Origin of the sequence: Streptomyces rubradiris (assembly GCF_016860525.1) — a bacterium.
GTDB lineage: Bacteria > Actinomycetota > Actinomycetes > Streptomycetales > Streptomycetaceae > Streptomyces > Streptomyces rubradiris.
In genome coordinates this window covers 273461-386047 of sequence record NZ_BNEA01000001.1, presented here as the reverse complement: position 1 = coordinate 386047, position 112587 = coordinate 273461, and the positions used below count along the sequence as shown (strand labels likewise).

The window sequence follows — 112587 nt, the reverse complement described above, 5'->3', positions numbered from 1 at the left end:
AACGCTTCCCGCGCGCCTTCCGCGAGGACGCCGACCTCGCCCTGCGCGTCCGGCGGGCCGGCTGGAACCTGACCCGGGGCACCCGGATCACCCGGCACCCGGTCCGCCCCGCCCACTGGTGGGCCTCGCTGCCCGCCCAGCGCGGCAACGCCGACGACGCCCTGATGAACCGGCTGCACGGCCGGGACTGGTGGGCCCGCGCCCAGGCGCCCCGCGGCCGGCTGCCCCGCCACCTGGTGGTCACCGGCGCGGCCCTCGCCGCCACCGCCTGCGCGCTGGCCGGGCGGCGCCGCACCGCCACCGCCTGCGCGGCCCTGTGGACCCTCGGCACGGCCGAGTTCGCCCTCGCCCGGATTCTTCCCGGCCCGCGCACCGCCCGGGAGATCGCCGGGATGCTCGGCACCAGCGTGCTCATACCGCCGCTCGCCGTGCGGCACTGGCTGCGCGGCACCGTCCGGCACCGCAACGCCCGGCCGCTGGGGGGTGCCGGATGACCACCGTGTCCGCGATCCTGTTCGACCGCGACGGCACCCTCGTCGCGGACGTGCCCTACAACGGCGACCCGGAACGGGTCCGGCCGCTGCCCGGCGCCCGGGCAGCCGTCGCGCTGGCCCGCTCCCACGGCCTGGCCACCGGCGTGGTCAGCAACCAGTCCGGCATCGGCCGCGGACTGCTCACCACCGAGCAGGTCCGGCGGGTCAACGAGCGCGCCGACGCGCTGCTGGGCGGGCTGGACCTCTGGCTGTTCTGCCCGCACACCCCCGAGGACGGCTGCCCCTGCCGCAAGCCCCGCCCCGGCCTGGTCCGCGCCGCCGCCGTCCGGCTGGGCGTCCCGCCCGCCGCCTGCCTGGTCGTCGGCGACATCGCCGCCGACGTGCTGGCCGCCCGCGCCGCCGGCGCCCGGGGCGTGCTCGTGCCCAACGCGGCCACCGCCCCCGAGGAGACCCGGCGGTTCGCCGGCCACAGCGCCCCCGACGTGCTCACCGCCGTCCAGGGCGCCCTCGGCGCCGCCGCGGGGAGGGCACCGTCATGAAATCCCTCGTCGTCCGCCTCGACAGCTTCGGCGACGTGCTCCTCGCCGGGCCCGCCGTCCGCGCCGTCGCCGCCCACAGCACCCATGTCACCCTGCTGTGCGGCCCGCGCGGCGCGGACGCCGCCCGGCTGCTGCCCGGCGTGGACGAGGTCCTGGTGTGGGAGGCGCCCTGGGAGGGCTTCGACCCGCCCCCGGTGGACCCCGCCGACATCGACGCCCTCCTCGGGCGGCTGCGCGCCGGCGCCTACGACAGCGCCCTCGTCCTCACCTCCTTCCACCAGAGCCCGCTGCCCACCGCCCTGCTGCTCCGCCTCGCCGGCGTCGGCCGGATCGGCGCCGACAGCACCGACCACCCCGGCCGGCTCCTCGACGTCCGCCACCGGCGGCGGCCCGGCCGGCACGAGGCCGAGGCCGCCCTGGACACCGCCGCCGCCATGGGCTTCACCCCGCCCCCGAACGACGACGGACGGCTGCGCGTCCTGCCGCCCCCGGACACCGGCGGCCTGACCGGCTACGGCCCCTACGTCGTCCTGCACCCCGGCGCCAGCGCCCCCGCCCGCGCCTGGAGCCCGCACCGCTGCGCCGAGGCGGTCACCCTGCTCGCCGACGCCGGCCATCGCGTCGTCGTCACCGGCGGCCCCCACGAGACGGACCTCACCCGGCGGGTCAGCGGCGACGTGGCCGTGGACCTCGGCGGCCGCACCTCCCCGCGCACCCTCGCCGGGGTGCTCCGCCTGGCCGACGTCGTGATCAGCGCCAACACCGGCCCCGCCCACCTCGCCGCCGCCGTCGGCACCCCGGTCGTCTCCCTGTTCGCGCCGGTCGTACCCGCCGAACGCTGGGCGCCCCACGGCGTCCCCGTCATCCTGCTCGGCGACCAGTCGGCGCCCTGCGCGGACACCCGGGCCCTGACCTGCCCGGTGCCCGGCCACCCCTGCCTGGACGAGGTCACCGGCCAGGACGTGGTGCGCGCGGTCCACAAGCTCATCCAGGAGCGGCCCTCATGAACATCCTCGTCTGGCACGTGCACGGATCCTGGCTCACCGCCTTCGTACAGGGCCCGCACACCTACCTCGTCCCGGTCACCGAGGACCGCGGACCCGACGGCCTGGGCCGCGCGAAGACCTGGGACTGGCCCGGGTCCGTCCGGGAACTCGCCCCCGCCGAACTCCGGCGCGCCGACATCGACCTGATGGTCCTTCAGCGCCCGCACGAGCTCGACCTGGCCCAGCGCTGGACCGGCCGCCGGCCCGGCCTGGACGTCCCCGCCGTCTACGTCGAGCACAACAGCCCCGACGCCGCACCCGAACGCCAACGCCACCCGCTGGCCGGGCAGTCGGCCGTCCCCGTCGTGCACGTCACCCACTTCAACCGGCTGATGTGGGACAACGGCCGGGCCCCCACCGAGGTCGTCGAGCACGGCATCATCGACCCCGGCCCGCTGTGGACCGGCACCGAGCGGCGCGCCGCCGTCGTCGTCAACGAACCCGTGCGCAGGGGCCGTACCACCGGCACCGACCTGCTGCCCCGGTTCGCCCGCAGCGCCCCCCTGGACGTCTTCGGCATGCGCACCGAGGGCCTCGCCGACCACCTCGGCCTGCCGCCCGAACGCTGCCGCACCCGGGACCTGCCCCAGCACGAGCTGCACCGGGAGATGGCCCGGTGCCGCCTGTACCTGCACCCCGTGCGCTGGACCTCGCTCGGCCTGTCCCTGCTGGAGGCCATGTTCCTGGGCATGCCCGTGGTCGCCCTCGACACCACCGAGGTCCGCGAGGCCGTCCCCGAGGGCGCCGGAGTGGTCTCGAACCGACTCGACGTACTGGAGGACGCCGTGCGGACCTTCCTCGCCGACCCCGGGCACGCCCGCGCCACCGGCGCGGAGGCCCGGGCCGCCGCCCGCGCCCGCTACGGAGAGCGGCGCTTCCTGGACGACTGGGAGCGCCTGATCAAGGAGGTCACCCGATGAGCCGCATTCCGCACTCGGCCGGGCGCGTCGCCATGGTCTCCGAGCACGCCAGCCCCCTGGCCGCGCTCGGCGGACCGGACGCGGGCGGCCAGAACGTGTACGTGGCACAGGTCGCCCGGCAACTCGCCAGAAAGGGATACCGGGTCACCGTGTACACCCGGCGGGACTCGGTGGGCCTGCCGGACCGGGTGACGCTCATCGACGGCGTCCAGGTGGTGCACGTACCCGCCGGGCCGCCCGCACCCGTCCCCAAGGACGAACTCCTGCCCCACATGCACGAGTTCGGGGAGTTCCTGGCCCGGCAGTGGGCCGAGCGGCCGCCCCACGTGGTGCACGCCCACTTCTGGATGTCCGGACTGGCCGCCCTGGCCGGCGCCCGCGACCTGAACATCCCCGTCGTGCAGACCTACCACGCGCTGGGCACCGTCAAGAAGCGCTACCAGGGCGCCGCCGACACCAGCCCCCCGCAGCGCCTCGCCGTCGAGGAGGCCATCGGGCACGAGTGCGCCCGGATCATCGCCACGTGCAGCGACGAGGTGGCCGAACTGAAGGCCATGGGCCTGCCCGAGGACCGGATCGGCGTCGTGCCCTGCGGCGTCGACCCCGAACAGTTCACCCCGGTCGCCCACACCCGCCCGCCTGGCGCCCGCAAGCGCCTGCTGGCCGTCGGCCGGCTGGTGCCCCGCAAGGGCTTCGACCGCGCCATCCGCGCCCTGGCCGGCGTCCCCGACGCCGAACTCCTCATCGCCGGCGGCCCCGAGGCCGACCTGCTGCGCACCGACCCCGAGGCCGCCCGCCTGTACGGCATCGCCCGCGAGTACGGCGTCCTGGACCGGGTCACCCTGCTCGGCGGGGTCGGCCGGGCCCGCATGCCCCGGTTGATGTCCAGCGCCGACCTGGTGCTGTCCCTGCCCCGCTACGAGCCCTTCGGCATCGTCCCGCTGGAGGCCATGGCCTGCGCCACACCCGTCGTCGCCACCGCCGTCGGCGGCCAGCTCGACACGGTCGTGGACGGCACCACCGGCCTGCTCGTCCCGGCCGACGAGGACCACGACCTCGCCGCGGACCTGCGCGTCCTGCTCGCCGACCCCGGCCGGCTCGCCCGCTACGGAGCCGCCGGCCGCGCCCGGGTCCTCGCCCACTACACCTGGGACCGGGTCGCCGACGGCGTGGCCGGGGTGTACGGCGCCGTGTCCCCGATCCGCTCGCTCTCGGGAGTCGTCCGATGAACACCGCCACCGACACCACGCACTGCGACGACCTCGCCAAGGCCCTGGAGGCGTTCCGCGACCACGCCCCCCTCATCGAGCGCTGGGGCACCGAACTCGCCCGGCGGCTCGGCTCGGGAGCCCGGCTGCTCGTCGCCGGCAACGGTGGCAGCGCCGCCCAGGCCCAGCACCTCACCGCCGAACTCGTCGGCCGCTACCGCGAGGACCGCCCGCCGTTCTCCGCGCTCGCCCTGCACGCCGACACCTCCTCCACCACCGCGATCGCCAACGACTACGGCGTCCAGGAGGTGTTCGCCCGCCAGACCGCCGCCCACGGCCGCCCCGGAGACGTGCTCCTGCTGCTGTCCACCAGCGGCGCCAGCGCCAACCTGCTGACCGCCGCCGAGCACGCCCGCCGGCTCGGCATGACCGTCTGGGCGCTGACCGGGCGGTCCCCCAACCCGCTGCAACTCGGCGCGGACGACGCCCTGTGCGTCGACGCCCCCCTGGCCGCCACCGTCCAGGAACTCCACCTGGTCGCGGTCCACATGCTCTGCGAGACCTTCGACCGGGCGGTGGAGAACGGCGGGACCGGGCGCGTGGCCGCCGACGGCACACCGGGCGCCGACGGCAAACCGGGGGTGGTCGGGCGGCTCGTCGGCCGGGCCCGCACCGTCGGCCGCACCACGCCCGGCGGACCCGTCGCCCCGCGGAAGGGACAGGCATGACCGACACGCCAACGCCCCTGGTCGTCGTCGGCGACGCCCTGCTCGACCACGACCTGTGCGGCCGGGCCGAACGGCTCGCCCCGGACGCGCCGGTGCCCGTCGTGCACGGCACCCGGCGCAGCTCCCGCCCCGGCGGCGCGGCCCTCGCCGCCTGCCTCGCGGCGGCCGACGGACGCCCCGTCACCCTGGTCACCGCCCTCGGCTCCGACCCCGCCAGCGACACCCTGCGCGACCTGCTGGCGGGCCGGGTCCGGCTGGTCGAGATCCCCCTGGAGGGCGCCCTGAGCAGCAAGACCCGCGTCCTGGCCGGGGACCGGCCGCTGCTGCGCCTGGACGACGGCGAGGGCCGCGCCCGCGAGGCCACCGGTCAGGCGGTGGCGGCGGTCGCCCAGGCCGGGGGAGTCCTCGTCGCCGACTACGGCCGGGGCACCGCCGACGTCCTGCGGGACGCGCTGACCCACACGGCGGCCCCCGTCGTCTGGGACCCCCATGTGCGCGGCCGGCCCCCCGTGCCGGGCGTCCGCCTCGTCACCCCCTCCGCCCAGGAGGCCCGCGCCTTCGCCCGGCGCCTGGCCGGGGACGACGAGGAGACGGCCGGCGACACGGCCGGGCTGCGCACCGCCGCCCGGGACGCCCGCGCCCTGGTCCGTGCCTGGCGGGCCCAGGCCGTCGCGGTCACCCTCGGCGACCGCGGCGCCCTGCTCTCGCACGGCGAGACCCCGCTGCTGGTGCCGACCCCGGGCGCCGCCACCGGCGACCCGTGCGGCGCCGGCGACCGGTTCGCCGCCGCCGCGGCCGGACTGCTCGCCGACGGCACCCTCACCGAGGCCGCCGTCCAGGGCGCCGTGCACGCCGCCACCCGCTACGTCGCCGAGGGCGGCGCCCGCGCCGTCGCCACCTCGGACCAGCCGGAGCCGCCCGCCGAGTCCCCGGCCGACGGCGACACCACCGCCGACGCCGTGCGCACCGCCGGCCGGGTCCGGGCAGCGGGCGGCACCGTCGTCGCCGCGGGCGGCTGCTTCGACCTGCTGCACGCCGGGCACGTCGCCCTGCTCCAGGCCGCTCGCCGGGCCGGCGACTGCCTGATCGTCTGCCTCAACTCCGACGACTCCGTCCGCCGCCGCAAGGGCGACGGCCGGCCCCTTGTGCCGGCCGCCGACCGGGTACGGGTGCTGCGCGCCCTGGAGTGTGTGGACGCCGTCGCCGTCTTCGACGAGGACACCCCCGAACGCGTCCTCGGCGAACTCCGCCCGCACATCTGGGCCAAGGGCGGCGACTACGCGCGGACCCGGCTGCCCGAACAGCCCCTGGTGGAGAGCTGGGGCGGCCAGGTCCTGCTGCTGCCCTACCTCGACGGCCGCTCCACCACCGGCCTCGCCCGCCGGGCCGCCCTGACCCCCGCACCGGGAGACCACCGGTGACCCCCGCACCCGCCACGCGCGTCTCATCTGCCGGCCGGCCCCCGGCACTCCCGGCGCGCCGGCTCCCGCCGGGCCGTCCGGCAGCGCGGGTCCGCCCGGCCCGTGCCGCCCCACCGTCCCGGCGCGCCCGCCGCCCAGCCCGCGTTCCCGCCCCCGTCCCGAGAGACCGCCCGATGACCGGCACCCGCCCTCCGCCCACCGCGGGCCGCACCGCTCCCGCGCCACCACCCTTCCGTCTCCACTCCCAAGGACCCACCCGGTGACCACTGAGCAGACCCCGCGTGTCCTGGTCCTGCGTGCGCTGGGCCTGGGTGACCTGCTGGCCGGTGTGCCCGCGCTGCGCGGGATCCGCCGGGCCTTTCCCGGACACCAGGTCGTCCTCGCCCAGCCACCGGGCCTGACCGAACTCGCCCTGGCCACCGGGGCGGTCGACACCGTGTTCCCGGCCGAGGCACCGGGCCGCGCGGTGCCCGACCTCCGCCACTGGCCGGGACCGCCCCCCGAGGTGGCCGTGGACCTGCACGGCAACGGACCCGAGAGCCGCGACGCGCTGGCCGCCCTGCGCCCGCGCCGGCTGCTCGCCCACGCCTGCCCGGACGGCCCGCCCTGGCCGGCCCACGTCAACGAGCGCGACCGCTGGTGCGCCTTCCTGCGCGGCTACGGCATCCCCGCCGACCCCCGCGACCTGCGGTTGCCCCGGCCGACCACACCGTCCCCGGCCCCCGGCGCGGTCGTCGTGCACCCCGGCGCCGCCTCCGGCTCCCGCCGCTGGCCGCCGGAGCGGTTCGCCGCCGTCGTACGCTGCCTGCGCGCCGCCGGCCACCGCGTGGTCCTCACCGGCGGCCCCGGTGAGGACACCCTGGTCCGCGAGGTCGCCGAACGCAGCGGCCGGCCCGGCACCGACGTGCTCACCGGTGGCCTGTCGCTCGCCCGGCTGTCCGCCCTCGTCGCCGACGCCTCCCTGCTGCTCAGCGGCGACACCGGCCTCGCCCACCTCGCGGTGGCCCACGGCACCCGCTCCGTCACCCTGTTCGGTCCCGTCTCCCCCCGTCTGTGGGGGCCGCCCCCCGGCCCGGACCACCTCGCCCTGTGGAAACCCGGCCCGCCCGGCGACCCGCACGGCGATGCCCCCGACGCCCGCCTGCTGCGCATCGGCACCGGCGAGGTCGCCGCGGCCTGCCTGACCCTCCTACGGGACACCCACGCCCGGCACCGGCCCACCGGCCCGGAGGTGGCACATGTCCGCTGAGCACATCCCGGGCCGGGAGAGTCGGCCTACGGGCCTGCCGGACAGCAGGTGGTACATGTGCGCCACCCCGTCGGCCCGGGGGCAGCACATGTCCGCTGAGCACATGTCGGCTCGCGTCCGTCGGCCTGTCGGCCTGCCAGGTGTATTCGCTGAGCACATGCCGGCTCGCATCCATCGGCCCGCCGGCCTGCCGGGTATATCCGCTGAGCACACCCCCGCTCGCGCCTTCCGGCCCGTCGGCCCGGAGGTGGCGCATGTCCACTGAGCACGCCCCCGCCCGTACCCGCCACTCAACCGCCCCCGGCGACCCGCGGATCACCGTCGCCGTCATCACCCGCGACCGTGCCGCCAGCCTGCTGCGCACCCTGGACGCCCTGGCCGCGCTGCCGGAACGGCCGCCCGTCGTGGTCGTCGACAACTCCCGCGACGACACCACGCGCCGGGCCGTCACCGGCCACCCCGCGATCACCCGCCTGCTGCGCCCGGCCGGCAACACCGGCGCCCTCGGCCGCAACCTGGCCACCCGCCACGCCCGCACCCCCTACGTCGCCTTCAGCGACGACGACTCCTGGTGGGAGCCCGGCAGCCTGGCCCGCGCCGCCGACCTCCTCGACCGGCACCCGCGGCTCGGCCTGCTCGCCGCCCGCACCCTGGTCGGCGACGAGGCCGCCGAGGACCCGCTCAACGCCGTACTCGCCGCCTCCCCGCTGCCGCCCGAGCCGGACCTGCCCGGCCGCCCGGTGCTCGGTTTCCTCGGCTGTGCCTGCGTGGTCCGCAAGGAGGCCTTCCTCGGCGTCGGCGGCTACCACCCCCTGCTCTTCTTCGGCGGCGAGGAGACCCTGCTCGCCTACGACCTGGCCGCCGCAGGCTGGGGCGTGGCCTACGAACCCACCCTGTGCGCCCGCCACCACCCCGGGGACCACACCCGCGCCGGCCGCTCCGCCCTCGTCCGGCGCAACCACGTCCTCACCACCTGCCTGCGCCGCCCCTGGCCGGTCGCGCTGCGCGCCGGCACCGGCCTGGCCCTGGCCGCCGCGACCGGCCGGCCCGGCGCCCCCCGCGCCCTGAAGGAGGCCGTCGTCCGGCTCCCGGCCGCGCTCGCCCGCCGCCGGCCCCTGCCCCCGCACGTCGAGCGCGCCGCCCGCCTGCTCGACCGGGAGGCGACCGGACACCCCAGGGAAGGCACCACACCATGACCGCCCCGACCGGCCCCGACGACCGTACGACCGTCGTCGTGATCACCCACAACCGCCGCGAGGAACTGCTGCGCACCCTCGGCCTGCTGCGCCGGCTCCCCGAGCGGCCGCCCGTGATCGTCACCGACAACGCCTCCACCGACGGCACCGCCGAAGCGGTCGCCCGGGACTTCCCCGAGATGACCCTGCTGCGCCCCGGCCGCAACCTCGGCGCCATCGGCCGCAACCTGGCCGTCCAGCGGGTGCGCACGCCCTACGTCGCCTTCTGCGACGACGACACCTGGTGGGCGCCGGGCAGCCTGCGCCGCGCCGCCGACCTGCTGGACCCCCGGCCCCGGCTGGCCGCCGTCACCGCCCGGATCCTGGTCGAACCGGGCGGCACCGAGGACCCGGTCGTGCCCGAGCTGCGCGACTCCCCGCTGACCGGCCCCGACTGGCTGCCCGGACCCGCGCTCGGCTCCTTCCTGGCCGCCGCCACCGTGCTGCGCACCGAGGCCTTCCGGGCCGCCGGCGGCTTCCACCCCGGCCTGTGGCTCGGCGGCGAGGAGGAACTGCTCGCCTGCGACCTCCAGCGCCAGGGCTGGTGGCTCGCCTACGCCGGGGAACTCACCGTCCACCACCACGCCTCCCGGCTGCGCGACAGCACCGCCCGCCGCGTCCTCGGCCTGCGCAACACCCTGTGGTTCACCTGGCTGCGCCGCCCCCTGCTGCCGGCGCTGCGCCGCACCGGGCACCTGATCCGGACCGTGCCCCGGGACGCCGCCTCCGCCCGCGCCTTCGCCCACGCCACCGCCGGTCTGCCGTGGGTGCTGCGCCAGCGCGACCCCGTACCGCCGGACCTGGAACGCCGGATCGCCACGCTGGAACGCGCCCGCCGCGACTCACCCGCGCGGCGGTACGTCGGCTGACCGGCCGGCGCCCCGGCACACCCGGGGCCGCCGTCGCCCCCGGCACCGGGACGCGGGCACGGTGAACCCCCGGCCGAGCAGCGGTCCGCCGAGCATCCGCACCTACGCCACCCCGGCCACCGCGCTGCGCGCCCCGGAGCCCGGCGGACCGCCCCACACGGGACCCGGGACGGGGCTCCCCGGCGGCCGGCCGGTGCCCGCCGGCCGCCGTTCCCCGCCCGGCGCGGTGGATGGCGCGCCCGGCCGCCTGGGCCTACCGTGCGAGGTGAGCCGGGGCCGGGAAGAGGCCGGGCGAGACCTCTGTGACGTCCTGTCTGGGTGATGCGATGAAACCTTCCTCCGGCCGGCCGGCCGCACCCTCTCGCCTCGTCATCGAGTCCTCCGTGATCGAGGGGCTGCCCGCCGAGGGAGCCCTGCTGCTGCGCATGTCCGGCAGCCTGGACGCGCACGGCGCCGAGCTCTGGTCGCGGGAACTGCGCGGCCAACTGGAACAGGCCGACCGCGCCGGACTGCGCCCCGTACTCGACATGGCCCACGTCCAGCTCGGCGGCGCCGCCGTACTGCGCACCCTCAGCGAGACGACCCGGACCCGCGCCGGGCGCCCGGATCTGATCATCGTTCGCGCCCGCCCCGGGGTGCGCGAGGCGGTGCACCTGGCCCGCCTGACCGGGGTACGGCTCTACTCCACCCTGGACGAGGCCCTGCGCGAGCTGGCCCGCGCCGCCTCCCGGGTGGAGGAGCCGCCCGCGTGGCGGTCCCAGATCGCCGACCCGGTCCGGCCCTCGTACGAGGATCTGCACAAGGAGGTCCGCGCGCTGCGCGCCCGGGTGCGCACCGCCCCGGTGATCGGCATGGCGCAGGGCGTGCTCATGGTCCGCTACGGCCTGCCCGACTCCGGCGCCGCCTTCCGGGCGCTGCGCGAGACCTCCCAGCGGTTCAACGTGCCGCTGCGCGTCCTGGTGTCGGCCGTGGTGGTGGCCCGCGCCCCGGCCGGCGAGGTGTGGTTCCCCGGCCGCCGCCCCCTGCCCGTGCCGCACCTGCGGATTCTGGCCCGCGGCGGCCGGGACCCCCGCTACCGCCGGCAGATGATCGACGCCGTCCTGCACGAGGCGCTGGCCATCGGCCGGGCACCCGCCGGACACGTGCAGTTCGTGGACCCGGCGGTGAACGCCCTGACGCTGGAGACCCACCACGGCTGCGCGGAGCCCGTCCTCGACCACCTGGTGCGCGGCCGGGGCGACGGCACCGCCGACGCGGCGGCCCGCACCCGGGGCCGCCAGGTGTGCGTCCCCGACGTTGCCACGGACCCGCTGCTCGCCGACGACTGCCGGCGCGCCCTGCTGGCCGGCGGCGCCCGCGCCCTGCACAGCGTTCCGGTGCTCTCCTCGGCCGGCTCGTGCACCGGCGTGATCAGTCTGCACTGGACCGACGCCGGCCACCGGCCCACCGCCGCGCACACCGAGGCGCTCGCCCTGCTGGCCGCGGACACCTCGGCCTGGCTGAGCTGGTACCACCGCTCGGTGCTCCTGGACGCCCTGGAACACCTCCACCGGGCCCTGACGGGCACCGCGCGCTGACCCGGCCCGCCCCGGTGTGCGTCACCGGCCCGGGCCTGGGAACCCGGACCGGGCACGTACCCGTACCACCGGAGGGAGACCGGCGCATGTCCAATCCGCAGCAGCCCGAACAGCGGCGCAGCGACAAGGGAGGCGCCACCCCGCAGGACAGCGGCGAGCTGAAGGCCCGCCAGCAGGCCGAGCGCGCCTCGGGCGCCCGCCCGCACGGCTCGGACAAGGGCGGCAAGGGCGGGGGAGAGGGCGGCGGAGTGCCTCCGGCCCAGCAGCCGGATCACCCCTGATCGCACGCCTCCGCGCGGGCCGCACACGCCGTGCCCCGCGTCGGACAGCCGGACGCCCCTGGGACGCTTCCGCCTCCCAGGGGCGTCCGGCTGCCCCGCGGCTCAGTGGGCCCCCAGCCCGCCCCCGCCGAACGAGCCGCTGGAGCCCTTGCTCCAGCGCGGGCGGTCCTTCGACGCGCTCGGCCGGCTGTCCATGTTGGTCAGGTCGTACGGGGTGAGCGGGCGCTCGCCCTTGGAGATCCGGGGTATCTCCGCGGACTCCCTGTTCTGCCGGACCTCGCGCACCGGTCCGCCCGGAGGCATCTTGGGCTGTTCCTCGGGGCGCGGACGCGCGGATTCGCGGTACCGGACGCGGGAGGTCATCCAGAAGCCGCCGCCGAGCAGCGCGAGCACGCCCACGGCCACGACGAACAGTACGAGGCTCATCAGGCCGCTCGGAGCGGCCAGCTGCATCGATGCGATGTTCATAGAACAGGAATACCCATTCCATAAGGGTGCAAATCAGGACAATGCGGGTCAGTGATGGGGGATGAGGGTGCCGTGCGAACCGGTGGCCGTACGCCCCGGGGCGGTGGTTTGCGCCCGTCCGCCCCGGCTACCCGACCGGCGTGACATCGCCGACTTCCCAGCAGCTGTACCGGTTCCTAGAGGACCGTTTCACCTGTGCCCAGGCGTGCACGGAGTGCGCCCGGGCCTGTGCCGTGCGCGCGAGTCTGGTCGACCCGGACGGCAGCGAGGACCAGGAGCGCGTGCGCCGGCTGGGCATCATGTGCGCCGAGGCGTGCGACGCCACCTGCCGGGCGCTGAGCGAGGAGAACCAGCAGGACGAGGAGGGCATCCGGGCCCGGGTGGACTGGTGCCGCTCGGTCTGCCTGGAGTGCGCCCGGGCCTTCGACGGGCATCCCGGCGCCGAGTCGGCCGCGGCCAGCTGCCGGGCCTGCGCCGACGCCTGCGCGGACTTCCTGGAACTGCTCGGCTGAGCACCGTGACCCCGACCGCGGGCCCGCGGGTGAATTCCCCGGGCCCCGCCATTCCCAATTTCTGGAACACGTTCTACGGTGTGCGCCGTCAGGACCGCCCTTGGGGAGCCTGGAGGCGCCGTGCACCTCGACCACACGCCCGAGCAGCAGCGGCTGCGCGCCGAACTGCGGGCCTACTTCGCCGAGCTGGTCCCGGACAACGCCTACGCCCGGTACACCGACCCGGCCGAGCAGAAGCGGTTCTACCGCGCCACCATCCGCCGGCTCGGCGCGGACGGCTGGCTCGGCGTCGGCTGGCCCGAGGAGTACGGCGGGCGCGGGCTGACGGCGATGGAGCAGTTCGTCTTCTTCGACGAGGCCGCGCAGGCCGGGGTGCCGCTGCCGCTGATGGCGCTGAACACGGTCGGACCGACGATCATGCGGTACGGCACCGACGAGCAGAAGGCGTACTTCCTGCCCCGCATCCTCTCCGGCGAGATCGACTTCGCGATCGGCTACAGCGAGCCCGGCGCCGGTACCGACCTGGCGTCGCTGAGGACCAGGGCGGTACGCGAGGGGGACGAGTACGTCGTCAACGGGCAGAAGATCTGGACGACGAACGGCGACACCGCGGACTGGGTGTGGCTGGCCGTGCGCACCGATCCCGGGGCGCCGCCGCACAAGGGCATCACCATGCTGCTGGTGCCGACGTCCGACCCCGGCTACTCCTGCACCCTGATCCGCACCCTCGCCTCCCACGACACCACCGCGAGCTACTACGAGAACGTCCGCGTCCCCGTCTCCCGCCGCGTCGGCGCGGAGAACGAGGGCTGGCGGCTGATCACCAACCAGCTCAACCACGAACGCGTCACCCTCGCCGCGCACGGGACCATGGCGATCCGCGCGCTGCACGACGTACGCCGCTGGGCGCTGGAGACCGAGCTCGCCGACGGCCGCCGGGTCGCCGACCTGCCCTGGGTGCGCCGGCTGCTCGCCCGCACCCACACCCGGCTCGACGCGCTGAAACTCCTCAACTGGCAGATGGTCACGGCCGTCCAGGACGGCACCCTCACCCCGCAGGACGCCTCCGCGGTCAAGGTCTACGGCTCCGAGGCCCGCCGGGACGCCTACGCCTGGCTCATGGAGATCCTCGCCGCGGCCGGCCCCCTCAAGGAGGGCTCGGCCGGCGCCGCCCTCCACGGCGACCTGGAACGCGGCTACCGCTCCGCGGTCATCTTCACCTTCGGCGGCGGCAACAACGAGATCCAACGCGAGATCATCTCCTGGCTGGGCCTGGGGATGCCGAGGGTGCGGCGGTAGGGTCTGGCCGGCACGGGCGACATTCGAGCAGGTTGCGCGAGGCAGAGCCGGGGCCGGGAGCCGGGTTCCTCCACAACCGCCCGGGACTTCGCCGGGTTTCCCCCCGACGAGCCGAAGTCGGTAGGGAGTTCGACGCCCGATCCGGCATACGTCCTCGCCGCGAGGTGCCTTGAGTGATCTTCCCTTCGCCGCGGTGATCTGTTAGCTTGACGCGACTATGCGGGTCCGGGCTCAAGTGCCGGGCCCGACAGTGTTCTGCCTGGCCGGCCATGCGGACGAACTCGTAGTTCGGCCGACACGTCGACGCGTGGGCGGAAGTCCTTTTGCTTGTGGCGGTGCCGACGCCCGTGTGCGTCGTGGCGCCGTTCTCCGAGACATCCGGTGAGGCGGAAAATGGTCTATTCGTTCATCGCGCACACGAGCCCGGCGCGGAGCAGGGTGTTCGCCCTCGTCAAGGAGCCTCACGAACAGTTGGAGGCGGTGACTGCGCTGGGCGCGGAGGATCTCCATCTGACCGAGGAGCTTGTCGGCGGTCTGAACAGCTACTTGGCCGACCGGGACGACGCGGCTCTCCAGGCCGTGCTGGACCGTGTTCCGAAGGCGGTGAGCATGGCGGCGCGGCAGTACCTCAAGGAGAGGTGCGCCCCGGAACTCGGAGCCTTCACCGGGTACGGGCCGGTCGACATCGTCCGAGAGGCCGTGTACTTCCACCGGCTTGACGACGAGCTCCGAGAATTTCTCGACGGCGCCTACATGATCGGGCTCGGGATCCGGATGTGGAACGAGCGCCGCGGTGACGGCGACGTCAACTGGGTGGTCCAACTGCGCAGCGACGAGGTCTCCGTGCCGGCCAGTGCCGAGCCGCGCACCTGGGCGCTTCCGGCAGGCACCCGGCTTGTGAACACGTGGACGAGCCAGGAGCCGCTGGGAAACCTCGGACCCGTTCGCGGCGCACTCGTCGTAGCGGAAGCGGCGAGCGCCGAGGGGCGCCGGGTCCGGATCCATACCCTGCTCCGCAGTGATCGCGACGTCGACTTCGAGGGCAACGGAACCTCGGAATTCGTCGTCGATGTGTTCGACGCGCCCATCCCGATGGAGGACCTGGGAGAATGAGCAGATGGTCCGCGCCGCGCGGCGTCGGGCGGTGCGGGCCACCGGAGAGCTTCCACCGGCGGCGACGACGGACCGACCAGAGGTGACTTGCGATGGCCGTGGCCACGCCCGCGGGCACGGGCGATCCCGGGCTGTTCACGCCCGGCTCGGTGACCTGGCAGATGCACGGTGACCCCATGATGTGGGTCGCGGGGGTGCGGGCGCTGTATCTTCAGGCGCTGCATCCGCGGGCGGTACGGGGGGTGACGCAGAACTCCGACTTCCGGCGGGACGCCTGGGGGCGGCTGCGGCGGACGGCGAACTTCGTGGGGACGACGACGTACGGCACCACCGAGGCCGCCGAGCGGGCCGGGGCCCGGGTGCGCGGGATCCACGCCAGGCTGACCGCCACCGACCCGGACACCGGCGAACGCTACGGCCTCGACGAGCCCGCGCTGCTGCTGTGGGTGCACTGCGCGGAGATCGACTCCTATCTGCACGTCCTGCGCCGCTCGGGGTTCCCGCTCACCGACGCCCAGGCCGACCGGTACGTGGCCGAACACCGGGCCGGAGCCCGGCTGGTGGGGCTCGACCCGGAGACCGTACCGGCGAACCGCGCCGAACTGGCCGCCTACTTCGAGAAGGTACGGCCCGAACTGGCCGCCGGCCCGGAAGCCCGCGAGGTGGACGACTTCCTGCGCCGCCCGCCGGCCCACCCGCTCCTGATCCCGGCGCGGGAGGTGCTGTGGCGGTGGGTGGCACACCTGGCGTACGCCTCCCTGCCCGCGTACGCCCACGAGCTGTACGGCAGACCCGCCCCCGCGCCCGCCGCCGTCACCCGGAGGCTGCGCGCCACGGGCGCCGTGCTGCGCGCGATACCCGCCCGGGTGCGCTGGCAGCTCCCCCCGAAGCACATCCTGCGCGCCATGGCCCGCCTCGGCCCCGACGCCCGTCCGGCCCCGGAGAAGCTCCGGCCTTGATCGACCGCCGGCCTTCGGCCGGACTGGGGCAAGTGCGCACCGGGCAGGCTCCGGTCGTGATCGGCGGGTCGCTTGGGGCTGGACCGGTTCGGGTGCGCGACTGGCAGGTTCCGGTCGTGATCGGCGGGTCGCTTGGGGCTGGACCGGTTCGGGTGCGCGACTGGCAGGTTCCGGTCGTGATCGGCCGGTCGCTTGGGGCCGGACCGGTTCGGGTGCGCACCCGGCAGGCTCTGGTCCCGATCGGCCCGTCGTCTTCGGGCCGGACCGGTCCGAGTGCGGCGCGCTAAGTTTGTGGCGTGGTCCGTTCTCCGGCTGCCGGGCCCACCCCGGTTCATGTGCGGCACGCGGAGGCGGGCGGCCGTGGTACGCCCCTGTATCCCGGCCGGGGCCGGCTCTGGCCCTCGTGGATCAGGGCGTGCTACGAAGGACCATGTCCGCGAACGAGCCGACCCGCGCGTATGACGCCGTGATCGTCGGCGGTGGCCACAACGGCCTGGTCGCCGCCGCCTACCTGGCCCGGGCCGGCCGCTCCGTGCTGGTGCTGGAACGCCTGGACCACACCGGCGGCGCCGCCGTCTCCACCCGCCCCTTCGCCGGCGTCGACGCCCGGCTGTCCCGGTACTCCTACCTGGTCAGCCTGCTGCCGCGGAAGATCGTGCGCGATCTCGGCCTGGACTTCCGCGTCCGCCCGCGCACCATCTCCTCGTACACCCCCGCACAGCGGGCGGGCCGGCCCACGGGCCTGCTGGTCGGCGGCGGCGAGCAGCGCACCCGGGAGGCGTTCGCCCGGCTCACCGGCGACGACCGCGAGTACACCGCCTGGCGGCGCTTCTACGGCATGACGGGCCACGTCGCCCGGCGCGTCTTCCCCACGCTCACCGAACCGCTGCCCGGCCGGGAGGAGTTGCGCCGCCGCGTCGACGACGAGGCCGCCTGGCGGGCCCTGTTCGAGGAGCCGGTCGGCGTCGCCATCGAGGAGACGTTCGCCGACGACCTGGTCCGCGGCATCGTCCTCACCGACGCGCTCATCGGCACCTTCGCCGACGCCCACGACCCCACCCTGGTCCAGAACCGCTGCTTCCTCTACCACGTCATCGGCGGCGGCACCGGCGCCTGGGACGTGCCCGTCGGCGGCATGGGCGCGCTGACCGACGCGCTGGCCGCGGCGGCCCGTTCGGCGGGGGCGCGCATCGCCACCGGGCACGAGGCGGTCCGCATCGACACCGACGGACACACCGCCGAGATCACCTACCGCACGGCCGACGGCGAGGGCACCGCCGCCGCCCGGTACGTCCTGGTGGGCGCCTCCCCGCACCAACTGGCCGCGCTCACCGGCGACCCGGCGCCCGAGCCCGCCGAAGGCGCCCAGCTCAAGGTGAACATGCTGCTCACCCGGCTGCCCCGGCTGCGCGACCCCGACGTCGACCCCCGCGAGGCGTTCGCCGGCACCTTCCACATCGCCGAGGGCTACCGGCAACTCGCCACCGCCCACGCCGAGGCCGCCGCCGGCCGGCTCCCGGCCGCCCCGCCGTCGGAGATCTACTGCCACTCCCTGACCGACCCCACCATCCTCGGCCCCCGCCTCGCCGAGCGCGGCTGCCACACGCTCACCCTGTTCGGTCTGCACACCCCGGCCCGGCTGTTCGACCGGGACAACGACGCCGTACGCGAGGAACTGCTGGCGGCCACCCTCGCCCAGCTCGACGCCCATCTCGCCGAGCCGCTCGCCGACTGCCTGGTCACCGACGCCGACGGCCGCCCCTGCGTCGAGGCGAAGACCCCGCTGGACCTGGAACGGGACCTCCGGCTGCCCGGCGGCCACATCTTCCACCGAGCCCTGTCCTGGCCCTACGCCGAGGGGAGTTCGGGCCGTTGGGGCGTGGAGACCCGGCACGCGAACGTCCTGCTGTGCGGGGCGGGCGCGGTGCGCGGCGGCGGGGTGAGCGGGGTGCCGGGGCACAACGCGGCGATGGCGGTACTGGAACGGGACCGCCCCGGCCCGCTCAGTCGGCCGACTCCCGCCAGCCCACCGCCGTGATCCGCGCCGCGTCCGCCGGGCGCGCCCCGTCGAACAGCACCGACCCGCCCGCCTCGACGCGCAGCGCGTCCACGTACGCGCCCCGGCCCACGTACCGCGCGTCGGTGCCGTACCGCCAGCGCAGCCCCAGGCCGCGACCGGCCGGCAGCTCGGCCGTCACCCGGTGCCAGACGCGGCCGGACCAGCCGGAGACCGCGCCCGCCGGATGCTCCTCCGGGCCGCCGCCGGGCCGGGCGGTGGTGAAGGGGACCGGCCGCCAGGTGGCGCCGCCGTCCGTGGTGGACTCCAACACCAGCCGGTCGGCGCCGGGTTCGGTGTCCCACCACAGGGCGCAGCGCAGCCGGGCCGTGCCCGCGGAGGTGTCCAGCGCGGGCAGCGCGAGCGTGGCGGCCGTGGCGTTCGCCATGCCCGAGAACCAGGCCGTACGGCCCCGGGCCGGGCGGACCGGCACCGCGCGGGCGAGCCGGTCGCCGGCCGCCACCCGGGGAGCGGAACCGGAACGCCACGTGCGCACCGGGTGCACGGAGTTGCCGAGCACGACCAGGAACGAGTCGGTCGTGGGGTCCAGCACGAGCGAGGTGCCGGTGAAGCCGGTGTGGCCGGCCGTGCGCGGGGTGGCCATCGCCCCCATGTACCAGTGCTGGTACAGCTCGAAGCCGAGGCCGTGCTCGTCGCCGGGGAAGGCCGTGTTGAAGTCGGTGAACATCAGCTCCACCGACTCCGGCCGCAGGATGCGGTTCCGGCCGTAGCGCCCGCCGTTGAGCAGGGTCCGGCCGAGGACCGCAAGGTCCCAGGCGCGGGAGAACACCCCGGCGTGGCCCGCGACACCGTCCAGGCTGTAGGCGTTCTCGTCGTGCACCTCGCCCCACACCAGCCCGCGGTCCAGCCCGGACCAGGGCTTGCGGGCGTCCTCGGTGGCCGCGATCCGCGGCCTCCAGGAGGCGGGCGGGCGGTAGCGGGTGCCGTCCATGCCGAGGGGACCGGTGATCTCCTCGTGCAGCAGCGCGTCCAGCGGGCGGCCGGTGACGGTCTCCAGGACCAGCCCCAGCGTGATCATGTTCAGGTCCGAGTACAGGTACGCCGAGCCCGGCGGGGTGAGAAGCGCCTCGTCCCAGATGAGCCGGAGCCTGTCCGCGTGGGCCGGCGCCGTGTACAGCGGGAGCCATGCCCGCAAACCGGAGGTGTGCGTCAGGAGGTGACGGATCGTCACCTCGTGTTTGCCCGCGCGGCCGAAGTCCGGCAGATACGAGGCGACCGTGCCCCCCAGGTCCAGCGCGCCCCGCTCGATCTGCTGCACGGCGAGCAGCGAGGTGAACAGCTTGGAGACCGAGGCCAGGTCGAACACGGTGTCCCGGGTCATCGGCAGTCGCCGGTCGGGCGGCAACTCGACGCCGGTGTCGGTCTTCTCGTCGTACGCCGAGTAGCGCACCGCCATGCCGATCGGCTCGTGCAGGGCCACCGTGCCGCCGCGCCCGGCGAGCAGGACGGCGCCCGCGTACCACGGGTGCCGGGGGGAGGGGGCGAGGAACGTCTCCGCGTCCGCGACGAGTTGCCGCAGCTGCGCGGGGAGCAGCCCGGCGCGTTCGGGGGAGCCGTACCGCAGGGTGGTGCGGCGGCCGGACGCGGCGGGCGCGGCGGCGGCCGGGCCCGTCGGCAACGCGCCGAGGGCCAGGGCGCCGCCCGCGGCCAGGGAGCCCACCACGAGCCGCCTGCGGGTCGGCCCGCCCGCTCTTCCGCCTGCCAGGTCGTCCGTCATCGTCCGCGGCCTCCCGCCTGAAAGTATCTTTCCGGACCCGTCCCGCACCGTGAAACTTTCCTGTCGGGCGCGGGGTGTGTCAACGGGGCGCGAGGCCCTCCGAAGAATCTGACGATGTATCAGAAAAGGGCTTCCGTCCTCCGGCCGGCTGGGCCATCCTGCGCCCATGCAGACGGAGCTGAGCAGGAAACTGGGAGTCGAGCACGCCGTCTTCGGCTTCACGCCGTTCCCCGCCGTCGCCGCGGCCATCAGCCGGGCCGGCGGCTTCGGCGTGCTCGGCGCGGTCCGCTACACCGTCCCCGACGACCTGGAACGCGATCTCGACTGGCTCGACGCGCACGCCGACGGCCGACCCTACGGGCTGGACGTGGTCATGCCCGCCAAGAAGGTCGAGGGGGTCACGGAGGCCGACGTCGAGGCGATGATCCCCGAGGCGCACCGGCGGTTCGTGCGCGACACCCTCGCCGCGCACGGCGTGCCCGAACTGGCCGAGGGCGAGGCCTCCGGATGGCGCATCACCGGCTGGATGGAGCAGGTCGCCCGCTCCCAGCTCGACGTCGCCTTCGACCACCCGATCCGGTTGCTGGCCGGCGCCCTCGGCGCCCCGCCCGCCGACGTCGTCGCGCGCGCCCACGACCGGGACATCCCGGTCGCCGCGCTCGCCGGCAGCGCCCGGCACGCCGTGAAGCACCGGGACGCCGGCATCGACATCGTCGTGGCCCAGGGCTACGAGGCCGGCGGACACACCGGGGAGATCGCCACCATGGTCCTCACCCCCGAAATCGTCGACGCCGTCGACCCGCTGCCCGTCCTGGCCGCCGGAGGCATCGGCAGCGGCGCCCAGGTGGCCGCGGCACTCACCCTCGGCGCCCAAGGTGTATGGCTGGGCTCCATATGGCTGACCACCACAGAAGCAGACCTGCACTCGCCCGCCCTGACCCGCAAGCTGCTCGCCGCCGGGTCCGGGGACACCGTCCGCTCCCGTGCCCTGACCGGAAAACCGGCACGCCAGCTGCGCACCGCGTGGACCGACGCCTGGGACGACCCGGCCGGACCCGGCACGCTGCCGATGCCGTTGCAGGGTCTGCTGGTGGCCGAGGCGGTCTCCCGCATCCAGAAGTACGAGGTGGAACCGCTGCTCGGCACGCCCGTCGGCCAGATCGTCGGCCGGATGACCGCCGAACGCTCGGTCCAGGCCGTCGTCGACGACCTCACCCGCGGCTTCGAACAGGCCGTGGACCGTATCAACCGCATCGCCGGAAGGAGCGGCCGGTGAACACACCCCCCGCCGGTTTCTGGGCCCAGGCCGCCCAGGACCCCGATCGCACCGCCCTGATCGCGCCGGACGGCGAGGAATGGACCGCCGGCCGGCTGCACGCCGCCGCCAACCGCCTGGTCCACGGCCTGCGCGCGGCCGGCCTGCGGCGCGGCGACGCCTTCGCCGTCGTCCTGCCCAACGGGCCCGAGTTCCTCACCGCCTACCTCGCCGCCACCCAGGCCGGCCTCTACCTCGTACCGGTCAACCACCACTTCGTGGGCCCGGAGATCGCCTGGATCGTCGCCGACTCCGGCGCCAAGGTGCTCCTCGCCCACGAGCGGTACGCCGGCCCGGCCCGCCGGGCCGCCGACGAGGCCGGGCTCCCGGCGAGCCACCGGTACGCCGTCGGCACCGCCGAGGGCTTCCGGCCGTACGACCGCCTCCTCGCCGGACAGCCCGCGTCGGCACCCGCGGACCGGGAACTGGGCTGGGTCATGAACTACACCTCGGGCACCACCGGCCGACCCCGCGGCATCCGCCGCCCGCTGCCCGGCAAACGTCCCGAGGAGGCCCACCTCGGCGGCTTCCTCGGCATCTTCGGCATCCGGCCCCACGACGGCAACGTGCACCTCGTCTGCTCGCCGCTCTACCACACCGCCGTCCTCCAGTTCGCCGGCGCGTCCCTGCACATCGGCCACCGCCTGGTACTGATGGACAAGTGGACGCCCGAGGAGATGCTCCGCCTCATCGCCACACACAAGTGCACCCACACCCATATGGTCCCGACCCAGTTCCACCGGCTGCTGGCCCTCCCCGACGACGTCAGGGCCCGCTACGACGTCTCGTCCCTGCGGCACGCCATCCACGGGGCCGCGCCCTGCCCCGACCATGTGAAACGCGCGATGATCGACTGGTGGGGCCCGTGTGTGGAGGAGTACTACGCCGCGAGCGAGGGCGGTGGGGCCTTCGCGACCGCCGAGGACTGGCTGAAGAAGCCCGGCACCGTCGGCAGGGCCTGGCCCATCAGCGAACTCGCCGTCTTCGACGAGGACGGCGAGCGGTTGCCGCCCGGCCGGCTCGGCACCGTCTACATGAAGATGAACACCGGCGGCTTCTCGTACCACAAGGACGACACCAAGACGCGGAAGAACCGCATCGGGGACTTCTTCACCGTCGGCGACCTCGGCTACCTGGACGAGGACGGCTACCTCTTCCTCCGCGACCGCAAGATCGACCTGATCATCTCCGGCGGGGTCAACATCTACCCGGCCGAGATCGAGTCCGTGCTCCTCGGCCACCCCGCCGTCGCCGACGCCGCCGTCTTCGGCATCCCGCACGACGACTGGGGCGAGGAGGTCAAGGCCGTCGTCGAACCGGCCCCGGACCACGAGCCCGGGCCCGGACTCGCCGCCGCGATCCTGGACCACTGCGCCGGACGGCTCGCCCCCTACAAGCGGCCCAGGACCGTCGACTTCACCGCCGAGATGCCCCGCGACCCCAACGGCAAGCTGTACAAACGGCGGCTGCGGGAGCCGTACTGGGAAGGACGCACACGCCCGGTGTGACCTTGCTATGGGCCGGCCACATGTGCGCTGGAACCAAGTGCCGGACGTTCGGCACTCCCGGATGCTTGACCCGCCCCGGGCCACATGCCGAGGATCCTGAGGCATGACGCAGGCACAAGGCAGCACCGTCGACGGGATGCTGCGGCGCAGCGCCCGGCGCACCCCGGCGCGCGTCGCCGTCGAGTACGGCGACCGGGCATGGACGTACGAGCAACTGGACGACGCCGTCTCCCGCGCGGCCTCGCTGCTGCTCGCCGGGGGCCGCGCGCCCGGTGACCGGGTCGCCGCCTACGGCCACAACTCCGACGCCTATCTGATCGCCTTCCTCGCCTGCGCCCGCGCGGGCCTGGTCCATGTGCCGGTCAACCACAACCTCACCGGCGACGACCTGGCCTATGTCCTCGGCCAGTCCGGCAGCGCGCTCGTCCTCGCCGACCCCGCCCTCACCGGGCGGCTGCCGGACGGCACGCGGACGCTGCCGCTGCGCGACACCGGCGACTCGCTGCTCGCCCTGCTCCCGGGGGCACCGCCGTACGACGGCCCGGAACCCCGCGCCGAGGACCTCGTGCAACTGCTGTACACCTCCGGCACCACCGCCCTGCCCAAGGGCGCGATGATGACCCACCGGTCCCTGGTGCACGCCTACCTGAGCGCCATCACGGCCCTCGACCTGGAGGCCGGCGACCGGCCCGTGCACGCGCTGCCGCTGTACCACTCGGCGCAGACGCACGTGTTCCTGCTTCCGTACCTGGCGGTCGGTGCGACGAACCTCATCCTGGACGCGCCCTACGGGGACCGGTTGTTCGACCTGATCGAGACCGGCCGCGTGGACAGTCTGTTCGCCCCGCCGACCGTCTGGATCGGCCTCGCGGGTCGGCCGGACTTCGCGACCCGGGACCTGTCCGGGCTGCGCAAGGCCTACTACGGCGCGTCGGTCATGCCCGTCCCGGTGCTGCGGCGACTGCGCGAACGGCTGCCGCACCTCGCCTTCTACAACTGCTTCGGCCAGAGCGAGATCGGTCCGCTGGCCACCGTCCTCGGCCCCGAGGAGCACGACGCGCGGCCGGACTCCTGCGGACGTCCCGTCCTGTTCGTCGACGCCCGGGTGGTCGACGCGGACGGCGAGGACGTCCCCGTCGGGGTCCCGGGTGAAATCGTCTACCGCTCCCCGCAGTTGTGCGAGGGCTACTGGGACCGGCCCGAGGAGACCGCCGAGGCCTTCCGCGGCGGCTGGTTCCACTCCGGGGACCTCGCGGTGCGGGACGCCGAGGGCTATCTCACCATCGTCGACCGCGTGAAGGACGTCATCAACTCCGGCGGCGTACTGGTGGCTTCACGCCAGGTGGAGGACGTGCTCTACACCCACGAGGCGGTCGCCGAGGCCGCCGTGATCGGCCTGCCCGACGAACGGTGGATCGAGGCCGTCACCGCGGTCGTCGTCCCGCGCGCCGAGGTGACGGAGGACCAGCTCATCGCCCATGTGAAGGACAGGATCGCCCCGTTCAAGGCGCCCAAACGCGTGCTGTTCGTCCCGGAGTTGCCGCGCAACGCCAGCGGCAAGATCCTCAAACGCGAACTGCGCGACCGCTTCGGCGACTAGGGACTACGTCCGGCACGGCGCACCGACACGGTCACCAGGCACCGGCCGGCCCGGCGGGTCCCGGTCAGCGCGCGGCCCGGCGACGCAGTGCGGCCTTCTCATGTCCGCCCCGCTGCGCCTGCTCCGCCAAGAACCCGGCCTGCGGCACTCCTGCCTCTGCCAGACGACCGTCTTCGCCGGCTTCAGCGCCGCCTGGACCGCGCTCACCCTCCTCGTGACCGGGCCGACCTACGACATGGGCGCCCAGACCATGGGCGGGCTCGGGCTCGTGGGTACCGCGAGCATGTTCCGCACCCCCATCGCCGGACCCGCGGGGGACCGCCGGGGACCGGAGCCTGTGGTGCCTGCCCGGGGTGATCGGCTCGGCGGGGGCGCTGGTCCTCGGCGGCACGGGCGGCACCGCCGGACTGATGGTGCCGGCCGGCGGCATGCTGCTCCTCGCCGTGGCCGTGCGGGGCGGCCAGGTCGGCCACCGGGCCCGCGACTTCGCGCCACGCCCGGACGCGCGGGCCCGCGTCAGCACCGCCTACGGTCCCGCCTACCCGTCGCCCCCGGACCGCAGGTCCACGATCCGGCGGATCTTGCCCACCGACCGCTCCAGGGACTCCGGTTCCACGATCTCCGCCCGGACCGACACCCCGATGCCGTCCTTGACCGCCGCGACGATGGACCGGGCCGCCGCCTCCCGCACCTGCGGCGGCGCGTCCGGGCGCGCCTCGACCCGGACGGTCAGGGCGTCGAGGCGGCCCTCCCGGGTCAGACGCAGCTGGAAGTGCGGCGCCACCCCGGGGGTGCGCAGCACGATCTCCTCGATCTGCGTCGGGAAGAGATTCACCCCGCGCAGGATCACCATGTCGTCGCTGCGCCCGGTGATCTTCTCCATCCGCCGGAACACCCGGGCCGTGCCGGGCAGCAGCCGGGTCAGGTCCCGCGTCCGGTACCGGACGACCGGCATGGCCTCCTTGGTCAGCGAGGTGAACACCAGCTCGCCGCGCTCGCCCTCCGGCAGCACCTCGCCCGTGACCGGGTCCACGATCTCCGGGTAGAAGTGGTCCTCCCACACATGGAGCCCGTCCTTGGTCTGCGCACACTCCTGGGCGACGCCGGGGCCGATCACCTCGGACAGCCCGTAGATGTCGACGGCGTCGATCGCGAACCGCTCCTCGATCTCCCGCCGCATCGGCTCGGTCCACGGCTCGGCCCCGAACACACCCACCCGCAGCGAGGTGCCGCGCGGGTCCACGCCCTGCCGCTCGAACTCGTCCAGCAGCGTGAGCATGTAGGAGGGGGTCACCATGATGACGGACGGTTCCAGGTCCAGGATCAGCCGGACCTGACGGGCCGTCATACCGCCGGAGGCGGGGACGACCGTACAGCCCAGGCGCTCGGCACCATAGTGGGCACCAAGGCCACCGGTGAACAGCCCGTAGCCGTAGGCCACATGGACGACATCGCCGGGCCGGCCGCCGGCCGCCCGCAGGGACCGCGCCACCAGGTCGGCCCACACGGAGAGGTCATGGTCGGTGTAGCCGACCAGCGTGGGCTGTCCCGTGGTGCCGCTGGAGGCGTGCAGCCGGCGGATACGCTCCCGGGGGACGGCGAACATGCCGTACGGGTAGTTCGCCCGGAGGTCGGCCTTCGTCGTGAAGGGGAAGCGGGCCAGGTCGGCGAGCGTACGGCAGTCCTCCGGGCGGACGCCCGCCTTGTCGAAGGACTCCCGGTAGAACGGCACGTGCTCGTACGCGTGCCGCAGCGAGGCCCGCAGCCGCTCCAGCTGGAGCGCCCGCAGCTCCTCGGCCCCGAGCCGTTCGCCCGCGTCGAGCGGATCCGCCGCATCCGTCATCGGAACGTTCTCCCTGCCCAGCCGTACATTCCGGACGACCGATCATTCGGTCGCCACTGCTGGGGCAAGTAATTCAGGCCACCGGGCCCGAGGGCAAGGGGTCTGCGGAATTTTCCCGGCGGCGGACGGACGGCGGCCGGCCCGGTGGAGCCCGCCCGCCGGCCGGCACGGCCCCGCCGGTCATGGCGACTTTGCCGCCGTGGCCACCTCCCGGGCCCACCGGTAGTCGGCCTTGCCGCTCGGGGAGCGCCGGATGGTGTCCGCGATCACCAGTTGGCGTGGCACCTTGTAGCCGGCCAGGCGGGTGCGGCAGTGGCGCTGGATGTCGGCCAGCGAGGGGCGCGGCGCGCCCGCGCGCAGCTGGACCACGGCCGCGACGTGGTTGCCCCAGTGGGCGTCCGGCACGCCGGCCACCAGCGCGTCGTACACGTCCGGATGCGCCTTGAGGGCCTGCTCGACCTCCTCCGGGTACACCTTCTCGCCGCCGGTGTTGATGCACTGGGAGCCCCGGCCCAGCACGGTGACCACGCCGTCCGCGTCGACGGTCGCCATGTCGCCGAGCAGCACCCAGCGCTGCCCGTCCCGTTCGAAGAACGTCTCCGCCGATGCCGCCGGGTCGTTGTAGTAGCCGAGCGGCACGTGCCCGCACTGCGCGATCCGGCCGGTGGCCCCGGCTGCGACCGGTTCGCGCGTCACCGGATCCACCACCCGGGTACGGGAGTTGACCCGCAGGCGCAAGCCCCGCCCGGGCCCCGCGTCCTCGGTGGCGGTGCCGTTGAAGCCGGACTCGGAGGAACCGAAGTTGTTCAGCAGCAGGGTGTGCGGCAGCAGTTCGCGGAACTGCCGGCGGACCGTCTCCGACAGGATCGCACCCGAGGAGGAGACGCTGAACAGGGACGAGCAGTCGGTGCCCTTCAGCGGCCCGGCGAGCGCGTCGAGCAGCGGGCGGAGCATCGCGTCACCGACCAGCGACATGCTGGTGACCCGCTCCCGCTGTACGGTCCGCAGCACCTCCTGGGGGGCGAACTTGCGGTGCAGTACGACGCGTTGGCCGAAGTCGAACCCGATGAAAGCGGTGAGCGTCGACGTGCCGTGCATCAGCGGGGGAGTGGGGAAGAAGGTGATGCCGGCGCCGCCCGCGGCGACCCGTCCGGCCAGTTCCTCCGGTGCCCTCACCGGCTCCCCGGTCGGCGCCCCGCCGCCCAGTCCGGCGAAGAACAGGTCCTCCTGACGCCACATCACCCCCTTGGGCATGCCCGTGGTGCCACCGGTGTAGATGATGAACAGGTCGTCACCGGAGCGGGCGGGGAAATCGCGCCCGGGCGACCCGGACGCCTCGGCCCGGGCGAACGGCACCGCACCCGGCACCCCGCCCGTCCCCTCCCCCACCCGCAGCAGATGCCGCAGCCCCGGCGCCCGCGGCAGCACCCCCGCCACCCGGTCCTCGAACTCCCCGTCGAAGACCAGCGCGACCAGGTCCGCGTCCCGGTAGAGGTACGCCAACTCGTCCTCGACATAGCGGTAGTTGACGTTCACCGGGACGATCCTGGCCTTCAGGCAGGCCAGTACCGTCTGCAGGTATTCGACCCCGTTGTACAGATGGAGGCCGAGGTGCTCCCCGGGGCGTATGCCGCTGTCGGCCAGATGGTGCGCGACGCGGTTGGCGGCGGCGTCCAGTGCGGCGTACGTCAGCCTGCGTTCCGCACCCGTGCCGGGGTGGTCGAGGCAGACCAGCGCCTCGCGGTCCGGCACCGCGTCGACGACCGACTCGAACAGATCGGCAAGGTTGTACTCCACCGCTCCTCCTGACCCCGGGCGCCCGTGCCCGGCATCCGCCGGCTCGCCGGTCATCAGAGCAAAGGGCGGCGCAACTGTGAAGGCCCGCCGACAAAGAATCTGACTGGCTGTCAGAAAACCCTTGAAGTGCCTCCCCGCCTACTGCAACCTGTTCTCGTTCTGACCGAGGGGAGTTGGCCCATGACCGGTACCGAACACCTCACCGTGCGGCGCGAGGGCGCCACCCTGGTGCTCACGCTCAACCGGCCCGACGCCCGCAACGCGCTGTCCCTCGCGATGCTCGTCGGCCTGTACGACGGCTGGCTGGAGGCCGACGCCGACGACACGGTCCGCTCCATCGTGCTCACCGGCGCCCAGGGCGTCTTCTGCGCCGGGATGGACCTGAAGGCGCTGGCCGGGAACGGCATGGCCGGACAGCACTACCGCGACCGGCTGGAGGCCGATCCCGACCTGCACTGGAAGGCGATGCTGCGCCACCACCGCCCGCGCAAACCGGTGATCGCCGCCGTCGAGGGCCACTGCGTCGCGGGCGGCACCGAGATCCTCCAGGGCACCGACATCCGGGTGGCCGGCGAATCCGCGACCTTCGGCCTGTTCGAGGTGCGCCGCGGCCTGTTCCCCATCGGCGGCTCCACCGTCCGCCTCCAGCGCCAGATCCCGCGCACCCACGCCCTGGAGATGCTGCTCACCGGACGCCCCTACACCGCCCGGGAAGCCGCAGGCATCGGCCTGATCGGCCATGTCGTGCCCGACGGCACCGCCCTCGCCAAGGCCCTGGAGATCGCCGAGCAGGTCAACGCCTGCGCCCCGCTCGCCGTGGAGGCCGTCAAGGCGTCCGTGTACGAGACGGCGGAGATGACCGAGGCCGACGGGCTCGCCGCCGAACTCGCCCGCGGTATGCCCGTCTTCGACACGGCCGACGCCAAGGAGGGCGCCCGCGCCTTCGCCGAGAAGCGGCCCCCCGTCTACAAACGCGCCTGACCCGAGGAGCCCCCATGCCCGAAGTCCTCTCCGCGCCGCTCGTCGTGGAGTTCCCGTTCACCCGCTCCCTCGGCCCCGTCCAGAGCGCCTTCCTCACCGGCCTGCGCGAACGCGTCGTCCTCGGCGTACGCACCACCGACGGCCGCACCCTCGTCCCGCCTGTCGAGTACGACCCCGTCACCGCCGCCGAACTGCGCGAGCTGGTGGAGGTCGCCCCCACCGGCACCGTCACCACCTGGGCCTGGAACCACGCCCCCCGCCGCGGCCAGCCCCTCACCACCCCCTTCGCCTGGGTCCTGGTCCGTCTCGACGGCGCCGACACCGCCCTGCTGCACGCCCTCGACGCCCCCGGCCCCGACGCGGTCCGCACCGGCATGCGGGTGCGCGTCCGCTGGGCGGCGGAACGCACCGGCGCCATCACCGACATCGCCTGCTTCGAGCCCCACGACGGCGAACCCGTACGACCGGGCGGCCACACCGGCGCCTTCGAGCAGCCGCTCACCGGCATCGTCACCCCCGCCCGCCTCGACTACACCTACTCGCCCGGCCGCGCCCAGTCCGCCTACATCGACGCCCTCAGCGCCCGGCGCATCGTCGGCGAACGCTGCCCCTCCTGCCGCAAGGTGTACGTCCCGCCCAGGGGTGCGTGCCCCACATGTGGCGTCGCCACAGCGGAACAGGTCGAGGTGGGTCCCCGGGGCACGGTCACCACCTTCTGCATCGTCAACATCAAGGCGAAGAACCTCGACATCGAGGTGCCGTACGTCTACGCCCACATCGCCCTGGACGGCGCCGACCTCGCCCTGCACGCCCGGATCGGCGGCATCCCCTACGACCGGGTCCGCATGGGCCTGCGGGTGGAGCCGGTGTGGACCGAGGGGGCCCGCCACCCCGACCACTACCGGCCCAGCGGCGAACCCGACGCCCCCTACGAGACGTACAAGGAGCTGCTGTGACCGGCCGAAACACGCCCGGCCCCCGGGACATCGCCGTCGTCGCCTTCGCCCAGACCGGCCACCGGCGCTCCACCGAGGACTCCTCCGAGGTCGAGATGCTGATGCCGGTCCTGCACGAGGTCCTGGCACGCACCGGCCTGAAGACCGCCGACATCGGCTTCACCTGCTCCGGCTCCAGCGACTACCTGGCCGGCCGCGCCTTCTCCTTCACCCTCGCCCTCGACGGCGTCGGCGCCTGGCCGCCCATCTCCGAGTCGCACGTCGAGATGGACGGCGCCTGGGCGCTGTACGAGGCATGGACCAAACTCCTCACCGAGGACACCGACACCGCGCTCGTCTACTCCTACGGCAAGTGCTCACCCGGCTCGGTACGGGACGTCCTCACCCGCCAGCTCGACCCGTACTACGTCGCCCCTCTGTGGCCCGACTCCGTAGCCCTCGCCGCCCTCCAGGCGCAGGCGCTCATGGACGCCGGACACACCGACGAAGCCGCGCTGGCCGCCGTCGGCGCCCGCAGCAGGGCCGACGCCGCCGCCAACCCGTACGCCCAGCTCAAAGGACGTGTCCCGCAGGGCGACTACGTCGTACGCCCGCTGCGCACCGGCGACTGCCCGCCCGTCGGCGACGGCGCCGCCGCCGTGCTCCTCGCGGCCGGGGACCGGGCCCGCGACCTGTGCGAACGCCCCGCCTGGATCCGGGGCATCGACCACCGGGTCGAGGCCCACTCCCTCGGCGTACGCGACCTCACCGACTCGCCCTCCACCCGGCTCGCCGCCGAGCGGGCGGGCGCCTTCGAACGGCCCGTCGACACCGCCGAGCTGCACGCCCCGTTCAGCTCCCAGGAGGTGGTCCTGCGCCGGGCCCTGCGCCTGGACGACAGCGTGCGCGTCAACCCCTCCGGCGGCGCCCTCGCCGCCAACCCGGTCATGGCCGCCGGGCTCGTCCGCATCGGCGAGGCCGCCGCCCGCGTCCACCGCGGCGACTCCGACCGGGCCCTCGCCCACGCCACCTCCGGCCCCTGCCTCCAACAGAACCTGGTCGCCGTACTCGAAGGGGATCCACGATGAGCAAGGAGCCCGTGGCCGTCACCGGGATCGGCCAGACCAAACACGTCGCCGCCCGCCGGGACGTCTCGATCGCCGGACTCGTCCGCGAGGCCGCCACGCGCGCCCTGCACGACGCCGAGCTGACCTGGGCCGACATCGACGCCGTCGTCATCGGCAAGGCGCCCGACTTCTTCGAGGGCGTGATGATGCCCGAGCTGTACCTCGCCGACGCCCTCGGCGCCGTCGGCAAACCCATGCTGCGCGTGCACACCGCCGGCTCCGTCGGCGGATCCACCGCGCTCGTCGCCGCGAACCTGATCGCCGCCCGCGTCCACCACACGGTCCTCACCCTCGCCTTCGAAAAACAGTCCGAGTCCAACGCCATGTGGGGCCTGTCCCTGCCCATCCCCTTCCAGCAGCCGCTGCTCGCCGGAGCCGGCGGCTTCTTCGCCCCCCATGTGCGCGCCTACATGCGGCGCAGCGGCGCCCCCGACACCATCGGCGCCCTCGTCGCCTACAAGGACCGCCGCAACGCCCTGAAGAACCCCTACGCCCACCTCCACGAACACGACATCACCCTGGAAAAGGTGGTGGCGTCACCCATGTTGTGGGACCCCATTCGCTACTCCGAGACCTGCCCGTCCTCCGACGGCGCCTGCGCCATGGTCCTCACCGACCGCACCGGAGCCGCCCGCGCGCCCCGGCCGCCCGCCTGGCTGCACGGCGGCGCCATGCGCAGCGAACCCACCCTCTTCGCCGGCAAGGACTTCGTCTCCCCGCGGGCCGGCCAGGACTGCGCCGCCGACGTCTACCGGCAGGCCGGGATCACCGACCCGCGCCGGGACATCGACGCCGTCGAGATGTACGTGCCGTTCTCCTGGTACGAGCCCATGTGGCTGGAGAACCTCGGCTTCGCCGCGCCGGGCGAGGGCTGGAAACTCACCGAAGCCGGGGTGACGGCGCTCGACGGCGACCTGCCCGTCAACATGTCCGGGGGCGTGCTCAGTGCCAACCCCATCGGCGCCTCCGGCATGATCCGCTTCGCCGAGGCCGCCCTCCAGGTGCGCGGCCGGGCCGGCGACCACCAGGTGGACGGGGCCCGCCGGGCGCTCGGACACGCCTACGGCGGCGGCTCGCAGTTCTTCGCCATGTGGCTCGTCGGCTCCGAGCCCCCCGACTCCTGACGGCACCGGCCGGGGATTCCCGCCCGCCGACCGCCCGCCGACCGCCCGCCGACCGCCCGCCGACCGCCCGGCGGCCGGTCCGCAGGACGACCGGGGCCGCACCGCCGCAAAGATCGCCCTCGCGCGCCCTGTCCGCCGTAGCGACCGGTCGCTAGGCTGACCCGCGGACGACGAACCGGGAGGAGCACGGACGTGGCCGAGAGCACCACCCAGCACAAGCCGCTCGCGGGCTGGGACAAGCCGGAGCTGGACCTCAGCAAGGCCGAGTGGCAGTCCAGCAGCCGAGGGCTGGGCGATGTCCAGATCGCCTTCGTCGAGGGCTTCATCGCGATGCGCAACAGCGGCCGGCCGGAGAGCCCGTCCCTGATCTTCACGCCCGCGGAATGGGGCGCCTTCGTCTCCGGCGCGCGCGAAGGCGAGTTCGATCTCACCTGAACCGGGGGTGTCACCCCCGGATTTCCGGACACGCGACCGGCAGCAACCCCGCCGGGGCCGGACCTGAGCCAGGCTGGCCCCAGCAATAAGGGGAAGGTCGTGTTCCGGAGGTGAGAAGGATGAACGCCACGCCGGTCATCGCCGCGGTCGACGGGTCCGCCGACAGCCTGCGCGCCCTGGACTGGGCCCTGGACGCCGCCCGCCGCCGCGCGGCACCGCTGCGAGTGGTGCACGTACGGCAGTACGCGGCCTGGGGCCAGGCGGGCGTACTGGTCGCCGGACCGCCCGACACCGAGGACGACCCGGTCCTCGACGAGGTGCGCACCCGGCTCGGGGACCACGCCGGGCAGCCGGCCGTGGAGTACGTCGCCCTGGAAGGCGTACCCGGCGCCGTCCTGCCCGAACTGGGCGACGACGCCCAGCTGTTGGTGCTCGGCTCCCGGGGCCGCGGCGGCTTCGCCAGCCTGCTGCTCGGCTCCAACGGCCTCTCCACCGCCCGGGACGCCCGGTGCCCCGTGGTCGTCGTGCCCCCGCCCGGCCGGGAGGTGCACGGGGAGGGCCCCGCCGAGCCCGGGCCCCGGGTGGTCGTCGGACTGCACGCCGACAGCCCCGACGAGGACGTCCTCGCCTTCGCCTTCGCCGAGGCCGCCCTGCGCCACGCCCGGCTCCAGGTGATCGCCGCCTACCCGTGGCCGGCGCAGGCCTGGTCCGCGCCCGGCCAGCCGGTACCGCCGCCGGTCGACCAGGACGCCGTGGCCGAGGAGATCCGCACCCTCGCCGACGGCTTCCTCGCCCCGCACCGCGAGCGCCACCCCGAGGTCCGCGCCGCCGCCGAGGCACTGCCCGGCGACGCGGCCGGCCACCTGGTCGCCGCATCCAAGGACGCCGGACTCGTGGTCGTCGGCCGGCACCGGCGGCGGCTGCTCGCGCCGGCCCGCATGATGGGCTCGGTCACCCAGGCCGTACTGCTGCACGCGGCGAGCCCCGTCGCGGTCGTACCGCCGGCCCCGCACCCGGAATGAGGCCCGGGGAGGCCGCCTAGCACACCGCACCGCGCTCCGCAATCCCCCCGGCGCCGACCGGCGCTCCGCCGGCTGTGGGGCGCGACGCCATGGTGCCCGGACACACCCGCGCCTACGGTTCCGCCACCCCCGCCGCTTCGGCACCGCCCGTGCCGGAGCGGCCGGGACCCGTGTGTCCACCGAAGGAGCCGCCATGCCCCTGCCCCCGCTGCGCGGGGCCCCCGGAGCCCGCCCGCGCACCCGGCCGCTGCCCCGCTTCCTGCCCCGCCTGCTCGCCGTCCTCGCCGTCGTCCTCGGCACCGCGCTCGCCGCCCCCGCCCCCGAGGCCCGCGCCGCCGTCACCCTCACCAAGGTGAGCGGCTTCGGGTCCAACCCGGGCGCCCTCACCATGTACGTGTACCGGCCCGCCACCCTGCCGGCCCACCCCGCGGTGGTGGTGGCCCTGCACGGCTGCACCCAGAACGCCCAGCTCTACGCCGACAACTCCGGGCTGCCCCGGCTCGCCGACGAGGACGGCTTCCTCCTCGTGCTCGCCGAGACCGGCACCGCCAACAACGCGAGCAAGTGCTTCAACTGGTTCCAGCCCGGCGACAACCGGCGCGGCCAGGGCGAGGCCCTGTCCGTCCGGCAGATGGTGAGCCACGCCGTCACCGCCTACGGCGCCGACCCGGGCCGCGTCCACGTCACCGGCCTGTCCGCCGGCGGCGCCATGACCGCCGTCATGCTCGCCACCTACCCCGACGTCTTCTCCGCGGGCGCGGTCGTCGCCGGCCTGCCCTACGACTGCGCCAAGGACACCAGCCCCTACCTCTGCATGAACCCCGGCGTCGACCGGAGCCCCGCCGAGTGGGCCCAGCGGGTGCGCGACGCCCACCCGTCGTACACCGGGCCCTGGCCACGCACGGCCATCTGGTACGGCGACCAGGACACCACCGTCGTACCGCGCAACGCCACCGAACTGCGCGACCAGTGGACCGCCCTGCACGGCCTGTCCCAGACACCCACCCGGACCACGGTCATCGGGCCGGACGCCACCCGGCAGGACCAGTACCTGGCCGCCGACGGCACCGTGGCCGTCGAGGTGGACCGGGTCCCGGGCATCGGCCACGGCACCCCGGTCGACCCCGGCACCGGCGCCGAGCAGTGCGGCGGCACCGCCGCCCCGTACTTCCTCGACTCCATCTGCTCCAGCCGCTGGATCGCCCGGTTCTTCGGCCTGGACACCACCGGCCCCGGTGACCCCGGCCCCGGCGACCCCGACCCGGGCGACCCCGGCCCCGCAGCCTGCTGGACGGCGAGCAACTACGCCCACGTCCAGGCGGGACGGGCCACCACCAGCGGCGGCTACGCCTACGCCGCCGGCTCCGGCCAGAACATGGGCCTGTACAACACGTTCGTCACCCACACCCTGAAGGAATCACCCCCGGGCTACTTCACCCTCGCCGACAGCGGCTGCCCCTGACCATACGAAGCGCACGTACGGCACCGCCATGGTGGCCGGCACCGCCGAACGGGCCGCCATCATGGCGGCCCCGCACATGTCCGCAACGTCCACACCGCCCTTAGCCTCCAGCGCGTCCCCAACCCGCCGGAGGAGCCGAATGTTTCCGCACCGAAGAGAACACCGCGCCCGACGGACCCCGCTCGGCGCCCTGTCGCTCGCCACCGTCTGCGCGCTCCTGGCCACCCCGGTCACCCCGGCCGGCGCCGCCACCGCCGGCACCGAAACCCCCGGGGCCCACTGTGCCGGCCGCGCCCTGCCGCGCGTGCCCGGCGCCGCCCGCCAACGGGCCGACTGCCTCGACGAGCTGACCACCGCCGGCACCGTCTCCTCCGGCCACACCGACCCGGCCGACTACGCGGGCCTCACCCCCAAGGACCTGCCCACCCCCACGGGTGTCCCCGGCATCCAGATCGACGGCTACTTCCCGGACACCTCCACCACCAACACCAACCACGGCTGGCACCACGACTCCCAGTTTGTGATCCGGCTGCCCGACCACTGGAACGGCGGCCTGGTCGTCGCGGGCACCCCCGGCAACCGCGAGCAGTACGCGGGCGACCGGGCCATCGCCGACTGGGTCCTCGCCCGCGGCTACGCCTACGCGGCCACCGACAAGGGAAACACCGGCACGGCCTTCTTCCGCGACGGCCGCCGGCCCGGCGACGCCATCGCCGAATGGAACACCCGCCTCACCCAGCTCACCCACGCCGCCCGCACCGTCGTCACCCGGCGCTACCACCGGCCCCCGGCCCGCACCCTCGCCACCGGCCTGTCCAACGGCGGCTACCTGGTGCGCTGGCAACTGGAGCACCACCCCGAGCTCTACGACGGCGGGGTCGACTGGGAGGGCACCCTCTGGCGCGCCGACGGCCCCAACCCGCTCACCTTCCTGCCGGCCGCCCTGCGCCACTACCCCGGCCACGCCGCCGGCGGCCCCCGCGCCGCCGAGGCCACGGCGGCGATGCACCGGGCCGGCTACCCGGCCGGCTCCGAGTTCCTGTGGCCGTACCACCACCGGGCCTACTGGGACCTCACCCAGCGCCTCTACCGCGAGGAACTCGACCCCGGCTACGACGGCGACACCGAGGCGGGCACCCCGTACTGCGCCTCCGGCACTCCCGGCTGCGACGCCGACTACGCCTACCCGGCCCGCCCCGCCGCCGTCCACCGGGCGGTCGGCCGCATCGCCCTGACCGGCCGCATCGGCAAACCCCTGATCACCCTCCAGGGCACCCTCGACGTGCTGCTCCCCATCAGCCAGGACTCCGACGTCTACGCCCGCATGGTCCACGCGGCCGGCCGCGGCTCCCTGCTGCGCTACTACCGCATCGAGGACGGCACCCACACCGACGCCCTGGCCGACGCCTTCCCGGACCGGCTCCGCCCGATGGTGCCCTGCCACCGTGCCGCGTTCACCGCCCTGGAACGCTGGATCGCCGGAGCGGGCCGCCCCCCGGCGGACCACACGGTCCCCCGCCCGCCCGGCGCGGACCCCGCCACCCTGCTCACCAGCTGCCCGCTGGGCTAGCCGGTCCCCTGGCCGCCCACAGGTCACCTGGTGGGGCACGGGCACGTACCATGGCCGCATGTCGTTCCTCCGCCGCCGCAGCGCGACCCCCGCCGGACCCGACTTCGACGTGCTGGCCATGGACCCGGGCGACTGGCCGGGCAATCTCGGCGCGGGCCTGCTGCCCGCCCCCGACGGCACCTGCCAGGGCGTCTTCCTGCGCTACGACCTGTTCGGCGGACGCGGCCCTGCCATGATCATCGGCAATCTCCCGGAGGGCTCCCCGGCCCGCGACGTCGCCGAGGGCGAGATCCCCTTCGAGGTGGGACAGCTGCTGCTGGCGCTGGAGAACGACGAGGAGGTCACCGTTGTCGGCACCGAGGACACCCCGGTGCTCCAGGGCGACAACCTCCTCATCGTGCGGCGGCTGAAGCTCTCCGAGAGCCGGATCTCCTGCGTCCAGTTCGACCGCAGCGACGGCGTTCTGGTGACCATCGCCGCCTGGGACCGGCCCATCACCGACGACCTGTACGCGCTGCTGAAGCCGCTCCCGGCGGAACTGTTCCAGCAGGGCTGAGCCCTCACCGGCCGGCCGCGGTCCCGTCCTCCACCGTCACGTCCGCGGCCCGGACGAAGGCGACCCGGTGGCCGTACTGGATCTCGTAGTACCGGTCCTCGCCCACCACCACCCGGTGCGCGCCCGGGGTGAAGGTGACCGCGTAGTAGTACTCGCCCGGCATCTCGTCACCGACCACATAGCGCTGCCCGGCCGGGATCGTGTAGGGCAGCGGCACCACCGACTGGGCGGGGACGCCCGCCGGATAGGCCGCCTTCTCCGGGTAGGCGCGGCCGTACACCGGGACGCTCGCCAGGCCCTCGCGCGGGGTCACCACCAGGCCCCTCGCGGGCACCGCCGTCCGCTGTCCGGCCGGGTCGCGGAACCAGGCCCGCTGCCCCAGGTACCAGATGGCCGTCCAGTCGCCCCAGCGGCCGGCCACCGCGTACTGCTGGCCGGTGGAGACCCGCGAGGACAGATCGTTCACCCCGTCGGTCGGGTCCGCCCTCAGCCCGATGTCCCTGACCAGCGGCGCGTTCTCGTCGTGGTCCGTGTACAGCCGCACCTCGCCCGAGCCGTGCGCCGGGCACGGCTCGCCCTCGGCGGTGCAGCCGGTGTACACGGGCCGGTTCGCGTCGTAGTCCGGCAGCACCGTCAGCACACCCGAGTGCGGGCCGGCCGTGCGCCCCAGTGGCCGGCCCAGCAGCCGGAAGTAGTGCCGCCAGTCCCAGTACGGGCCCGGGTCCGTGTGCATCCCGGGGAGGGCGGAGGCGGTCGGGCCGGGCACGTTGTCGTGGCCCAGGATGTGCTGCCGGTCCAGCGGGATGCCGTACGTCCGGGCCAGGTACCGCACCAGCCGCGCCGAGGAACGGTACATCGCCTCCGTGTACCAGGCGTCCGGAGCGGCCAGGAAGCCCTCGTGCTCGATGCCGATCGACCGGGCGTTGACATCCCAGTTGCCCGCGTGCCAGGCCACGTCCTTCGCCTTCACATGCTGGGCGATCAACCCATCGGTCGAGCGAATCGTGTAGTTCCACGACACATAGGTGGGGTCCTGGATCAGGCTCATGACCCCTTCCCAGGAGCCCTCCGTGTCATGGATGACGATGTACTTGATCTGCTGGGAGGCCGGGCGGTCGCCGAGGTCGTGGTTGCCGTAGTCGTCGTCCCCGAACTCCTCGTACGGTGCCGGGACCGAGGCACAGGAGACCGACCGGGGACACTCGGTCCCGTCCGCCGGCCGCGTGCGCAGGCCCGCCCGCCGCAGCCGCCCGGTGTCGGGGACGGTTCCGGGCCGGGCGGCCAGGGTCACCAGCTGGCCGTCGTCCGTGACCCGCTCCTCGCCGGTGCGCAGCACGTCGTACACGTCGTCGGCGTAGGCGGTGGCGGTCGCCGTGTCGTCGGCACCGGAGAACCGGGCCACCGCGGCGTACCAGTCGGCCGGGTCGGCGCTCGCCGGTCCGCCCAGCTCCTTCTGCGCGGCGGCGAGCAGCGCGGCACCGCCGGCCACGTTCGCCGCCGGGTCCGAGCGCAGCCGCGCGGCCGGGACACCGGTCAGCTCCGCGGCCTTCGGCAGCGTCCGCAGCCGGGCCGGGACCGCCGAGGGCAGGGGTGCCCCGGCGGCGGGGCGCGATGCCGCGGAGCGCGGTGCGGCACGGCCGGTGTCGCCGCGGGGATCCTCCGCGCCCCCGGCGAAGTGCTCACCGGTGAAGTGTTCGGGGGCGGACCGCCCGGCGGTGGCGAGCGCTGTGCGCGCGTCGGTGAGGTGCATGGGGCCGTAGCCGCCCGTCACACTCGGCGCACCGCCGTGGCTGTCCCAGCGGGACTGGAGGTAGGAGACGGCCAGCAGCACGCTCTGCGGCACGTGGTGGTCGGCCGCCGCGGCGGCGAACGCCTGTTGCAGACGGCGCGCGGAGGAGTCCGGGGCGGGATGGGCGGGGGCCGCGCCGAGCAGGGACAGCAGCAGGGCCGCGGAGGCGAACGGGACGGCGCCCCGCAGCGGGCGTCCGGGGCCGGCCGGGGCTGGGGAAGCGGTGGCGTGTCTTCGCAAGGCGGCCTCCAGTGAAGGGCGGGGCGTGCGGCACCGGGTGGGTCAGTCGTACCCGTTCGCCGACGACCCGTCAATGTCGCCTTCACAGGGGGAAGTTGGCACGTCACGAACCTGTCGTTGCTGGTGAGCGATTTATTCGGCTTGCCGCTCGGGTCGTCGGCGGTCTTGGCGCGGGCCGGAGAATCCGCGCGCGTAGGGTGGCCGCGCAAGGGCGGCGTCCAGCTCCGCGCAGCCGGCGGCCGGTTGCGCGTCCTTCCCCGAGCGCGGCCTCTGTTCGCCCTACCACCTCGGCCGCGACGGCCCCCAGCCGTGCGCCTCGCCCCCGGCCAGTGGGCCCGCCGCGCTGCTGAACTACCGTTTCAGCAGCGCGGCGGGTATGCGGGACTGGTCGTACTGGCTGGACACCTTCAACATCGCTCACGGGCCAGTGGGCGCCGACGTGTTCGTGTCGGAACCCACCGGCCACGCCGACGAGCGAGGACCGCTCCGGTAGCTCCGCGCCGCCCGAGGCGCAGGGCCGCTGGCAGGCCCATTCCTCCTGCTGGGCCGGCGGGGTGTCAGGACGGCACGGCGGGGCAGCGGGTGCCCCGCGGCGGGACTGTCAGATCGGTGAGGTAGCTGTCCACGGCGTCCTCCATGCACGGGCCGCTGGTGACGCTTCCGTGACCCTGGCCCTCGTAGGTGAGGAGCACGCCGCTGCGGCCGAGCTGCCGGGCCACCGAGACCGCCCACGGGTAGCCGGTGGCGGGGTCGTGCAGCGCGTTGGACACCAGGACCGGCGGGGCGCCGTGCACGTCCAGCCGGTGCTGCGGGTTGGCGGTCGGCGCGCCCAGACACGCCGCTGCCATGTGGACCGGCAGCAGGTACGGCAGGTCGGGCGCCGTCGTGTTCATCATGGCGACCAGCGAGGCGTACTCCTCGTAGTCGCGCACCGGCAGGTGCCAGTCCGAGCAGAAGACCGGGGTGGCCGGTGGCAGCGGCGCTGTCGAGGTGGGTGACGCCGGGAGCGGCTCGCTCGCCTCCATCTTCGCGATCGTCGTGGCCAGGCCCGCGTAGTCGGGCTTGTAGAACTTCTGGAACGCGATCTTGTTGACCAGGTCGGAAGACGACAGCGGGGTGCCCGGTTTCGTCGGGTGCGCCAGCTCGCCGCGCCGGGCCTGCGCCAACAGGCCCTGCCAGACGGCGCGGACGTCACGGCCGTGCAGCGCGCAGTCCGCGGCACCGGCGCACCACTTCACGAACTCCTGGAAGGAATCCTCTGCCGTGGCCGCCTCGGACCGCAGGAAGTCACGGGTGGCCCGCACGCTGTGGTCTATGACGCTCTCCAGCACCATCGCGCGCACCCGGCGCGGATAGGTCTCGGCGTACTGCGCCCCGAGCAACGTGCCGTACGAGCTGCCGTGGAAGGTGAGTTCCCGCTCGCCGAGGGCGGCCCGGAGGGCGTCCACGTCCCGGACCGTCTGCGCGGTGTCGAGGTGGTCGAACACCGGGCCCGTACGGGCCCGGCAGTCGGCACGGAGCCGCCTGTTGTACGCCATGGTGGCGTCGAAGTCCGCCTGGCTCTTCAGCTCCGGTGACGGCCGCTCGGCGAGCAGGGCGCCGGAGCAGGTCACCGGGTTGCTGCCGCCCACGCCGCGCGGGTCGAAGCTGACGATGTCGAACCTGCGGCGGATCTCGGGGCTGAACCGGCTGATCCGGTCCACCACCATCTGCACACCCGAGTCACCCGGCCCGCCGGGACCGAACACCATCGAGCCGACGCGTGCGCCGGGGTCGGTGGCCTTGCGGCGGGCCACAGCCAGGTCGAGTCTCGGCCCGCCCGGGTCGGTCCAGTCGACCGGCACCGAGAGGGTGGCGCACTCGGCTCCCGGCTTGTCCGGGTCATCGCACGGCGCCCAACGCAGGGCCCCTTCGGCGGACGGCGACGCGTGGACCGCGGGAGCGGCGGCGAGGCCGGTGATGACGGCCGTGGCGGCTGCCACGGCCATGGCCGTGCCTCGCGCGGCGACGCGCCGCAGTGCGGATCTGCCCCTTAACGGCATGGAACCTCCCGGTGAAGACAGCGGATGTGTCAGGCGTGCGGACCCGGCCGGGGCACCGTTGTCACGCTAGACGCACTCTCCACCACGCGGAGCCCCGGTCAGGGGCATCTCCGGGTGCGGTCCGGGATCGCTCAGGGACGGCCGGGTCCTGGAGCGAGAAAAGATCCGGGTCGGATCAGGGAAACGGCTCCGCCGCACGCCGAGCCGGCCGCCACCGGCAGTGGCGCGTCGCAACCCACACCGAACTCGGAAGGAGCCCAGCACCCGGCACGCGTCTCATCAACGAGCCAGGACACCACACCTGCTCGCGGTGCGCCCCCAGCGGCGGCGCACCGCGAGCCGTTCTCCGTCGTCAGCGGGTGCCGACCGCCGCGCGCACCGCCCTGCGGGCCAGCTGGCAGTCGTCGTGCAACCGCCGCAGCAGCAGCCGCTGTTCCTCGCCGGACGGCACGGCACCAGGCAGCACGGTGCCCGGGGGCACCGGGGCGGCCTCCTGCATCGAACGCTGCACGGCCGTCTCGTACGTGCGGATCTCACGGGTCAGCAGCAGCATCAGGTTCACCAGGAAGGCATCCCGGGAGGCCGGGCCCGCCGACTGGGCGAGCTGACTGATGTGGCGCCGGGCCACCGGAGCGGAGTCCCCGAGGACCAGCCACAGCGTCGCCAGGTCGTACCCCGGCAGGTACCAGCCCGCGTGCTCCCAGTCCACCAGCATCGGACCGGCCGGCGACAGCAGGATGTTCGACAGCAGGGCGTCGCCGTGACAGAACTGGAGCATGCCCTGCCGGCCCACCTCGTGGGCGATGCCGTGCAGCAGCTTCTGCAGGTCGCCGAGGTCCCGGTCGGTGAGCAGGCCCAGTTCGTGGTACCGGGAGATCCGGGCCGCGTAGTCCAGCGGCATGTCGAAGGTGCCCGCCGGGGGCCGCCAGGCGTTCACCCGGCAGATGGCGCCGAGCGCCGCCCGGATGTCCGCGCGCGGCGGTGCCTCCATCGGATGCCGCTGGAACGCCACCGGACGGCCCGGCAGCCGTTCGATCACCAGCGTGCAGTTGTCCGGGTCCGCCGCGATCAGCCTCGGCACCCGCACCGGCGGCCGGTGCCGGACGAACGAGCGGTATGCGGCTATTTCCTGACGGCTCCGCTCCACCCACGCCGGCGCGTGGTCCAGGAGGCACTTGGCCACCGCCGTACCGCGCCCCGTCGTCCCGACCAGAAGGACCGACCGCCCGCCCTGCCGCAGCACCTGCACCGGTACGAACTCGGGGCAGATCCGCTGCACCGAGGCGAGTGCGGTCCGCAGCCGCGCGCCCTGCGGGCCGGACAGGTCCAGCCGTCCGCTGAGCGGCTGGGTCCCGGGCCGGCCCGGAACCCGCCGCGGCCGGCCCACCCCCGGTACCGGGACGCCGGGACGCGCCACCGGGTCCAGGTACGGCCCGCCACCCGCAGGACGGGTGCGCAGCGGCCGGGCCGGGGCGGACACGGAGGACGATGCTGCGTACATGGGAAAGACAGATCCCTTCGTGTGCCTGCTGTGCCTGCCTGTACGTCCGCACTCCGAACCCGTGCTCGCGGGTGTGTGCCCCGTGAGCGTGGTTTCGGGAGCGTACGCCCACCCGACCCGGCCCTCCGGGCACACCCTGGGGAATGTGCCCGGCATGTGCGACCGGATGGCCGTCACCGGGAGGTGGCGGACCAGGTCGGGGTGGCGCGTTCCTACCTGACACCCGATGAGTGGTGGCACACCATCTGGCGCACCCTGGCGAACCGTGGCGAATAGTCGCCCGGCAACCCGCACCCGGCTACTGTCAACTCAGCCGAGAACCTGGGGGCTTGACGTGAGCGGACGACCCAATACCCGCCTTGCGGACCTGTTCGGCCTGGCCGGCTGGTCGAAGGGCGAACTCGCGAGACTGGTCAACCGGCAGGCGGCGGCCATGGGCCATCCCCAGCTGGCGACCGACACCTCCCGGGTGCGGCGGTGGATCGACATGGGAGAGATCCCGCGCGATCCCGTGCCGCGGGTGCTGGCGGCCCTGTTCACCGAGCGTCTCGGCCGTGTCGTGACCATCGAGGACCTCGGTCTGGTACGGCAGGGGCGTGCGGGGAAACGACAGGGCGACGGGATCGAGGAACACCCCGACGGCCTGCCCTGGCCGCCCGAGCGGACCGCCGCGGTCCTCACCGAATTCACGGGAATGGACCTCATGCTCAACCGACGCGGCTTGGTGGGCGCGGGTGCCGCGCTCGCCACGGGATCCACACTCAGCGGTGCCATGTACGAATGGCTGCACACCGATCCGGCCCTCAGGGCCGACGCCCCTGTTCTCGACAACCCTTTGCACGTCGACCCGGCCGGGTTCGACCGGTACGAGGCCGCCCCCGTCGGATCCCAGGAGATCGAGGCGCTGGAGCGCTCGGTCGAGGTGTTCCGGGCCTGGGACGCGGCCCGTGGCGGCGGCCTCCAGCGCAAGGCGGTGGTGGGCCAGCTCAACGAGGTGGGCGGCATGCTCGCCTACCACCATCCCCCCCACCTCCAGCGGCGTCTGTGGGGCGTCGCCGCCAACCTCGCCGTCCTCGCGGGCTGGATGTCGCACGACGTCGGCCTGGAACCCACGGCGCAGAAGTACTTCGTGATCGCCGCCCACGCCGCCCGGGAGGGCGGTGACCGGCCGCGCGCGGGGGAGGCGCTGTCCCGGGCGGCCCGGCAGATGGTGCACCTCGGCCGCCCGGACGAGGCACTGGACCTGATGAAGCTGGCCCAGTCCGGCGCCGGGGACGGACTCCAGCCTCGTACGAAGGCCATGTTCCACACCATCGAGGCCTGGGCGCAGGCGGCGATGGGCAAGGGGCAGGCGATGCGCCGCACGCTCGGCCGGGCGGAGGACCTGTTCGTCAGCGACCGGCAGGACGCGGCGACCCCGGACTGGATGCAGACCTTCAAGGACGAGGACCTGTACGGCATGCAGGCGCTCGCCTACCGCACCCTGGCGGAGTTCGCCCCGAACGCGGCCGGACCCGCCCAGCACTACGCGCAGAAGGCCCTCGCCCTGCGCGTGGACGGACGGGAGCGGTCGAAGATCTTCGACCACCTCTCCATGGCGTCGGCCTGCTTCATCGCCGACGACCCCGAACAGGCCGACCGCTACGCGCGGCTGGCCCTGATGGCGATGGGCTCCAACTCCTCGCGTCGCACCTGGGACCGGCTGCGGCAGATGTACCGGCTGACCGCGCAGTACGCCGGCTCTCCCGGGATCCGGGAACTGCGCGAGGAGATCAGAATCGCCCTGCCCAAGCAGCGGGCCAAGAAGGACGGTGCCGGCGCGCAGGTGTAGGGGAGCTGCGCGCCGCCCGGCCCGAGGGGCCGGTCGTCTTCATACGGTGACCTTGGCGGCGAGCACGCACGCGTCGTCCTCGCGTCCGGGGCCGCCGAACTCCTCGACGACCGTGCGCACACAGTCCCGTGCGGTCCGCGCGGGGCCGAACCGGGGGGCGAGGCCGAGCAGCCGGTCCACGGTCGACGTCCCGTCGTGTTCCGGCAGCAGCGCGCCGGTGTGCAGCAGGAGCAGGTCGCCCGGGCGCAGGGTGACGGCGGACTCTTCGTAGCGGGTGCCCGAGGAGGCGCCGAGGGGGGCGCCGTCCGGCGCGTCCAGCGGGCGCCCCGTCCCGTCGCGGTACAGCAGCGGGGCGGGGTGTCCGGCGCGCGCCCACAGAAGGGTGCGGGTCGAGGGCAGGTAGCGGCAGCAGACGGCGCTGCCGAGGGCGGGCTGCGCGGCGGTGTCGAGCAACCGGTTCAGCAGGGTGAGCAGCCGGCCGGGCCGGGTGCCGGCCATCGCCATGCCGCGTACGGCACCGAGCAGCATCGCCGTGCCGGAGGCGGCGGCCACGCCCTGTCCGGTGATGCCGCCCACGGTGAGCTGGGTCTGGCCGTCGGTCAGTTCCAGCGCGTCGTGCCAGTCCGCGCCGATCAGGGTGGCGGTCGCGGCGGGGAGGCGGTGGGCGGCCAGGTCCAGGGCCGCCGGCTCCTGGTGCGGCAGCCGCAGGGAGCCGTGCCAGGGCGGCGGCACGGCTTGCTGTGACCCGGCCGCGGTCCGGTGCCCGGTCTGCTCCCGCCGGCGGTGCCGGTGCAGCGAGTCACGGGTCTCGGACACCGTCCGCTGGCTGTGGCGCAGTTCGCTGACGTCCCGCAGCACGGCCCACATGGAGGTCGTGCCGCCGTCGGCGCCGAGCACGGGTTCGCCCATCATGTGCACGGTCCGTACGGTGCCGTCGGGCCGTACGACGCGGAACTCGCCGTCGATCGGTTTGGCGTCGACCAGGCAGGCCGTCACCATCTCGGTGAGTTTCGGCCGGTCCTCCGGCAGGACCAGACCGGGCAGCTCGTCCAGGGTGAGGGCGGGGCCGGCCGGGTCGAGGCCGAGGATCCGGTACAGCTCCGCGGACCAGGTGGCCTGGTCCGTCAGCAGGTCCCACTCGGCGCTGCCGACGCGGGCGAGTAGCGAGCCGTCCGGGGCGGCGGGCGGCGGGTCGGGCCGGGTGGGGCCGGGCGGCGGGCCGTCCCGCAGCTGGGCCAGGTGTGCGTCGATGTCGTTCAGTTGGCGCAGGGCGAGGTCGTACAGGGCGCGCTGCCAGCGTTCCTCGGGGTCCGCGCCGTCGCCGCGGGTGTCACGCCGTACGGCGTCCACGTCGCCCTTGAGCCGCCGCGTCTGCCTTATCAGTGCCTCGACCGACCCGCGGCCGGGCGGCTGGGCGGCTGGGCGGTCCGCGGAGACTGGGGACGGCATGACGCACTCCGGAAATGGGGGGTCGGTACGGCGGTGACGGCGGGACCGTTACGACTCTCGCACAGCCCGCGACCGCCTGTAAGGGATTTGGCAACACACGTTACGGTGGTGCCTCAGGCATATGCCAGAGTCCTTCCGGAGGGATTCATGGGGACGAAAAGCCTACCCGCGGCGGTGCCCAAGTCGTAGGAATCGTACGTGTGTTGGGTGAGGCGGGCGCTCTGGGCCCGGGGTTCGGGCGGACGTTCGACAACGCCGCGTTCCAGAGGGTGGCGGAGCGGCCGGTACCCGCCGAACTCTGACCGGAATTGGCGGCATGCGACCGGCCCTCACGGACTCCTTATGAGCATGGAGACCACCGTCGCACAGCTCGCCCACGCCCGCCTCGTCGCCGCCGGGGACCGTGAGGTCCCGGTGCCCGCCACGCTGCGCTACACCGCCGACGATCCGCTCGCGGTGTACCTGGACTTCCCCGCCGAGGCCGCCCTGCACGGCGAGGAGGTCACCTGGACCTTCGCGCGCTCCCTGCTCGACGAGGGGCTGGGGGCCCCGGCCGGTCAGGGGGACGTACGGATATGGCCCTGCGGCCGCACCGGGACCGTCCTGGAACTCCACTCGCCGCACGGCATGGCCCTGCTGCTCTTCCCGGCCCCGGCGCTGCGCGCTTTCCTGCGGCGCACGTACGAGGTGGTGGCGGGCGGTGAGGAGGATGTGACGGGGGTGGTGGAACGGGGGCTGAGCGCGCTGTTCGGCGGTGTGTGAGCCGGCGCGGCGGGCCTGACACCGCGCCGGTCGCGCCGTCAGCCGCCGGGCCGGGCGTACAGCGCCGGGCGGGGGGCCGGTTCGACGGTCACCCGCGTGCCGGTCTCCAGGGACCGTACGCCCGCCTCGGCGACCACGGACGCCGCGTACCCGTCCCAGGCGCTCGGACCGGTCACCTCGCCGCGCCGGGTGGCGTCCACCCAGGCCTGCACCTCGCGGTCGTAGGCGTCGGCGAAGCGGACGAGGTAGTCCCGGGCCACCTCCTCGCGGGCGCCGTCCCGGGTGGTGACCACCATGGTGTGCGCCTCGCCGATCCGCGCGCTGCCCGCCTCGCACACCGCCTCGCAGCGCACCTGGTAACCGAAACCGCAGTTGACGAAGACCTCGACGTCCACCAGGGCCCCCGACTCGGTCTCGAACAGCACGAACTGCGGGTCGGACAGGCCCTCGGGCGCGCGGGAGGACGGCGTGGGCCGCAGCACGGTGACCGCCGTCAGCTCCTGTCCGAGCAGCCAGCGGGCCGCGTCGATCTCGTGCGACACCGAGCTGTTGATCAGCATGGCGCTGGTGAAGCCCTCGGGTGAGGAGACATTGCGGTGGGTGCAGTGCAGCATCAGGGGCCGGCCCAGACCGCCGCCGTCCAGCAGAGCCTTCAGCCGCCGGTACTCGGCGTCGTAGCGGCGCATGAAGCCGATCTGCGCCAGCCGGCGGCCGAGCGCGGCCTCGGCCTCCACGACCCGCAGGGCGCCTGTGGAGTCCGGCACCATGGGCTTCTCGCACAGCACCGGCAGCCGGCGGGCGAAGGCGGCGAGCAGGGCCTCCTCGTGCGCGGGCCCCGGGGACGCGATCAGGACCGCTGCCACACCGGGTGCGTCGAGAGCGGCCAGCGGGTCTGTGTGCACGCTGACCCCGGTCAGGCCGGCCACCGCCGCCTCGGCCCGGGCGGGATCGGGATCGGCGACGGCCGCGACCCTGGCGCCGCTCACCACCCGATCGAGGCGCCGTATATGGTCCGCGCCCATGTGCCCGGCACCCAGTACGGCCACACCCAGCAACTCACCCATGCACACGCTCCCGCACGCCGACGATCACGCCGTAGCGTACGCGGGGGCTGGGACCCGGGAGCGGGGAGCGAGGGCAGAGGGGCTTTCGGGCTCAGTACCGCAGCACCCCGGCGATGCCGTCCGCGTCGCCCAGCGTGCCGTCCGGGACGAAGCGCACGTCGGCTCCGGTCTCCAGGCACCGCTCGACGATCTCGTCCACGATGTCGTCGCGGACGTCCGGGTCGCCGGGCCGGGCCGGTTCCAGGTGGTCGCCGGTCTCGCGGACGGTCGTCCGGTAGTTCTCCTCCACGGCGAGCAGCCGGACGCGGCCGTCCCGGGCGCTCTGCCACAGCTCGTCCACCCCGGCCGCGTAGGCCCGGCGCCCGCGCGCCGAGGTCAGGTCCCGCACGACGGACGCGGCGTTCTTGCGGGACTCCTCCTCCAGGACCGGCCGGATGGCCTGCCACACCGCCTCCGGACCGGCGTGGGCGAGCCCGCCACGCCGTATCGGCACGGCGTGGCGCGCGACGGTGCCGGCCTCCTCCATCAGGGACAGCGCGGCCTGCTCGCCGGTGAGGTACAGCGGCCGGGGCGCCTGGCGCAGGATCCTGCTCATGGCGGTGTCCGCCTCCCGCAGGAACCGGCGCGTGCCCTCGTCGCGGAAGGTGCTCGGCTGGTCGCCGATCCGCATGAGCCGCTCGGCGTCGAAGTTCTCCCGGGCGCGCGTCAGCGGGAAGCCGCCCCAGTGCTCCTCCACGACGCGGCCGGCGCCGCCGTTCCACAGCGTGACGCGGTCGGCGGAGAGCGACAGCACCCAGAAGGGCCGTTCGGCAGCGTGGGCCGACACCAGGTTGCGGGTCAGGAAGGTGTCCGCCAGCACCACCCGCTCGGGAACGGGCCGGGCCAGGGACCACACCTGGTGCTCACCCGGCGCGGCGAAGATCACCAGACCGTCCTCGGGGTGTGACAGGTCGACCTCGGCCAGGGCCCGGTCGAGTTGCGCCTCGACGTCGGCACGCCGCTCACGGGTGACGGCCGGGTCGGACTCCAGCCGCCGGCGCGCCTCGGTCAGTGCGTTGCGCAGCCGGACCTGGTCCTGGCCGTTCCCGCGTTGCCGGCGGTGCGTCGGGGTCAGCACGGAGACCGCCGGATAGGGGCGCGGGCGGCGCAGTTCGGCGAGGGTCGCGGGACTCAGTGCGTGCTCCATGACAGCACGATAGGGCGGAATCACCATTACGGCATTCGGGGTAATCGGGACCTTTGCGGCGACCTCCCGCCCGCGCCCTCGCGTCACCGCCGGTACACCCCGGAGTCCGCCCGCCGGGTTTCTGATCGCGAAGACGTAACACGCCGTTAACTTGAGGAAGTTTTTGCCTGTGGCCGGTTCTCGTCGGTTGATGTGCGACGACATGCGGATCCACCGATTTTGCTGAGGCAAAACGCGGCCGAAACCGTGGAACCGGATACCCGTCCCGTGTTTCCGGCGCGTTGACTCGGCCGGACGCCTGACGGACGCTCGATATAGATGCTCGATACAACTGGTTTGCCCGGCGGGCCTCCCACTCCCAAGGAAGAGGCAGGTGAGCGGGGGTCCGCCGGCGGCCGGAGGCAGGAGGTAGCGCATGTGCGGCATCACCGGATGGGTCTCCTTCGACCGTGATCTGACCACCGAGGCCACCGCCTTGGACGCGATGACCGAGACGATGGCCTGCCGCGGCCCGGACGCCCGCGGCACCTGGAGCGAGGGGCCCGCCGCCCTGGGGCACCGCCGGCTCGCCATCATCGACCTGCCCGGCGGCCGCCAGCCGATGTCCGTGCCCACTCCCGAGGGCACCGTGGCCATGGTCTACTCCGGCGAGGCGTACAACTTCACCGAACTGCGCCGGGAACTCACCGACCGTGGTCACCGGTTCACCACCGACTCCGACACCGAGGTGGTGCTGCACGGCTATCTGGAGTGGGGCGACGCGGTCGCCGAACGGCTCAACGGCATGTACGCGTTCGCCGTGTGGGACGGCCGGCACGACAAGTTGGTGATGATCCGCGACCGCATGGGCATCAAGCCCTTCTACTACTACCGGACCCCCGACGGCGTCCTGTTCGGCTCCGAGCCCAAGGCGATCCTCGCCAACCCGCTGGCCCGGGCCCGCGTCACCCTGGACGGGCTGCGCGAGCTGTTCGTCATGATCAAGACGCCGGGCCACGCCGTCTGGGACGGCATGGCCGAGGTGGAACCCGGCACCGTCGTCACCGTCGACCGCTCCGGCCTGTCCACCCGCGTGTACTGGCGCCTGGAGACCCGTCCGCACACCGACGACCGGGACACCACGATCGCCACCGTGCGCTCGCTCCTCGACGACATCGTGCGCCGCCAGCTGGTCGCCGACGTGCCGCGCTGCACCCTGCTCTCCGGCGGACTCGACTCCTCGGCCATGACCTCGCTCGCCGCCCGGCAGCTCGCCGTCCACGGCGAGAAGGTGCGCAGCTTCGCCGTCGACTTCGCCGGGCAGACCGACAACTTCGTCGCCGATGAGCTGCGCGGCACGCCCGACACGCCCTTCGTGCACGACGTGGCCCGGCTCGCCGGCACCGAGCACCAGGACATCGTGCTCGACTCCGACGCCCTCTCCGACCCCGATGTGCGCGAGCGGGTGATCCGGGCCCGCGACCTGCCGTCCGGGCTCGGCGACATGGACACGTCGCTGCTGCTGCTCTTCCGCGCGATCCGGGAGAAGTCCACGGTGGCCCTGTCCGGCGAGTCCGCCGACGAGGTCTTCGGCGGCTATCTGCAGTTCTTCGACGAGGAGGCGCGCCACGCCGACACCTTCCCGTGGCTGGCGAACATGAGCCGCCACTTCGGGGAGGACGCCGATGTGGTGCGTGCCGATATAGCCAAGGCCCTGGACCTTGAGGGCTATGTGGCCGACGGCTACCGCACCGCCGTCGCCGGCATCGACCGGCTGGAGGGCGAGAGCGACTTCGAGTACCGCATGCGGCGGATGAGCCATCTGCACCTGACCCGCTTCGTGCGCATGCTGCTCGACCGCAAGGACCGCATGAGCATGGCCGTCGGCCTGGAGGTCCGGGTGCCGTTCTGCGACCACCGGCTGGTCGAGTACGTCTACAACACGCCCTGGGCGCTGAAGTCCTTCGACGGCCGGGAGAAGAGCCTGCTCCGGGAGGCGACGGCGGACCTCCTGCCGAAGTCCGTGTACGACAGGGTCAAGAGCCCGTACCCGTCCACCCAGGACCCCGGGTACGCCCGCGCGCTCCAGGAGCAGGTCAAGGAGCTGCTGGCCCGGCCCTCCCACCCCGTGTTCGACCTGCTCGACCGGGACCGGGTGCGGGCGGCCACCGAACGCGACACACCGGTGAGCACCCAGGCCGCCCGGCGCGGACTGGAACGCGCCCTGGACCTCGCCGGGTGGCTGGACCTGTACTCGCCGGAACTGGTCCTCGGCTGAGCCGGAGCCCGGCCGGGACCGGTCCGGGCGCCTGGCCCGGACGGGCCCGAGCCGGGTGCCCGGCCCGGGCCGGCGTTAGGCGGGTGGGCCGGGTCCGGTGCCCTGGCCCGGGCGCCGAGCCCGGTGCTCAGTCCAGCCCGATGACGCGGTCCGCGGCCCGGGCCGTCGGCTGCCACCACGTGGTCACCGGCTCCCAGACGAGCACCTGGCGTCCGGTGCCGAGCCGCCCGGCGGTGAAGGACCGGCCCCAGTGCGCGGCCGACGCCGCCACCGTGACCGAGTCCGCCCGGCGGGCCTCGGGGTCCGCCGGGTCGCCGATGGTCCGGACGGCGGCATAGGCGGTGCCGCCCGCCGCCAGCCGGTAGCCGCCGGTGCCGCCCTCGGGCACCGGCAGCGCGGCCCCGTCCAGGCCGCCGAAGGTCACCGTGGGCACGCGGTCGACGACGCAGGCGCGGGCGGTGCGGTTGGTGACGCTGACCCGCAGCACGGTCGGCCGGCCGGTGGCGGCCTTCGCCCGCACCGTCAGCGCCCGCTCGGCGCAGTGGGCGGCCCGCTCCTGGCCGGCGGCGGCCTGGCTCTGCGGCGCGCTCAGCAGCAGGGCCGCCGCGGCGGCCGAGACGGCGGTGGATACGACGATGGCGGCGCGGATGGGCATGGAGGTGTCCCCCTGTCGTGGTCGGGAGCGGGACGCTGCGCCCGGCTCGCGGAACTGGACGACGGCCCCGGGCCGCACGCCGTAGGCGATCGGCGGCCGGGACCCGCCTGCCCTGTGTGACGGCCGGCGCGGCCGGGAGGTTGCCCCGGCCGGCGGCCCTCACCCGGTCGTGTCCCGTCCGACACCGGTGGGCACCCGGCCGTCAGCCGGCGTCCTCCGGGCCGACGGCCGCGGGGGCGTCCGCCGGACAGGAGCCGCCGCCGGCCGGCAGCGTGCCGTAGAGCAGGAAGTCGTTGACCGTGTGGTGCACGCACAGGGAAGAGGAGTACCCGGTGTGGCCCTCACCCTTGTTGTCCAGCACCACCGCCGAGGGGCCCAGCCGGCGGGCGGTCTCCACGGTCCACCGGTACGGTGTGGCCGGGTCACCGCGCGTGCCCACGAGCAGCATCTTCGCCGTGTGCACGTCCTTGACCCGCTCGCGGATGAAGTCGGTGCCCTTGGGCCGGCCGTAGCACAGCGGCAGCTGGGTGAGCCGGTAGCGGCCGAAGACCGGTGAGGCGTGGTCGTAGGCGGCCCGCAGCGTCCTCATCTCCTCGGTGAGCCGCGCCGCGTCCGGCCGCTCGGGGTCGTCCGCGCAGTTGATCGCCATCAGCGCGGCCGGCAGGTTGTCCACGGGGACGTCGGCGGCGTCCACCAGCCCGCCGTCCTCGCGATGGCGGACAGGGGAGGCACCGGCGCGGTCCGTGCGGTCGCGGTCGAGGGAGGCACCGGAACCGTCCGTGCGCGCGTGCTCCCGGGACGGGCCGGTGCGGTCCGTGCCGTAGCGGACGTGGGGCAGGCCGACACCGCTCGTGGCGAAGCCGAGGAGCCGGCGGGTGTCGCCGTCCTCCACCAAGGAGGCCAGCGCGCGCTCCAGCGAGGGCCACGAGCGCTTGCTGTACAGGCCCTGCGCGAGGGCACCCACCAGATCCTGTCCGGTGAACGAGGCGCCGCCGAACTCCGTCGGCACCGGGTCCCGGTCGAGCGAGCGCACCAGCCGGAGCACCTCGTCCCCGGCCCGGCGCCGGTCCTGGCCGAACGGACAGCCGACATCCGTCGTACACCAGTCCAGGAAGTCGTCCAGTGCCTGCTGCTGCCCCTCGGCGCCCGCCAGGCCCTGTTCGGCCGACGACTCGGTCAGCGTGTCCACGCCGTCCAGGGCGAGCCGGCCGACCTGGTCCGGGAACTGCGCCGCGTACACCGCGCCGAGCCGGGAACCGTAGGAGAAGCCGAGGTAGTTGAGCTTGTCGTCGCCGAGCGCCTGGCGGATGACGTCCAGGTCGCGCGAGGCGTTCACGGTGCCGATGTGGGGCAGCACAGGGCCGGAGTTGCGGGCGCACTCCTCGGCCACCTGCCGCAACTGCCGGAGCAGGGCCTGCGACTGGCCGGCCCCCGTGTCCTGCCTGGGCACCGCGGGGACCGTGACACCGCCCTCGCCGCAGCTGACGGGGGAGGAGCGGCCGACGCCGCGCGGGTCGAAGGTGACCACGTCGTAGCCGTCGGTGAGATCCATGAACTGCCTGCCCTCGTTGGCCAGTCCGGGGATGCCGGCGCCGCCCGGGCCGCCGAAGTTCAGCACCACCGAACCGTGGGAGGGTCCGGTCGCGCGGTAGCGGGCCAGCGCCAGGTCGAGGGTGCCCGCGCCCGGCCTCGCGTAGTCGAGCGGCACGGTGACCTTCGCGCACTGGAGGTCCTCGGGCAGGTCCGGGCCCGGGCAGGCGGCCCAGGCCGGCCGCTGCTGGTAGAAGCGCGTCAGGTCGGGCTGCGGCCGGTCGGCGGCGGCCGCGGGCAGCCCGGCCCCGAGCAGCGCCAGGGCGAGCACCGAGGCACCCGCGCAGCGCCGCACGAAGGGCCGTGTGGACAGCATGGTCAGCATCGATCGCCTCCCGGGGCACGCCCGCCACGGACCGGGGGCGGCGCCCTCGGATCACCATAAGCGGCCCCTTCCGGGCCCGCCTCCCGGCGAGCGGGACGGCATCCGCCGTCGTATCCTGCGCCCCCTCCGCGCCTGTTGATGATCATTCGATGGCTTTGCGTGCGGTTCGATAGCAGTGCAACTCGATGGGGTGAAAGACCGATAAGCCATAACTGGGATGGTTCACGGGCGTTTTAGGTGGTGCGGGTGAGTGCCCGCGCGATGTCTGGAAGGCAGGGACCTCATGAGACGGGCTACCCGAAACGGTGTGATCGCTGTCGCCGCCGCATCCGGCGCGATGGCCGTGGCGTTCCCGGTGTCCGCCGCCTTCGCGGCCGACGGGGCCGGTGCCCGGGGCACGGCGGCCGGCTCACCCGGACTGATCTCCGGCAACGGCATCCAGCTCCCCGTGGACGTGCCGGTGAACGTCTGCGGCAACACGGTCGACATCGTGGGGCTGCTCAACCCGGCCGCGGGCAACGCCTGCGCGAACACCGGCAAGGCGCGGGCCGACGGCGCCGGACACGGCGGCACGCCGTCCCGGTCCGGCGGGGCCTCCGCCCACGGCGCGACGGCGAAGTCGCCCGGTGTGGTCTCGGGCAACGGCATCCAGCTCCCCGTCGACCTGCCGGTCAACATCACCGGCAACAGCGTCGACGTGGTCGGCGTCGGCAACCCGGTGTTCGGCAACCAGTCGGTCAACGGCCCCGGCGACACCCACCGGCCGGCCCCGCACACCCCCGCCCGGCACACCCCGGCCCCGAAGCCCCGGGCCCCGAAGCCGCAGCCCCCCACCCGGACCCACCCCGCCCCGCACGACCCGCGCCCGGCCGTGTCCGCACTGGCCCACACCGGAGCGGACGCCACCGCCCCCGCGGCGGCCGCCAGCGCCGCGCTCATCGTCGCGGGCGCCCTCCTCTACCACCGCTTCCGCCCGGCCCGCCACCACTGACCCGCCGCTCTGACAGAGACCGGGCCCGGGACGCCTGGGCCCCGGGGCGAGCGCGGCTACGAGCCCGGGGCGGACCACGGTTCTGGGCGCCGCCTCCCATACCGACGGCGACGCCCATGACGGTCACCCCGAGCCGGACAGGCACGTCCGCACGCACTCTCACGGCGGCGGGGCCCCGGCCCGGGCGAGCCCCGCCCGTACGGTCGTCCAGGTGCGCGTCGGCCGATCTGCCCGTGGCGCGGCTCGCGGTGATCCGGAAGGATGCTGCGGGCGGCCGGCCGAGGGCCGTGCCGTACGACAGCCCGACCCCGACGGAAACGGAGCGCACCGATGACCTCTGCGGCCCCCCAGGACCTCGTCGTCACCCAGGCCACCCTCGCCGACTGGCCGGTGATCAGCGGGTGGGCGGCGGCGGAGGGCTGGAACCCCGGACTGTCCGACGGCCCCGCCTTCTTCGCCCAGGACCCCGAGGGGTTCTTCCTCGGCCGGATCGACGGGGAGCCGGTCTCCGCCATCTCCGTGGTCAACCACGGACCCGACTACTCCTTCCTCGGCTGCTACCTGGTCCGCCCCGGCCTGCGCGGCCGGGGACACGGCCTCACCACCTGGAAGACCGCGCTGGCGCACGCCGGGAACCGGACGATCGGCCTGGACGGGGTGGTCGCCCAGCAGGACAACTACCGCCAGTCCGGCTTCCGGCTCGCCCACCGCACCATCCGGTTCACCGGCCCCGCCCCGGAGGCGGAGCCGCCCGCCGGCGTCCGCCCGGCCGGCCCCGCCGACCTCGCGGCGATCACCGCCTACGACAGCGCCTGCCACCCCGCCGACCGCCCCCGGTTCCTCGCCGAGTGGCTCACCACACCCGGCCACCGCGCCGTCGTCCGCGACGACGGCGGGCACCTGACCGGCTACGGCGTGATCCGCCCCGGCCAGGACACGCTGCGCATCGGCCCCCTCTTCGCGGACACCGCCGCCGACGCCCGGGCCCTGTTCGCCGCCCTCACCGCCGATGTGCCCGGCCGGGAGGTCGCGATCGACGTGCCCGAGCCGAACGCGGCGGCCGTCGCCCTCGCCGAACAGGCGGGCCTGCGGCCCTCGTTCGAGACCGCCCGCATGTACACCGGCCCGGTGCGCGCGTACGCCCAGGAACGGGTGTTCGGGGTCACCACGCTCGAACTCGGCTGACCTCTCAGCCGAGTCGGGTCCGCCCGGAGTGGAAGCGCCGGTGCAGTTCCCGCACGTCGTCCAGCAGTTCCGGTACCGGTCCCGCCACGGCCACCCCGGGCGCGATGTCCCGTACCGGCAGGGTTCGCACGGGCGGTGCGGGGACGTCCAACTCGGCCAGGATGCCGGACAGTTGGACGGAGGAGACGATGTACACGATCCGGCCGAGCCCGACCCAGGCGTGCGCCGCCGCGCACATCGGGCAGTGCTCGCCGGAGGTGTAGACGGTCGCCGCCGCCCGCTCCCCGGGGGTCAGATGCGCGGCCGACCAGCGGGCCAGCTCGAACTCGGGATGCCGGGTGCGGTCCCCGCCCGCCACCCGGTTGCGGTCCTCCGCCAGCACGGTCCCGTCCCCGGCCACGAGGACCGACCCGAAGGGCTCGTCCCCGGCGTCCAGCGCCTCCTCGGCCAGTTCGACACAGCGGCGCAGATACCGCAGCTCATCGTCCCGGACCATCGGCTCACCTCCGTACGTCATGATCTCCGGCCGGGCACGTTACGGCCACCGCACCCGGCCCGGCCAGCGGCTTTGCCTCCACGGCAAGAGCGCGCCGCCCGGCCGGGAAGGCATACCGCCGCCCCAGCGCGTCCGTGCCGAGTGCCCCAGCGCGTCCGTGCCGCCGCCCCAGCGCGTCCGTACCGAGCGCGCCGGCGCGCTCGGCACGTCGCGTTGTTCTCGAGCCTGCGGTGGTGATCCGGCGCGCTCCCGTCCGGCACCGGAAGCCCCTGTTCACCACCCTGACCGCCATGTACATTTCAGCCAACCGACGTGCGGAGGACACCCCAAGCCGGTTCTACGCGCGCAGACTCGGCGCCCGCACCGCCTCTCCCCACCCTTCACGGAGGTTCGACGGATGCTCGGACGGACAAGATCCCGCCGCGGCGGCACCACCGCCCTGGTCGGCGCGGCGCTGCTGCTCGCCTCGGCCGCCGTACAGACCGGCACCGGCGCCCCCGCCCACGCGGCGACCACCCACCGCGTCCTGTTCGACAACGCCCACGCCGAGACGGCCGGCAACGCCGACTGGATCATCTCCACCAGCCAGCCCGACCCGCTCGGCCAGGACTCCTCCCCGTCCGCCGAGACCGACTGGACCGGGGCCCTGTCCTCCTGGGGCGTCGCGCTGCAGAAGACCGGCGACTACAGCCTGAAGACCCTGCCACCGGGCGCCGGCCTCGCCTACGGCGGCACCTCCGCCACCGACCTGACGAACTTCGACACGCTGGTCCTGCCCGAACCCAACACCCTCTTCACCAGCGCCGAGAAGACGGCGATCATGAACTTCGTCAAGAACGGCGGCGGACTGTTCATGATCGCCGACCACACCGGAGCCGACCGCAACAACGACGGCTACGACGCGGTCGAGATCTTCAACGACCTGATGACGAACAACGGCGTCGACTCCACCGACCCGTTCGGCTTCTCCGTCGACCCACTGAGCGTCGGCTCCGACCATCCGGCCGCGATCGGTGACACCACCGACCCGGTGCTGCACGGCTCCTTCGGCACCGTCACCAAGAGCCTGATCGCCAGCGGTACGACCGCCACCCTCAAGCCCGCCGACAACCCCGCCGTCAAGGGCCTGCTCCACCGCACCGGTTACTCCGGCGACACCGGCGTCTTCTTCGCCACCAGCACCTTCGGCAGCGGCCGGGTGGCGTTCTGGGGCGACAGCTCCCCGGTCGACGACGGTACCGGCCAGTCCGGCAACACCCTCTACGACGGCTGGAACGACACCACCGCCACCAACGCGGCCCTCGCGCTCAACGCCACCGCATGGCTGTCCGGGGCGAGCGGCACCGGCACCGGCGGCGGCTCGACGCCCTGCACCACCGCCCAGCTCCTCGGCAACAACGGCTTCGAGTCCGGCGGCACCGTGTGGTCCACCACCAGCGGGGTCATCACCAACTCCACCACCAAGGCGGCCCGTTCGGGCTCCTACTACGCCTGGCTCGCCGGCAACGGCACCGCCACCACCGACACCCTCGCCCAGGCGGTGACCCTCCCGTCCGGCTGCGCGGCCAGGCTGACCTTCCAGCTCCACGTGGACACCGCCGAGACCACCACCAGCACGGCCTACGACACCCTCAAGGTCCAGCTCCTGAACGGCTCCGGCACCGTGCTGCGCACCCTGGCGACGTACTCCAACCTCGACGCCGCCTCCGGCTACACCCAGCGCGCCTTCGACCTCGGCGGCTACGCCGGACAGACCGTCACCCTGAAGTTCACCGGCACCGAGGGCTCGAAGTACCAGACCTCGTTCGTCGTGGACGACACCGCGCTCGACGTGAGCTGAGCCGGGCCCGGGGCGGCGGGGGCGGGCCGTCGTGCGGCTCCGCCCTCCCGTCCCGTCAGCCCGCCGGGACCGTCGTCTCCGGTGTGTTCCAGCCGGAGACGCGCACGCGCGGTGCCGAGCCGCGCAGGCCGGCCGTCCGGTAGGTGGCGGTCAGCGTCACCGACTCGCCCGGCCACAGGCTCACCTGGTTGTCCGACCAGCGCACCGGCAGCACCGGCCCGCCCTCCGCGCCCACCACGTCGACGTCCGTCAGCAGCGCCGGAGTCGTCCCGCGCCCGTGGTGGCGCAGGGTCACCGTCGTGGTCGACACGCCATCCGACGCGCGGGTGACCGCCGTCGCCGACACCGGCACCCGGGCCATCGAGGCCAGCCCGGTCAGGTCGGCGTACTCCGTCGTCGGGGTGTAGTACCAGGTGGTGTCGTCCCAGTCGAGGGTGTCGGGCCGGGTGGAGAGCCAGTACACGTTCCGGCTCACCTCCCGGCCGGCCGCGTCCGTCAGCACCAGCCGCAGCAGCTGGGTGCGCGCCGACCCGTCCACCGAGGCGGGCAGCGTGAGCGCGGTGGCACGCGTGCCGCCGCCGTTCACCGCCACCCCGCCGGCGCTCTCGTCGAACCGGCGCGTGCCGTCGGGGTCGAACAGCGTGGCCCGCGCGGTGAGGCCCCGGACGGGAGTGGTGCGGTCGTTGACCACCACGATGGAGCGGTCGTCGTAGGAGAACTGCACGTGCAGCGGCTCGTTGGCCTTCTTCGCGCCGAAGTAGGCGCCGCTCTGGTCCAGGTAACGATCCGTCAGCTGCCAGTGCAGCGAGGGCCAGCCGCTGTTGAACATCCAGTGCACGACACCGGTGGCGGGCCGGTCGCTGTCGGTCGCGTTGCGCCGGTACGACTCGAACTGGGCGCGCACGGTTTCGTACTGGGCCAGCTGGGCCTTGCGCACATAGTCGGCGAGGCCCGTGGGAGCGCCGTAGCGGCCGGTGAGCGCCTCGTCGTAGATCTTGAGCGTGCCGAAGGTGGCGGACGGCGAACGGTGGTACTGCCGGGCGTCCGGGTCCTTCCAGAGGGTGTCCAGTTCGGCCGGTGTCATCATCCGGCGCAGCGTGTCCAGGGTGGGGATGCTCGGGCCCGCGCTGGTCTCGGAGTTGAAGCCGGTGGCCCCGCCCTCCTGCTTGGCGTACCAGTAGCCGGGCGGCACCCAGTCGTAGGGGCCCGTCATCCTCATGCCCGAGTCGCCGAGCCGCGGGGAGGAGGTGTCGGACGCGGCGGGGACCACGGGGACGGGCCAGTCGGCCGCTTCCAGCGCGTCCAGGTAGCCCTTCTCGATCTTCGCGTCCGGCGCGGCGTCGCTGCCGATCAGGAACGACAGCACGCTGGGATGGTCGCGTAGCCGGGCGGCCTCGGCGGCCATGGACGCCCGCGCCACGGTGTGGTCCGCGGCGGACCACGGCTCGCCGGACCCGTTGGGGTTGAAGTCCCCCTCCCACTTGTCGCAGCACTCCCAGCCGGGCAGGGCGAGCACGCCGTAGCGGTCGGCGAGGTCGAAGAACTCGTCGGGCTCCAGGTGGCCTTCCAGGCGGAGGGTGTTCAGGCCCAGGTCGAGGGCGTACTTCAGGCGGTCCTCGGTGTAGGCGCGGTCCCAGCGCAGGAACTCGTCCGGGGACCAGCCGCCGCCCTTGATCAGCAGCGGACGGCCGTTGACGCGGTACTGGCGGGCGCCGTCGGCGTTCAGCGGGGCCCGCACGTCGCGGATGCCGAAGCTCTCGTGCGCGGTGTCCGACGGTCTGCCGGCCACGGTGGCGGTGAGGTCCAGGTCGTACAGCGGTTGCCCGCCCAGGCCGGCCGGCCACCACACCTTGGGGCGGGTGAGGTGCAGGCCGGGGACGTCGGCGGGGGAGAAGGAGAGCGTCTTCGACTCGTGCGCGCCGAGCGTGACCGTCCGGGCGAACCGGATGTCGCCGACACTGCCGGTGACATCCGTGGTGACCGTGGAGCCCGTGTCGTTGCGGACCTGGGCCCTGACCGTCAGGTCGGCGGTGGCGAGCGAGGGCACCGCCAGCTTCGTGACCACGTGCGCGTCGCGCAGCGCGACCGGGCCGCCCCGCCGGACCAGGACGTCGCGGACCAGGCCCATGTTCCGGTCGGGCGGCGGCTGCAGCCAGTCGAGCCAGCCCATGGTCAGGTCCCGGTTCGGGTCGTTGGGCCGCACCCGGAAGGCGACCGTGTTCGTGCCCGGCCGGACCAGCGAGGTGATGTCCAGCTCATGGCGGGTGTAGGCGCCGGTGACCCGGGAGGCCGGTGCCACCAGCCGGCCGTTCACATAGACGTCGGCCGCCGAGACGATGCCGCTGAAGTCCAGGAAGGTGCGCCGAGTGGTGTCCTCGACCGCGAAGTCCGAGCGGTACCACCACGGCACCTCGAAGTCGGCCCGCGGGATCTGCCGCTGGTTGGTGGAGCGGAACGGGTCGGGATACACGCCGTTCGCCAGCAGCGCGGCCAGCACGGTGGAGCGGGGACCGGCCGGGTACCAGTTCCGCGCCGGATAGCCGGGGGAGGACACGGCCGCCGGCGAGTCGCCCACCTTCGCGGCGGACTGGATGACATAGCGGGACAGCGGGGTGCTGGTGCCCGCGGCGGAGGGGACGGGGGTGATCCGGTCCGGCCGGTGGGGCTCGGTCACCGCCCCGCGGCCGGCCCACGCGCCGGTGGTCAGGGCGCCGCCCAGGGCGAGCAGCGCAGCGGCGGCCAGGGGGAGCCGGCGGGTGGGGCGAGGGAACACGGCGGTCTCCAGCCTCGTAAAGTTAGGAAACTTTACTAACCTGCGTCACGCTAGGTCGCGCCCCGGACACTGTCAACGAGCCTCGCGGAGACCGGCGCAGGACGCCGCCGGCTTGGGCAGGATCGTTTCGCCGCCGTCCGTCTGACGGTAGGTCAGCCACTGCCGGGTGCGTCGGATGTCCGCCGTGTCAGGAGGCCCCTTTGTCCGGTAGCCCGCCACCCACGGGTGGTTTCGTCCGCCGCGTCGGCCTGTTCCAGGCCACCGCGATCAACATGAGCCAGATGTGCGGCATCGGCCCGTTCGTGACGATCCCGCTGATGGTCGCCGCGTTCGGCGGCCCGCAGGCGGTCACCGGGTTCCTCGCGGGCGCGGTCCTGGCCCTGTGCGACGGACTGGTCTGGGCCGAACTGGGGGCCGCCCTGCCCGGCTCCGGCGGCAGCTACGTCTATCTGCGCCAGGCCTTCCGGCACCGCACCGGAGGCCTGATGCCGTTCCTGTTCGTGTGGACGGCCATGCTGTTCATCCCGCTGATCATGTCCACGGGCGTGGTCGGCTTCGTCCAGTACCTCGGTTATCTCACCCCCGGCCTCGGGGGGACGGCCGGCGACCTGACCGGCCTCGGCGTCATCGCCCTGGTGGTGCTGCTGCTCTGGCGCGGCATCGAGCACATCGCCCGGATCACGGCCGTCCTGTGGACCGTGATGATCGCCTCCGTGCTGCTGGTCATCACCGCCGCGGCCACCCACTTCAGCCCACATATGGCCTTCACCTACCCACCGGGCGCGTTCAATGTGATGAGCGACCACTACTGGCCCGGGTTCGCCGCGGGCCTGACCATCGGCATCTACGACTACCTCGGCTACAACACCACCGCCTACATGGGCGCCGAGATCAAGAACCCCGGCCGGACCCTCCCGCGCTCCGTGCTCTTCTCGATCCTCGGCGTCATGGCGATCTACCTGCTGCTCCAGATCGGCACGCTCGGCGTGGTCGACTGGCACCGGATGACCGACCCGCACGACATCGCCTCCACCTCGGTGGCCTCCGCCGTGCTGGAGGACACCTGGGGCAGGGCGGCGGCGGACACGGTGACCGTGCTGATCCTCGTCACCGCGTTCGCCTCCGTCTTCACCGGCCTGCTCGGCGGCTCCCGGGTGCCCTACGACGCCGCCCGCGACCGGGTCTTCTTCCGCGCGTACGGCAAGCTGCACCCCAGGCACCGCTTCCCGGTGTCCGGCCTGGCCACCATGGGCGTGATCACCGCCGTGGGCTTCCTGGTCGGCCGCCACACCGACCTCGCCACCCTGATCCAACTGCTCACCACGGTGATGGTGATCGTGCAGGCGCTGGCCCAGATCGTCGCGCTGACGGTCCTGCGCCGACGCCGGCCGGACCTGCCCCGCCCCTACCGCATGTGGCTGTACCCGCTGCCGAGCCTCCTCGCTTTCACGGGCTGGTGCGTGATCTACGGCTACGCCGACCACAACTCCCCGGGCCGCCACCCCGTCGAGTGGTCCCTGGCCTGGCTGGCCCTGGGCTGTGTGGCCTTCCTGGGGTGGGCGCGGCACGAGAGGGTCTGGCCGTTCGGCCCGAAGGAGACCGCCGAGGACATCGGCGAGACCCGCAACGCCCTTGAGATGAGCTAGGGTTACGGACACCATCTCCCCGGCCGGACCGCGATCCGCCGGGGACGCTCTCGTTCATGACCGAGAACACGACCGAGAGCACGGCCGGCGACACGGCCGGAAACCCGACCGCGGACCTCGCCGTCCGCCCCGCCACCCCCGAGGACCGGCCCGCCGTGGAACGGCTGTGGCTGATGTTCCGCCACGACCTGTCCGAGTCGCAGGGCGTCCTGCCCGCCGCCGACGGCGGCTTCCGCAACGACTGGGTGGCGTCCGCCTTCACCGCGCCCGGCTGGGCGCCGTACCTGCTGATATGCGGCGACCGCCTCGCCGGGCTGGCGTTCGTCCGCGGGCTCGACGGCCCGGTACGCGTGCTGAACAGCTTCTTCGTGGTGCGCGGTGCCCGGCGCCGAGGCATCGGGCTGCGGGCCGCGCGCGAGGTGCTGACCCGGCACCCCGGGCCGTGGGAGATCGCCTACCAGGAGGACAACCCGGCCGCGGCGCGCTTCTGGGCCCGGGTCGCCACGCAGCTCGCCGGCGACGCCTGGACCCGCGAGCCGCGCCCGGTGCCTGGCCGGCCGGAGCTGCCGCCGGACGTGTGGATCTCCCTCACCGTGCCGGCCCGGCCCGACGCGGACCTTTGACAGCGGGCGATCACCTCGCCAGCTTGGGCGACCATGAGCGAGCAACCCGGCTTCGTGTACGTCACCTACATCGCGAGCACTCCCGACAAGGTCTGGGAGGCGCTCACCGACGCCGACCTGACGGGCCTCTACTGGGGGCACCGGAACGTCTCCGACTGGCGGCCCGGTTCCCGCTGGGAGCATGTGCGCGCCGACGGCTCCGGCGTCGCCGACGTGGTCGGCCGGGTGGTGGAGAGCGAGCCGCCGGCCCGGCTGGTGACCACCTGGGCCGCGCCCGGTGAGGAGGGTCGCGAGGACCGGCACTCCAGGGTCACCTTCGCGATCCGGCAGTACGAGGACATCGTCCGGCTGACCGTCACGCACGACGACCTGACCGACGAGGGCGAGCGTTCCGCCGTCGCGTCCGGCTGGCCGGCCGTGCTGTCCAACCTCAAGTCGCTGCTGGAGACCGGTCGGCCCCTGCCGCAGGAGCCGTGGCGGGTGCCGGCCGGCTGACCGGGGACAAGGGGAGGCCGGTCCGTCCGGCGGACCGGCCTCGCTGTTCTTCTTCCTTGCCGATCTCCTCGTCTCCTTTCCTCGGTCTCCTCTTTCGTGGTCTGGGGATTTGCGGTCCGGGGGCCGGGCCCCGCGGCCCGGGGCCGAGCCCCGGACCCCGCGTTCTACGGCCTGGGCGTGCTCTTCGCGGCCGTACCGGCGCACACCAGTCCGAGGACGAGGGCCAGGGCTCCGATGACGATGTTGTTGACGATGACGCCCGCGTCCGGGCGGCTGCCGACGATCCACGGGGCGATGATCATCCAGAGGCCCATGGCACACATGGCCCAGCTCAGGCCGTACATCCGCTCGGGCGCCCGGGTGAATCCCAGGGCCAGCAGGCCGATCGCTATGCCCACGATCAGGTTGTGGGTGACGAGGGCGGGCTGGCTCGCCGTGTAGTGCAGGATCCACGGGGACGCGGCACAGTACAGGCCGAGCAGGAACACCGGCCCGTCCACGAGCGCCACATCACGACCACCGAGTACGCGGGCGTAGCGGTCCCGCATTTCGGAGACATCGGGGTGGCTCGAGATGTCACCCCTGTGCAAGTCGGCCATGAGTCGTCTCCTTTGACTTCGCAGGCCAGGCGGGAGTCTGGTCCGGTGCATGGCGAGTGCGCCGTATGGCCTATTTTGCCGTTATTTCCGGCTTATGTGTAGAGGGAGGGGAGGGGTGGCGGAACGCCCTCGGGGTGGCATGTCGGCGCCTACCGGGGGCAGGAGGTTCGGTACAACCCGTACATTCCGTGGCGCGTCCCGTTCGGGCCGGTGAAGAAGGAGGTGGCCGCCGTCATGAGTGCGAGGGTGCTGGAGCGTTTCCCCGCCGGGGCTCCGCGAGGTTCGTGGCCCGCAGAGGAGTACGCCGCCGCCCGACGTGCCGAGGGTGAACCGGCGACCGTGGTGATGGATCTGAAGTCGGACGCCTTCCTCGTGGTGGTCGAGGGGTTCGAGGAGGACGGCGGGGCCTGAGGGCCGGCCGTCCGCACCCGGCCGCCGCGCGACTCGCCGCGGCGGCCGTGGAACGCGTGGGTCCGCGATACGAGAACGGCCACGATCTCCTTGACTGCCGTCGCGGGCTGCTGCCACGATCGATGGCATGACCATGCGACTGGATCTCACGCGGCGACGCCATGTCGATCTCGCACGCGTCTCCAGCGCCTCCTGTCGCGCCGCGGCCTGATCCGCCCTTCTTTCCCTCCCCTCCGGGTCCCCGGCGCGACTGAACTCCCTTTCCTTTCACCGGATTCGGTGTGCCCGGCGTCCCGTCGAGCGATTCCGCAACAGGGGTTTCCGTGTGCCCGGCCCGGCTCGGGACGCGGTGCCCCCGACCGCCTTCCTTCCGGGCGCCCCACTCCCGTACGGCCGTCCGGCGCACCCCAGAAACGAGACACCCATGGCCACCGTCCTGTCCGTCTCCGGCAGCCCCTCCGCCTCCTCACGCACCGGCCTCCTGCTGCGCCACCTGGACCAGCGGCTCACCGCCCAGGGCCACGAGGTGATCCCGCTCGACATCCGCGCCATCCCGGCCGAGGCCCTGCTCGGCGCGGACTTCCGGCACCCCGCGATCGTCGAGGCCGCAAAGCTGTTCGCCCGCGCCGACGGCGTCGTGGTCGGCACACCCGTCTACAAGGCGTCGTACTCCGGTGTCCTGAAAGCGCTCCTGGACCTGCTTCCGCAGTACGCGCTCACCGGCAAGACCGTGCTCCCCCTGGCCACCGGCGGCTCCACGGCGCATGTCCTCGCCATCGACTACGCCCTGCGGCCGGTGCTGAACTCCATGGGTGCCGCGCACATAGTCCAGGGCTGGTTCACCCTCGACAAGGACATCACCGTGCGGGAGGACGGCTCCCTGACCGTCGCACCGGCCACCGCCGAGGCCCTGGGGCACGTGGTGGACCAGTTCGCCGCCGCCCTGGACCGCACGCCCGTTCTGGCGGCGGCGACCGCCGGCTGAGCGGCCCGCCGACCCTACGGACACAAGCGATCGGAGACCCCCGTGCCCCTCACCTTCCACTGGTTCCTGCCCACCAACGGTGACAGCCGTGATGTCGTCGGCGGCGGCCACGGCAGCCCGGCGACCGCGTCCGGCCGGGACCGGCCCCCGACGGTCGCCTATCTGAGCCAGATCGCGCGCGCCGCCGAGGACCTGGGCTTCGTGGCCGCGCTCACCCCGACCGGCGCCTGGTGCGAGGACGCGTGGCTGACCACCGCCATGGTCAGCCAGCACACCGAACGGCTGAAGTTCCTCGTCGCCTTCCGGCCCGGCTTCGTCTCGCCGACGCTCGCCGCGCAGATGGCGGCCACGTTCCAGCGGCAGACCGGGGGGCGGCTGCTGCTCAACGTCGTCACCGGCGGGGAGAGCCGGGAACAGCGGGCCTACGGAGATTTCCTCGACAAGGACGCCAGGTACCGCCGTACCGGCGAATTCCTGCATGTCGTACGGGAGTTGTGGGACGGCAAGAGCGTCGACCTGGCCGGGGAGCACCTGCGGGTCGAGGACGCGCGGCTGAGCCGGGTGCCCGATCCGGTGCCCGAGGTGTACTTCGGCGGCTCCTCACCGGCCGCCGGCGAGGTCGCGGCCCGGTACGCCGATGTGTACCTCACCTGGGGCGAGCCGCCCGCGCAGGTCGCCGAGAAGATCGCCTGGGTCCGCGGGCTCGCCGCCGCGCACGGCCGTACCCCGCGCTTCGGCATCCGGTTGCACGTCATCACGCGCGACACGGCGGCGCAGGCCTGGGCGGAGGCGGGCCGGCTGCTCGACGGCTTCGACCCGGAGACCGTACGGGCCGTGCAGGAGGGACTGGGCCGCAGCGAGTCGGAGGGGCAGCGGCGCATGCTCGCGCTGCACGGCGGCAGCCGGGACGGCCTGGAGATCCACCCCAACCTGTGGGCCGGGATCGGGCTGGTGCGGGGCGGTGCCGGGACGGCGCTGGTCGGCAGCCACGAGGAGGTGGCCGAGCGGATCAAGGAGTACCACGCCCTCGGCATCGACGAGTTCGTCCTCTCCGGCTATCCGCACCTGGAGGAGGCGTACTGGTTCGGTGAGGGCGTGCTGCCCCGGCTCGCCGCGCAGGGACTGTGGTCCCACCCCGACGGGCGAGCGCCGGCCGCCGCCCCGCGGGTACCGGTCGCCATCTGACCGACCGCGCGCCCCCGTGGGGAAGGCGGGGCGCGCTGCTCAGGTGTTCCGTTCCCCGGTGTCCGCGGGCGCCCAGCCCAGGACCCGCAGATGTGCCTCGCGCGACTCGGCGGTCTGCCCCTGCACCAACAGGAACAGCCCCTCCCGGGCGAGGCGTTGGGCGCGGTCGGCCAGGGTCATCGCGCGGCCGCCGCCGGCCACCACCGCCGCGGTGGTGGCCGTACGCAGCAGCTCGTGGGCTTCCGCGCGCACCGCCAGCCGTTCCCTTGCCCACGCGTCCACCGCGCCCGCTTCCGGCTCCGCCTCGGCCCCTGTGGCCCGCGGCGCCGAGGCCGGCCGCGCCGTCCACCCCTTCGGCGGCGCCGCGTCCGCCAGCTCGTACGCCCTGCGGCGGACCCCGGCGAGGCGGGCGCGGAGCGGGGCGGCCGTGCCCGTGTCCAGCAGGGAGAGCGCGGCCTCCGCCACACCGAAGACCGCCGGGCTCGTGTGCAGCGTCTTGGCCCGGTCCCCGGCGGCCCAGCGGTCGTACGGCATGCGCAGGGCCACCGCCTCCGCGGGCAGCCACAGGCCGGCCAGCTCCAGGGACACCGTGCGCGCGGCGGTGAGGGCGGCCAGCCGCATCGGCTCCGAGGCCCGCAGGCCCGGCTGCTCGCGGGTCTCGGTGAAGGCGAACAGCACCTCGCCGGAGTCGGTGACCCCGGCCAGCAGCATCACGTCGTTCAGGCCCCAGCCGGTGTACCAGGGCACCGTCCCGTCGAACCGCCAGCCGCCGCGCTCCGGCCGGACCCGTACCGGGCGGCGCGGATACGACCGCAGCTGCGCGTACGCCACCCCGGCCAGCAGCTCCCCGCGGGACAACGGGCCCAACAGCCGTTCCCGCACCGGGTGTTCGCTGCGCGCCAGGGTCTGCACCGGTGTGTGGTGCTGGGTCTGCACGAACCAGGTCGCAGCGCACGCCCCGGCCAGGATCTCCGCGACCTCCCGCGCCACGGCGGGCGGCGCCCCCGCGCCCCCGTGGTCCGCCGGCGCGGTCACCCCGAGCAGGCCCGACCGCTTCACCGCCTCGATGTGGCTCAAGGGCACCCCCTCCTGGTCGACCCGCTCGGCCTCGGGGGCGAGCAGGTCCGCGGCGAGGCGGCGGGCGCGGACGGCGAGCGGATGCGCGGTGAGGTTCATGGGGGAGATTCTTCCGGGCCTCCGGGCGGTGTCTTCCGTGAACCCGGCCCGCAGTGCCGGTGCCGGGCCATCGGCGGCGTACGGAAGATGGCACGGGGAGGAACCCGCGTGACCCTCGTCACTCCCTCGGCCCGGCCGGAATGAACTTGAGGACATGAAAGGTTGCGCTATGCATCGACTGTCCCTACGTGATCCACCGAGGCACCGTGAACCACTCCCTGCCCGAGCGGCCCGCCGACGTCGTGGCCCGGCTGCGCGCCACCTTCGCCACCGGCCGGACGAAGTCCGCCGACTGGCGTACCGACCAGCTGCGCCGGATGCGCGCCCTGCTCACGGAGCGCGGCGCCGACCTCGCCGCCGCCCTCCGCGCCGACCTCGGCAAGAGCGAGACCGAGGCGTACCGCACCGAGATCGACTTCACCGTCCGCGAGATCGACCACACGCTGGAGCATCTGGCGGACTGGCTGCGCCCCGAGCCCGCGCCCGTCCCGCCGCACCTGGGCGCCGACGCCACGGCCTGGACGCAGTACGACCCGCTGGGCGTCGTCCTCGTCATCGCACCGTGGAACTACCCGGCGCAGCTCCTGCTCGCGCCCATGGTCGGCGCGCTGGCCTCCGGCAACGCGGTCGTCGCCAAGCCGAGCGAGCTGGCCCCGGCCACCTCCGCCGCGCTGGCCGAGCTGATCCCGGCCTACCTGGACCCGGACGCGGTCGCGGTGGTCGAGGGCGGCGTCCCGGAGACCACGGCCCTGCTGGCCGAGCGCTTCGACCACATCTTCTACACCGGCAACGGCACCGTCGGCCGTATCGTCATGCGGGCCGCCGCCGAGCACCTCACCCCGGTCACCCTCGAACTGGGCGGCAAGTCCCCGGTGTTCGTGGACCGCGGCACCGACCTGGACGTGGTCGCCGACCGGCTCGCCCGCGGCAAGTTCCTCAACGCGGGCCAGACCTGCGTCGCCCCCGACTACGTCCTGACCGACCCGGAGACCGCACCGGCCCTGGAGGCCGCGCTGGTCCGTGCGGTCGAGAAGCTGTTCGGCGCCGATCCGGCGCGCTCCCCGGAGTACGGCCGGATCGTCAACGAGCGGCACTTCGACCGGCTGTCCGGCCTGCTCGGCTCCGGCCGGGTCGCCGTCGGCGGCGTCGGCGACCGGGCGTCGAAGTACCTCGCGCCGACCGTCCTCGCCGACGTCGACCCCGCCTCGCCCGTCATGCGGGAGGAGATCTTCGGTCCGATCCTGCCGATCGTCACCGTGTCCGGCCTGGACGAGGCCATCGGCTTCATCAACGACCGCGACAAGCCCCTGGCCCTGTACGTCTTCAGCGAGTCGGACGAGACCCGGGCGCGCATCGCCGCCGAGACCTCCTCGGGCGGCCTCGGGTACGGCCTGCCCGTCGCCCATCTGACCGTCTCCGACCTGCCGTTCGGCGGGGTGGGGGAGAGCGGCATGGGCAATTACCACGGCCGCTACTCGATCGAGACGTTCAGCCACCGCAAGGCCGTCCTGGCGAAGCCGCTGAGCTGACCGTCCGCGCGCCTTCGCGCCCCTCTTCGGGCGCGTCCGTGCGCGTCTTCCGGGCCCGGCCGACGCGCACGGCCGGGCCCGACGACCGCGCGCCACAGGGGAGTTCACCGTCGCGGCCGTACGTGATCGATTGGTCTAAACCCTTGACTGGTACATACCAAAGCGGTTGAGTGTGCCCAACCCCCCACCACGGCCGCCCCCGACTCCGGCGGGCGCGGCCGTGCCGTACAGAGGAGTTGGTCCGTGTCGAAACACCGCATCGCCGCGCTCCTGGCCTCGCTCGCGATCGGCGGCTCCGCCCTGGCGTTCCAGGCGTCCCCGGCCTCCGCCGCCGGTTTCGTGGTGAGCGAGTCGCAGTTCAACCAGATGTTCCCGAACCGGAATTCGTTCTACACCTACAGTGGTCTGACCGCCGCGCTCGGCGCCTACCCCGCCTTCGCGAACACCGGCAGCGACACCGTGCGGAAGCAGGAGGCCGCCGCCTTCCTCGCCAACGTCAGCCACGAGACCGGCGGACTGGTGTACATCGTCGAGCAGAACACCGCCAACTACCCGCACTACTGCGACCAGAGCCGCCCCTACGGCTGTCCGGCGGGACAGGCCGCGTACTACGGGCGCGGCCCCATCCAGCTGTCCTGGAACTTCAACTACAAGGCCGCCGGCGACGCGCTCGGCATCGACCTGCTCAACAACCCCAACCTGGTGCAGAACAACGCGTCCGTCGCCTGGAAGACCGGCCTGTGGTACTGGAACACACAGTCCGGACCCGGCACCATGACCCCGCACAACGCCATGGTGAACGGCGCGGGCTTCGGCCAGACCATCCGCAGCATCAACGGCTCCCTGGAGTGCGACGGCAGGAACCCCGCACAGGTGCAGAGCCGGGTCTCCGCCTACCAGCGCTTCGCCCAGATCCTCGGGGTCACGCCGGGAGCCAACCTGTACTGCTGACATGGGGTGGGGGCGCCGTGTGCGAGACTCCGCCGATGACCACGGAAACGATCACCGCGGACGCCTCCGGCACCTTCGGGCTGGGTGATCTGCCCGTCCGCCGCATCGGCTTCGGCGCCATGCGGCTGACGGGCAGCGCCGCCTTCCACCACGGCACCCCGAGCGACCGGCAGCGGTCGCTGGGGGTGCTGCGCAAGGCCGTCGAACTCGGCGTGAACCACATCGACACGGCGGCCTTCTACTTCTCCGCGCTGCGTTCCGCCAACGAACTGATCAACTCCGCGCTGTCCCCGTACCGTGACGACCTCGTCATCGCCGCCAAGGTCGGCCCCTACCGCGACTATGACGGCGCGTGGGGCACCTCCGCCCGTCCCGAGGAGCTGCGCGGCCATGTCGAGGAGAACCTGCGCCAGCTCGGCCGGGACCACCTCGACATCGTCTACCTCCGCCGCATGCGCCAGGACTCCATCGCCGAACACTTCGGCGCCCTCGCCGAGTTGCGCACGGCGGGGCTGATCCGGCACCTCGGGATCTCCGCCGTGGAACCCCGGCACCTCGCCGAGGCGCTGCGGATCGCCCCGGTGGTCTCCGTCCAGAACCGGTACGCCCTGGACCGCCCCGACCCGGTCGGTGACGAACTGCTGCGGCTGTGCGGCGCGCACGGCATCGCCTTCGTCCCCTTCTACACCGTGGCCGGAGAGGCCGCGGAGCGCGGTGCTACGGCCGCGCACGACGACGCGGTGCTCTCCGTCGCCCGCGCCCACGGGGCGACTCCCGCGCAGGTCCGCATCGCCTGGACGCTGCACCAGGGCCCGCACGTCCTCGCCATCCCGGGCACCGGCAACCCCGGCCACCTGGCCGAGAACGTCGCCGCCGGGGCGCTGCGGCTCACCGCCGGGGAGCTGGGCCGGCTCGACCGGGCCCGTGGGCGAGCCGGCTGACCGTCGTGGACCCGGCTGACCGTCCTGGATCCGGCTGAACAAGGGTCCTGTGCAAGCCTGTCGGCCGTACCGTGGACGGTCGGCAGGCCGACGGCCGACTGGTCACACGATCCAGGCGCCGTCCCGCATCAGATGCCGGCCGCGCAGCTCGCGCTCCTCGTGCCACGCCTGCACCGCGACCGGCCGCACCTGGTAGAAGGCGTACGCCGGGCTGTCCGTGCGCGGGTCCCAGCCCGTCTTCGCCGTGAACGCCTCGGCCGCCGCCACCGGCACCTGTCCGGCGCTGAAGGCCCGTACCTCCCCGTCGACCAGCACGACGTCCCGGGTGTGGCCGAGGGCGAGCCGGGTTTGGCCGCCGTCGCGCAGATTGCGGCCGGTGGGGTTGGTGCCGCGCGTGCACAGCCAGAACGACTCCTCGTGCCAGACGAACCACAGCGGTACGAGACACGGCACACCGTGCGCGTCCGCCGTCGCCACCCAGATGTCGGTCTCCCGTTCCAGCCGGGCCAGCAGGTCGCTCTTGCGGCGGGCCGGGGTGCGGACCCGTTCGTCGATCGTCATGCCCGGCGACGCTACCGGGCCCCGCCCGCCGGTGCCTGAGGCCCGGGTCCGGGCCCGCCTGCGACCCCGGGCGTAGGTCCGCGGCCCCGGTAGGCCCCCGCCGCCGCACACGGCCCGCGGCCCCTGTGCGTCCCCGCCGCCGCACACGGCCCGCGGCCCCGGTGGGTCCCCGGCGCACACGGCCCGCGCCCTTGTCACCGCCCTGCCCCGGTGCCACCGCCGACCCTCCACGGCAGCCCGCACACCACCTCGCGTGACGCGCGTAGAAAGAGGACTGGCGCCCGTGACGTTTTACGTATAACCTCACCGGCTAACCGCCCCCCGCCGGAAGGTAGCCATGCGCCGCGTCGCTCTGGTCACCCTCGTCGTCCACGACTACGACGAGGCGATCCGCTTCTACACCGAGGCCCTCGGTTTCCGCCTCGCCGAGGACACCCCGCGGCCCGACGGCTCGCGCTGGGTCGTCGTCGAGCCCGGCGGCGAGGGGCCCGGCACCGGCCTGCTGCTGGCCCGCGCCAAGGACGCCGCACAGGGCGCCCGCGTCGGCGACCAGACCGGCTCACGCGTGGGCTTCTTCCTGTACACCGACGACTTCGCCCGCGACCACGCCCGGATGACCGCCGCCGGCGTGACCTTCCTGGAGGATCCGCGCCACGAGCCGTACGGCACGGTCGCCGTCTTCCAGGACCTGTACGGCAACCGCTGGGACCTGCTCCAGCCCGCCGCCCACTGACCCGACCCACAGCACCAGCCGAGGAAACGACACGCCCATGACCGCGTCCCGCATCGACACCGAGACCCTCCGCCGGCTCCCCAAGGCCGTCCTGCACGACCACCTCGACGGCGGCCTGCGCCCCGCCACCGTCGTCGAACTCGCCGCCGCGGTCGGCCACACCCTGCCCACCACCGACCCCGACGAGCTGGCCGCCTGGTACGTCGAGGCCGCCAACTCCGGCGACCTGGTCCGCTACATCGCCACCTTCGAGCACACCCTCGCCGTCATGCAGACCCGCGAGGGCCTGCTGCGCACCGCCGAGGAGTACGTCCTCGACCTCGCCGCCGACGGAGTCGTCTACGCGGAGGTGCGCTACGCCCCCGAGCTGATGCTCAAGGGCGGACTCACCCTGACCGAGGTCGTCGAGGCCGTCCAGGAGGGCCTGGCCGCCGGCATGGCGAAGGCCGCCGCGGCCGGCACCCCCGTCCGGGTCGGCACCCTGCTGTGCGGCATGCGCATGTTCGACCGGGTCCGCGAGGCCGCCGGACTGGCCGTCGCCTACCGGGACGCCGGTGTCGTCGGCTTCGACATCGCCGGCGCCGAAGACGGCTTCCCGCCCGCCGACCACCTCGACGCCTTCGCCTACCTGCGCGCCGAGAGCATGCCCTTCACCATCCACGCCGGCGAGGCGTACGGCCTGCCCAGCATCCACCAGGCGCTCCAGGTGTGCGGCGCCCAGCGCATCGGCCACGGGGTGCGCCTGACCGAGGACATCGTGGACGGCAAGCTCGGCCGTCTCGCCTCCTGGGTGCGCGACCGCCGGATCGCCCTGGAGATGTGCCCCACCTCCAACCTCCAGACCGGCTGCGCCGCCTCGATCGCCGAGCACCCCATCACCGCCCTGAAGGACCTGGGCTTCCGGGTCACCCTGAACACCGACAACCGTCTGGTGTCGGGGACGACGATGACCCGCGAGATGTCCCTGCTGGTGGAGCAGGCCGGATGGACGGTGGAGGACCTGCGCACGGTCACCGTGAACGCCCTCAAGAGCGCGTTCGTCCCGTTCGACCAGCGCACGGCCCTGATCGAGGACGTGGTCCTGCCGGGTTACGCCGCCGCGCTCTGAACCAGCCCCCTGAGGTAGGCGGCCTGTCCGACGTGCTGGAGATCGTCGGACAGGACGCTCACCAGGCGCACGCCCAGGCTGACCGGGGGATCCCAGCGCTCGTCCACGATCCGTTCCAGATCCTTGGCGGCCAGGGCGCGCAGGACCCCGAGGGTCTGCTCGTGGACGGCGTCGTAGTACCCGGTGAGGAGGCCGGCCGATTCCACCCGCACCCTCGCGACCTTGGCCGGGGTGTGCCCGTAGCCCGTGTCGTGCCGGGGCAGGTCGAGCCCGAACCGCTTCTGCCAGTCCTGCGCGAGCCACACCTGGTCGAGGTCGAAGGCGTCGGCGATGTGATCGTCCTGCACCCGGGTGAGGTGCCAGACCAGCCAGGCGACGCTGTTGGCGCCGGGGGCCGGGCGGTGGTGCAGCTCCTCGGGGCCGAGGCCGTCGAGGACGGCGTGGACCTCTTCCCGGATGCGGCCGTAGCCGTCGATGAGGATGTCCTTGGCATGCATACCGACCACCATCGCAAACCGCCGCCACTCCCGCGCCCGGAATCCGTCGGCCGGTGCGTCAGGTGCCCGTGCCGAGCAGGGCGACCAGTGCTCGGGCGGCCGGGCTCGTGGCCCGCTCCGGCGGCAGCAGGGCCACCGTCTCGTACCGCGCCTCGCCGGTGCCCTTCAGCGGCAGGGCCGTGAGCGAGGGGCGCTTGTGCCGGAAGTGCCGGGGCACGACCGCGATCCCCAGGTTCTCGTCCACCAGGTCCAGCAGACTGTGCACGTCGTTGACCTCCAGCGCGACGGTGCGCCGGACCCCGGCCGCGGCGAACGCGGCGTCGGTGGTGCGGCGCGGACCCCAGTCGGGGTGGAAGTCCACGAACACCTCACCGGTGAGGTCGTGCGGGCCGAGCACGGCCGGCGCCGCGGCGAGCCGGTGGCCGGGGTGGCACAGCACCGTCATCGGCTCGTCGGCCAGCGACACCGAGCGCAGCTGGTCGCTGTCGGCCCGGGTGCGGTAGGCGAAGGCCAGGTCCAGCCGCCCGGCCGCGACCTCCTCCGCCAGCTCGCCCGAGCCGGCCTGCCGCAGCCGGATCTCCACATCCGGGTGCCGGCCCCGGAAGGCCGCCAGCAGCTCGGCCACCCGCACCCCGGCGATGCACTGCTCGGTGCCCAGGGCGAGCGTGCCGCGCAGCACCCCCTGCACCGCTGCCACCGCGTCGTGCGCCGCCCGCACCTGGGCGAGGATCCGCTCGGCCTCCACCAGCAGCGCCCGCCCCGCCTCCGTCAGCGTTACCCGGCGCGTGGTCCGCACGAACAGCGGCGCCCGCAACTCCCGCTCCAGCGCCCGGATGGACGCCGACAGGCCCGACTGGGACACCATCAGGCGTTCGGCGGCCCGGGTGAAATGCCGGTCCTCGGCGACCGCCACGAAGTGCTGGAGATGGCGCAGTTCCATGATTGATCAGCCTAGCCGCTGAATCTCATCGGATTCTTCTGTTGGACCGCTGCCCACCGCCCGGGGAACAGTGGAACCGGTAGATCCCGTGCCCACCCCTCATGGAGTCGCGTTGTACACCGCACACCCCGACCGCTACGCCGACATGCCCTACCGGCGCACCGGACGCAGCGGCCTGAAGCTCCCCGCCCTGTCCCTCGGCCTGTGGCACAACTTCGGCCCCGACCGGCCGGTGGAGACCCAGCGGGCCATCCTGCGCCGCGCCTTCGACCTCGGCGTCACGCACTTCGACCTGGCGAACAACTACGGCCCGCCGCCCGGCGCCGCCGAGTCCGCCTTCGGCGCGGCGCTGAAGGAGGACTTCGCCCGCTACCGGGACGAGCTGGTGATCTCCACCAAGGCCGGCTATCTGATGTGGCCCGGCCCGTACGGCGAGTGGGGCTCGCGCAAGTACCTGCTCGGCTCGCTCGACCAGAGCCTGAAGCGGATGGGCCTGGACTACGTCGACATCTTCTACTCGCACCGCCCCGACCCGGACACTCCGCTGGAGGAGACGATGGGCGCCCTGCACTCGGCGGTGCAGCAGGGCAAGGCCCTCTACGTCGGCGTCTCCAACTACTCCGCCGAGCAGACCCGCGAGGCCGCCCGCATCCTCGCCGACCTCGGCACCCCGCTCCTCATCCACCAGCCGCGCTACTCGATGCTCGACCGGCGCCCCGAGGACGAGGGCCTGCTCGACGCCCTGGACGAACTCCAGGTCGGCTCCATCGTCTACTCCCCGCTGGAGCAGGGCCTGCTCACCGGCCGCTACCTCGACGGCATCCCCGAGGACTCCCGGGCCGCGAGCGACAGCCCGTTCCTGAACTCGGACGCGGTGACCGAGGACCTGGTCGCCCGGCTGCGCGCGCTGGACGAGCTGGCCAAGTCCCGCGGCCAGACGCTGGCCCAGCTGGCGCTCGCGTGGGTGCTGCGCGGCGGCCGGGTGACGTCCGCACTGGTCGGCGCGAGCAGCGCCCGCCAGATCGAGGACAGCGTGGCGGCCGTCCGGAATCTGGAGTTCGACCCCGAGGAGCTGGCGCGGATCGACGCCATCGTCAAGCCGTGACGCCCTGACCCACCGGAACCGCACGAGCCCGGCCCCACCGGAATCGCACGAGCCCGGCCGCCCGCCCCGGCGGCCGGGCTCGGCGCGTGCGAGGCCCTCGGGCGCCGGGCGGGCGGCACACCCGGAACAGGGCCGTCGCCGTACCGCGCGATTCCAGTCACAGCGGGCGCGGAATATGCCGGCAGACTGGCCGGAAAGCCATGGTGACACTGGTTCAGCAGTGAACATACTCGACTGTGCGGGCTTCACTTCCAGCGAGGCCCCGATCACGCACCGCACACGAGCCGCAGCGAAAGCGAGGCCGGCCCGCAGGCGAACGACGCGACGGGGGAGTGCGCATGCACGACGAGTTCCTGTGCCATGTCACCGCGTACGGCACCTGCGGCGGACAGCGCATCGGAGTACCGCTCGGCACCTACCGGGCCCCCACGCTCGCGCTCGCCCTGTGGTGGCTGCGCGACCGGGCGAACTGGATCGCCGACCGGCTCGACCCCCGCCCGGAGGCCGCGCACTTCCCGCCCGGCGCGCTGGTCCCCGTCGCGGACACCGCGCCCGACGTGCCGACCGTGCTGCGTGCCTGGTGCGGCGACCCGGACCGGCAGGAACTGGTCGCCGACGAGCTGGCCGCGGGCAGGCTGGTGCGGCTTGCGACCGGCGACGACACCACCGAGTACGAGCTGCTCGCGGAGTCCGTCGACGCGGTGCGGATGCAGCGGACCATACCGGCGCTGATCGTCCCCGTAGCCTGACCGGCGCGCCGCCGGGCACCCCGTCGCGAGCCCCGTAGTGACCGCTGCTCCTGTGCGCGGTCGGCGAACGCGTCGGGGGACTGCCGGGCCGGGCTCGGGGTACCAGGACTGGAGCGACGGCGACCGGCCGCACCGGGCCTTTCCGAGAGAGAACAGCATGATCGAGCACCTGGGCGGGGCAGTGATACCGACTGGCTTCGACGTACCCGTGGAGCCGCTGCGGCGCGCGGCGCACTACACCGGCGCGCCCGGCTGCATCGCCGAGGCACGCGCCTTCACCGACCGGTTCCTCCAGCAGTTGCGGACCGAGTGGTGCGCCGGCGTCGACGACCGCGCCGACGGCGAGCTGCTGCTGGTGGTGAGCGAACTGGTCACCAACGCCGACCAGCACAGCAAGGGACCCTACATCCTGGAACTGGAGGGCACGGACAGCGCGGTCGTGGTGTCCGTGTACGACAGCAGCACGGCCCTGCCCCGCCGTTTCCCGAAGAACCCCGAGCGCGTCGGGCGGCACGGGCTGGAGATCGTGCACGCGCTGGCCGCCGAGGTCACCGTGGAACGCGTTCCCGTGGGCAAGCGGGTACGGGCCGTCTTTCCCCTGAGCCGCTGAGCTCCCCGCTGAGTTTTTGCCGAGCCGCTGAGCCCCGCTTGGACCGCTGGGCCCCGCCGTCGGCGGCGGGGCCGTCAGGGGCCGGACCGAGCCCGCCGGGTACCGGTCCGGCCCCGGATGTCAGGCGCAGCCCAGTTCGCCGAGCATCCCCTGGCGCAGCCGGGTGATGATCCGCTTGATCAGCCGGGAGACGTGCATCTGGGAGCAGCCCAGCCGCTCGCCGATCTCGGCCTGGGTGGCCTCCTCCACGAACCGCAGATGGATGATCTGCCGGTCGCGTTCGCTGAGTTCCGCCATCAGCGGGGCCAGCGCGTGGAAGTCCTCGACGAGCCGCAGCCCCTCCTCCTCCACGCCGATGAAGTCGGCGAGCACCGCCTCGCCGTCCTCGGGGCCGTCACCGGTGAGCGCGGCGTCCAGGGAGGCGGAGTTGTAGCCGTTCGAGGCCAACTGGGCCTCGACCACCTCCTTCTCGGGGATGTTCATCAGCGTGGCGAGTTCCGTCACCGTCGGGTCCCGGTCCAGCCGGCTGGACAGCTCCTCGCGCGCCTTGGCGAGCTCCACCCGCAGTTCCTGGAGCCGGCGCGGCACGTGGACGGCCCAGGTGGTGTCCCGGAAGAACCGCTTGATCTCGCCGACGATGTACGGCAGCGCGAACGACGTGAACTCGACCTCGCGCGACAGCTCGAACCGGTCGATGGCCTTGATCAGGCCGATCATGCCGGTCTGGACGATGTCGTCCATGTCGTCGCCGCGGCCCCGGAACCGTCCGGCCGCGAACCGCACGAGCGACATGTTCATCTCGATGAGTGTGTTGCGCGCATATTGGTACTCGTGCGTTCCCTCTTCCAGCTCGGCCAGGCGGCGGAAGAACTGACGGGACAGCTCGCGCGCGTCGCGCGGGGCGACGGACGCCGGGTCCGTGATGCCAGGCAGGGACCCCTCGCCCGTCCTGTCCTGCTCGGTCTGCTCGACGACCTCGGCTTCCGACCGGATCCCGGCGGCGGTGTCCATTACCTCTCCCACGAAAGTCACGGTTCGACCTCTCCCTGTCCGGCCTCCGGGCCGGCACCCGGTGGGGCCGGCTCCAGTGTCCAGGCAGCGTCTCCGGCGAGTACCCGCTGCGCGGCGGATCATGCCTCCTCGCGGAGCCGCTCACGGCGCGGGTACCCATGGTGACGCATCGCATGCCCCCGCCGCGCCGCACTGGCGCGAAACGGCCGGTCGGGCGTGGTGCGGACCGGGATTTCCCTCAGGGCGCAACGCCCGGCCCTTGCCCCGGACGGCACCGCTCCTAGGCTGACGGGATGAGCAACCCGGTGAGCGACGAAGCCCGAGTGATCCCCCTGCGACCGGCACCGGCCCGCCCGGCGGCGCCGGAGAGCGAGCCCGCCCCCAGGGAGCCCCTGTGGCGTGATCTGGTCGGCGAGGTGCTGCGCCGCGAGCGGCGGGAGCAGGAGCGCACCCTGAAGGACGTGGCCGACGCGGCCCGGATCTCGCTGCCGTACCTGTCGGAGATCGAGCGGGGCCGCAAGGAGGCGTCGTCCGAGGTCCTCGCGGCCGCGGCGCACGCCCTCGGCCTGAGCCTCGGCGACCTGCTGGCGCGGGCCCACGGCGAGCTGTCCCGCCGTACGGCCGGCCACCACCGGGCGGCGGCCCCGCGGCACGGCTCGTACCGCGGTCTCTGCCTCGCCGCCTGAGCCCGGGCCGGGCGTACCGGGGGCTCTGCCTGGCCGGCTGAGCCCGGTACCGGGCGCGCCGGGGTCCCGCCGCCGGGCCGGACCCCGGCGCCTCGGAATCTTTCACCAGTTCGAATGAACCGGTGGCCGGGCCGATGAGTTCCGCGGCGTGGCACGGTCTGCCCCCACGACCGTGTTCCCCGACCCGTTCCACGCCCCGGGAGGCGCCCATGACCACCGACACGTTCACCACCTGTCTCTGGTTCGACGGCAAGGCGGAGGAGGCCGCGAACTTCTACGTGTCCGTCTTCGAGAACTCCGCCGTCGAGCGCGTCGTGCGGTGGCCCGAGTCCGGGCCCGGCCCGGCCGGTGCCGTGCTGTCCGTGGAGTTCACGGCGGGCGGCCAGAGGTTCGTCGCGCTCGACGCCGGCCCCGAGTTCACGTTCAACGAGGCCGTCTCCCTCCAGATCCACTGCGCCGGCCAGCGGGAGATCGACCACTACTGGACGGAACTGACCGGGAACGGCGGCGAGGGCGGCCCCTGCGGCTGGCTCAAGGACCGGTACGGCCTGTCCTGGCAGGTCGTCTACGCCCCGCTGCCCGGCATGATCGCCGACCCGGACCCGGAGCGGGCCGGACGCGTCCTGCGCGCCATGATGGGCATGGGCAAGCCCGACGCGGCCGGGCTGGAGCGGGCGTACGCGGGCGAGTAGCGGCCCCCGGCGCCGACAGGGGCCCCGGCTCGGCGCGCGGGCCCGACCCGCGGTGGCTAGCGTGAACAAACGGGAGGACACACCATCTCAGGAGGGCCGCCGGCATGGCCGTACAACCCGAAGGAACGCCCTGCTGGGCCGATGCGATGTTCAGTGACGTCGAGGGAGCCAAGCGGTTCTACGGCGACGTCCTCGGCTGGACCTTCGGCGAGTCCTCGTCGGAGTACGGCAACTACACCCAGGCCTACGCCGACGGCAAGGCCGTCGCGGCCGTCGTTCCGCCCATGCCCGGCCAGGAGGGCCAGTCGCAGTGGTGTCTGTACTTGGCCTCGCCGGACGCCGCGGCCACCGCCCGCAGGATCGGGGAGTGCGGCGGCGAGGTGCTGCTGGAGCCGATGCGGGTCGGCGACTTCGGCACGATGTGCCTGGCCCGTGAACCCAGCGGCGCCGTGTTCGGCGTGTGGCAGGCCGGCACCCACGAGGGCTTCGAGGCGACGGCCACGCCCGGCGCCTACTGCTGGGCCGAGGTCTTCACCAGGGAGCCGGAGCAGGCGGACGCCTTCCTCGCCTCCGTCTTCCCCTACCGGATGAAGGAGATCGAGGACGACGCGGTGGACTTCCGGATGTTCGGCATCGGCGAGGACACCGTCCTCGGCCGGATGCGGATGACCGAGGACTTCCCGCCCGAGGTGCCCTCGTACATCAACGTCTACTTCGCCGTGGACGACTGCGACGCGGCCGTCGCGCGGGCGGTCGAGCTCGGCGGTATCCTCCGCTTCGGGCCGATGAGCAGCCCCTTCGGGCGGTTCGCGGCGCTCAGCGACCCGCAGGGCGCCGACTTCTCGGTGATCGACATCACCACCACGGAGGGACGGATGCCCGCGATCAGGGACGTCTGACCGGCCCCGGCACGGCCCCGCCGGCGGCCATGGCATCATCGAGCGCATGCGTGAACGTGTGGTGGCCGCGTGCGACGGGGCTTCGAAGGGAAACCCGGGACCGGCCGGATGGGCGTGGGTGGTCTCGGACGGCGACGAGCGGACCCCCGCCCGCTGGGCGGCGGGCCCGCTCGGCCGGGCCACCAACAACGTCGCGGAGCTGACGGCGCTGGAGCGGCTGCTCACGGCCGTCGACCCGGACGTGCCGCTGGAGATCCGGATGGACTCCCAGTACGCGATGAAGGCCGTCACCACCTGGCTGCCCGGCTGGAAGCGCAACGGCTGGAAGACCGCCGCCGGCAAGCCCGTCGCCAACCAGGACCTGGTGGTCCGCATCGACGAACTCCTCGGCGGCCGGTCCGTCGAGTTCCGCTACGTACCCGCCCACCAGGTCGACGGCGACCCGCTGAACGACTTCGCCGACCGCGCGGCCAGCCAGGCGGCCTCCGTCCAGGAGTCCGCCGGCAGCGAACTGGGCTCCCCGGAGCCCCCGCCGTCGCCGGACACCCCGGCGGCGGCCGGGGCGCCGCGCCGGAAGGCACCCCGCCGCACCGGCGCCGGCGCGGCCTCGTCGTCCTCCCGGACGATCAAGGCCAAGTTCCCCGGCCGCTGCCTGTGCGGGCGGTCCTACGCGGCCGGCGAGAAGATCGCCAAGAACGCGCAGGGCTGGGGCCACCCGGAGTGCCGTACCGCCGAGACTGATCAGGCGTCGAACGTGTAGTACGCGGTGTGGTCCAGCAGATCCGCCGGGCGCACGGTGTTCCAGGGCTTCATGGTCTCGTTGAGGTCCACCACGTCCGGCGTGCCGCCCGTCGGCACGTACGCGGAGTCCGGGTGCCGCCGCTGCCACTCGGCCCACAGCTTGTCGACGTAGGCGTGGTGCAGCCAGAACACCGGGTCGTTGGGGGAGACCCCGGTGGCCATCTGGCCGCCGACCCACACGTGGACCCGGTTGTGCAGATTGACCCCGCGCCAGCCCTCCAGGTGGTTGCGGAAGCCCTCCGAGGCGCTGTTGTACGGCGGCAGGTCGTACTCCGATATCGCCAGCACCGACTCCACCTCGGCGCGCGTGGGCAGTTCGGCCACGCTCGTGCCGAGCGAGCGGCGCAGGAACGTCCGGCCGTCGACGCGCACGTTGATCGGCCAGTTGCCCGTGGACGCGGCGAACGGCCCGTCCATCACCCGGCCGTCGGTGCTGCGCCCGGTGCCGCCGAGGAAGTCCGGCGCCCACAGCGAGGCCCGCACGGTCCGGTCGGCGGACCAGTCCCAGTACGGCAGCGTGACGGAGGAGTCCACGGACTGCAGCGCCTGCTCGAAGTCGAGCAGGAATCTGCGGTGCCAGGGCAGGAACGAGGGGGAGCGGTGGCCGGTCCGCTCCCCGCTGTCGGTGTCCGACATGATGAACTCGTTGTGCGTGCGGACGAACTCGTCGTAGCGCCCGCTGCGCTTGAGTTCGAGGACGGCGGCGACGAACCTGCGCTTCTCGTCGGCGGTCAGGGTGGCCTGGTTCTTGCGTACGGTCATGGTGCTTGGTGCTCCGAAGTCCTTGCTGGGGTGGTCAGTTGGCGGGGAACGGCAGCAGCGGGGCGCCCTGCAGCTCGTCCACCGCGGCACGGGCGGCGGCGCGCGGGGTGGGCACCGGGTCGTAGTGACTGATGACGCTGATCCAGGTGCCGTCGGCGTTGCGCATCACGTGCAGCTGTACGCCGTCGATGAACACCTCGTAGCCGGCGCCGTGTTCGTGGTGGTGCGCGCCGCCGTCCGCCGGACGGCCCTGTATCCGGCGGCCCTTGTAGACCTCGTCGAAGGACTCGGGCACGGCGGTCTCGTGGTGGCCCGCGGCCGACGCGGCGGGGGCGGCGAGGGTGACGGCCGCCGAGGCGGTCGCGGCGACGGCGGCTGCCGCGGTGAGCGCGCGGCGCCGGGTGATCTCGGGCATGCGGGTCCTCCGGAAGAGTGAAGATTTCGTGACGACGCATGCCTATCGACAGCACCCGGAGCGGAAGAAATCCGCCAGAACCGGTTGGCTGTGATCCGGACAATTAACCACATGTCATACAGAGTTCAACAAAGATGATCTTGTTGGGGTGGTGGCCCGATCGGCACCGGAACGGGAAATTCCTTGCTGGAGTGCCCCGGTTTTCCTTGATCCTTTCCGGGGGCGGTCCGGCCGAGTGGCGCGGCTCACCCCTCCAGACTGACGCGATCACGTGACGCGGCCCTGCTACCCTCCGGTGCCGTTCGGATGCGAACGGTGACTGACAGGGGTGTGCGCGTGAAGGTCGTCTGCGTCGGAGGCGGGCCCGCCGGCCTCTGCCTCGCCCTCCTGCTCAAGCGGCAGGACCCGGCCCACGACATCACCGTCCACGAACGCGACCCCGAAGGCTCCACCTACGGCTGGGGCGTGACGTACTGGCGCGGCCTGCTGGACCGGCTCCGGGCCCACGACCCCGAGACCGCCCGCGCCATCGAGGCACACTCCGTCCGGTGGACGGACGGCGTCGCCCACATCGGCGACCGGACCACCCGGCACCACGGCGACGAAGGCTTCGGCATCGGCCGGCACCGGCTGCTCGGCCTGCTCGCCGCCCGGGCCCGCGCCCTCGGCGTGCGCCTGGAGTACGGCAGCGCGCTCACCCGGCCGCCCACCGGAGCCGACCTCGTCGTCGCCGCCGACGGCGTCCACAGCGCCCTGCGCACCCGCCGCGCCGAGCACTTCGGCACCCGCGTCACCCCGGGCCGCAACCCCTACCTCTGGCTCGGCACCACCAAGGTCTTCGATGCTTTCACCTTCGCCTTCACCGAGACCGCGCACGGCTGGATCTGGGCCTACGGCTACGGCTACAGCGGCGACCACAGCACCTGTGTCGTCGAGTGCTCCCCGGAGACCCTCACCGGACTCGGACTGGACCGGACCCCGCCCGGCGAGGACCTCGCCCCGCTGGAGAAGCTCTTCGCCCGCGTCCTCGACGGCCACCCCCTCGTCGCCCGCCCCGGCGCCTCCTGGGGAACCTTCCGCACCGTCACCAACCGCACCTGGTACGACGGCGACGTGGTCCTGCTCGGCGACGCCGCCCACACCACCCACTACTCCATCGGCGCCGGCACCACCCTCGCCCTGGAGGACGCCATGTGCCTGGCCGACGCCCTGCGCGCGCACCCCCTGCCCGAGGCACTCGCCGTCTACGAGCGCCGGCGCCGGACCGCCCTGCTGTCCGCGCAGAGCGCCGCACGCTACAGCGCCCGCTGGTACGAGAACCTGCCCCGCTACATCCACCTGCCCCCGCACCGGATGTTCGCCCTGCTCGGCCAGCGCCACTCGCCCCTGCTGCCGTACGTCCCGCCGCAGCTGTACTACGGCCTGGACAAGGCGGCCGGACGGCTGGAGCCGCTGCGCAGGTTCAAGCGCTGGCTCGGCCCCCGCGCCGCCCGTGCCCTGCACGCACGCACCGAGCGCTCCCGCTGAACCGGGCGCGCTCGCTGAACCGGGCGCGCTCGCTGAACCGGGCGCTCCCGCTGAACCGGGCGCCCTCGCTGACCCGAGCGCCCCATTGACCGCCTCCCGCGCATGCCTGTCCACACAGACAAGGAGCCCCCCATGGCCGTACCCGCCCAGTTCGACCACACCCCGTCCGGCTACAGCCTCCAGCGCGCCTACTGGCTGGCCCGCGCCGCCGAGCTGGCCTACCAGGACGAGGCCGCCATCGAGGAACAGGCCGCCCGGTGGGGCTTCGAGGAGGTCCGCCACCACCACACCCGCTTCACCCCGCCCTTCCCGCTCCAGGACACCCAGGCGTACACGCTGGCGAGCGACCGGATGATCGTCACCGCCTTCCGCGGCACCGAACCGACGCAGATCAAGGACTGGCTCTCCGACGCCACCACCCCGCCGCTGCCCGGCCCCGGCGGCACCGGCTACGTTCACCACGGCTTCGCCCAGGCCCTGGACTCCGTCTACCCGGCCGTCCACGACGCGCTCGCCGAACTGCGCACCGACGGCCAGGCGGTCTACTTCACCGGGCACAGCCTCGGCGGCGCCCTCGCGATGCTGGCCGGCGCGCGGCTGTACCTGGAGGAGCCGTACCTGGCCGCCGACGGGGTCTACACCTACGGCCAGCCCCGTACCTGCGACCGGCTGCTGGCGGAGGCCTTTCACAAGGGCTTCGGCGGCCGGATGTACCGTTTCGTCAACAACAACGACATCGTCCCGCAGCTCCCGCCGGAGCCGGTCTACACCCACGTCAGGGCGTTGCGCTACTTCGACTCCAAGGGCAGGCTGCACGAGTCCATGCCGCTGCTGCCGGCGCTGGGCGACCGGGCCAGGGGCCTGACCGCGGACCCCTCCGCCCCCGCCGCCGACGGCGTCCGCGACCACCTCATGCGCCACTACCTCGCCGCCCTGGAACACAACCTGGCCTGAGCCGCCCGGCAGGTGCCCGGCGTGGCGAGCGCGCGGGTCCGGCGACACTGACCGGCATGGATCTGCTGTCCCTGCGCTATTTCCAGGCCGTCGCCCGGCACCAGCACATCAGCCGGGCCGCCGAGGAACTACGGGTCGCCCAGCCGTCGGTGAGCCGGACCATCCTCCGGCTCGAGACCGAACTCGGCGTGCCGCTGTTCGACCGTCAGGGCCGCCGCATACGGCTCAACGACCACGGCGCCGCCTTCCTGGCCCGGGTCGACCGGGCGCTGGCCGAACTCGACGACGCCCGGCGGGAGCTGGCCGACGCCGCCGGGCCCGGTCCCGGCCGGGTCGCCGTGGCCGCCGAGACCCTGCTCCAGCTGTCCGGTGTGCTGTCCGCGTTCCGCGCGCTGCGGCCCGGGGTGCGGGTGCGCCTGTTCCAGGCCCCGGCGGACGCCATGCACCGCCATCTGCGCGCGGGCGAGGTGGACTTCGCCATCGCCTCCCAGCCGCTCGCCGGACCCGGCCTGTCCACGCTGCGACTGGCCCGCGAAGAGGTCCTGTTGGCCGTACCGGCCGGGCATCCGCTGGCCGGCCGGGGGAGCGTCGCGGTGGCCGAACTGGCCGGCGAGGACTTCGTCAGCACCCGCGCCGGACACTGGCAACGCGCCCTGTTGGAGCGGCTGTTCGCCCGCGAGGGCCTCACCCCGCGGGTGGTCTGCGAGGGCGACGAGGCGGCCGCCACTCCCGAGCTGGTCGGCGCCGGACTCGGCCTCTGCCTGCTGCCGGCCGTCGCCCGGCGGGCCATCGGCGAGGACGGGCCGGTGGCCTGGCTGCGGCTGGACGCCCCGGACTGCCACCGCACGCTGACCCTGGTGTGGCGGCGGAACGCCTATCTCTCGCCCGCCGCCCGGGACTTCCGTCGGCTGGCCCGGGAACGGCTCATGCCCCTCGCGTCATGAACACATGGCCGAACCGGTCGTGGAAGGCATGAACGCCTTCCCCTTAGCGTCAGACCGTGACCACCGCTCCGGACGAGGGAGAACAGCGATGAGCGAGCGACATGCTGATGTACGGGCCGGGTTCCGCAGCTACGCGGAGGCCGTCCTCGACGTGCTGTCCGCCCAGCCGTCACGGGCGGCGGTCACCACCGCCGAGGGACGGGTGGTCGGCGCCGGCGAGTTCCGCGACCAGGTGCACCGGCTGGCCTGGGAACTGGCCGGGCGCGGGGTCGGCCGCGGCACCACGGTCACCCTGCTCACCGGCAACACCGTGGAGGCCCTGGTGGCCCGCTACGCCGCCAACCTGACCGGCGCCCGCGTGGTCGTCCTCTACGAGGGCATGAGCCCGCCGGTCATGGCGCGGGTGATGGCGAGCGTGGACTGCTCCCTGCTGCTGGTGGACGACCGGCAGCGGGAGGCGGCCCGGCAGCTGTCCCGGCTCCCCGGCACCCCCGAGGTGTGCTCGCTGGGGCCGGACGGCGACGCGGAGGACCTGCTCGCCGCGGCGGCGCGGCACCCGGCCCGGCCGATGAGCGGACGGGTGGGCCCCGACGACGACTGGTGCGTCCGGCACACCGGCGGAACCACCGGCGTTCCCAAGGGCATCCGCATGACCCACGGCGCCTACCGGCTGAGCATGGACCAGGGGTTCGCGGTCGCCGGCGACCCGCCCCGCTTCCTGGCCTGCACCGCCCTCGCCCATCTCGCCGGGATCTTCGCCGACCTGGCGCTCTACCAGGGCGGCTCGGTGGTGCTGCGGCAGGGCTTCGAACCCGGGGACGTGCTGGCGACGATGCAGCGCGAACGCGTCACCCACACCTGGCTGCTGCCGCCCCTGCTCTACCGGCTGCTGGACCACCCCGCCCTGCCCCGCACCGACCTGTCCGCACTACGCCGGATCAGCTACGGCGGCACGCCCGCCTCACCGGCCCGGATGCGGCAGGCCGCCCGGGTCCTCGGGCCGGTGCTGCACGGCATGTACGGACAGGCCGAGACACAGCTCATCACCCAGACCGGCCCCGAGGAGCACGAGGTGACCGGCCGTGGCGGCCAGCTGACGGTCGGCCGGGCCCTGCCGGGCGTGGAGATCACCGTCCGGGACGCCGACGGCACCGTCCTGCCGCCCGGGGAGCGGGGCGAGGTGCTGGTGCGCTCGCCGTATGTGATGGGCGGCTACTGGAAGCAGCCGGAGCTGACCGCCGAGGTGCTGCGGGACGGCTGGGTGCACACCGGCGACGTCGGCTACCTCGACGAGGACGGCTACCTCTATCTGGTGGACCGGATCAAGGAGATGATCGTGGTCGTCGGCGGCCACGTCTACCCGGCGGAGCTGGAGGAACTGCTGCTGAGCCACCCCGCCGTCGGCCGCTGCGCGGTGTTCGGCAGCCGGGACGGCGACGCGGTGGAACACGTCCACGCCGCCGTGGTGCCCGCCGCCGGACAGCGGCCCACGCTGGAGGAGATCCGGGACTTCGTCACCGCCCGCAAGGGACGCCTCTACGCCCCCGGCACCCTGCACCTGGTGCCGGACATCCCGCTGACGGCGGCGGGCAAACCGGACAAGCGGCGGCTGCGCACCCTGCTGACCGGCTGAACCGGCCCGCCAGGTGCACGGGGTGCCGTACCGGATGACAGACTGAGGCCATGGACGAACGCGTGATCGGCAGGTCGGGTCAGTGGGCATCGGTGGTCGGGCTCGGCACATGGCAGCTGGGCGCCGACTGGGGCGACGTGGACGACAAGGTGGCCCTGTCCGTCCTCGAGGCGGCGGCCGAGGCCGGGGTGACCTTCTTCGACACCGCCGACGTGTACGGCGACGGGCGCAGCGAACAGACCATCGCCTCCTTCCTGCGCGGCCGGCCCGACCTGCACGTCCTCGTGGCCACCAAGATGGGCCGCCGGGTGGAGCAGCTCCCGCAGAACTACGTCCTGGACAACTTCCGCGCCTGGAACGACCGTTCGCGCCGCAACCTCGGTGTCGACCGCATCGACCTGGTGCAGCTGCACTGCCCGCCCACCCCCGTCTACTCCTCCGACGAGGTGTTCGACGCCCTGGACACCCTGGTGGCGGAGGAGCGGATCGCCGCCTACGGGGTGAGCGTGGAGACCTGTGAGCAGGCGCTCACCGCGATCGCCCGGCCGGGCGTGGCCAGCGTGCAGATCATCCTCAACCCGTTCCGCATGAAGCCGCTGTACGAGGTGGTGCCCGCCGCGCGCGAGGCCGGCGTCGGCATCATCGCGCGGGTACCGCTCGCCTCCGGGCTGCTGTCCGGGAAGTACACCAAGGACACGGTGTTCGCGGCCGACGACCACCGCACCTACAACCGGCACGGTGAGGCGTTCGACCAGGGCGAGACCTTCTCCGGGGTCGACTACGCCACCGGTGTGGAGGCCGCCGCCGAGTTCGCCGCGCTGGCCCCCGAGGGGTACACCCCGGCCCAGCTCGCGCTGCGCTGGATCATCGAGCAGGAGGGCGTCACCACCGTGATCCCCGGCGCCCGCGACCCGGAGCAGGCCCGCACCAACGCCGCCGCCGCCAAGCTGCCGCCCCTGCCGCCGCAGACGTTCACCGCGATCCGCGAGCTGTACGACCGCCGGATCAAGGACCAGGTCGAACACCGCTGGTAGCGGTCCGCACGGCCCCGCGCCGCCCGCCGCCGTTTGACGAACGGACGGACGGTTACACGGCACCGCATGACGCGTGATGGGCGGCGCACAGGGCGCGACGAGACCGAGGAGGAGCGGGCCGACCGGATGTGGGCCGAACTCATCCAGGAGGTCCGCGTCGCACAGACGGGTGTACAGATCCTGTTCGGCTTCCTGCTGACCGTGGTCTTCCAGCCGAAGTACGGCCGTCTGGCCGACACCGACCAGGCGATCTACATCGTGACCGTCGTCATGGGCGCCTGCGCCACCGGCGCCCTCGTCGGACCGGTGTCCCTGCACCGCCTGGTCTCCGGCCACCGTGTCAAACCGAGGGCGGTACGGCTGGCCTCCCGGATGACCCTGGTCGGCCTCGCCCTCCTGCTCGCCACGATGACCTCGTCCCTCCTCCTGATCCTCCGCGTGGCCACCCACGACGGCTACGTGCCCTACCTGGTGACAGCCGTCGTAGCCTGGTACGTCCTGTGCTGGTACGCCCTGCCCCTGTGGGCCCGCCGGAGGAACAGGGGTGGGTCGGGGGACTGACCGCGGGCGGCCGCAGACGCCCGCAAGGTCAGCAGTCGGCGGTCGTGGAGGCGGCCGGCCAGGGTCAGGGGCTTGCTCGCCCCACGGCGATTCCTGGGACACCCAGTAGGACATGTTCCGCGCTCTGACCGGCGCCCCACCCGGCCCGGCGCCACCATGGGGCCCCACGACGCCTCAGCCAAGCAGTCCCGCCGTGACCGCGGTGCATTCCGCCCCGCTCCGGACGCCACGCCGTGCACCCGCCCACCGTCTTCGCCGGCGTGGCACCACGGCGCGGACGCCTTCCCCGGGCATGAAGGACGGCTACTCGGCCCCGGAGAGGATCTCCGCCAGCAGCTCGTCGACGTCGACGCGCTCCCGGCCCGGTGGCACGACCTGGTGTGTCTCGCGCAGGAAGGCCGCCACCGCGGGCGCCCACGCCAGCACCACCGCCCGGTGCCGGCTGCCGTCCGGCCGGCTGTCTCCGAGGAACTCCAGCCGCAGCTCGTGGCACGGCCCGCTGCCCTGCGGCCGCAGCCGTACGTCGCCCACGCCGACCGGTCCGGCCAGGCCCGCGGAGAGCATCTCCCGGTCCAGCCGCCAGCAGGCCAGCACCCGGCCGTCGTGGGCGAAGGCGGCGGTGACGGCGAACGGGTCGTCGGCGGCGTAGCCGAGATGGGCCAGCACCGGACACCGCCCGGTGCCGGGCGCCAGGAGCTGCACCACCAGGGTCTTGTGCACGAACGGGTTCACGCGGGGCCTCCGGCAGACGATCGGCGTAGAGACCTCTAGTACCCCCGCATCGCCCAGGATGCTCACCCGAGTGGCTGATTCCTGCGCCGCACCGCTGGACGGACCGTCAGCCGAACTCCTCCCGCAGCGCCGGCAGCAGGGTCTTCGCCGACCAGTCCAGGAACTCCCGCTGCGCGTCACCGCCGATCTGCACCAGCGCGATCTCCCCGAACCCGGCCTCCGCGTACGGCCGTACGGCCTCCACGAAGGCCTCCGGGTCGTCACCGCACGGGATGGAGGAGGCCACGTCGTCCTCGGTGACGAACTGCGTCGCCGCCTCGAACGAGTCGGGGTGCGGCAGTTCGGCGTTCACCTTCCAGCCCAGGCCGAACCAGCGGAACTGGGAGTGGGCGCGCTTCACCGCCGTGTCCCGGTCGGGGTCGTAGCTCACCGGCAGCTGCCCCACCCGTGGCTTGCCGCCGCCGCCGTGCCGGTCGAAGGCCTCCAGCAGGCCCGCCTTCGGCTCGGTCGCGATCACCAGATCGGCCAGCTGTCCGGCCAGTTCGCAGGACTGGTCGCCGGAGACGGCGATGCCGATCGGCGGCGCCTGCTCCGGAAGATCCCACAGCCGGGCCGACTCCACGTCGTAGTGCTGTCCGTGGTGGGTGACATGGCCGCCCTCGAACAGCGCGCGGATGATCCGCACCGACTCCTCCAGCATCTCGTGGCGGACGTCCACCGGGGGCCAGCCGCCGCCCACGACATGCTCGTTCAGGTTCTCGCCGGCGCCGAGACCGAGCCGGAACCTGCCCTCCGACAGCAACTGCACGGTCGCCGCCTTCTGCGCCACGATCGCCGGGTGGTAGCGCAGGATGGGACAGGTGACGTAGGTCATCAGGGGGATCCGCGAGGTGGCCTGGGCGGCGGCGCCCAGCACGCTCCACGCGTAGGAGGCGTGCCCCTGCGCGCGCAGCCACGGGAAGTAGTGGTCCGAGATCACCGAGAAGTCGAACCCCACCTCCTCGGCGCCCACCACGTGCTCCACCAGGTCCCGGGGACCTGCCTGCTCGGTCATCATCGTGTATCCGATTTGCACCATATCCAGCGAGTCCCCGGCTCGGCGTCCGGAAAACGGCCCGCGGCGCGGATCACTCCCGCGGTACCCCGGACGTCGCCAGCGCCACCCGGTTCCCCGCGTCGTCCCAGGTCCCAGGAGTACGCGGGGCGCTGCGTTCAGTAGCCGCTCACAGGAGCCCGAACCGGTCCGCCCACCCCATGATTTCCGAGGGTGTCGTGTTGCCGCCGCACACCACGAGCCCGATCCGGGCACCGGCGCCGACCCGCTCCGCCACCTGCCGGGCCGCGGGCAGCAGGCAGCCCGCCGCCGGCTCGGCCCACACCTTGGCGTGGTCGGCGAGGTCCAGACAGCCGCGCACCGCCTCCCGGTCGGGCACCACCAGGACCTCCTCGACGAGGGCGGACACATGGTCGTACGTCAGCCGTGACACCGAGGGCGCGCTCAACGTGGTGACCACGGAGGACAACGGCACCCGCACCGGGCCGCCCGCCCGGAGCGCGCCGGACATCGCCTCCGCGCCCTCGGTCTCCACGCCCCACACCCGTACCCCCGGCCGCCGCGCGCGCAGGGCCGCCGCGATCCCGGCGATCAGACCGCCGCCGCCCACGCTGACGACGACGTCGGTCAGCTCCCCGGCGTCCTCGGCCAGCTCCAGACCCACGGTGCCCTGTCCGGCGATCACGGCCGGGTCGTCGAACGGGTGGACCAGGGTCAGCCCCTCGTCCCGCAACCGTGTCACCAGTTCGAAGGCGCTGTCCATGCCGTCGGTCAGGCGCACCGACGCCCCGGCCTCCTCGGCGAGCGCGAGGGAGCGGGCGGGCGCGGTGCGCGGCATGACGACGGTGGCCTTCACATCGAGGGCCGCCGCCATCACCGCGAGCGCGATCCCATGGTTGCCGCCGCTCACCGCGACCACGCCCGCCGCCCGCTCGGCCGCGGTCAGCGACAGCAGCTTCGCCGTGGCGCCGCGCGCCTTGAACGAGCCGGTGCGCTGGAGCAGTTCGAGCTTGGCGGTGACGGGGACGCCGAGCAGGCCGGTGAGCCCGGGGCTCGGCACCGTCGGCGTGCGTACGACGTGACCGGCGATGTGCCGGGCGGCGGCTTCGATGTCCGCGAGGCCGATCAGGGCGCTGTCCGAGTGGGAGATCAAGACGCTTCATCCTTCCGGCACGGGTCGGGAGCCGTGCCGCTCGCACCTTGACCCGCCGGGAGGGTGCCGGTCAACGCCGTTCCGGATCATGGCCGGGTCCGCGTTCCGGCGGCGCGGGACTCAGTGCTGCTGGCTCTTCTGGGGCGTCAGCTCGCTCGGGCGCACCACCACGAAACCCTCGCCCTGGAACATCAGTTGCACGGCCTCCCCGGAACCGCCGCGCAGCATCGAGCCGATGGACTGCGAGCGGTGCAGCGAGGTCCGCAGCTGCGTGGTCCAGCCCACCACCGCGTCCGTGTCGACGTACACCGGGGCCTGTTCGGACACGGGGATGACCAGCGGGTTGCCGTCGCAGACCAGGCCGAGTCGGCCCTGCCCGGTGAACACGCTGTTGAACAGGCCGCCGCCGGTGATGCCCGACCCCTTCACCGTCTTGATCTCGTACGACAGCGACGCGTCGAAACACAGTACGTTGCGGCCGTTGACGGTGAACTGGTCACCGGGCTCGACATCGACGACGAAGCAGTTCTGCGCCTCGTGCGCGAACCATGCCTCGCCCTGTCCGCGGACCGCCATCAGGGGCAGTCCCTCACCGGTCACCGCACGCTTGAGCATGCCACCGACGCCCTGCCCCTTGCGCTCGAACGCCAAGTCGCCGCGGTAGGCGACCATCGCGCCCTGCCGGGCGTACATCTCGCCGTTCACCGCGTACTTGATGCACTTGGCGTTCTCGACGGACATTCCCGGCGCCACGGCCGGCCGCACCACGTGCTGACTGGAAAAAAGATCACCCTTCATGCAGGGCATGACATACGCGAGTGGCGTTTCCCCAGGTGGGGGGCTAGCTGGGGAAACCCGCCGCGAGGGGTTGACTTAGGTTGACCGTAGTTGGTTTGAGTTGACCTTGGCTCACAAGATCTGTTCCCCATCGGTTCCCCATGGGGAGAGGGGCGGATGGCCCTCGGCGCGCGATGCGTCGAGGGCCATCCTTGTAGGACCAGGGCGGGGGTTGGCCACCCGCGGAGGCAGACATCACCCCCACCCTGGCCCCGTCTGTGTAACGCGTGCATCACGCGCGTGTCACTCGCTTGGACGAGCGAATGCGGGCTGCGGTCGACGGGTGCAAAGGGGCCAGCCTGCCTGTCGCGCGAGGGGGTGCTCGCGGCAGGCAGGCGGCCCATCCGGCACGGCGGTGCCGCGCCGGGTCTGCTGGGGGGTGGCAGATGTAGGCGTCAAGGTTCGGCCGGATCGAACGCATGTGCGTTCCGGCATATGCCATCTCAGCACAGTGTGTGCGGGTTTGCTACAGACCGTGCTGATCTAATTGGTACCTGACGTGCATATATCTGTCGACCCCCCGCGCCGGATGAGATTTACCCAGGCGGGTAAAGACATCGACGCAAGATCACCAGAGCATCAGGCGGGTGCACGACCTCCCCGACTGGGTACCCCGCCGCCGCGCCGAGATCGGGAATCGCATCCGCGATGCCCGCCGCGCAGCTCGCCTCTCCCAAGTTCAACTCGGGGAACGCATCGGCCGCGACCACAAGAGCATCAGCCGGTGGGAGAACGCCCACAGGGCCCCCGACCTCACTGACCTGCTGCTCATCGCCGACGCGCTCGGGGTCCCGCTCGCCGACCTGGTGAGGTAGGCCCGCCGCCAGCCAGGGGAAGCCGACGGCGGGCCCGTGGCCACCCGGGCAGGCCCTTCGCGGGTAGCCGCCGACGCCCACCTCTGGCGCCGGAAACTGTGGCCGCTACCTGCGGAGACGGTGCGGGAGCGACCTGCGCCGTGGCGGAGCCTCGCAGGGCCGCTTGTGGACGTACAGCGTCGGTGCGACCCCGGTCGCGCCGTGGTGGATGACCGTGTCGTAACCCTCGTCCTGGAGGATCGGTTCGTCACAGCGCGCGCAGATCATCACGCCTCCGCCGACGTAACAGCCAGTTGTTGTCGCGCACGCGCGATGAAGGTCCGTAGCGTTGACGGGCGGCAGACGTCGCCGTCGAACCGTGGCGCCACTGCCCAGTGCAGGCCAGGCGGCGTCCGCCGCGCGACGCTCGGAACGCCGAGATAGTGGTTCGTGCCCAAAGACGGGACGTCGTCGCCTTCGTCCCAGACGAGCCCGGCGTGATTGCGGATGAGGACCCAGTACGGGCTCTCGGGTCCGTCGTGGATGACGGCGCCATCGAGCTGGGATGCCAACTCGGCTGCGGTGAACTCTGCGCCCAGGGCCGCGTGCACCAAGTTGGCTGGGATCCGTACGACGCTGAAGGAACGCCCGCTGCGCAGCAGGGCCACACCCTGTCTGTCCCACTCCTGGTGGGCTTGGCCGGGATCGTCAGCTGCGCGGGCCAACCACTCGATGATGAACCGGTCTGTCCCTTGCACGTAGGGCCTCCACGAGTGCGTTCCGTTCACGCAACTGACCGTAGAAGCCGAACAAGGTCACAGCGCTCACAAATCTGTGAGCGCTGTGAGCGTCAGAGGCCGACCCAGGCAGCCATGTGATTCAACGTGTCCGGGGTACGACGGGCCACATGCACGAGTCCTCGAATCGTCTCGCGGGCGCCGGGGTGGTAGCGGGTCTGCTCCGGGGCCGCCCGACGTGCCTCCACCAAGTGCTCCAGCGCGGCCTCCGTGTGCCCGGTCTCCATCTCCGTGCGGGCCCGATCGATAAGGAAGTGCGCGCGCCGAGACGTCGCCAGTGAGGCTGGCAGTCGCATAGTGCGGGCCTGCTTGAGCGCGTTGTCGTACTGGCCCATTTCCACTGCGGCGGACATGCGGTGCAGCCGCACGTTCGCCGGGCCGAAGGACAGCCAGTGAACATCGGAGGCGTCGCGCGTCCGCTTCGCGAGCGTCTGGGCCTCGCTGATGTGTTGGTCGACGGCCGTTGCGTCGGCCGCTCGGGCGGCGATGACGGACGCCCCGAGATGGAGCTGTCCGCAGACAGCGAGAGCCTCGCGGGTCTCCTCGGCTTGTCTGATGATGCCGTGCCCGGAGGCAATGAGGCGTTGCCCGATGGTGTACTCGCCCTCCCGGAAGTAGACGAGGGCGCGCATGTACTGCCGGACCGCGCCCAGGCACGGGTCGGAGGCGCGCTCGGCAGCCCAGGCCATCCTGTCCAGGGCCACAGCGGACAGGTCGTAGTAGCCGAGCTTGACCGTGATGTCGTGCGCCGTCCGGTACATGGAGGCGAGGGCCTGCCACAGCTCGGTTGCCGGCGTCAGCGATGCCGTGTGGGTGAGTTCGGCGATGGCCCCGGGCAGCGCGCGGGCCGCGTTCCGGAGATGCGTGGCGCGGACCTCGGCGCATAGCCGGTCTGCCTCCGCAACCAGCTCGGCGGCTGGCCGGGCGCGGAGGTCGGGGTTGGGTCCTAGGTCGTATAGGTCGAGCGCTTCTCGGATGGGGCGTACCAGCTCGGCGAGGCGGTCGCGTTGGAGTTCGGTCACGTAGGGCTGTCCCGTGAGAGTGGTGACGTCGATGTTCAGGGCGCGTGCCACGGCCGCGATGAAGTCGCTGGTTGCGGGGCGGGCGCCGCACTCCACCTGGTTGAGCAGGCTGTAGGAGTAGGGGATGCGAGCGGCAAGCGCGCGCTGTGTGAGCCCGGCGAGTTTCCGTTGTTCGCGAATCCGCGCGCCGGTGTGGTCGTCGTCCAGTTTGGGCATACTGGTCTCCGTTCTGAGCAGCCACTTGGAACGGTACCCATACCGAAACGTGGGTGCGGGTGTGCCGCCCCCGGCTCCGCCCGGAGCGGGGGCGGTTGCATATGGTCGGATAGGGGTTATGACCTCTCGTGTGCTGTACCTGTTCGGGGCGGCGGCCCCGCCGGTCTTCGACGTAGCTGACGTGATCCGGGACGCGCAGGAGCGCGGCTTCGACGTGTGCCTCGGGCTGACGCCGACGGCGAACCGATGGCTCGGCGACCGGCTCCCGGCACTCGCCGAGCTGACCGGGCGTCCGGTGCGATCCGAGTACAAGGTGCCCGGCGAGCCCGACGTGTGGCCGAAGGCGGACGTGATCGCCTTCGCGCCGGCCACGTTCAACACGATCAACGCGTGGGCGCTGGGGATCACCCGGGACTTCGTGGTCGGGGTGGTCGCGGAAGGCATCGGGAAGGGTATTCCGATGGTGGCGATGCCTTGCGTGAACGCGGCCTACGCCCGGCATCGGCAGTTCGAGCGGAGTGTCGGTGAACTGAGGGAGATGGGCGTGCGGGTGCTATTCGGGCCGGGTGGGTTCGTGCCGAACCAGCCGGGTCGGGGGAAGCCTCGCGAGTATCCGTGGCCTCTGGTGCTGGATGAAGCCGAGCGGCTTGTCGGAGCGGGCGCGTAGGCTGGGGTCATGTCCCCCGATCTTGTGACCTGCTCTGGTCCAGCACGGTCTGCTGCCGAGATCAACCGGGCGATCCGGGCCCTGTGGTCGCATCCGCAAGTGTCGCTCACGGATGGGCAGCGGGCGGAGTACTGGCGGCTGTGCGCCGAGCTGGCCCGGGTGCAGCGCGGGGACGTGACAGCGGCGGCGTAGCGCGACCGGATCAGCGAGTCGAGATGCGGTACTCGCCGACCGGGAACTGCGCGCTGAACTGCATGGTGCCACTCGGGAGCGTGGCCACGGCCTGCTCCACGGTACCGTCGTCTGGGAACTTGGCCGTAGCCGGGACCCGGATCCGGATGTAGTGCACGCCGTGGAAGTAGGCGTACTTCGTGGCGCGCTCACGGTTCGGGAACGGACGGTAGCTCATACCTCCAGCATGGCAGAAGGCTCCGCCCGCGCGCTGCGGACGGGGCCTCACCGAACGGTCAGCGCCCTGCCGCCTGCCACAGCGTCAGCCCCAGCGCCCCCACCGAGACCACGGCCGCCAGCGACGGCAACGGCCACCGGGCCTTCTCCAGCGCCCTGATCCGGGTCTCATGGTCCGCGACGTCCTTACCCAGCTCCGTGAGGCCCTGGCCGATCCCATCCAACTTCGTCTCGACCCGGGTTAGGCCATCGCTCAACGACCGCAACTCCTGATACATCTGGGCAGGCGCGATATACACGCCCGAGTCCGGCACGCTCACTCTCTCGCCCCCGCACCCTCACCCGTCCGCAGCCAGCCCGGCAGCAGCCCCTGCACGCTCGGCAGCGCCATCACCCGCGCGAAACCGCCCGCCACCGCCAACGCACCCGCCACCCACGGCAGCGACTCCGGCACCCCCGACGCCGCCACGATCCCCGGCAGCGCCACCGCCACACCCACCAGGGTCTGGAGGACCGTCCGCACGGTCGTCTTCGTCTCATCTCGCATGATCCACTCCTCGTCTGTCAGCTCTTGGTAATGGCCGAGGCCAGGCCCTCGATGGCCTTCGTGAGGTCGTCCAGCTTGCGCATCACCTCGGCGTGATGCTGGTCCTGCCAGCGCAAGTACGTCCCCGCCGCGCGGGTCGCGTTGGTCCCTGGCGGGGCCGTCGGGGACACCAGCGGCTCCGCCCACACCGCGTCAGCGATCGCCTGCACCGTCAACGCGGCAGGCGACGGCGCCGGCTTCGACGGCGCGGGCGGCGTCGTCTTGCCGGGGCCGGCGGCAAGCGTGGCCTTCACGTCCGCGCGCACGGTGGGCATCTGCATGATCTTCCCGGCCGCGTAGCCGGGGTCCCACTTGTCCGACGACCACTCCCCGTGCCCGATCACCGAGCGCTCCGACCAGCCGTGGAAGGACAGGATTGCCGCGGACAGTCGGCGGGCGGCCGTGTACTGCGCCGGGCTCATCTCGTGCGACCCGGAGTACTGGATCTCGACGCCGTAGAAGTGCGCGTTGCCGTCGACCCCGTTGGAGTTGCCGCGGGTCGGCTTCAGCTGCCCGCTGTAGTCCTCCGCCTGCACGTGCGCGAGCACCGCCGGGTCGCCACCGCCCGCGTGGTTCGTGCGGCCCCAGCCGACCAGGTAGACGGTGCCGTCGGTGCCGATGGAGAAGTGGCAGAGCGGGCCCGGCAGCGTCGACAGGCCGTTGTACAGGGTGCTGCCGGCGTACGAGCGGGCGTCCTTCACGTCTGCGCCGGTGTGGTGCCACACGAAGCCGTGGACCGGGCCCCACGCCCCCTTGGAGTTGCGGTTGTGGGTGGCCCAGCCGGGAATCTCGACGTACTTCAGGCCCCACTTTTTCAGCTGCGCGACGACCTGAGTTGCCGTCATCGGGGTGGCCATACTTGCCTTCTTTCTACCGTCAGACGACGGTTATGACCTGCTCGTGCTTTTGCGCCTCCACCGAGACCACGCGTGCTGTCCTGGCGAGCAGTTCACGGATGGCGTTCACGACGTCGAGTTCCTGCACGACGGTGCCCTCCTGGTTTATTCCGGAGATCCCCACCGATACCAGCGGCTCCCCGCCACTGGTCCTGCCAGTCACCACATAGGTGGCCATCTCATCCCCTTTCTCAGGCGGTTCGTTGCAGACAAATGTAGCTGTCCGTGTAAAGCGTTGTGGCGGTCGCGTTGGACACTGATTGCGCCCAGGCCAGGGCCCACGTACCGCCGGTGGAGCCCACGCGAAGAGTGCCGTTGATGGGCACCGTCAGCGCGGTCCCCGCACCGAGACCGCCGAAGGTGCGAAACTGTGTGACGTCGTTGGATTCGATGCGCAGCATGTAGCCCTGCGTCGTGACGCTATCCGTTTGCAGCGTCGGCGTGGAACTCGAAGAAATGACAACGCTACCGGGGCCGTGCCCGCCCCATTCACCAAGCGATCCCGAGGGTGCCTCAAACGTCATAACGAGGTCACCGCCGGTCGCCGCGTCGTATTTGATCCAGCCCCACCACACGTACACCGCGCCCGCGACCACGGTGAATTGCAGATGCGGATCGGCGGTCGTCGCCGTCGTTGCAGCCCGGCTCGTATCGCTCGTTTTCCGAGCCACCTGCGGCTGCATCGAGCGGAGCAGGCTTGCGGTTATCCGCTGCCCCGCGTGGGGCGTCGGGTAGGCCTCTGCGGCCACGGGTGCCTCCTACAGGGCAAGGATTGTCGGGTGTGCGAGACGGACGTCTTCGCCCGCCGAATGGGATTTCACGACGCCGTTTATGCTGCGAGTCAGCGTGAACATTTGAGGCGAGACGATCTGGAAGTTCTCGTACTGGACGCTCGCGGTGACGTTGGTGTTCCCGGAGACAGCGAGCGACCGGACCCCCACCCACGGGCCGCTGGTCAGCTCGGTGTCCACTGCGGTGACGTGCCACTCCGGCGGCTCCACACCGCCGTGCGCCCAGGCCTTCGCCCGCAGCAGCGAGCCCTGGAGCTTGAACCTGATCCGATAGAACACACCCGCCACGAACGTCGTACCGGGCAGTGTGTAGCTCCCCAGGATCGTCTCAGTGCCGCTGACTCGCTTGAACAGCAGCAACGTGACCGCGTTCGCCGTAGTGGCCTGCACCTGTGCCGAGTACAGGTTGCTGTCGTCCGTGTAGCGGGCCACCAAGGCGCCGGTGAGCGCAGCGCCAGTAGCGAGCTGGTCGGCGGTCACGGAGACGTAGAAGTCGAAGTCTGCGGCAACCGTGGGCAGGAGGCAGCGGCGTGGTACCCCGGCTGTGGCCAGCAGGTGCGCGCCGACCCCGCTCCCCACGGAGTAGTCGGACGCCGACCCGCCGCTCAACGTCCACGTGAACCCCGAGTCGTTGGTGCCCCAGCTGCCCGCCACGGTCCGGGTGTACGTGTCCGTGACCAGGTCGCTGATGCTGGTCACGCGCATGACCTCGCCGCCCACCCGAATGTCCAGGGGAAAATCGGAGAGGTCCTTGGTCCACAGCACGTCAGCCCCGGCCGACGGCTGCACCGCGATCGCAGCCGCCGACGAACTGATGTTCGCGGCCAGCTCCGAGCCGTCCGTGTCGACCCGCGCCTCCGTCGCGTCCAGGAACCCGATGCTGCTGTACGGGCTGGCCGGCGCGCACGTGAACGTCAGCTTGTGCTCGAAGTGGGTGATCGTCTCGCTGATCCCGAGGACGAGCTGGTCGATGGTGTCGGGGGGAAGCCAGCTCGGGGGGTTGGTGATCTCGATGCGGTCGCCGAGCCGGATACCGAGGATCGCGCGGCGCATCGTCGGAGTGATGCTCGGGTGCGCCAAGTTCACGCTGACCTGGGGAAACCGTGCCTCGTCCACCGTGCCCAGGTGCACCCGCCATGCCGCCTGGTCCTGGAGCGTCCCGGCGTCCGTGCTGGCCAGGTTGAGCGTGATCTCGCCGCCGTAGGCGCCCACACCGGCCGGCGGGAGCGCGGTGCTCAGCGTGCCGCTGGTCTCCTCGTACGTCTCCGAGACGCCGCCCACGGTGACGGTGACCTTGTTCTGGATGTACCGGTCGTCCTCGACCGGTGTCGGGATCTGTGCGAGCTGGCCGGACGGGTAGTCAAGGACGAGCGCCGGGTCCTGGTTGTACAGACTCGCGCGGGTGCGGTAGCCGAGGCCAAGCGTGCCCGTGAGCTCGTACAGCAGGCCGCCGTCCGCGAGCACGCACTCCTGGACCAGCGACAGCAAGTTGGCCTTGGGCTGCGCGCCCATCGGCACGGTGTCGTCCAGGTCGCCGTTCCACTCGTAGGCGAGCCCGGCCTCGTCGCACAGCCGCTGGATTCGGCGGCCCGCGGTCTCGCCGATCGGGTTGAGGCGGACACCAAGCGCGTCGATCGGCGTGATCGCGTTCTCCACCGTCACGTGGCCGACCGCGACACCCGGCAGGTTGGACGTACCGGCCGCGCCGGACACCGCGCGCGAGGCGGGCCCGAACTGGATCTTCACGACCCTAGTCAGCTGGGTGACGAACACCGTGTCGCTGACGCTGTAGACCTGGCCGGTGTTGACGTCTTTGAGGCGCAGCGTCCTGCTGATGTTGGCGCCGGACTCCTGGAGTTCCACGCTGACGTACAGCAGCCGCCCGCGAACGTCCAGGGTGTGCTGTAGCTCTGCGCCGAGGACAGTGCCGTCGCTCGCGCAGGTGCGGATCGTCAGGCTGCGGGTGGCGGTGTCGTAGTACACCTCCCAGAACTGGCTGCTTCCGGCGCTGTATTCGAGCTGGTCGATCGCAACGAGCACCTTCCCCAACGACAGGCCAGCCGCAGGGATGTAGGCGAGGAACCGCACCTGGGTAGCCGCCGGGTCGTCGTACTTGGGGATGCCGCCGGACAGGCTGGCGCTGGTGAGGTCGGGCAGCGGATCGGAGGCGGCGAACCCGGAGTAGGAGGCGAGGGTGGGCGTGCCGGTCCACGTCATCGCCGACCCGCTGGTCAGCGCTGACGCCAGCTGGGTAGCTCCGGATGCGTCCTCGCACGGCCAGTACGCCACCACGCTCGACGGCAGTGGGCTGGTGACGGCCTGGTAGATGACCGATCGCTCCGGCGCCGGGCCCTGCGCGAGGCGACGCAGAATGCCGCCAGCGGACAGGTCCGTCCACACGTCTGTACCGGTGGTATCCCAGCTCGGCGCCCACTCCGACGCCTCGCTCCAGATCCGGTAGCTCTTGCCGCCGTTGCCGTCTGGGACGCTGATCCGGATCGGGGTGTTGCGACCGATCAGCCCGTAGTACGGGCCCGACGGGGTCCGCGGGGAGAACCGCCCGTCCTGGTTCTTCAGCTCCAGCGCGCACGTGCCGGCCTCGGTCTGGGAGCCCTCGTCTCGGATGCCGCGGGTGATGGCGATCTGGCCGCTGTTGTCGCGGACCATGGTGTAGCTGGTGATGTCCACCCACGTACCGGACACCAACATCTCGACCTGCACGGGCGTGCCGTTGTCGGCTTCCCCAGAGGCGCTGGGTGCGGCGGAGAGTGGTCCGGCGACGCCGCCCATGCGGCGCTGCCAGGCCATCACCTGCGCTGCGATACTCCCCGGCACGCGTCACTCGTCCCAGCAGATCCAGCAGAGCATGTTGACGCTGCTGCCCATCGTTGCGCGCACCCTGAGGAACTTCGAGACGGCGATGATGGGCCGCTCATCCGGCATCCACTGGTACGAGTAGCAGACCGACGGCGCCGAGCTGCTGGACGGCGCCACCAGCACCGTGTCGAGCGAGCGGGACGCCGTCGTCGTCCCCTCCGCAGTGGCCGTGTAGCCGGTCCCGGTCGTCCCGAGGGTGAGCAGGCTGGCCGGCGCATTCGGGTCCAGCGGCTGCACCCCGGACACCACGTGCGCGGTCACGGTCGCCGCCACATCGGTCTGGATCAGCTCCACCAGGCCCGCGGACGACGGGCCGGCGTCGAAGCTGTAGCCCCACGAGATGAGCTGTATCTGCCTGGTGCTGGGCGTGGCGAGCTGGAGCATCGTCTTGATGCTCGTGCCCGTGGCCACCTTGGCGATCGCCGCTGTTGTCGGCGCCGCCGCGTTCCAGATCTTGTACCGGTGCACTCGCGTTCCTCCCTCTACCGGCCGCGCGGCGGCCTGAGCGTTGCTTCGATCGAGCCGCGGGCCTGCACCGCGCGGCGCCCAACGTCGACCCAGATCTCCTCGAACTCGTGCCGCCCGAGCTGGAGGCGGATCACGATCGGCTGGCTCGCCGCCGGGGCACCCGCAGCAGCCGTGCTCGCGGCCGGCGCGCGGCGGGGTGAGGTGAGCATCGACGCCCACGGCGCCTCCGCAGCCGCCAACTTCCGCCGCGAGTCCGGGTTGCTCCACACCCTCGATCCGGCCGGCAGGTCCAGCAGTTCAGGGCCCTGCTCGCCCACCCAGGTCAGGCTGGAGCGGAGTCCGCCGGATGCTGCGGCGCCGACGATGCCGCCCGCCGCTTTCTTCCCGAACGCCTTCTCGATGGCCTTCTCCATGGCCTGGCCGAGCTTGTCCATGGACTGGGTCAGCTTCTTCTGCTGGGCCTCCAGGGACTTGACGTAGCGCTCCTGGGCCTTGATCTGCCGCTCGTACACAGCGTCCGCCGCCGACTTCCCGGCCAACCCGGCAGCAGCCTCAATCTCCGACTGCGTCTGGTTGAAGGTCTGCACTTCGGACCCGGACGCCTGGAGCAGAGCGCCCGCAGTCTCCAGGCCGCCGCCGTCGATGCCGGCCTCGGCGACCTGCTGGATGATGCTGGCGGAGAAGCCCTTCGACCTGAGCTGCTTCAGGGCGGCGGCGAACGCCGTGACCTTGTCCTTCGAGTTCCTCATCCCGGAGCGGATCGAGGACAGCGTCACCGTGCTGTCCCCGGACGCGCCTCGGGTGATGTTCGCGCTGCTGAGGAGGTTGCCCTTCACCGAGGCGGCGAGCTGCGACGAGGCGTTCTTCAGGTCGGACAGCTTGGACTTCGCCGAGTCCAGCGACTTGGTGACCGAGTTGAGCTGCCGCTCCCACTTGAACAGCGACCGGCCAGCCGAGTCGAGCTGCTTGAGCAGCCGGGACTCCGCCGAGCCGTGGGTGGCCTTCTGGATGATGCCGCGCCACTGGTTCAGCGTCGACACCAGACTGCCGACGCTGTCCGGCTTGCCGAGCGCGTTCCCGAACTCGGAGCGGCGGTAGCCTGCCATGTAGCCGAAGTGCGAGACCGTGAGGTCGCCCATAGCATCGCGGCGGGCCTCGGCTTCAGCCTTGGCCTGGGCCGAGACCTTGCCGCCCTTCGCGAACCCTGGCAGCCGGTCCTGGTTGATGGCCTCCAACAGCGGCAGGTACTTCTTCGTGGACCGCGCGTTGACGACGAACTCGGTGTTGCTGATGCGGCCGACGGCGCCGCTGGCGAACATCGTGAGGATGTCGTCCGACGTGCCCGTCCCCGGGCCGCTCACCAGACCGGTCGGGGCCACCTGCACGTCACCGCCGTCGGCGTACCCCTTGACCCGGCCGCCCGAGGCGTAGTCGCGCTTCGCGACCGTCACGCCGCCCTGCACGCTGGTGAACTTGGTGACGCGGTTGGTGGTGATCGTGACGCTCTTGTCGCGCAGTGAGTTGATCGCCGCCTGCACCGAGCCGATCCCCCGCAGCGCGCCGCCGGTCGCAGCGGTGACCGTGACCGAGCCGTTGGGGAGCCGCTTGACGCGGAAGCCGAATGCCTCCAGCACCTTCTCGGCTGACGAGGAGAGGGTCTTCAGCGTCACGCTCTTGCTGCCGGGGGTGCGCTTCACCGCAGCGTTGAAGGCTTCGAGGCCCACGCGCGCGTCCTCGGTGTCCATCCGGACCTTGGCGTGCTTGTCCGGGATCCGCAGGATCTGGTCCGCGAGTTGGGCGGCCTGCTCCCGGCCCAAGCCCATCGCCTCGGCCGATTTGATCAGCTCGCTACGGCCCCGGCTGTAGATCCCGTTGACCGTCTCCCACGACGAGCCCGACTCCCGCGCGCTCGCTGCCGCGCCGTCCGTCTTGTCCGCGAGATCCTGAAGCGCCGACGCCGCCGAGCGCGCCTTCTCGCTGTTCAGGTCCAGCACGCCACCCGACATCGACAGGGCGCCCGCGTTGTCTTTCGCCGCCTGCGCCGCAGCATCGATCGCGGCCTCGAACCCGATCATGCCGCCCAGGCCCGCGCGGTTGACGTCGTTCAGGGCCTGGATCGCACCCCGCAGACCGTCCGCGCTGGCCTTCTGCTGGTCGAGCTTCGCTGCCGTCGCCTGCGCCGCCGCACCGAACAGGCCCTGCGACTCCGCCGCGAGCTTCTGCTCGAACGCCTGGTCCGCGAGCGCCGACTTGTAGCCCTCCAACTTGGACTGGAAGTCCTTCGCGCTGCCGCCGCCCTTGACGTATGCCGCCGCGAGGTCCTTGACCGCCTCGGCTGCGAGCTTGCCCTTGCCGCCCCGGACGAGGTTCTCCAGGGACTTGTCGATCGCGTCGAACTTCTCCTTGGCGTCCTTGACCGGCGTCGAGTCCCAGTTCCCCAGCGACAGGGACTTGACGATGCCCTGCTGGATCTTGTCCGCCATCGACGGATCCGTCAGCGACCGCACCGAGTCGTACAACTCGCCCAAGTCCCGGCCGAACACGCGCGCGGCCTCGCCGCTCGTCTTCCCCGTCCGGCCCAGGTTCCCCAGCGACGTCGTCAGCTTGTCGACGTTCGGCGGAGCGTCCCGGCCCATGTCCGACAGCTTCTTGATCGCGACCGCCGCTGCGGCGATCCCCGCGACCACGATCGACGCCTTCGCCGCCGCGCCGAGCCCCGCGAACGCCGCTCGCAGCCCCGCCAGGCCGCCGCCCGCCGCAGCCGCCGCCGCATTCAACGCGCCGAGCCGCACCGCCAGCGCCTGTACCCCGCCCGCCACAGCGCCGATCCCAGCCCCGGCCAAAGTGATCAGCTTGAACGCGGCGTAGAGCTGCATCAGGTTCCCGATCAGCTCCGGCGGCACAGCAGCCACGAGCTTCGCGAACGCGTTGACGATCGTCAGCAGACCGGGCCCCGCCTGCGCCGCGCCGGCCGCGAGGTTCCCAAAGGCCTGCATCAGGTTCGACAGCAGTTCCTTCACCGCCGGTCCCTGAGCGCGGGCGTAATCCATGAACTCGGTGAACGGCCCGCGCGCGTTGCCCTCGGAGAGGACTCGCATGAAGTGGATCGCACCGTCAGTGGCGCTCTTGAGGCTGTTGTTCGCGAGGTCGCTGAACCGCTTCGCCAGCCCGTCGAACGCCGACGTGTTGATGCCGCCGCCCGCGACCTTCACCAACCGGTCAAGCTGGGTCGACGTGCCCTCGACCATGGGCTTCAACTTCGGCAGGATCGCCCCGAGCACCGCGAACGAGTGCTCCACCGGCTGCATGGTGAACCGGGCTGTCGAATCCGAGAAGCTCTTGAACTGGTCCCGGAGATTCGAGTACGCCGCCGCTGCCTGCTGGGTCGCCCTCGGCATGGCGGCCAGCGTCTGCGCCGCCTGCTGCTGGGCCTGGATCGCCTGCTTCGAGTGCGCCCCGTACTGCTGTACCGCCTGGCTGTACTTGTCCTGCGCCTTCGCCGCCTCGGACAGGTTCGCGATCTGCGGGACCACTGCGGCGCCGAACGCGGCCACCGCCGCGCCGGCCGCGCCCGCCTGGACCGCGATCGGTGCCAGCGACGCGGCCACCGGGATTGCGGCTGGCGCGAGTGACAGCAGGGAGGCGCGGACGTCGACCAGGGCGCGGGTGATGCCGTCCGAGGAGCGGCGCATGTTCCCGGCAGAGGAGGCGAACCGGCCGTCCAGCGTCCTGAGCTGGCCGTTGATGTCCCGGAAGCCCGAGGCCGTTTGGTTGTTGACCCGGACTGTGATCGTTACGTCGTCAGACATCGTCCACCCCCTCTCCTTGGTCGCGGGCGCCGCCCAGTTGCTCGATGGCTACGAGGCGCATGAGTTCGGTGTCCTCCGCGAGGAGGGAGGACAGGGTGTAGCCCGGAAACCGCTCCAGCAGCCCGAGCAGATACCGGGCCCTTGTCAGCTCGCCAGGCTCGGTGACAGTGCTTCCATGGGAATCGATGCCACCTGGGACGGCTCGCCAGAGGGCGAGGTCTCGGGCAAAGGGTCGGCATCGTGGACCCCGATGAGCTGCTGGATCCAGGCGTTGTTCAGGGCCACTACCAGGTCGTGGTCGACAAGGGTGACGCTGTCCTTGGTGGTTGGGATCGGCTGGCCGTCCTCGGTTTCCAGGTTCCAGGAGATGAGGTGCTCCAGGAACCGGTTGATTGCGGCGCCCGCGCCGGTGTCGCCTTCGCCGCCGTCCTGGCCGGTGGCTTCCATGTACTCGCCGAGGCTCATGCCCCGGAGCCGGGCCTCGGCGCCGTGGAACTCGTGTCCCTCGGCGAATCGGATCAGGTACGTCTTGGGCTTGACCTTGTATCCCATGCGCTGCTCCTTACGCCCAGGTGGGGACGGTGCCGTCGGCGAGGGAGCCGGGCGCGGACCAGGTCAGTTCGCCGCTGTCGCTGCGGCTGAGCTGGTAGTCGGAGAAGACCGCTTCGAAGGCGAGGGTGACGCCGTTCACGGTCTGCGTGACGGTCCGCTGCACCGAGGTGCTGGGGACGGTCTTGAAGACGTCGTGCTGCCGGTTCGCGGCCGGGTTGAACACGCCGTTCAGGGTGATCGACGCGTCCGCGAGCAGCAGCAGCCGCTCGTTCGCGCTCTTGTCAACGCCGGTGATGTCCTGCACGCCGCGCGGCGTGCTCATCTGCCAGTTCGTGACGTCGTTCCGGATGTCGCGCGCGGTACCCGACGCGTCGTCCACGGACAGTGTGGTCTGGCCGAGGCCACTGCTCTTCGCCATGGGTGGTCACCCTTTCCTGATCTCGTCGGCGAGGTTCTGCTGATGAGTGGCGAAGTCGTCCACCCACTGATCCGGCCGCTGGTACAGCCGGGCCTTCGTCCCGCGCGGGTTCCCCCGGTAATCGCCGTCGCGTACCAGGTAGAGCGGCGGCCGGCCGATCGGCGCCCGGTGCTCCGTCGCCTTGAAGCAGGGCTGTCCGGCCTCGTACACAAGCCAGGTCTCGCCCTCGGCGATGCGGTGCTCCACATACTTGCGGCCGGAGGTTCGGGCGGCGTGGAGCATCTGCGGGGTCAGGTTCTCGACACGGACGCGCCAGCCGTTCAGGTAGTGCTCGCAGCCGACCTCTTCGCAGGTCGCACGCCGCATGTGCGTCTCGACCGGGGAGACGATCGCGAACGTCCTGTACGCCTCGGGGGGCATCTGGGGTTGGATACGGAACAGCTGTGCGCTCATCAGAAGGTCACCCCAGCGTTCTCGTTCTTGATGAAGTTCACGGAGAACGCCAGCGAGGTGAACCCGCCGGTCGTCACGGTCACTGCGCGGACGTAGCGGCGGATCGTTGTCGTGTTGGAGACCGCGATCCGCTCCGTGGTCGGGCCGGCCGTGATGGGCGTGAAGGCCAGTCCGGCGACATCGGCGAACACACTGTTGTCGGCGGAGTCCTGGATCTTCACCGTGGCATCCGTACCGACGAAGCTGAACACCTGGAGGTACGCCTGCGCGCCGAACGAGGCTGCGGCCGTGGTGTCGATGCTCGTGCCGTTCGTGGCCGCCGTGTCCGTGCGCACGCCCGCGGTGAGCTGGCGCCCCCACTCGATGCTGTAGCCGTTGGACTGTGCGCTCACGGCGAAGGTCAACATCCCGTCGTCGCCGCGGGTGGGGTCGTAATTGACCTGCTTGGCGACGAGGCTGGCGGACGGGTCGCCGAGGTTGGTACCGCGGCAGTACGTCATGATCACGTCGTTGCGGGGCAGCGCGGACAGCTTCTCGTGCGTGCCGCCGTTGACCGGGTCCGAGTTGAAGAACGTCGTCATCTCGAACTGACCGCTGAGCAGGCCGCCTTCCCGCTGGTAGGCCGCCTTGTTGATCGGCGTCCGATTCAGCAGGGCCGGGCCACCGCCGATGGTGCCGAGGGCCTGGATGTCGCCGCTCGCATCGAAGCCGGCGATGTAGAGGTTGTCGCCGAGGCCGCTCGTTTTCATGCCGCCTGCCCCCAGACGTCGTTGATGATCAGTGGGATGGTCAGGGTTGCGATGCGGAATGTCGTGCCGCCCGCGAAGCTCGTGTAACCGAACGTCGCCTGGAGCGCGGTTCCGTAAGCGCCCAGGAGGTCGATCATGCGGGCGTTGCCGCCCACCTCGAAGTCGCCGGAGTAGGCGGTCAGCAGGGCATCTACCGCCCCGACGAGGTCCATGTCCACGCTGTCCTGCGGCTCCGTGTCCGCCGGTTCGAACACGCGCGCCATGATTTCCAGACGCGCCGTCGTCGCGGTCAGACCCGAGCCGGTGGGGGTGGGGCCGATCCGGGACACCCAGAACGCGGCTGTCAGGCCACTGTCCGGTGCGGACACGGGCTCGTGCGAGAGGACAGTCCCGAACAGGCCCGTCGCTTGAGCGTGTGAGGTGAGCACGTCGCGGTAGGTGGTGAGGTCGAGTGCCACGGCGATCACATCCGTCCCGTGTACCGGCGGAGCAGGCGTTCGCCGATGCCGCGCTTACGGGAGTTCAGCTCGTGCCGTGTCTTGATCCAGTGGTCGTAGCCCTTGAACCGGGTCACCGGGAAGTTCCGGGAGCCGACGCCGGCCAGCCACGGGCCGTAGACGACGCGGGAGTCCCAGATCTTGTGGCCGTCGACCACGACGCACCGGGACTCGTAGTAGCCGGTCGGGTTCCGGAAGACGGCGCGCATCTCGCGCTTCAGGATCGACAGGCCCTCTTCGGCGAGGTTGCGTTCCAGCCGGTCCACGTAGGCGTTGGCGAGCGCGCGTGCCCGGCCATCGAAGAGCGGGCCGCGGGCGTTGGTGGAGACGTCGAGCAGCATCACACGCTCCTCATTCGGGCCTTGCGCCCGTGGCTCGTGTAGACGCGGGCGCGGAGATCCCGCAGGCCTCTGCCGGACGTCTCCCGCTCGTTCTCCCCGGACCCGGCGGTGCGCGCGTACCCGGAGCGGCCCTGGAGGAGGTCGGTGAGCGCTTCGGCGATGGTGAGCTGTCGGACCGGGCCCGGCGGCCCCCACAGGGACACCGTGGCGCCGCTCGTGTGGGTCGCCGCGGTGGTGCCGAGCGCGCCCCTCTCCACCGTCAGGGCGCGCGGAGCGTAGATGGCCGCGCCGGCCGCGTGGGCGGCGATGGTGGAGCCGTCCCAGGCGCGGGTGACGACGAGCGTGTTGCCCGCGATGTCGTCCACGCGCATCCGCTCCCCGTCGATGAGGATCGTCTCACCGGCCGCGAACGCGGCACCGGACTGGACTGCCACGGTGACGCTGTTGTTGATGTTGGTGAGGCCACTGCCGCCGAGCGTCTGCCCGGTGTCGAGCTGAGTCCGGCCGGTGACGATGACGCGCTCGGAGTCGATCCGGAGGAGGGAGCCGACGCCGACGGCCGCGCTGGTGGCGGCGTCCACGTCGATGCTGGTCTCGGTGGCGTCCAGGGCTTCGACCGTGGCGCCGAGGGTGGTCTCGTCGTTGCGGTAGCCCCAGAGGCCGGTGAGGGTGATGTCCCGCTGGTAGGAGTCGCCGCCGCCCCAGACCGCGTTGGTGCCGATGTTGATCTCGACGCGCGTGTACGGCGGGCCCGTCCTGTTGGGTTCCAGCAGGATGTCGTCCAGGGGGATCGCCACGCCGCCGGAGGTGACGGAGGTGAGGGAGATCAGCTCGCTGTCGTCCAGCCAGACCCGCCACGACGGCCGGTACTCGGCGTAGGGCCAGTCGAAGTAGCGCGTGGCCACGACCGGGTAGAACCGGCGGTGCAGCAGCCCGTGCACGGACTCCGTCGCGTCCGCCAGCGCCCGATCAATCCGCGCGTTCGAGCGGGCCGTCTCCTTGACGTCCAGCTCGGCCTTGATCTCCTCGCGGGTCACGTACCACGGTGTGCTCATCTCTCGTCACCTCCCTCGGGTGCAGGTGGTCGTGCTGGTCAGGCGTCAGCGGAGTCGGTCGCCGACGTACCGGCCTCCGGGCCGCCATCCGTCGTAGGGGCAGTAGAGGAGTCCGTCCGGGCCCGTCCGGAGCGGCTCGCCGTCTTCCGGGCACGCGATCGGCCCTGTTTCTCGCTCGGCTCGGGCGAGGTCGACGCCTTCCCGGAGGATGTCGAGGAGTCCGTACCAGCTGATACGCCCTCACCGTCCTGTACGTCGGTCGCCTCATCGGCGATGCTGGCGCCGCCGTGGCGGCTGATCTTCGGCATGCTGTCCTCCTCGATGACCCCGCCTTCCTGCACCCCGAGCGCCTCCGCCTCGTGCTGCTCAACGTGGCGTTCCGACCCGCAGTGGGGGCACCAGGGCGCCCCCACTGCGAACCGCGCTGTGCAGTCCAGACAGACCCGCAGCGCCACGTCACACACCCAGCGCCGGCAGCAGGTCCGGTGCGCGCTGCACGGTCAGGTCGTGGACGATCGCCGTGACCAGGCCACCCGCGGTGGACGAGCAGCGGATGTAGTCGAACCCGTCGTCCAGCGCGGCGACGGGCACGTGGATGACCGCGCACCCGAGCGCGATCGTCACCGCCGCGCCCACCGGGCTCACGGCGGTCCGTGTCCAGGTGCCGGCACCGTCGACGTTGCCGTTGGCGTAGTAGTGGTCGATGACGGGCAGGTTGGTGGCGCCGGTTCCGGCGGCGTCCTTGGCCTGCTGGATGGTGTAGGTGTCGGCGCCGACGCAGACGAATGTGACTGCCGAGGCGCCAGTCAGGCTGACCTCGACCGCGTCGGCGGTCGGCACGATGTTGAAGAGCCTTCCGAGCGCTTCCATGGTGTTCTCCTCCGGGCGCCGGTCAGGCGGCGAGCTTGACGATCGGGGACAGCGTGCTGGTGCTGCCGTTGGCGGGGGTGATCGCGGACTGGAGCCACGGTCGGCCGTCGACCCGCTCAATCACTCTGAAGGCGACCTCGTCGGTATCGAACTTGAAGTCGTCGGACTGCTTGGCCTGCATCACCTGCCGGTCACCAACGAGGTAGAACCCGAAGTCCACCAGGGACAGGTCGCCCGCGCTGCCGAGCGCCGGAACCTTCTCGGTGAAGATCACGGGGCGGCCCATCAGGGTGAGGGGCGGGGCGTCGATGGCCTGGCCGCCGGTCATCCACATGGCCGGGGAGGCGATGCCGTCGGTGCCGCGGGTCATGGCCATCTGGGCGAGCTGCGGGAACGTGTCGGGTGCCGCGAGCCAGACGGAGCGCGCGATCGACTGGGGCAGCATCCGCGAGTACATGTTGATGACGTCGAGGAAGTCGATCTTCGATGTGCTGGTGCGGGTCACGCTGATCGCGGCGTTGCCGTTGAGGATGCCGAGCGGCTTCCCGACGCCGTCGCCGGTAAGGAACGCCTGGTCCTCGGCGAAAGCCAGCGCCTCGGGGAACGCCTCGTCCACGAACGCGGTGAGGCTGATCAGGGAGTCCGTGAGCAGCTCGTTCGGGATCTCCGTGTACGCGGTGAGCTTCTTCGCGTCCAGGACGATCCGCCCGAAGCGCGGCTTGCTCCCCTGGAGCTTCCCGCCTTCCTCGGTCCAGTACGTGGTGATACCGCCGTACACCGAGTTGACGTTGCTGGTGGAGTCGATCGCCGGGAACGGCA

108 protein-coding genes and 1 pseudogene (2 of these 109 only partly in view) are annotated in these 112587 nt (G+C 72.9%); 63 read left to right on the top strand and 46 right to left on the bottom strand.

Features of this window, described 5'->3' with window-relative positions:
* From Srubr_RS01885 to Srubr_RS01830, 12 genes are all read left to right on the top strand, one after another.
* Positions 1-494, top strand: partial view of a glycosyltransferase family 2 protein gene (locus Srubr_RS01885; RefSeq protein WP_189992989.1) — the end only. It extends 505 nt beyond the left edge of the window; the window shows 494 of its 999 coding nt (coding positions 506-999); its start codon lies beyond the left edge, outside the window; it ends in the stop codon at positions 492-494.
* Positions 491-1033 (top strand): D-glycero-alpha-D-manno-heptose-1,7-bisphosphate 7-phosphatase, encoded by a 543-nt coding sequence (locus Srubr_RS01880; protein ID WP_189992987.1) that lies wholly within the window; start codon positions 491-493, stop codon positions 1031-1033. The genes Srubr_RS01885 and Srubr_RS01880 overlap by 4 nt, the downstream gene beginning before the upstream one ends.
* Positions 1030-2040 carry a glycosyltransferase family 9 protein gene (locus Srubr_RS01875; protein ID WP_189992985.1) on the top strand — a complete coding sequence of 337 codons (1011 nt, stop codon included), beginning with the start codon at positions 1030-1032 and terminating at the stop codon, positions 2038-2040. The genes Srubr_RS01880 and Srubr_RS01875 overlap by 4 nt, the downstream gene beginning before the upstream one ends.
* Positions 2037-2999 carry a glycosyltransferase gene (locus tag Srubr_RS01870; protein WP_189992983.1) on the top strand — a complete coding sequence of 321 codons (963 nt, stop codon included), beginning with the start codon at positions 2037-2039 and terminating at the stop codon, positions 2997-2999. Before Srubr_RS01875 ends, Srubr_RS01870 begins: the two co-directional genes overlap by 4 nt.
* Positions 2996-4228: a glycosyltransferase gene (locus tag Srubr_RS01865; RefSeq protein ID WP_189992981.1), complete on the top strand. Its 1233-nt coding sequence runs from the start codon at positions 2996-2998 to the stop codon at positions 4226-4228. The genes Srubr_RS01870 and Srubr_RS01865 overlap by 4 nt, the downstream gene beginning before the upstream one ends.
* Complete coding sequence (locus Srubr_RS01860) at positions 4225-4935, top strand: D-sedoheptulose-7-phosphate isomerase (RefSeq protein WP_189992979.1); 711 nt, start codon at positions 4225-4227, stop codon at positions 4933-4935. Before Srubr_RS01865 ends, Srubr_RS01860 begins: the two co-directional genes overlap by 4 nt.
* Positions 4932-6356, top strand: coding sequence for a PfkB family carbohydrate kinase (locus Srubr_RS01855; protein WP_189992977.1), 1425 nt, complete (start codon positions 4932-4934; stop codon positions 6354-6356). Before Srubr_RS01860 ends, Srubr_RS01855 begins: the two co-directional genes overlap by 4 nt.
* A gap of 259 nt (positions 6357-6615) precedes the next feature.
* The gene (locus tag Srubr_RS01850; protein WP_189992975.1) at positions 6616-7605 is read left to right on the top strand and encodes a glycosyltransferase family 9 protein; all 990 of its coding nucleotides are present in this window, start codon (positions 6616-6618) and stop codon (positions 7603-7605) included.
* 254 nt (positions 7606-7859) lie between these two features.
* Positions 7860-8801 carry a glycosyltransferase family 2 protein gene (locus Srubr_RS01845; protein WP_189992973.1) on the top strand — a complete coding sequence of 314 codons (942 nt, stop codon included), beginning with the start codon at positions 7860-7862 and terminating at the stop codon, positions 8799-8801.
* The gene (locus tag Srubr_RS01840; protein WP_189992971.1) at positions 8798-9709 is read left to right on the top strand and encodes a glycosyltransferase family 2 protein; all 912 of its coding nucleotides are present in this window, start codon (positions 8798-8800) and stop codon (positions 9707-9709) included. The genes Srubr_RS01845 and Srubr_RS01840 overlap by 4 nt, the downstream gene beginning before the upstream one ends.
* A 326-nt stretch (positions 9710-10035) precedes the next feature.
* Positions 10036-11286 carry an ANTAR domain-containing protein gene (locus Srubr_RS01835; protein ID WP_189992969.1) on the top strand — a complete coding sequence of 417 codons (1251 nt, stop codon included), beginning with the start codon at positions 10036-10038 and terminating at the stop codon, positions 11284-11286.
* 86 nt (positions 11287-11372) lie between these two features.
* Entirely contained in the window at positions 11373-11567 is a 195-nt protein-coding gene (locus Srubr_RS01830; RefSeq protein WP_189992967.1) for a hypothetical protein, read from the top strand.
* A gap of 102 nt (positions 11568-11669) precedes the next feature.
* Here the strand turns inward: Srubr_RS01830 and Srubr_RS01825 are convergent, their stop codons facing one another.
* Positions 11670-12035, bottom strand: coding sequence for a DUF6479 family protein (locus Srubr_RS01825; protein WP_229926585.1), 366 nt, complete (start codon positions 12033-12035; stop codon positions 11670-11672).
* 140 nt (positions 12036-12175) lie between these two features.
* Here Srubr_RS01825 and Srubr_RS01820 point away from each other — a divergent pair, with 140 nt between their 5' ends.
* The 5 genes from Srubr_RS01820 to Srubr_RS01800 all read left to right on the top strand — a co-directional run bounded on the left by Srubr_RS01820 (position 12176) and on the right by Srubr_RS01800 (position 17956).
* Positions 12176-12547: a ferredoxin gene (locus Srubr_RS01820; RefSeq protein ID WP_189992965.1), complete on the top strand. Its 372-nt coding sequence runs from the start codon at positions 12176-12178 to the stop codon at positions 12545-12547.
* 120 nt (positions 12548-12667) lie between these two features.
* A complete protein-coding gene (locus tag Srubr_RS01815; protein WP_189992962.1) occupies positions 12668-13846 on the top strand; it encodes an acyl-CoA dehydrogenase family protein in 1179 nt (392 codons plus the stop codon).
* Positions 13847-14239: 393 nt separating this feature from the next.
* Positions 14240-14959 carry a hypothetical protein gene (locus Srubr_RS01810; protein ID WP_189992959.1) on the top strand — a complete coding sequence of 240 codons (720 nt, stop codon included), beginning with the start codon at positions 14240-14242 and terminating at the stop codon, positions 14957-14959.
* Positions 14960-15051: 92 nt separating this feature from the next.
* Positions 15052-15918 (top strand): oxygenase MpaB family protein, encoded by an 867-nt coding sequence (locus Srubr_RS01805; protein WP_189992957.1) that lies wholly within the window; start codon positions 15052-15054, stop codon positions 15916-15918.
* Positions 15919-16348: 430 nt separating this feature from the next.
* Positions 16349-17956 carry a phytoene desaturase family protein gene (locus Srubr_RS01800; RefSeq protein WP_189992954.1) on the top strand — a complete coding sequence of 536 codons (1608 nt, stop codon included), beginning with the start codon at positions 16349-16351 and terminating at the stop codon, positions 17954-17956.
* Here Srubr_RS01800 and Srubr_RS01795 read toward each other — a convergent pair.
* Positions 17922-19712: a serine hydrolase gene (locus tag Srubr_RS01795; protein WP_189992952.1), complete on the bottom strand. Its 1791-nt coding sequence runs from the start codon at positions 19710-19712 to the stop codon at positions 17922-17924. The genes Srubr_RS01800 and Srubr_RS01795 overlap by 35 nt on opposite strands.
* Before the next feature lie 166 nt (positions 19713-19878).
* On the opposite strand from Srubr_RS01795, the gene Srubr_RS01790 reads away from it, so the two are divergent.
* The 3 genes from Srubr_RS01790 (at position 19879) to Srubr_RS01780 (ending at position 24135) form a co-directional block, all read left to right on the top strand.
* Positions 19879-20988, top strand: coding sequence for an NAD(P)H-dependent flavin oxidoreductase (locus Srubr_RS01790; protein ID WP_189992950.1), 1110 nt, complete (start codon positions 19879-19881; stop codon positions 20986-20988).
* Positions 20985-22535 carry an acyl-CoA synthetase gene (locus Srubr_RS01785; RefSeq protein WP_189992948.1) on the top strand — a complete coding sequence of 517 codons (1551 nt, stop codon included), beginning with the start codon at positions 20985-20987 and terminating at the stop codon, positions 22533-22535. Before Srubr_RS01790 ends, Srubr_RS01785 begins: the two co-directional genes overlap by 4 nt.
* A 103-nt stretch (positions 22536-22638) precedes the next feature.
* The gene (locus tag Srubr_RS01780; RefSeq protein ID WP_189992946.1) at positions 22639-24135 is read left to right on the top strand and encodes an acyl-CoA synthetase; all 1497 of its coding nucleotides are present in this window, start codon (positions 22639-22641) and stop codon (positions 24133-24135) included.
* Between the two features lie 538 nt (positions 24136-24673).
* Here the strand turns inward: Srubr_RS01780 and paaK are convergent.
* Together paaK and Srubr_RS01770 are read right to left on the bottom strand one after the other, a co-directional pair.
* Positions 24674-25978, bottom strand: coding sequence for a phenylacetate--CoA ligase PaaK (gene paaK, locus Srubr_RS01775; protein WP_189992944.1), 1305 nt, complete (start codon positions 25976-25978; stop codon positions 24674-24676).
* Positions 25979-26158: 180 nt separating this feature from the next.
* Positions 26159-27775: an acyl-CoA synthetase gene (locus tag Srubr_RS01770; protein ID WP_189992941.1), complete on the bottom strand. Its 1617-nt coding sequence runs from the start codon at positions 27773-27775 to the stop codon at positions 26159-26161.
* 180 nt (positions 27776-27955) lie between these two features.
* Between Srubr_RS01770 and Srubr_RS01765 the strand changes: the two genes are divergently transcribed.
* From Srubr_RS01765 to Srubr_RS01725, 9 genes are all read left to right on the top strand, one after another.
* Positions 27956-28756, top strand: coding sequence for a crotonase/enoyl-CoA hydratase family protein (locus Srubr_RS01765; RefSeq protein ID WP_189992939.1), 801 nt, complete (start codon positions 27956-27958; stop codon positions 28754-28756).
* A 14-nt stretch (positions 28757-28770) separates the two neighbouring features.
* Positions 28771-29712: a Zn-ribbon domain-containing OB-fold protein gene (locus tag Srubr_RS01760; RefSeq protein WP_189992937.1), complete on the top strand. Its 942-nt coding sequence runs from the start codon at positions 28771-28773 to the stop codon at positions 29710-29712.
* Positions 29709-30779 carry a thiolase domain-containing protein gene (locus tag Srubr_RS01755; RefSeq protein ID WP_189992928.1) on the top strand — a complete coding sequence of 357 codons (1071 nt, stop codon included), beginning with the start codon at positions 29709-29711 and terminating at the stop codon, positions 30777-30779. The genes Srubr_RS01760 and Srubr_RS01755 overlap by 4 nt, the downstream gene beginning before the upstream one ends.
* Complete coding sequence (locus Srubr_RS01750; protein ID WP_189992927.1) at positions 30776-31942, top strand: thiolase domain-containing protein; 1167 nt, start codon at positions 30776-30778, stop codon at positions 31940-31942. Before Srubr_RS01755 ends, Srubr_RS01750 begins: the two co-directional genes overlap by 4 nt.
* Positions 31943-32134: 192 nt before the next feature.
* A complete protein-coding gene (locus Srubr_RS01745) occupies positions 32135-32377 on the top strand; it encodes a DUF397 domain-containing protein (protein WP_030602884.1) in 243 nt (80 codons plus the stop codon).
* Between the two features lie 119 nt (positions 32378-32496).
* Positions 32497-33399 carry a universal stress protein gene (locus Srubr_RS01740; RefSeq protein ID WP_189992925.1) on the top strand — a complete coding sequence of 301 codons (903 nt, stop codon included), beginning with the start codon at positions 32497-32499 and terminating at the stop codon, positions 33397-33399.
* Between the two features lie 193 nt (positions 33400-33592).
* A complete protein-coding gene (locus Srubr_RS01735; RefSeq protein ID WP_189992923.1) occupies positions 33593-34861 on the top strand; it encodes an extracellular catalytic domain type 1 short-chain-length polyhydroxyalkanoate depolymerase in 1269 nt (422 codons plus the stop codon).
* Positions 34862-35000: 139 nt separating this feature from the next.
* Positions 35001-36431 carry a 3-hydroxybutyrate oligomer hydrolase family protein gene (locus tag Srubr_RS01730; RefSeq protein ID WP_189992921.1) on the top strand — a complete coding sequence of 477 codons (1431 nt, stop codon included), beginning with the start codon at positions 35001-35003 and terminating at the stop codon, positions 36429-36431.
* 58 nt (positions 36432-36489) lie between these two features.
* Positions 36490-36987 carry a glycosyltransferase family protein gene (locus Srubr_RS01725; protein WP_030783931.1) on the top strand — a complete coding sequence of 166 codons (498 nt, stop codon included), beginning with the start codon at positions 36490-36492 and terminating at the stop codon, positions 36985-36987.
* 4 nt (positions 36988-36991) lie between these two features.
* Here Srubr_RS01725 and Srubr_RS01720 read toward each other — a convergent pair whose 3' ends face one another.
* Positions 36992-39016 (bottom strand): N-acetylmuramoyl-L-alanine amidase, encoded by a 2025-nt coding sequence (locus Srubr_RS01720; protein ID WP_189992919.1) that lies wholly within the window; start codon positions 39014-39016, stop codon positions 36992-36994.
* 204 nt (positions 39017-39220) lie between these two features.
* On the opposite strand from Srubr_RS01720, the pseudogene Srubr_RS40160 reads away from it, so the two are divergent.
* Positions 39221-39509: pseudogene (locus Srubr_RS40160) on the top strand (hypothetical protein); the annotation flags it as partial.
* A 64-nt stretch (positions 39510-39573) separates the two neighbouring features.
* Here Srubr_RS40160 and Srubr_RS01715 read toward each other — a convergent pair.
* Together Srubr_RS01715 and Srubr_RS01710 are read right to left on the bottom strand one after the other, a co-directional pair.
* Positions 39574-41058 (bottom strand): alpha/beta hydrolase, encoded by a 1485-nt coding sequence (locus tag Srubr_RS01715; RefSeq protein ID WP_189992911.1) that lies wholly within the window; start codon positions 41056-41058, stop codon positions 39574-39576.
* 352 nt (positions 41059-41410) lie between these two features.
* Entirely contained in the window at positions 41411-42559 is a 1149-nt protein-coding gene (locus tag Srubr_RS01710) for an aminoglycoside phosphotransferase family protein (protein WP_189992909.1), read from the bottom strand.
* Positions 42560-42893: 334 nt separating this feature from the next.
* Between Srubr_RS01710 and Srubr_RS01705 the strand changes: the two genes are divergently transcribed.
* Entirely contained in the window at positions 42894-44390 is a 1497-nt protein-coding gene (locus Srubr_RS01705) for a DNA-binding protein NsdB (RefSeq protein ID WP_189992907.1), read from the top strand.
* A gap of 39 nt (positions 44391-44429) precedes the next feature.
* Here Srubr_RS01705 and Srubr_RS01700 read toward each other — a convergent pair whose 3' ends face one another.
* Positions 44430-45839 carry a PP2C family protein-serine/threonine phosphatase gene (locus Srubr_RS01700; protein ID WP_189992905.1) on the bottom strand — a complete coding sequence of 470 codons (1410 nt, stop codon included), beginning with the start codon at positions 45837-45839 and terminating at the stop codon, positions 44430-44432.
* Positions 45840-46187: 348 nt separating this feature from the next.
* On the opposite strand from Srubr_RS01700, the gene Srubr_RS01695 reads away from it, so the two are divergent.
* On the top strand, positions 46188-46601 hold the full coding sequence (locus tag Srubr_RS01695; protein ID WP_189993662.1) for an SsgA family sporulation/cell division regulator: 414 nt from the start codon (positions 46188-46190) through the stop codon (positions 46599-46601).
* A gap of 38 nt (positions 46602-46639) precedes the next feature.
* Here Srubr_RS01695 and Srubr_RS01690 read toward each other — a convergent pair whose 3' ends face one another.
* Both Srubr_RS01690 and Srubr_RS01685 read right to left on the bottom strand, forming a co-directional pair.
* Complete coding sequence (locus Srubr_RS01690; protein WP_189992903.1) at positions 46640-47665, bottom strand: Gfo/Idh/MocA family protein; 1026 nt, start codon at positions 47663-47665, stop codon at positions 46640-46642.
* 91 nt (positions 47666-47756) lie between these two features.
* Positions 47757-48851, bottom strand: a complete 1095-nt coding sequence (locus tag Srubr_RS01685; RefSeq protein ID WP_189992901.1) for a baeRF3 domain-containing protein — start codon at positions 48849-48851, stop codon at positions 47757-47759.
* A 415-nt stretch (positions 48852-49266) separates the two neighbouring features.
* Here Srubr_RS01685 and asnB point away from each other — a divergent pair, with 415 nt between their 5' ends.
* On the top strand, positions 49267-51108 hold the full coding sequence (asnB, locus tag Srubr_RS01680; protein WP_189992899.1) for an asparagine synthase (glutamine-hydrolyzing): 1842 nt from the start codon (positions 49267-49269) through the stop codon (positions 51106-51108).
* A gap of 127 nt (positions 51109-51235) precedes the next feature.
* Here the strand turns inward: asnB and Srubr_RS01675 are convergent, their stop codons facing one another.
* Positions 51236-51763: a DUF4232 domain-containing protein gene (locus tag Srubr_RS01675; protein ID WP_189992897.1), complete on the bottom strand. Its 528-nt coding sequence runs from the start codon at positions 51761-51763 to the stop codon at positions 51236-51238.
* A gap of 202 nt (positions 51764-51965) precedes the next feature.
* Entirely contained in the window at positions 51966-53678 is a 1713-nt protein-coding gene (locus Srubr_RS01670) for an alpha/beta hydrolase (protein WP_189992895.1), read from the bottom strand.
* 283 nt (positions 53679-53961) lie between these two features.
* Between Srubr_RS01670 and Srubr_RS01665 the strand changes: the two genes are divergently transcribed.
* Both Srubr_RS01665 and Srubr_RS01660 read left to right on the top strand, forming a co-directional pair.
* Positions 53962-54669: a chaplin gene (locus tag Srubr_RS01665; RefSeq protein WP_189992893.1), complete on the top strand. Its 708-nt coding sequence runs from the start codon at positions 53962-53964 to the stop codon at positions 54667-54669.
* 330 nt (positions 54670-54999) lie between these two features.
* The gene (locus Srubr_RS01660; RefSeq protein ID WP_189992891.1) at positions 55000-55854 is read left to right on the top strand and encodes a GNAT family N-acetyltransferase; all 855 of its coding nucleotides are present in this window, start codon (positions 55000-55002) and stop codon (positions 55852-55854) included.
* Between the two features lie 4 nt (positions 55855-55858).
* Here Srubr_RS01660 and Srubr_RS01655 read toward each other — a convergent pair whose 3' ends face one another.
* On the bottom strand, positions 55859-56350 hold the full coding sequence (locus Srubr_RS01655) for a nucleoside deaminase (RefSeq protein ID WP_189992888.1): 492 nt from the start codon (positions 56348-56350) through the stop codon (positions 55859-55861).
* Between the two features lie 397 nt (positions 56351-56747).
* On the opposite strand from Srubr_RS01655, the gene Srubr_RS01650 reads away from it, so the two are divergent.
* On the top strand, positions 56748-58190 hold the full coding sequence (locus tag Srubr_RS01650) for a M6 family metallopeptidase (protein ID WP_189992887.1): 1443 nt from the start codon (positions 56748-56750) through the stop codon (positions 58188-58190).
* Positions 58191-58245: 55 nt separating this feature from the next.
* On the opposite strand, the gene Srubr_RS01645 is transcribed toward Srubr_RS01650, so the two are convergent.
* Positions 58246-60963, bottom strand: coding sequence for a glycoside hydrolase family 2 protein (locus Srubr_RS01645; protein WP_189992885.1), 2718 nt, complete (start codon positions 60961-60963; stop codon positions 58246-58248).
* A 200-nt stretch (positions 60964-61163) separates the two neighbouring features.
* Between Srubr_RS01645 and Srubr_RS01640 the strand changes: the two genes are divergently transcribed.
* The 3 genes from Srubr_RS01640 to Srubr_RS01630 are packed head-to-tail and all read left to right on the top strand — an operon-like array spanning position 61164 to position 63727.
* Positions 61164-62609 (top strand): APC family permease, encoded by a 1446-nt coding sequence (locus tag Srubr_RS01640; RefSeq protein WP_189992883.1) that lies wholly within the window; start codon positions 61164-61166, stop codon positions 62607-62609.
* A 56-nt stretch (positions 62610-62665) separates the two neighbouring features.
* Positions 62666-63232, top strand: a complete 567-nt coding sequence (locus Srubr_RS01635; RefSeq protein WP_189992881.1) for a GNAT family N-acetyltransferase — start codon at positions 62666-62668, stop codon at positions 63230-63232.
* Between the two features lie 33 nt (positions 63233-63265).
* Positions 63266-63727 carry an SRPBCC family protein gene (locus Srubr_RS01630; protein ID WP_189992879.1) on the top strand — a complete coding sequence of 154 codons (462 nt, stop codon included), beginning with the start codon at positions 63266-63268 and terminating at the stop codon, positions 63725-63727.
* A gap of 164 nt (positions 63728-63891) precedes the next feature.
* Here Srubr_RS01630 and Srubr_RS01625 read toward each other — a convergent pair whose 3' ends face one another.
* The gene (locus Srubr_RS01625) at positions 63892-64326 is read right to left on the bottom strand and encodes an SPW repeat protein (RefSeq protein ID WP_189992877.1); all 435 of its coding nucleotides are present in this window, start codon (positions 64324-64326) and stop codon (positions 63892-63894) included.
* Between the two features lie 234 nt (positions 64327-64560).
* Here Srubr_RS01625 and Srubr_RS01620 point away from each other — a divergent pair, with 234 nt between their 5' ends.
* The 4 genes from Srubr_RS01620 to Srubr_RS01610 all read left to right on the top strand — a co-directional run bounded on the left by Srubr_RS01620 (position 64561) and on the right by Srubr_RS01610 (position 66907).
* Positions 64561-64737, top strand: a complete 177-nt coding sequence (locus Srubr_RS01620) for a hypothetical protein (RefSeq protein ID WP_189992875.1) — start codon at positions 64561-64563, stop codon at positions 64735-64737.
* A 127-nt stretch (positions 64738-64864) separates the two neighbouring features.
* Positions 64865-64948: a putative leader peptide gene (locus tag Srubr_RS41790; protein ID WP_350710819.1), complete on the top strand. Its 84-nt coding sequence runs from the start codon at positions 64865-64867 to the stop codon at positions 64946-64948.
* 213 nt (positions 64949-65161) lie between these two features.
* Complete coding sequence (gene ssuE / locus Srubr_RS01615) at positions 65162-65722, top strand: NADPH-dependent FMN reductase (RefSeq protein WP_189992873.1); 561 nt, start codon at positions 65162-65164, stop codon at positions 65720-65722.
* 42 nt (positions 65723-65764) lie between these two features.
* On the top strand, positions 65765-66907 hold the full coding sequence (locus tag Srubr_RS01610) for an LLM class flavin-dependent oxidoreductase (RefSeq protein WP_189992872.1): 1143 nt from the start codon (positions 65765-65767) through the stop codon (positions 66905-66907).
* A gap of 39 nt (positions 66908-66946) precedes the next feature.
* On the opposite strand, the gene Srubr_RS01605 is transcribed toward Srubr_RS01610, so the two are convergent.
* Positions 66947-68083 carry an acyl-CoA dehydrogenase family protein gene (locus Srubr_RS01605; RefSeq protein ID WP_189992871.1) on the bottom strand — a complete coding sequence of 379 codons (1137 nt, stop codon included), beginning with the start codon at positions 68081-68083 and terminating at the stop codon, positions 66947-66949.
* Positions 68084-68289: 206 nt separating this feature from the next.
* Between Srubr_RS01605 and Srubr_RS01600 the strand changes: the two genes are divergently transcribed.
* The 3 genes from Srubr_RS01600 to Srubr_RS01590 all read left to right on the top strand — a co-directional run bounded on the left by Srubr_RS01600 (position 68290) and on the right by Srubr_RS01590 (position 71504).
* Positions 68290-69612, top strand: coding sequence for an aldehyde dehydrogenase family protein (locus Srubr_RS01600; protein WP_189993660.1), 1323 nt, complete (start codon positions 68290-68292; stop codon positions 69610-69612).
* Positions 69613-69897: 285 nt separating this feature from the next.
* Positions 69898-70563: a chitinase gene (locus tag Srubr_RS01595; RefSeq protein WP_229926608.1), complete on the top strand. Its 666-nt coding sequence runs from the start codon at positions 69898-69900 to the stop codon at positions 70561-70563.
* 35 nt (positions 70564-70598) lie between these two features.
* Positions 70599-71504: an aldo/keto reductase gene (locus tag Srubr_RS01590; RefSeq protein WP_189992867.1), complete on the top strand. Its 906-nt coding sequence runs from the start codon at positions 70599-70601 to the stop codon at positions 71502-71504.
* A gap of 102 nt (positions 71505-71606) precedes the next feature.
* Here Srubr_RS01590 and Srubr_RS01585 read toward each other — a convergent pair whose 3' ends face one another.
* The gene (locus Srubr_RS01585; protein WP_189992865.1) at positions 71607-72065 is read right to left on the bottom strand and encodes a pyridoxamine 5'-phosphate oxidase family protein; all 459 of its coding nucleotides are present in this window, start codon (positions 72063-72065) and stop codon (positions 71607-71609) included.
* Between the two features lie 337 nt (positions 72066-72402).
* Between Srubr_RS01585 and Srubr_RS01580 the strand changes: the two genes are divergently transcribed.
* Together Srubr_RS01580 and Srubr_RS01575 are read left to right on the top strand one after the other, a co-directional pair.
* Positions 72403-72798: a VOC family protein gene (locus tag Srubr_RS01580; protein WP_189992863.1), complete on the top strand. Its 396-nt coding sequence runs from the start codon at positions 72403-72405 to the stop codon at positions 72796-72798.
* 37 nt (positions 72799-72835) lie between these two features.
* Positions 72836-73906: an adenosine deaminase gene (locus tag Srubr_RS01575; RefSeq protein WP_189992861.1), complete on the top strand. Its 1071-nt coding sequence runs from the start codon at positions 72836-72838 to the stop codon at positions 73904-73906.
* Here the strand turns inward: Srubr_RS01575 and Srubr_RS01570 are convergent.
* Both Srubr_RS01570 and Srubr_RS01565 read right to left on the bottom strand, forming a co-directional pair.
* Positions 73888-74403, bottom strand: coding sequence for a mycothiol transferase (locus tag Srubr_RS01570; RefSeq protein WP_189992859.1), 516 nt, complete (start codon positions 74401-74403; stop codon positions 73888-73890). The two genes, Srubr_RS01575 and Srubr_RS01570, sit on opposite strands and share 19 nt — an antisense overlap.
* A gap of 58 nt (positions 74404-74461) precedes the next feature.
* Positions 74462-75343 carry a LysR family transcriptional regulator gene (locus Srubr_RS01565; protein WP_189992857.1) on the bottom strand — a complete coding sequence of 294 codons (882 nt, stop codon included), beginning with the start codon at positions 75341-75343 and terminating at the stop codon, positions 74462-74464.
* Positions 75344-75455: 112 nt separating this feature from the next.
* Between Srubr_RS01565 and mgrA the strand changes: the two genes are divergently transcribed.
* The 3 genes from mgrA (at position 75456) to Srubr_RS01550 (ending at position 77807) form a co-directional block, all read left to right on the top strand.
* On the top strand, positions 75456-76448 hold the full coding sequence (mgrA, locus tag Srubr_RS01560; protein WP_189992855.1) for an L-glyceraldehyde 3-phosphate reductase: 993 nt from the start codon (positions 75456-75458) through the stop codon (positions 76446-76448).
* A 338-nt stretch (positions 76449-76786) separates the two neighbouring features.
* Complete coding sequence (locus tag Srubr_RS01555; RefSeq protein ID WP_189992852.1) at positions 76787-77197, top strand: hypothetical protein; 411 nt, start codon at positions 76787-76789, stop codon at positions 77195-77197.
* Between the two features lie 157 nt (positions 77198-77354).
* Entirely contained in the window at positions 77355-77807 is a 453-nt protein-coding gene (locus Srubr_RS01550; RefSeq protein ID WP_189992851.1) for an ATP-binding protein, read from the top strand.
* Between the two features lie 120 nt (positions 77808-77927).
* Here Srubr_RS01550 and Srubr_RS01545 read toward each other — a convergent pair whose 3' ends face one another.
* The gene (locus tag Srubr_RS01545; protein ID WP_189993658.1) at positions 77928-78818 is read right to left on the bottom strand and encodes an RNA polymerase sigma factor SigF; all 891 of its coding nucleotides are present in this window, start codon (positions 78816-78818) and stop codon (positions 77928-77930) included.
* Between the two features lie 293 nt (positions 78819-79111).
* Here Srubr_RS01545 and Srubr_RS01540 point away from each other — a divergent pair, with 293 nt between their 5' ends.
* From Srubr_RS01540 to Srubr_RS01525, 4 genes are all read left to right on the top strand, one after another.
* Positions 79112-79504 carry a helix-turn-helix domain-containing protein gene (locus Srubr_RS01540; protein WP_189992849.1) on the top strand — a complete coding sequence of 131 codons (393 nt, stop codon included), beginning with the start codon at positions 79112-79114 and terminating at the stop codon, positions 79502-79504.
* A gap of 209 nt (positions 79505-79713) precedes the next feature.
* Positions 79714-80196, top strand: a complete 483-nt coding sequence (locus Srubr_RS01535) for a VOC family protein (protein WP_189992848.1) — start codon at positions 79714-79716, stop codon at positions 80194-80196.
* A gap of 104 nt (positions 80197-80300) precedes the next feature.
* On the top strand, positions 80301-81095 hold the full coding sequence (locus tag Srubr_RS01530) for a VOC family protein (RefSeq protein WP_189992846.1): 795 nt from the start codon (positions 80301-80303) through the stop codon (positions 81093-81095).
* Between the two features lie 34 nt (positions 81096-81129).
* Entirely contained in the window at positions 81130-81855 is a 726-nt protein-coding gene (locus tag Srubr_RS01525; protein WP_189993656.1) for a ribonuclease H family protein, read from the top strand.
* On the opposite strand, the gene melC2 is transcribed toward Srubr_RS01525, so the two are convergent.
* A complete protein-coding gene (gene melC2, locus Srubr_RS01520) occupies positions 81837-82658 on the bottom strand; it encodes a tyrosinase MelC2 (protein WP_189992844.1) in 822 nt (273 codons plus the stop codon). The genes Srubr_RS01525 and melC2 overlap by 19 nt on opposite strands.
* Positions 82659-82692: 34 nt before the next feature.
* Positions 82693-83073, bottom strand: coding sequence for an apotyrosinase chaperone MelC1 (melC1, locus tag Srubr_RS01515; protein WP_189992842.1), 381 nt, complete (start codon positions 83071-83073; stop codon positions 82693-82695).
* A 330-nt stretch (positions 83074-83403) separates the two neighbouring features.
* On the opposite strand from melC1, the gene Srubr_RS01510 reads away from it, so the two are divergent.
* From Srubr_RS01510 to Srubr_RS01485, 6 genes are all read left to right on the top strand, one after another.
* Positions 83404-84600, top strand: a complete 1197-nt coding sequence (locus tag Srubr_RS01510; RefSeq protein ID WP_189993654.1) for an FAD-dependent monooxygenase — start codon at positions 83404-83406, stop codon at positions 84598-84600.
* A gap of 132 nt (positions 84601-84732) precedes the next feature.
* A complete protein-coding gene (locus Srubr_RS01505) occupies positions 84733-85554 on the top strand; it encodes a lipase family protein (RefSeq protein WP_189992840.1) in 822 nt (273 codons plus the stop codon).
* Positions 85555-85610: 56 nt separating this feature from the next.
* Positions 85611-86498 (top strand): LysR family transcriptional regulator, encoded by an 888-nt coding sequence (locus tag Srubr_RS01500; protein WP_189992838.1) that lies wholly within the window; start codon positions 85611-85613, stop codon positions 86496-86498.
* Positions 86499-86586: 88 nt separating this feature from the next.
* Positions 86587-88131 (top strand): AMP-binding protein, encoded by a 1545-nt coding sequence (locus Srubr_RS01495; protein WP_189992835.1) that lies wholly within the window; start codon positions 86587-86589, stop codon positions 88129-88131.
* 50 nt (positions 88132-88181) lie between these two features.
* Positions 88182-89165 carry an aldo/keto reductase gene (locus tag Srubr_RS01490; RefSeq protein ID WP_189992833.1) on the top strand — a complete coding sequence of 328 codons (984 nt, stop codon included), beginning with the start codon at positions 88182-88184 and terminating at the stop codon, positions 89163-89165.
* 66 nt (positions 89166-89231) lie between these two features.
* Positions 89232-89726: a DUF6328 family protein gene (locus Srubr_RS01485; RefSeq protein WP_189992830.1), complete on the top strand. Its 495-nt coding sequence runs from the start codon at positions 89232-89234 to the stop codon at positions 89724-89726.
* A 303-nt stretch (positions 89727-90029) separates the two neighbouring features.
* Here the strand turns inward: Srubr_RS01485 and Srubr_RS01480 are convergent, their stop codons facing one another.
* From Srubr_RS01480 to Srubr_RS01465, 4 genes are all read right to left on the bottom strand, one after another.
* Positions 90030-90458 carry an SsgA family sporulation/cell division regulator gene (locus Srubr_RS01480; RefSeq protein WP_189992828.1) on the bottom strand — a complete coding sequence of 143 codons (429 nt, stop codon included), beginning with the start codon at positions 90456-90458 and terminating at the stop codon, positions 90030-90032.
* A gap of 106 nt (positions 90459-90564) precedes the next feature.
* Positions 90565-91536 (bottom strand): LLM class F420-dependent oxidoreductase, encoded by a 972-nt coding sequence (locus Srubr_RS01475; protein ID WP_189992826.1) that lies wholly within the window; start codon positions 91534-91536, stop codon positions 90565-90567.
* A gap of 145 nt (positions 91537-91681) precedes the next feature.
* Positions 91682-92641, bottom strand: a complete 960-nt coding sequence (locus tag Srubr_RS01470) for a threonine/serine dehydratase (RefSeq protein WP_189993652.1) — start codon at positions 92639-92641, stop codon at positions 91682-91684.
* 144 nt (positions 92642-92785) lie between these two features.
* On the bottom strand, positions 92786-93463 hold the full coding sequence (locus tag Srubr_RS01465; RefSeq protein WP_189992824.1) for an AIM24 family protein: 678 nt from the start codon (positions 93461-93463) through the stop codon (positions 92786-92788).
* Between the two features lie 626 nt (positions 93464-94089).
* Between Srubr_RS01465 and Srubr_RS01460 the strand changes: the two genes are divergently transcribed.
* Entirely contained in the window at positions 94090-94317 is a 228-nt protein-coding gene (locus Srubr_RS01460) for a helix-turn-helix domain-containing protein (protein WP_189999736.1), read from the top strand.
* Positions 94318-94583: 266 nt separating this feature from the next.
* Here the strand turns inward: Srubr_RS01460 and Srubr_RS01455 are convergent, their stop codons facing one another.
* Both Srubr_RS01455 and Srubr_RS01450 read right to left on the bottom strand, forming a co-directional pair.
* Complete coding sequence (locus Srubr_RS01455; protein WP_189999735.1) at positions 94584-95054, bottom strand: hypothetical protein; 471 nt, start codon at positions 95052-95054, stop codon at positions 94584-94586.
* A 92-nt stretch (positions 95055-95146) separates the two neighbouring features.
* Entirely contained in the window at positions 95147-96331 is a 1185-nt protein-coding gene (locus Srubr_RS01450) for a helix-turn-helix domain-containing protein (RefSeq protein WP_189999734.1), read from the bottom strand.
* A gap of 118 nt (positions 96332-96449) precedes the next feature.
* Here Srubr_RS01450 and Srubr_RS01445 point away from each other — a divergent pair, with 118 nt between their 5' ends.
* Positions 96450-96998: a flavoprotein gene (locus Srubr_RS01445; RefSeq protein ID WP_189999733.1), complete on the top strand. Its 549-nt coding sequence runs from the start codon at positions 96450-96452 to the stop codon at positions 96996-96998.
* 202 nt (positions 96999-97200) lie between these two features.
* Here the strand turns inward: Srubr_RS01445 and Srubr_RS01435 are convergent, their stop codons facing one another.
* The 18 genes from Srubr_RS01435 to Srubr_RS01350 all read right to left on the bottom strand — a co-directional run.
* Entirely contained in the window at positions 97201-97407 is a 207-nt protein-coding gene (locus tag Srubr_RS01435) for a hypothetical protein (protein WP_189999731.1), read from the bottom strand.
* A 58-nt stretch (positions 97408-97465) separates the two neighbouring features.
* Entirely contained in the window at positions 97466-97726 is a 261-nt protein-coding gene (locus tag Srubr_RS01430; protein WP_189999730.1) for a hypothetical protein, read from the bottom strand.
* On the bottom strand, positions 97723-97953 hold the full coding sequence (locus Srubr_RS01425; protein WP_189999729.1) for a hypothetical protein: 231 nt from the start codon (positions 97951-97953) through the stop codon (positions 97723-97725). Before Srubr_RS01425 ends, Srubr_RS01430 begins: the two co-directional genes overlap by 4 nt.
* 17 nt (positions 97954-97970) lie before the next feature.
* The gene (locus Srubr_RS01420) at positions 97971-98849 is read right to left on the bottom strand and encodes a peptidoglycan recognition protein family protein (protein ID WP_189999728.1); all 879 of its coding nucleotides are present in this window, start codon (positions 98847-98849) and stop codon (positions 97971-97973) included.
* 19 nt (positions 98850-98868) lie between these two features.
* Positions 98869-99066 (bottom strand): hypothetical protein, encoded by a 198-nt coding sequence (locus Srubr_RS01415; protein ID WP_189999727.1) that lies wholly within the window; start codon positions 99064-99066, stop codon positions 98869-98871.
* Between the two features lie 13 nt (positions 99067-99079).
* Positions 99080-99637 (bottom strand): hypothetical protein, encoded by a 558-nt coding sequence (locus Srubr_RS01410; RefSeq protein ID WP_189999726.1) that lies wholly within the window; start codon positions 99635-99637, stop codon positions 99080-99082.
* Between the two features lie 9 nt (positions 99638-99646).
* Complete coding sequence (locus Srubr_RS01405; RefSeq protein WP_189999725.1) at positions 99647-102514, bottom strand: hypothetical protein; 2868 nt, start codon at positions 102512-102514, stop codon at positions 99647-99649.
* A 3-nt stretch (positions 102515-102517) separates the two neighbouring features.
* Complete coding sequence (locus Srubr_RS01400) at positions 102518-103024, bottom strand: hypothetical protein (protein ID WP_189999724.1); 507 nt, start codon at positions 103022-103024, stop codon at positions 102518-102520.
* A 14-nt stretch (positions 103025-103038) separates the two neighbouring features.
* On the bottom strand, positions 103039-106716 hold the full coding sequence (locus Srubr_RS01395) for a phage tail protein (RefSeq protein WP_230426638.1): 3678 nt from the start codon (positions 106714-106716) through the stop codon (positions 103039-103041).
* A 261-nt stretch (positions 106717-106977) separates the two neighbouring features.
* Positions 106978-107385, bottom strand: coding sequence for a hypothetical protein (locus tag Srubr_RS01390; RefSeq protein WP_189999722.1), 408 nt, complete (start codon positions 107383-107385; stop codon positions 106978-106980).
* Positions 107386-107395: 10 nt separating this feature from the next.
* Positions 107396-107803 carry a hypothetical protein gene (locus Srubr_RS01385; protein ID WP_229927004.1) on the bottom strand — a complete coding sequence of 136 codons (408 nt, stop codon included), beginning with the start codon at positions 107801-107803 and terminating at the stop codon, positions 107396-107398.
* A 6-nt stretch (positions 107804-107809) separates the two neighbouring features.
* A complete protein-coding gene (locus Srubr_RS01380) occupies positions 107810-108256 on the bottom strand; it encodes a hypothetical protein (RefSeq protein WP_189999721.1) in 447 nt (148 codons plus the stop codon).
* Entirely contained in the window at positions 108256-109005 is a 750-nt protein-coding gene (locus Srubr_RS01375; RefSeq protein ID WP_189999720.1) for a hypothetical protein, read from the bottom strand. The genes Srubr_RS01380 and Srubr_RS01375 overlap by 1 nt, the downstream gene beginning before the upstream one ends.
* The gene (locus tag Srubr_RS01370) at positions 109002-109463 is read right to left on the bottom strand and encodes a hypothetical protein (RefSeq protein WP_189999719.1); all 462 of its coding nucleotides are present in this window, start codon (positions 109461-109463) and stop codon (positions 109002-109004) included. The genes Srubr_RS01375 and Srubr_RS01370 overlap by 4 nt, the downstream gene beginning before the upstream one ends.
* Before the next feature lie 5 nt (positions 109464-109468).
* Entirely contained in the window at positions 109469-109843 is a 375-nt protein-coding gene (locus Srubr_RS01365; protein WP_189999718.1) for a hypothetical protein, read from the bottom strand.
* Positions 109843-110898 (bottom strand): hypothetical protein, encoded by a 1056-nt coding sequence (locus Srubr_RS01360; RefSeq protein WP_189999717.1) that lies wholly within the window; start codon positions 110896-110898, stop codon positions 109843-109845. Before Srubr_RS01360 ends, Srubr_RS01365 begins: the two co-directional genes overlap by 1 nt.
* Positions 110899-111354: 456 nt before the next feature.
* Positions 111355-111768, bottom strand: a complete 414-nt coding sequence (locus Srubr_RS01355; protein ID WP_189999716.1) for a hypothetical protein — start codon at positions 111766-111768, stop codon at positions 111355-111357.
* A 22-nt stretch (positions 111769-111790) separates the two neighbouring features.
* On the bottom strand, positions 111791-112587 hold the 3' portion of the coding sequence (locus Srubr_RS01350) for a phage major capsid protein (protein WP_189999715.1). The gene runs 568 nt beyond the window's last position; the window shows 797 of its 1365 coding nt (coding positions 569-1365); its start codon lies off the right edge, out of view — the gene reads right to left on this strand; its stop codon occupies positions 111791-111793.

What these genes read in the sequence shown, in the direction of transcription:
- Srubr_RS01690 (WP_189992903.1), bottom strand. Translation starts at nt 47,665, where the DNA reads ATGGGTGAGTTGCTGGGTGTGGCCGTACTGGGTGCCGGGCACATGGGC.
- Srubr_RS01625 (WP_189992877.1), bottom strand. Translation starts at nt 64,326, where the DNA reads ATGGCCGACTTGCACAGGGGTGACATCTCGAGCCACCCCGATGTCTCC.
- Srubr_RS01800 (WP_189992954.1), top strand. Translation starts at nt 16,349, where the DNA reads ATGTCCGCGAACGAGCCGACCCGCGCGTATGACGCCGTGATCGTCGGC.
- Srubr_RS01740 (WP_189992925.1), top strand. Translation starts at nt 32,497, where the DNA reads ATGAACGCCACGCCGGTCATCGCCGCGGTCGACGGGTCCGCCGACAGC.
- Srubr_RS01435 (WP_189999731.1), bottom strand. Translation starts at nt 97,407, where the DNA reads ATGAGCTACCGTCCGTTCCCGAACCGTGAGCGCGCCACGAAGTACGCC.
- Srubr_RS01420 (WP_189999728.1), bottom strand. Translation starts at nt 98,849, where the DNA reads ATGGCCACCCCGATGACGGCAACTCAGGTCGTCGCGCAGCTGAAAAAG.
- melC1 (WP_189992842.1), bottom strand. Translation starts at nt 83,073, where the DNA reads ATGCCCGAGATCACCCGGCGCCGCGCGCTCACCGCGGCAGCCGCCGTC.
- Srubr_RS01715 (WP_189992911.1), bottom strand. Translation starts at nt 41,058, where the DNA reads ATGCCGTTAAGGGGCAGATCCGCACTGCGGCGCGTCGCCGCGCGAGGC.
- Srubr_RS01710 (WP_189992909.1), bottom strand. Translation starts at nt 42,559, where the DNA reads ATGTACGCAGCATCGTCCTCCGTGTCCGCCCCGGCCCGGCCGCTGCGC.
- Srubr_RS01485 (WP_189992830.1), top strand. Translation starts at nt 89,232, where the DNA reads ATGACGCGTGATGGGCGGCGCACAGGGCGCGACGAGACCGAGGAGGAG.
- Srubr_RS01795 (WP_189992952.1), bottom strand. Translation starts at nt 19,712, where the DNA reads ATGACGGACGACCTGGCAGGCGGAAGAGCGGGCGGGCCGACCCGCAGG.
- Srubr_RS01545 (WP_189993658.1), bottom strand. Translation starts at nt 78,818, where the DNA reads ATGGACACCGCCGCCGGGATCCGGTCGGAAGCCGAGGTCGTCGAGCAG.
- Srubr_RS41790 (WP_350710819.1), top strand. Translation starts at nt 64,865, where the DNA reads ATGACCATGCGACTGGATCTCACGCGGCGACGCCATGTCGATCTCGCA.
- Srubr_RS01570 (WP_189992859.1), bottom strand. Translation starts at nt 74,403, where the DNA reads ATGCATGCCAAGGACATCCTCATCGACGGCTACGGCCGCATCCGGGAA.
- Srubr_RS01380 (WP_189999721.1), bottom strand. Translation starts at nt 108,256, where the DNA reads ATGAGCGCACAGCTGTTCCGTATCCAACCCCAGATGCCCCCCGAGGCG.
- Srubr_RS01375 (WP_189999720.1), bottom strand. Translation starts at nt 109,005, where the DNA reads ATGAAAACGAGCGGCCTCGGCGACAACCTCTACATCGCCGGCTTCGAT.
- Srubr_RS01750 (WP_189992927.1), top strand. Translation starts at nt 30,776, where the DNA reads ATGAGCAAGGAGCCCGTGGCCGTCACCGGGATCGGCCAGACCAAACAC.
- Srubr_RS01825 (WP_229926585.1), bottom strand. Translation starts at nt 12,035, where the DNA reads ATGAACATCGCATCGATGCAGCTGGCCGCTCCGAGCGGCCTGATGAGC.
- Srubr_RS01605 (WP_189992871.1), bottom strand. Translation starts at nt 68,083, where the DNA reads ATGAACCTCACCGCGCATCCGCTCGCCGTCCGCGCCCGCCGCCTCGCC.
- Srubr_RS01875 (WP_189992985.1), top strand. Translation starts at nt 1,030, where the DNA reads ATGAAATCCCTCGTCGTCCGCCTCGACAGCTTCGGCGACGTGCTCCTC.
- Srubr_RS01465 (WP_189992824.1), bottom strand. Translation starts at nt 93,463, where the DNA reads ATGAAGGGTGATCTTTTTTCCAGTCAGCACGTGGTGCGGCCGGCCGTG.
- Srubr_RS01395 (WP_230426638.1), bottom strand. Translation starts at nt 106,716, where the DNA reads ATGCGCCGCTCCTCGGACGGCATCACCCGCGCCCTGGTCGACGTCCGC.
- Srubr_RS01635 (WP_189992881.1), top strand. Translation starts at nt 62,666, where the DNA reads ATGACCGAGAACACGACCGAGAGCACGGCCGGCGACACGGCCGGAAAC.
- Srubr_RS01765 (WP_189992939.1), top strand. Translation starts at nt 27,956, where the DNA reads ATGACCGGTACCGAACACCTCACCGTGCGGCGCGAGGGCGCCACCCTG.
- Srubr_RS01790 (WP_189992950.1), top strand. Translation starts at nt 19,879, where the DNA reads ATGCAGACGGAGCTGAGCAGGAAACTGGGAGTCGAGCACGCCGTCTTC.
- Srubr_RS01540 (WP_189992849.1), top strand. Translation starts at nt 79,112, where the DNA reads ATGAGCAACCCGGTGAGCGACGAAGCCCGAGTGATCCCCCTGCGACCG.
- Srubr_RS01650 (WP_189992887.1), top strand. Translation starts at nt 56,748, where the DNA reads ATGCTCGGACGGACAAGATCCCGCCGCGGCGGCACCACCGCCCTGGTC.
- Srubr_RS01865 (WP_189992981.1), top strand. Translation starts at nt 2,996, where the DNA reads ATGAGCCGCATTCCGCACTCGGCCGGGCGCGTCGCCATGGTCTCCGAG.
- Srubr_RS01725 (WP_030783931.1), top strand. Translation starts at nt 36,490, where the DNA reads ATGTCGTTCCTCCGCCGCCGCAGCGCGACCCCCGCCGGACCCGACTTC.
- Srubr_RS01620 (WP_189992875.1), top strand. Translation starts at nt 64,561, where the DNA reads ATGAGTGCGAGGGTGCTGGAGCGTTTCCCCGCCGGGGCTCCGCGAGGT.
- Srubr_RS01495 (WP_189992835.1), top strand. Translation starts at nt 86,587, where the DNA reads ATGAGCGAGCGACATGCTGATGTACGGGCCGGGTTCCGCAGCTACGCG.
- Srubr_RS01695 (WP_189993662.1), top strand. Translation starts at nt 46,188, where the DNA reads ATGGAGACCACCGTCGCACAGCTCGCCCACGCCCGCCTCGTCGCCGCC.
- Srubr_RS01550 (WP_189992851.1), top strand. Translation starts at nt 77,355, where the DNA reads ATGATCGAGCACCTGGGCGGGGCAGTGATACCGACTGGCTTCGACGTA.
- Srubr_RS01360 (WP_189999717.1), bottom strand. Translation starts at nt 110,898, where the DNA reads ATGAGCACACCGTGGTACGTGACCCGCGAGGAGATCAAGGCCGAGCTG.
- Srubr_RS01660 (WP_189992891.1), top strand. Translation starts at nt 55,000, where the DNA reads ATGACCTCTGCGGCCCCCCAGGACCTCGTCGTCACCCAGGCCACCCTC.
- Srubr_RS01810 (WP_189992959.1), top strand. Translation starts at nt 14,240, where the DNA reads ATGGTCTATTCGTTCATCGCGCACACGAGCCCGGCGCGGAGCAGGGTG.
- Srubr_RS01860 (WP_189992979.1), top strand. Translation starts at nt 4,225, where the DNA reads ATGAACACCGCCACCGACACCACGCACTGCGACGACCTCGCCAAGGCC.
- Srubr_RS01385 (WP_229927004.1), bottom strand. Translation starts at nt 107,803, where the DNA reads ATGGCGAAGAGCAGTGGCCTCGGCCAGACCACACTGTCCGTGGACGAC.
- Srubr_RS01830 (WP_189992967.1), top strand. Translation starts at nt 11,373, where the DNA reads ATGTCCAATCCGCAGCAGCCCGAACAGCGGCGCAGCGACAAGGGAGGC.
- Srubr_RS01500 (WP_189992838.1), top strand. Translation starts at nt 85,611, where the DNA reads ATGGATCTGCTGTCCCTGCGCTATTTCCAGGCCGTCGCCCGGCACCAG.
- Srubr_RS01760 (WP_189992937.1), top strand. Translation starts at nt 28,771, where the DNA reads ATGCCCGAAGTCCTCTCCGCGCCGCTCGTCGTGGAGTTCCCGTTCACC.
- Srubr_RS01835 (WP_189992969.1), top strand. Translation starts at nt 10,036, where the DNA reads ATGAAACCTTCCTCCGGCCGGCCGGCCGCACCCTCTCGCCTCGTCATC.
- Srubr_RS01670 (WP_189992895.1), bottom strand. Translation starts at nt 53,678, where the DNA reads ATGCTGACCATGCTGTCCACACGGCCCTTCGTGCGGCGCTGCGCGGGT.
- Srubr_RS01475 (WP_189992826.1), bottom strand. Translation starts at nt 91,536, where the DNA reads ATGGTGCAAATCGGATACACGATGATGACCGAGCAGGCAGGTCCCCGG.
- Srubr_RS01780 (WP_189992946.1), top strand. Translation starts at nt 22,639, where the DNA reads ATGACGCAGGCACAAGGCAGCACCGTCGACGGGATGCTGCGGCGCAGC.
- Srubr_RS01840 (WP_189992971.1), top strand. Translation starts at nt 8,798, where the DNA reads ATGACCGCCCCGACCGGCCCCGACGACCGTACGACCGTCGTCGTGATC.
- Srubr_RS01450 (WP_189999734.1), bottom strand. Translation starts at nt 96,331, where the DNA reads ATGCCCAAACTGGACGACGACCACACCGGCGCGCGGATTCGCGAACAA.
- Srubr_RS01880 (WP_189992987.1), top strand. Translation starts at nt 491, where the DNA reads ATGACCACCGTGTCCGCGATCCTGTTCGACCGCGACGGCACCCTCGTC.
- paaK (WP_189992944.1), bottom strand. Translation starts at nt 25,978, where the DNA reads ATGACGGATGCGGCGGATCCGCTCGACGCGGGCGAACGGCTCGGGGCC.
- Srubr_RS01365 (WP_189999718.1), bottom strand. Translation starts at nt 109,843, where the DNA reads ATGCTGCTCGACGTCTCCACCAACGCCCGCGGCCCGCTCTTCGATGGC.
- Srubr_RS01855 (WP_189992977.1), top strand. Translation starts at nt 4,932, where the DNA reads ATGACCGACACGCCAACGCCCCTGGTCGTCGTCGGCGACGCCCTGCTC.
- Srubr_RS01700 (WP_189992905.1), bottom strand. Translation starts at nt 45,839, where the DNA reads ATGCCGTCCCCAGTCTCCGCGGACCGCCCAGCCGCCCAGCCGCCCGGC.
- Srubr_RS01555 (WP_189992852.1), top strand. Translation starts at nt 76,787, where the DNA reads ATGCACGACGAGTTCCTGTGCCATGTCACCGCGTACGGCACCTGCGGC.
- Srubr_RS01445 (WP_189999733.1), top strand. Translation starts at nt 96,450, where the DNA reads ATGACCTCTCGTGTGCTGTACCTGTTCGGGGCGGCGGCCCCGCCGGTC.
- Srubr_RS01735 (WP_189992923.1), top strand. Translation starts at nt 33,593, where the DNA reads ATGCCCCTGCCCCCGCTGCGCGGGGCCCCCGGAGCCCGCCCGCGCACC.
- Srubr_RS01415 (WP_189999727.1), bottom strand. Translation starts at nt 99,066, where the DNA reads ATGGCCACCTATGTGGTGACTGGCAGGACCAGTGGCGGGGAGCCGCTG.
- ssuE (WP_189992873.1), top strand. Translation starts at nt 65,162, where the DNA reads ATGGCCACCGTCCTGTCCGTCTCCGGCAGCCCCTCCGCCTCCTCACGC.
- Srubr_RS01675 (WP_189992897.1), bottom strand. Translation starts at nt 51,763, where the DNA reads ATGCCCATCCGCGCCGCCATCGTCGTATCCACCGCCGTCTCGGCCGCC.
- Srubr_RS01845 (WP_189992973.1), top strand. Translation starts at nt 7,860, where the DNA reads ATGTCCACTGAGCACGCCCCCGCCCGTACCCGCCACTCAACCGCCCCC.
- Srubr_RS01665 (WP_189992893.1), top strand. Translation starts at nt 53,962, where the DNA reads ATGAGACGGGCTACCCGAAACGGTGTGATCGCTGTCGCCGCCGCATCC.
- Srubr_RS01355 (WP_189999716.1), bottom strand. Translation starts at nt 111,768, where the DNA reads ATGGAAGCGCTCGGAAGGCTCTTCAACATCGTGCCGACCGCCGACGCG.
- Srubr_RS01390 (WP_189999722.1), bottom strand. Translation starts at nt 107,385, where the DNA reads ATGGGATACAAGGTCAAGCCCAAGACGTACCTGATCCGATTCGCCGAG.
- Srubr_RS01575 (WP_189992861.1), top strand. Translation starts at nt 72,836, where the DNA reads ATGACCGCGTCCCGCATCGACACCGAGACCCTCCGCCGGCTCCCCAAG.
- Srubr_RS01535 (WP_189992848.1), top strand. Translation starts at nt 79,714, where the DNA reads ATGACCACCGACACGTTCACCACCTGTCTCTGGTTCGACGGCAAGGCG.
- Srubr_RS01490 (WP_189992833.1), top strand. Translation starts at nt 88,182, where the DNA reads ATGGACGAACGCGTGATCGGCAGGTCGGGTCAGTGGGCATCGGTGGTC.
- Srubr_RS01730 (WP_189992921.1), top strand. Translation starts at nt 35,001, where the DNA reads ATGTTTCCGCACCGAAGAGAACACCGCGCCCGACGGACCCCGCTCGGC.
- Srubr_RS01630 (WP_189992879.1), top strand. Translation starts at nt 63,266, where the DNA reads ATGAGCGAGCAACCCGGCTTCGTGTACGTCACCTACATCGCGAGCACT.
- Srubr_RS01685 (WP_189992901.1), bottom strand. Translation starts at nt 48,851, where the DNA reads ATGGAGCACGCACTGAGTCCCGCGACCCTCGCCGAACTGCGCCGCCCG.
- Srubr_RS01565 (WP_189992857.1), bottom strand. Translation starts at nt 75,343, where the DNA reads ATGGAACTGCGCCATCTCCAGCACTTCGTGGCGGTCGCCGAGGACCGG.
- Srubr_RS01590 (WP_189992867.1), top strand. Translation starts at nt 70,599, where the DNA reads ATGACCACGGAAACGATCACCGCGGACGCCTCCGGCACCTTCGGGCTG.
- Srubr_RS01870 (WP_189992983.1), top strand. Translation starts at nt 2,037, where the DNA reads ATGAACATCCTCGTCTGGCACGTGCACGGATCCTGGCTCACCGCCTTC.
- Srubr_RS01580 (WP_189992863.1), top strand. Translation starts at nt 72,403, where the DNA reads ATGCGCCGCGTCGCTCTGGTCACCCTCGTCGTCCACGACTACGACGAG.
- Srubr_RS01505 (WP_189992840.1), top strand. Translation starts at nt 84,733, where the DNA reads ATGGCCGTACCCGCCCAGTTCGACCACACCCCGTCCGGCTACAGCCTC.
- asnB (WP_189992899.1), top strand. Translation starts at nt 49,267, where the DNA reads ATGTGCGGCATCACCGGATGGGTCTCCTTCGACCGTGATCTGACCACC.
- Srubr_RS01425 (WP_189999729.1), bottom strand. Translation starts at nt 97,953, where the DNA reads ATGCGAGATGAGACGAAGACGACCGTGCGGACGGTCCTCCAGACCCTG.
- melC2 (WP_189992844.1), bottom strand. Translation starts at nt 82,658, where the DNA reads ATGACCGTACGCAAGAACCAGGCCACCCTGACCGCCGACGAGAAGCGC.
- Srubr_RS01530 (WP_189992846.1), top strand. Translation starts at nt 80,301, where the DNA reads ATGGCCGTACAACCCGAAGGAACGCCCTGCTGGGCCGATGCGATGTTC.
- Srubr_RS01585 (WP_189992865.1), bottom strand. Translation starts at nt 72,065, where the DNA reads ATGACGATCGACGAACGGGTCCGCACCCCGGCCCGCCGCAAGAGCGAC.
- Srubr_RS01805 (WP_189992957.1), top strand. Translation starts at nt 15,052, where the DNA reads ATGGCCGTGGCCACGCCCGCGGGCACGGGCGATCCCGGGCTGTTCACG.
- Srubr_RS01655 (WP_189992888.1), bottom strand. Translation starts at nt 56,350, where the DNA reads ATGGTCCGGGACGATGAGCTGCGGTATCTGCGCCGCTGTGTCGAACTG.